Below are 115,343 nucleotides of genomic sequence, written 5' to 3' on the forward strand. Positions count from 1 at the left end.
AACGGCTCAGCGAGCGGGAAAAGGTGTTCCCGCGCCGGTCGAGGGATCGGATCACGTTTCCCCGTGCGGCTCCCGGGCCTCACTTCACCCACGGAGCGAGCCGCTGCCACACGGCCCACAATTTCGCGCTCAGGGTGCCGGCTTCACCGGCCACACACGACACCACCCGCCGGTACGCCCGCGCCGCGCCGGGGGGCACGTCCTTGGTCGCACACGCGCCGGCCGCGACCCGCAGCGTGTCCTTTGCTTCCTTGAACGCCGCCCCCTTCCCGTCGGGGCCGGCCTGTTTGATCAGCATGACGGCCTGAGCCATTGCAACGATCAGGCGCGTCGCGTCCGACGCGGTCACGCCGTCGACCCGCGCGACGTGGGTGGCGGCCTCCGCCGGCTGGCCGCTCAGGGCCAGGTCCAGCGCCAGCCACGCGCGGAACTCGGCCAGCAGCTCTTCGGACCCGCCCAGCCGCACCGCCGCGCGGCACACGTCCAGCGCGCGCTCGTCCTGGTCCAGCAGGTGGAACACCACCACCAGCGGGCGCAGCATCCACGGCTCCACGCCGGGCCGGTCGCGCCAGTCGGCGAGCCACGCGGACGCCATCCCGTGGTGCCCGGCGGTCACCAGCGCCGCACCGGTTCGCGCCCACGCCACGTCGTCGGCGCGGAGGGCGTCGTTGTACTTCTGAACGACGCCTTGCACCGGCTTGCCGGCCTCGGCCAGCGACCAGATGTAGGTGAGCAACAGCTCGCGCCCGGCGGCCGGGTTCTGCGCGAGCAGTTCGGGCAGCCGCTCGGCCACCTGCTCCGCCGCCCCCTCGGCGACGGCCCGATCGGCCCACAGCCCCGCGATGTCGGCGTTGCCGCCGGGCGCGAGGGCCAGGTCTTTGAGCTCATCGGTGAGGCGCCCGGACCAGCCCTCGGTGTCGAACGCCAGCGCCGCCTCGCGGAGGGTGCCGCGGGTCACGTCCGGGTCGGCGGCCAGTTCGCGGAAGCACGCCAGCGCCGGTTCGGGCTCCCCCTGACGGCACGCGACCTGGACCGCACGCAGCCGCACCAGCGGGCCGCTCGCCGTTTCCTGGAGGGTCCGGAGCGACCGCCCCGCGGCGCCGACGTCGCCCGCGGCGAGCTGTTCCGTGATGAGGTTCAGCCCGGCCGCCTCGAACGTCGGGTCGAGGTCGAACGCCTTCTGGAAGTCGGCCATCGCGCCGCGCCGGTCCGCCACCCCGCGCCGGGCCTCGCCGCGGTAGATGTACGCCACCGGGTTCAGCGGCTCGAGCCGGACGAACTGCTCGCTCGCCTCCAGGCACTCGCGGGGCCGCCCGACGGTGTCGTACCACGCCGCGAGCTGCCGCCACCCGTGAACGAACTGCGGGTGCTCGGTCACCAGCTGCCGCATGACGGAGATGGCCCGCGCCCGGTCCCCGCGCCGGGCCTCGACCCACGCCACGCGCCCCCGCAACTCGAGCGGCAGCGGCTCGGCGAACTCGGCCGGCTTGCACGCGGCCAGCGCCTCGTCGTACCGCCCGGCGAGCGCGAGCTGCTCGGCCTTGCAGTCGTGCCCGGGCACGAACCGCGGGTGCGCCCGGATCACGGCGTCCGCGGCGCGGAGCCGCTCGTTCGGCTCGGCCTGCCGCCCCTCGGGGGACTCGATCCAGAAGATGGGCGCCCACGGGTGGAACGGCCCGCCGCCCTGCCACGACTCGCGCAGCACCCGGTGCGCCCGGTCCGCCATCCCGGCCGACTGGAGCTCGTTGAGCGCCGACTGGACCGGGTACGCCGACGCCCCCGGCCCCTCGCAGATCTCAGCGAACGCGCGGATCGCGGTGTCGGCGTCGTCGAGCCGGCACGCCAGCTGAATTTGCTTCACCGCGACCTCCGGCCCGGCCGCGTGCTCTTGCAGCACGGCCAGCGCCAGGGCCGCGTCACGGTACTCCTCGTCCGCGAGGCACGCGTCGAACAGGATCGCGGCGGCGGGCGAGTAGGTGGCGCTGATCTTCAGCGCCTCGCGCAGGTCGCCCTTTCCGCCCTCGCGGTCGCCGGTCTGGAGCTTCGCCTCGCCGCGCATGGTCCAGCCGGTTGGGTGGTGCGGCTGGAGCCGCACGAGCGCCGAAGCCGCTTCCAGGTAGTGCTCGGACTTGGCGGTCTCGTTGTACCAGTCGGCGAGCTGGTGCCAGCCCCACACGTAGGCCGGGTCGAGCTGTACCAGCGCGTCCATGCTTTTGATGGCGCCGGTGTAGTCGCCGCGGCGCGCCAGCACCCACGCCTCGCGGCCCTGGAGGATCATCGGCACCTCGTCCGCGAACTGCGGCGGCCGCGCGGCCTCGAGAGCGGCATCGAACCGCCCCATCTCGGCGAGCCGCTCGGCCTTCAGGTCGTGCGCCTCCACGTTTTTCGGTTCGAGCGCGATGGCCCGGTCGAGCGTGGCGAGAACCTCGTCGTGGAACCGCGGGTGGTGGAGCATGCGCGCGAGCCGGAGCCACACCCGCGGGTCGCCGGCCCGGTCGCGGGTGAGCTCGCGGGTCAGCTCCGCCGGCTCGTCGGGCAGCTCCATCCGGTCGGCCCACAGCTGCACCGCGTGCCACGCCCAGTCGTACCCGGGCTCCAGCCGGACCGCGGTCTTCGCGCGGTCGAGCGCCTCGCGCGACCGGCCCTCGTCCCACAGCCGCTCGGCGAGGAACCCGTGGGCCAGCGCGTCCGTCGGGTTACGAACCGTGGCGCGCTCGAGCACCGCGATGGCCTCGTCGCGCTGGTCCGCGTCGTCGAGGGCTTCGGCCAGCTCCCGGGCCGCCAGCGACCACCCGGGCGAGACGGCGACCGCCTGGCGCAGGGCGTCGAGCCGGCCGTCGGCGTTGCCCAAAGCGTGACACACTTGCGCGAGGTCGAGCCACAGCTTTCCGAGCAGCGGGAACCGGTCGACCGCCTCGCGGGCCAGCGAGTGGGCTTCGTCGAGCCGGCCCAGCCCGGTCAACTGCTGAACCACAACCGACCACGCGTGCCACAGGTCCGGGCGGTCGTCGAGGATCTGTTCCAGCGTTTCGAGCAGCCGGGTGTGATCCTCGGGGTCACCGTTGCCCTGGAACACGTGGTGCGACACGGTAACAAACGCGATCAGGCCTTCTCCTGTGTGCGGCTGGCGCCCCAGCTCGGCCTCGACGAATTCGAGCGCGTCGCGCTTCTCGCGGCGCCCCCGGGCGAGTTGCACCAGCTCGGCGATTTGCGGCTCCTGGTCGATGTTAAGCCGCAACCCGGCGCGAACCGCCTCCGCCGCCTCCGCGATGCGGTCCGCCCGCTTGTGGACCTGGGCGAGGACCGAATAGTACCACACGTGATTCGGTTCCAGTTCGCCGGCCCGAACGGCATCGGCGAGCGCCTCGTCCAGCCGCTTACGGTCCGCGCATACGAGAGCCCGCTGACGCAGCGCCCACGCGTCGCCGGGGCACACGTCGAGCAGGTCCCGAAGGGCTCGCTCGGCATCGCCTTCGGGATCACCGCTGAGAAATTCGGCCCGGAACTTGAGCAGCGGGTAGTAATGCGGGAACCGCTGGCACGACTGAGCCAGGTGCGTACGGGCCGCGCCGCGCCCGTCGGTATCCGCGAGCAGCGCGGTGAGCGTGCGATGCGCCTCCAGGGGAAGGGGATCGAGTTTGACAACTTCGAGGTAGTGAGCCCCGGCGGTCGCGAGATCGGGCCGGGTACGCGAGACTCGGGCCGCGGCCTTGTGCCACGCGACCGCAGGCACGAGCGGCTTCGCCGCAGTCAGATCGGCATCGGCGTCGGCAAAGCGGTCCGCGGACGCGCGACACTCTGCACGAAACAGCAGAAGCTCGCCGAGCGCGAGCGTGCGCTCGCGAACCGGGTCCGGGGCGTCTTGGCTTTCTGCCACCGCCGGGACCGTCGCGTCTTGGAGCTTGCGGATCGCCTGATCGACGGCCGCGGCGGCTTGCTGCGGTTCATCGCGGTCGAGCAGCGCGTGGTACAGCGCGCGCGTCGCCGCCGGGACCGGCACCGCGACTCGCCCGGCCCGCTGCTGGAACAACCGAATCGCCTCCGGTACCTGTTCGGTGGCGCGGGCCGCACGGAAATACGCGTCGGCGAATTGGTCCTCGCGTTCCTCGAGGGTGCAGGCGAACCGATACAGTTCGGTGGCCTCGTCGAACCGCCGCTCCTCCCACCATTGCGACGCGAGCAAATAGTAACCGGCCGCAGCGGTGGGGCGCACCTGAACCGAATGCCGCAACAGTAGCGCCGCCTCGTGCTGGCGGCGCGGATCGGGCAACAGCGCTTGCGCCAGCGTTTGGGCGACCATGGGCTCGGCGGTACGGCGCCAGCCCTCGGCCGCGAGTAACGCGTCGCGCTCGGGAAGCCGGTGCAGCTCGCGCAGCACGGCCGACTTTCCCAGCACCCAGGTCGATTCGTGCGGGTACAGTGCGAGCAGTTGGTCGTACAGAGCAAGCAGCTTCAGCGGGTGCGCGTCGTACCGCGCCAGCGCGAGCTCTCCGAAGAGCGCCAGCGTGCTCCCGGGGAACCGGTCCCGCAACACCCGGAGGGCGGCCTCTGCGGCAACACGGTCGTATCCCAGTAGCGGCTTCTGCACCGCGTACAGCACCTCTCGCGGTTCGGCTTCGGCGAGGCCGGGGAGCCCCTCGAGCCGGTGCGCCTCGTGGGCAGGGACAAGCGCGAGGCAGCGCGGGCCGAACGGCTTGAAGCGTTTCAGCAGCGATCCCACGGGCGCGTCGACCGGACGCCGGTCCTGGCCATCGACCACCGAAACGGTGCCGCGCATCGCGTCCGCACCGACGCACAGCCGCGGTTGCGAGAACCCGGCTTCAACCAGCGTGAGAAGGAACGGCACGCCGCGACTGATCAGCGCCACGGCCGCATCGAGCGAGAGGGTGAATTCGCGCACCGCCCAGCCGGCCTCCTCGGCGCGGCCGCGCTCCGCCGCGTCCGGAAGGCCGTCCACCGGAGGTGGGCTCTCACCTCGCTCCGGCAGCGGTTGCTTCCAGAACCGCGCCAGCAGTCCGTACACACTTGGCACCACGGGAACTTGAGGAAAGTCGAGCGCGATTTTCGACCGAGAAGCGATGGAGGTGCTGGAATTGTGATCCGCCCGTTCAAACGGATCGCCTCCGCGCGGCTCGGCGCACAAATCCTTTGTGTTCTGAGACGTTACCTCTTTGTTCGCGTGCGCGTCGAGGCGCTCGGCGAACTGGTCGTAGAATTCGTCCTTTACCCCGCGGGCGAGCCGCGCCGCGGCGGCCGCATCGCCCAAAAAATATGCGACATCGGCTCGGCGTGCCGAAAGCCACTTGGCGACCTCGGGCTCGAGCAGCGGCGACAGATCCGCGTACCGGTCCAGCGTGCGACGGGCAGTGGCGTGGTAACCGAGGTCCGCTTGCAGCGCGGCCAACTGCGCGGCGATTAGTCCGCTCTCCAGATTCGCATCGGCCTCGGTGAGAAACTCGAGAGCCGCGCGGTCTTGCCCTTGCCGGAGCAGAAAGTGGGCGACAGACTGCACCCCCGGCCGGAACCACGGGTGCAGTTCGAGCGACCGCCGCGCCACTGCCATCGCGTCGTCAAGGCGGTCCGCCAGTTCGTACACGCTCGACCGCTCGATGCACGGCCACGGCCGGTCCGGGGCGATCGCCTCGGACCGATTCAGCAACCGCTCGGCGCGGTCGAAGTCGCGGAACCGGGACACGACGAACGCGTGCAGCGCCAGCCAGTCGGCGTGCAGTTCGGGTGGCGCGTCGGACCAGTCGGGGTGCTTCCGCATGAACCGCCACGTCGAGAGCGGCCCGAACCGCTCCATGCGGTAGCGCGCGTGATAGTAGATGGCCTCGGGGTGTGCGGGCGTAGCGCGGAACGCCGCCAGGTGCATCTGGCGCCCCAGCTTCGGCCCCCCCAGCTGAATCGCGAGCCGCCCGCCGATGAGCCGCGCCGCCGTGCCGGACCACTCCCTCAGTGGCCCCCAAGCGGTCACCACGTCGTAGGCCCGTCGGTAGTACCCCTGCGTGTACAGTTCGCGAACGCGGGTCAGGTCGGCGGGTGCGATTTCCATGCAGCGGGTCCGAGATGAATGGCAGAGCCGGGCGGGTTCGTTCGTCCCATCCTCGGCTCCGGTCTCTTTTGTCGGGCGCGGGTTCAGCTCTTATTGGACGCGGAACTTGCATCCGCGAGCGGCGAAAGCTGATTGATGATGTTCCCCATTTGGGCCAGTTTCATACCGTACCGGTCCAGAAACTCGGCCAAAGCGAACTCGCTGGCCAGCAGCCCCTCTTCCTCGGCGAGCCGCTCGGTGGCCTCGTTGATCATGCCGATGTAAGCGCGTTCCAGGGCGGGCAGTGCGCGCTTGCACGCGCCGCCGACGTTCGGGAACTCTTCGGCCCAGCGCGCGAGGAACGACTTCCAGCGCCCGTTCGGGTCCTGACTCGCCGCTTGGGCTTGATGCAGGGCCACCAACTCTCGCTGCGCCGCCAGCAGTTGGCGGAGCAGGTCCGCGACCTCGGCCGAACCCGTAACTGGGGCCGGGCCGGTGAGCGGTGTCGGCATCACATAGACCGGTCCACTCATGGGCAAGCTCGTGCGGGATCGGGGAATGTCCTGGTGATTATACAGAGTCTTCCAAATACGAGGTGTTCAGTCGCTTTACCGTCGGCTGCCGGAAAACGAGCAAGCCGCCCGGTGGGGGACCGGGCGGCTCACTTGGGGGATGGAAGCAAACCGGATGCGGAGGCGGTGGTTTATTTGGGGGAACCTTACCGGCCTCTGGTCGGGGTTCTGGGGGAAGAACCGTCACGACGAAAATAAACTAAGCACCTGCCGTGCCAAACTTCACGCCGCTTCGAGGCGAGATCACAAACGGCTTGAAATCCGGGCAAATACGCGTCGCAATTTTAGGCGCATCTGAGGCCAAGTGAACAAGCTGCATGTGGCTTGCAATTTCGTGCGACGAAGATGCAATTCTTACCGGTAATCCTTACCGCCGCTGACTGCCGCGAATCCGCACATTCGGCACTTCTCACCACGCGACGAGCAGCGGTCGTGGTAGCGAGTGGGTAGCGACTGCCACCGTAAAGGTACCAGTCAGGCGCTAGCAGATGTCCCATTGGTGCCCGATCGCGGGCCGCCCGGAGCGGGCGGCGCTGTAACCCCCGTTACAGCGCCGAATCGGACCCGATGCGGCCACCGATTGTTACCTGATTTTGTCCCACAATCGGTTGGCTCACGGGGCGGACGCGAACCGCCACTCGGGCACGTACGACGGCATCACCCCGGCGGCGAAGGCGTCGGCGCCGATCGAGTCGCGGAGCTTCTTCAGCGCCGCCCGGCGCACCGTCACGTAGTAGAAGTCGCACTGCGCGTCACGAACCGCGTCCCACTGCTGGTACGCCCGGTCCGTTTCCTTCATCGCCTGCTGAAACAGGTCCGACCGGTCCGCCTCCCACACCTCGCGCTCCTCCAGGCTCTTGCGGAACGAGCGGTTGAATCGGATCAGCTCGTTCACCGTGCGCCGGTCCGGTAGGCGGTGGCAGTCGGCGAGCGGGGGCGCGTCGGCCAGGTCGGCGTACCGCTTGCGGAGCAGGTCCAGGTCGCTCAGGAAATCGTCGCGGGTGCCCAGCAGGTACCGCTCCTCGCGCGGGTCCATGATCTCCCACCGAATCGCCGTCTGGTGGACCGCGTTGCGGATGGAAACCCAGCGCTCTTCGGACGGCGTTTGTTCGGGGGTCCCGACAGGGGCCGAAAGCAGCACGGCCGCCAAGAACAGATCCGTTGTTGACATCTTCGCACCGTCACGATTGGTGGTGAGCGCGCGCAGGGCCGTGGCCCCAACGTGCGGGGGAAAATGGACCCTTCTGATGACACCCGGTGTGTCGGGTCGGGGAGGTGCGGGCGGCCGACGTGGAGAGGGGTCCGCGTGTTCACGCGCGGTGGTCGGCCCGGCCTCGGCGATCCGGCTACTCGTCGCGACGCACACCCGAACGCACCCGCCAAAAGGCGAGCGAGTAAGGTGCGAAAGCCCCGCGACGTGACGCCTGGCCTAATAGCGAAGGCGTCGAGAAAACTCAATACATTTTATGTGCCACCCGTTGCCGACTAAGTGCCGTTTCCGTAAAAACCGGTGGCTCACGTCCTGAACAATCGAACGCCCAAGCGGCGAATTTGCCGCGCTCGGCCCGACCAACCGGCCGATCCGGCCCCGTCTTTCCGGCTCGTAAGCCGTCACTGCCAATTTGCAGACCGGAGCCGCAAAACGCCGGTGGTAGCGGTTCGTACACTGCTCGCAACAGTCCTCCCTTATGGAGCGGGCCTCATGGCGCAATCGTCCGCGGGCAAGGTGGCGCTGGTCACCGGGGCGTCGAGCGGCATCGGATGGGAGCTGGCCAAACAGCTCGCCGCGAAGGGGTACAAGGTCGGCGTCGTCGCCCGACGGGCAGAACCACTCACCGACCTCGTCGCACAAATCGCCGCGGCAGGCGGGCAGGCGTTCGCGGCACCCGCCGACGTGGGCGGGCGCGACCAGGTGGAAGCGGCGTTCGCTCAGGTGCGAGCGGCGCTCGGCCCGATCGACCTCGTGGTCGCGAACGCGGGAATCGGGCGCCCCACCCTCCGCGACCCCGTGAACATGGCGGACATCGAGAACACCTTCCGCATCAACCTGCTGGGCACGGTGTACACGCTGTCCGCCGCGCTCCCCGAGATGCTCGCGCGGAAAAGCGGCCATTTGGTCGCGGTGTCGAGCCTGGCGGCGTACCGCGGGCTGCCGGCCGAGTCCGCGTACTGCGCGAGCAAGGCCGCGGTCAACGTGTACATGGACGGCTTGCGGATGCACCTGCGCGGCACCGGGGTCCGTGCCACCACCATCTGCCCGGGGTTCGTCAAAACCCCGATGACCGCGCCCAACACGTTCCACATGCCGCAGCTCATGGAGCCGGCTTACGCGGCCCGCAAGATGATCGCCGCCGTTGAAGCCGGGAAAAAGGTGTACAACTTCCCGGGGCGGCTGCACCTGATCGTCAAGCTCAGCCGGTGGCTCCCCGACGCCGTGGTCTGCTGGGCGATGGGCGACTACGACACGGAAGCCAAGCAGGCCGTTGCCAACCGGCAGAAGTAGCAATCGAACCGCCGGCGTGCGGCGTCTTGTTGGTGAGCGCAAGCGCGCTCGCGACCCCTCTGGAGAAACCATGCAACACGCGCTCCTGGCTATGGCGTTCTTGGCGGTGCCCGCTCTTGCGGCTGATGACAAGCCGGTCGTGCGCGAGCTGCAAACGAAGGAACTGAACGTAGCGCCGGCCCGCGGCGGAAAGGCCGGTGAGCCGGCCGAGATCAAGTCCGCGGACGACCTCGCCAAAAATCCGGTCCTCAAAGACGCGGCCGACGACGTGAAGAAACTGGTCAACTTTGAAAACGAGAAGCTGCTGGTGTTCGCGTGGGCCGGGTCCGGTCAGGACAAGATCGCGGTGACCGGGGAGACCAAGGACGGGAAGACCGTGCTGACGCTGACCTATACCCCCGGCCTGACCCGCGACCTGCGCCAGCACGTCAAACTGTTCGTCGTGCCGAAGGGCGCCGAAATTAAGAAGTAGCCCCGCGGTCGTGGCCCGGATCGCTCCCTCGCGGTGCCGTTCTTGGCCGTCCGTTCAGCGCGTGCCCCACGCCGGGCCGACCGTTACTGAACGGTCGGCCCATCTTCCTTTTGTATCATTTAAAAAGTGCACGGTAGCCATAATCGGCGCGCGGGAGCGCACCCGGTCGGCGTTTTCGCGCGGACCTTGTGCGTGCGCCCGCTGCTCGATGTGGTAGCCTTGAGCACACGATTACCCACACAGGAATCATTTCGGAATTCACACTCTCGCGCCTCTGCTGGTCGCGGGGAAGCGCTTACGGATTATCGCCTGTGGCCGATCCCGCACTCTTTTTGCCCGACCGCCGGTTTCACCACTTCAGCCGCGCGGTCGCCGCCGTGACCGGGGGCCTCGGGGCCGTTATTCTGGTCGGGTGGCTGGCTGGTGGGCGGGCGGTGGCGGACCTGCCCGATTTTCTGGTCGTGAAGGCGAACACGGCTCTCGCGTTCGTGGCGACCGGGGCCGCGCTGTGGCTGATGGTCCCGAGCGAGGGCAGCAGATCCGGGCGGGCCGCCGCCGCCTTCTCCGCACTCATCGGGCTCCTGACCCTCGTTGAGCACGCGTTCGGTTACGATCTCGGCATCGATGGGTTACTCGTTCGCGCCGGGCCGGACGCGGACAATGCGATCCCCAAGCGCCTGGCGCCCGCCACCGCGGCCAACTTCGTACTGCTCGGTTCGGCCCTGCTGCTGCTCGACGCGCCGACGGTTCGGGGCTGGGTGCCCGCGCACGCGCCGGCCGTGCTCGCCGCTCTTGTTGCCCTTACAGCTTTGGCGGGGCACACTTACGGAGTCGAGGCGCTCTACCGCACGGGGGCATACGCTTCGGTCTCCATCCAGACGACCGTTGCGTTCATCGCCCTGGCGCTCGCCGTGCTCGCGGTGCGCCCGCGCCGGGGCGTGGTCGCTCTGTTCGCGAGCCGAACGGCCGGCGGGCTGGTCGTCCGCCGGCAGCTCCCGCTGGTGTTCGTCGCGCTGTTCGTTCTCGGCGCGGTCCGGCTCGCGGGGGAGCGGGCCGGCTACTACGACACCGCGTTCGGGCTGGCACTGATGGTGGTGAGTGGCGGAACCGTGTTCGCCGTTATGGTCCTCTGGACCGGGTGGGCGGCCCACGCACTCGACCTGCGGCTCCGCGCCGCCGAACAGGTCGCCCACGACCGCGCGGAGTTGCTCCGGGCGACGCTCGCGAGCATCGGGGACGGGGTCATCACCACCGACCTGGAGGGCCGGGTCGTGTTCCTGAACGCGACCGCACAGGTGCTCACCGGGTGGGCACCGCCCGAGGCCGTGGGGCGGCCCCTGGAGCAGGTGTTCGACATCGTCAACGCGGACACCCGGCAGCCGGTTACCAACCCGGCGCGCCGGGCCCTGGCGGAGGGGACCGTCGTCGGGCTGGCGAACCACACCGTCCTGCTCGCGCGCGACGGAACCGAGCGGCCGATCGACGATTCGGCCGCACCGATCCGGACCGTCGCGGGCGGGATCGGCGGTGCCGTCCTGGTGTTCCGGGACGTGACCGAGCGGTACGCCGCCGAAGAGGTGCTGCGCCAGGAGCGGGCGCTCCTGCGCACCCTCATTGACGCGCTGCCCGATGCGGTCTGGACGAAGGACGCAGAGGGCCGGTTCGTGGTCAGCAACCGGGCGCACGACGAGATGGCCAGGGCGGTGCACGCGTCGGGAGCGGTGGGGAAGACGGGGTTCGATCTGCACCCGCCGGAGCTGGCCCGGGAGTACGAGGACGACGACCTGCGGGTGCTGCGCCACGGGGAAACGGTGTTCAACAAGGAAGAGCGGGGGCGCGGCCCGTGTGGCGGGCACCAGTGGCACCTGGTCACCAAAATCCCGCTGCGCGATCGCGCCGGCAACGTCACCGGGCTGGTCGGCGTCAGCCGCAACATTCAGGCGCGCAAAGAGGCCGAGGAAACGCTCCGGGCGAGCGAGGCGATCTTCCGCGGCGCGTTCGAGGACACGAACCTCGCGATGGGCATCGCCGACCTCGAGCACCGGTTCATCCGGGTCAACGCGGCCCTCGCCCGGCTGCTCGGGTACACGCGCGAGGAGCTGCTGGCGCGGTCCGTGTTCGACGTAGTACACCCGGACGACCGGGACGAGAGCCGCGCCCGTCGGGAATGGCTCCGGGGCGGCGCGATCCACTTTGCTCAGGAAAAGCGGTTCGTCCGCCGCGACGGCCGCGTCCTGTGGTGCGTCACCAACGTATCCCTCGTCCGCGACGCTGGCGGCCGGCCGCAACTGTACGTCGGACAGATGCAGGACGTGACTGCGCAGAAGCAGGCCGAGAGCGAACTGCGGGTCAGCGAGGGGCGGTTCCAGGCGTTCTTCGACGCGACCACCGTCGCAATGGTCGAGACCTCGCCGGACGCACACTACCTTCGGGGCAACGCCGCGTTCTTCCGGATGTTCGGCTACGCCCCCGCGGACCTCCCGGCCCTGGCCGTAGCCGACGTTCTGTTCCCCGAGGACCGGGACGCCGTCCTGACCCAATACGCCCGGATCGCGAGCGGTGAGGTCCAGTCCTACGAGGCCGACCGCCGCTACCGGCGGAAGGACGGGTCTGTGTTGTGGGCGCAAGTGAGCGTGGTCGCCGCCCGCGACGGGACCGGGGCGCCGAAGTTGGTGACCGCCGTGATCGTTGACATGACGGAGCGGAAGAAGCTGGAGGAGCAGTTCCGTCAGGCCCAGAAAATGGAAGCGGTGGGGCGGCTGGCGGGCGGGGTGGCGCACGACTTCAACAACCTCCTCACCGTCATCAACGGGTACGGGCAGATCCTCCTCGACCAGCTTCCGAGCGAGAACACGACCCGCGACATGGTCCAGCAGATGACCGCCGCCGGCGAACGGGCGGCGAGCCTGACGGCCCAGTTGCTGGCGTTCAGCCGCAAGGCCATCGTCGCGCCCAAGGTGATCGACCTCAACGAGGTCGTGTCCCAGTCCGCCAACCTGCTGCGGCGGCTGATCGGCGAGGACGTCATTCTCACCACCGCCCTGTCTCACGAACTAAGTCGGGTGAAGGCCGACCCGACGCAGATCGAGCAGGTGATTCTGAACCTGGCGGTGAACGCGAAGGACGCAATGCCCCGGGGGGGGCGGCTGACCATCGAGACGCGGAACGTCCAACTCCACGGGCCGATACCGGCTTGGCCCGACTGTCCCCCGGGCGACTACGTCCAGTTGGCCGTTTCGGACACGGGTGTGGGGATGACCGAGGAGGTCAAGGCCCGGTTGTTCGAGCCGTTCTTCACCACAAAAGAAGTCGGCAAGGGGACGGGCCTGGGGCTGGCGGTGGTCCACGGCGCGGTCAAGCAGAGCGGCGGCCGGGTGGACGTGTACAGCGAGCTCGGCGTCGGCACCACGTTCAAGATCCTGTTGCCGGCCGTCGGTGCCCCGCTCAGCAACGGGTCCGCGGTGGTGCGGTTCGCCCCGCGGGGGACCGAAACGGTGCTGCTGGTCGAAGACGAGGACGGAGTCCGTCAGTTCTCCCGACTCGCACTCGAGACGCAAGGGTACACCGTTCTGGAAGCGGCAAACGGGTTCGAGGCCCTGGCGGTGATCGACTCGCACGCCGGGCCGATTCACCTCCTACTGACGGACGTTGTAATGCCGCGCATGAGTGGGCGCGAGGTGTCCGAAGTCGTCCGGGCACGGCACGAGGGGGTGAAAGTGCTGTACGTGAGCGGGTACACCGACGACGCCGTGGTGCGGCACGGCATTGTCGAAGCGACCGACGCGTTCTTGCAAAAGCCGTTCACGCCCTGGTCGCTGGCGCGGAAGATCCGAACCGTCCTCGATGCGCGTGTTTGAGACCAAGTGCAGTTCGCCCATCAACTGGTACGGGGCTGTTCGACGAACCATCGTCGAACAGCCCCGTACCAGTTGATGGGCGAAGCGTCGCGCTACTTCTTGATCTCCCACACTTTCACGCTGCCATCGCGCCCGCCGGCGGCGAGCGTCGTGCCGTCCCGGGCGAACCGGACCACGTGGTACGCCGTCGGGCCGTGGAACGAGAACACTTCGGCCCCGGTCTCCACGTCCCACACCTTCACGAACCCGTCAGACCCCGCGCTCGCGACCCACTTGCCGTTGTTGCCGAAACTCACCGACCAAGCGTCGAGGTCGTGGGCCTTGATCGGTTGGAGTTGCGTGCCGTTGACCGCGTCCCAGATGCGGACGTAGCCGTCCCACCCGGCACTAGCGATCCGCGATCCGTCGGGGCTGAACACCACCGAGTACACGCCGCCTTTGTGCTGGGCCAGGTCCACCGACTCGACCGCCCCCTCACCGTTGATCCAGTTCACGTTCTTCAGGTTCCACACCTTTACCTTGCCGTCCGAGCCGGCGCTCGCGAGCTGGGTGCCGTCCGGGTTGTACGCCACCGAGTGGACGGTGCCGCGGTGCTGGAGCTTCACCACCGCGATGTTGTTCGCCCAGTCCCAGATCTTGACCTGCGAGTTCCGGCTCCCGGTCGCGAGGTACTTCCCGTTCGGGCTGAAGGCCGCGGTCTTGGTCGAGGTCGATTCGGGGAACGAGAACTCGGGCCGCTGCACGTTTTGCAGGTTCCAGAAGGTGACCGCCGAGTCGTCGGACGCCACCATCAGGTACTTGCACTTCAGGCACGCGTCCGCGGCCCAGATGTTCCCGCTGTTGCCGTCGGGGTGGTTCAGCTCGTTCCGCACCGTCCCCCGCTGCCAGTCCCAAATTTTGACCGTGCCGGACTCCATGCCCATCACGAGCTGGTTGTTGTCCAGGAACGTGATGGCCCACACCGCCCCGGCCTCGCCGCGGAGGACGATTTTCGGCTCGGGGTTCGTGGTCGTCCGGCGGGCCGCGCCGCTGGCCACGTCGATGCCGCGGAGCGTGACGAGCTGGGTCAGGTCGGCCGCGGCGGGCGCCGGCGTGGCGAGGTCCGGCGGAAGCACCGGTTCAGCGTTCGCGGGCTTGCTGTTCCCCCCCAGCGAGAACCAAAGCGCGCCGACCGCGAGGGCGCCGAGCGCCGACCCGCCGGCCCACGCCTTCGACCGGTGCGCGACCGCCTTCCAGCAGATCGGCTGCCGCCGCAGCCGGGTGCTGGAGCGCGACCCCGCGCACACCTCGGCCGGCACGTCGAGCGGCGAGAGCATGTGCATCTCGGCCAGCCCCTCGGCGAACACCTCCGCCACCTCGGCGGCGCTCTGGAACCGCTCCGCGGGCTCCTTCTGGAGGAGCCGGTCCACGGCGTCGGAGAGCCACTTCGGGATGTCGGGGTTGATCCGCACCAGCGGCATCTGCGTTTCGTCCGAGACGCGGCGCAGGACCGCCAGCGGGGTCTTGGCGTCGAACGGGGCGACGCCCGTGGCCGCTTCGTACAGCACCGTACCGAGCGAGAACAGGTCGGCCCGGGTGTCCACCGGCTCGCCCCGGGCCTGCTCGGGGGCCATGTACAGCGGCGACCCGGCCACGAACCCGGTGCGGGTGAGCTTCACGTCCTCCGCCGCCCGCGCGAGACCGAAGTCGGTCAGCTTCACGCGGTCGACGGGCGCCTCGAGCAGAATGTTGCCGGGCTTGATGTCGCGGTGGATGAGGCCGCCGGCGTGCGCGGCCGCGAGCCCCGCCGCAGCCTGCATCCCGAGCCGCGCGACCTCCCCCGCGGACAGCTTACCGCCACGCTTGATGCGCTGCTCGAGCGACTCGCCCTGGATCAGCTGCATCACGAGGTACGGGAGCCCCGACGGCTCGTCCTCGTTGACCTGGTGGACCGCGACGAGGTTGTCGTGCGTGACCGCGGCGGCGGCGCGGGCCTCGCGGCAGAACCGCTGCCGCGCCACCTCGTTGTTGGCCAGTTGCGGGTCGATCACCTTGATGGCGACGTTGCGGTCGAGGGACGGGTCGTAGGCCTGGAGCACCACACCCATCCCGCCCCGCCCGACGACCCGAACGACCTCGAACTGCGCGAGCTTGCCGAGCTGGTCCGCCTTATCCGGCGGCTGGAGGAACTCGAGCTTGAGGTCGTTCTCCGGTGCGGGGGTGTCGGCCAGGCCGCCGCCGGCAAAAAAGGCCGTCCGGCGCAGCTCGTCCTCGGCGTCGCGCAGCGCACGCCAGTACGCGGAGTTCTGGGCCGGGGCCTCTTGAGTGGCCTCGCGGAGGTGCTCGGCGAGGTCGGTCCCGGAGCCGGTAAGGCTGTCGAGCCGCTTCTGACACTCGGGGCACGCCCCGACGTGGTCGCACAGCGCCGACGAACGGGCCTCGGTGCAGCGGCCGTGCATGAGCCGTTGCAGCTCGCTCAGCGGCGGGCACTCGGTGGTGGTCGTCACTTCGTGAATCATGGAAGTTAGTTCCCGGTTCCGGGCCACGTTCCAAGTTGTAGAGTCGTGAGGGTGCGGTTCCGGTTCGGAACTAACTCTCTTCGGCAATCATCTTCTGCACCTCGTCGCGGAGCCGGGCGAGCACGCGGCTCTTGGCCACGTAGACCGCCCCGGAACTCATTTTAAGGCCGGTTCCGACCTCCGCGGCGCTCTTCCCTTCGACAGCCGTTTGCCAGAACGCGGCCCAGGTGTTCGGCTGGAACTCGCTCCGGACCAGTTCCATCGCGCGGGCGCTGAGCCCGCGCTGGTACTCCTTTTCCCAATCGGCGTCGGGTCCCTCTTCCTCGCGCGCCGGCGTGGCGTCGAGCCGCTCCTGGGCGTCCGCGTCGCCGGTCCCGCGCGGCCGGTTCTTCTGACTGCTCAGGAAGTTGTAAATCTTGTTCCGCGTGACCGTGTACAACCACCCGCGGAAGGTCCCGCGCTTCGGATCGTACTCCATGCGGTGGGCGTTCCGGGCCACGCTCCGCATCACATCCTGCATGAGGTCCGCGGCGTCGGCGTCTTGCAGCCCGCGGTTCCGCGCGAACCGGTACACGACCGGACCGTACAACTGAACGAACTCGCTCCACGCGCCGGTGTCGTGACCGTCCTTGAGACGGGCGAGCAACGTGACCCGCGTCAGGGGCGGCTCGGACATTCGTTGGCTTCCCAACAGGTGATACCAGTTCCGCGAGCGGTCGCTTACGCGCCGGTGAGGGAACCGCTTGCGGAGAGGATTGCACTAAATCAGTCCTCATTTTACGTGCCGGGGCAATCGTTTGCGATGGCCGCATGCGTCGGCTCCGCTTTTGTGACCGATCGCTTCCCCCGATACCACACCGCCAATGGGTTTAAGTTGCTATCAATATTGCAGTTATGCTCATCATCCTCGCGTCTGGCGTCATCAATGCGGTACGGGCCGAAGACAAGGATGCCACCACCACGGTAACCGAAACGGCCATCACACCAAAGGACGTTGAATCGTTCGGCAGCCGCGTGGTGGAGCTGCGGCTGTCCGGCATCAACAAGCAACTCGCGGATAGGTCAGCCGATCTGATCGAAAAGATCGAGCTGAAGGATTTTAGCCACGTGACGGGCAAAGAAACGAAGAAAGCCTTCACCGTCGGCGCGAAGGGCGGATCGGACCCGAAGGTCGCTATTACGTCACTGCGTTCGTGCGACACGGCGACGAGCGGCCCCCTTTCGGGGAGGCGGACCACGTTAAGGAGCGGTTCAACAAGGTGCTGACCGACGGCCACCCGCGTGAGGTCACGATCCGCTTCAAAGAGTTCGGCAAGAGGTAGCACCGGCGGACCTGCCGCGGTGCCCGCGCGTTACACCATATTTTGTGGTTTCAAGTTGGTGCGGCGTACCCGTGCGTTGGCCGTTGAGTGTGGTCCGCTCGCTCCGAGCGGTGTGATTTTTTGCCCCCAGCGTCCCTTCCCTTGCGCCCTCGCCGCTCCGCGGATCACACGCTCCGCGGGTCGCCTTATCTGTTCGTTTGCCTTTCGAGCGAACTGGCGCAGGGGGCCGCCTATGGTCGCTGCGGGTGCTTGTGTGCGCACAGTCGGTTATGAACGAGCGCGTGGAGCACCACCACGGCCCGCACCGCGACCAACCCGCGGACCCGGAACGGGTACAACCCGCGGTTGCGCATGCCGGTGTTCACCCACTCGGCGGTCGGCGCCCGTTCCTTGTCAAGGCCTGGCCCTGCGGGTGCCCATGCGCACCCGCAGGGCCTTCATCCCGGCCCTTCCCTCCGCTGCGGGGCGCACGCGTCCCGGACCGCTGGCAGACCATCTGTTCGGCTTCACCCAGCTTCTGTTCGGTCCCCGGAACTCGTGTGCGGGTTTTCCCGTCACTGCGTCCTGCGTGCCGCGTGACATCTGGTATTTGACGGGATCGTTGCACGCGCGTGGGCCGAGGGCAAACCCCACGCATTCGATGCCGGCTCGGTTCTTGGTTTGATTTTCGTGTCATGGGATTCCGGCCGGTTCCGCGTGCGCGGCGTACTGGCTGAAACGCTTCAATCACACGAAACAGGCAGAACCAACCGCATCGCCCGAGTGAACGGCGGGGCACTGTAACGGAGGTTACAGCACGGCGCTGGTGGTACCCGGACTGGTCAGCAACGGGACATTCGCTACCGGCCGACTACCAGTTCGCTGGGTGGTCGCTACCACCGAATCTCGCGCCCGGGGCTTGCCAGAGTGCCCGAAGCAAGCAAACGACGGTTTCGACGGCGTCCGGCCAACGCGACGCAACGTCATACCGAATAAATCCTTGCGGCTGGTCCAGTTCGGATGTGCTGTGCGATTGTTCTGGGCGAGAACGTGATGTCGGTCACCCCAGAGTGAGCCGCGCGGAGTTTTGGAAGCGCGGCGTGGGAGAAATGCGATGAAACAACACCCGATGCGCCGGCGACCCGGCCGCCGGCGCTCACGAGCGAGAGGGGCCTTTCTCACGCCGGTCATGGGGCGTGCTGCGTCCGGCCTCTCATTCCGCCAGCCGCAGCTTCGCCTGGCTGGGGTCCACGCTGACCAAGAGCGGCCGGGCGAAGTGCGGGAAGCTGACCACGGCCTGCCCCGGTGCGAGGTTCGGGAGCCGGTCCCAAAGTCCTTCGTCCACGCCGCCGACGGTGCGCTTCAGCAGCGTCACCACCTGCGGGTCTTGCAGCTTGTGGAGGACGAACGAGTTGCACAGCCCCAGCACCTGCTTCGGGAGGTGAGCGGGGAGCTGCGTGACGAAGCACAGCCCGAGCCACCGCTTGCGGCCCCGCTTCGCGATCTTCGCCACCTGCTCGAACAGCACCGGGGTCTTGTTGATCCGCTCCTCGCTCAGGAACTCGTGCGCCTCCTCGATCACGATCAGCACCGGGGTCGGCGCCGACTTCTGCTGCTCGGCCTTTTCGCACGCAAGGTCTTGCGCGTCCTGGATGCCCCGCAGGATGTCCGCGATCACGAGGTTGTTCAGCTCCGAGAACCCGGTGTCCGACAGGTCGATCACGGACAGCGCGCCGGGCTTCAGCAGGTTCGCGTACTTCAGCGGCGGGGTGCCGTCGCGGGTCTCGTCGAAGAACACCTTGAGCCGGTTCAGCCGCGACAGCCGGCCGTGGACCGCGTGCCACGACACCGTGTTGCCCGGCGGGTTCGCGGCGTGGACCCGCTTGTTCAGGTGCTCGACCGCGCCGGGCTGCTTCAACTCGCGGCACCACGGGTCGAAGGTCGGGGCGTCGTCGGCCTCGTCGTCGCCCTTCTTCCCGCGCTTCTTGTCGCCTTTGGGCTCGGCCCGCGCCGCGCACGCGCGGGTGATGTCGATGAGCAGCGGGACGGTGACCCGCGGGTAGCCGCGCTCGAACTCGTCGAGGTCGAGCGCCATCTGCTCCTGCTCGGCGTGCCCCCTTTGCGGGAAGATGTCGAGGTCGCGGAGGAGCGGCTTGGCGATGTCGTACACCTTCAGGAACCGCTCCTGCTGGGCGTCGGAAAGGTCGAGGATCTCCATCACGGCATAGGGCGAGAGCCGGGCGAACTGGAGCGAGAACGGCTTGCGGTTCGGGTGCTCCGGGTTCGCCGTTCCGCGGCCCACCAAGTGGTAGACCGTCATGTCCTGTTCGGGCACGCCCGCGGGGGCCAGCCCCCGGTCGCGCAGGCCGTCGCACATCGTCTTGTGGTCGGTGGGCTGGTGCAGCGCGGTGTACTCGCCCTCCACGTCGAGCACGACGACCGCCATCCCGGCCGCCCGCGCCCGGGCGATGAGGCCGGCGACGGTGGTGGACTTCCCGCCGCCGGTGGTGCCGAGCACCGCGGTGTGGCGGGGGAACACGGCCTTCGCGTGCGACGGCGCCCCGACCTCGACGGTCTGGTGCCCCACCGCCAGCCCGAGCCGCACGTTCCCGCCGCACTTCAGCACGCGGGCGGCGTCCGCGTCGTCGAGCACGAACACCGAGCTGTTGGGGAGCGGGCGGAGCCGGGGCGGGGCCAGTTCGCCGCCCTTGAGTTCTTCGCCGAGGATGGTCACCTGAACGCGGCCGTGGAACGGCGGCAGGTAGTCGCCGCGGTGGGTGGCGACGGCCTTGAGGATGTCGGAGTCGGCGCGGAGCCCGTCCGGCTCGGCGAACGGGCCGGCGGTGACCACCCCGAGGTAGTTGCGCTCGTCCTTGCGGCTCTTGATCCGCACCAGCGACTGCGACGGCGCGAGCTGAAGGTGGTCCCGCCCGAGCAGCACCGTGACGGTAAGGTCGTCGCTGCCGGGCAGGTCGAACATGGTGACGCCGACCGACCCGGCGTCGTCGGGGTGGGCGAGTTTCGGCCCGCCCGCGAGGGCGATCTCGTTCGCGAGTTGCTGCTGAGCGGTCAGCACGCCGTTCGATCCGGGCATGGTGTGGGCTCCGCGAGGAATAGGAAAGAAGGATCTGTCTTCACTCCGGCCGGTTCTGGCGCTCGCTGCCGAACCGCAACCCGGCGCCACTGCGCGCGTACGCGGCCACGGCAATGTCGTTCAGGCTGCCGCCGCCGTACACCGACTTGCACGTGCGGTCCGCGAGGTCGATCAGCACCGGGAACCCGCGGTTCGGCTGCATCTCGCTGTCGGCCAGCGCGATCCGCGCGGCGATCTCGAAGTGGTCACGGTGCGCGTAAAAGATCTGTGCCGGAGCGAACAGTGATGCCCGGTACACACCCACGAGTACTTGCGACGCGACGCGGTCGCGGAACCGTGCCACCCAGCCTTCCGGGTCGAGTGATTCGCCGTCCCACCGGTCGTCCACGGTGGGCGTTCCAGTGAAGTGGATGCTCTTGATGAACCGTTCGATCCGCTCGTCCAGTGTGCCGACGATCGCGTACTCGCGCGGGCGCAGCGCTTGGCCGATGGTGAGGTACGCGCGGTTCTCGGGCTCGCTCGCGACGAACACGAACTTCTTGTGCGTCTCGATCAGGTCCCGCATGAGCTTCACCGAACTGATCATCACGTCCGGGTTGCTCGCGCTCAGCAGCAGTTGGTACGGGGCCGGGCTGCCGTGGCCCATCTTCCACTGCGCGTTGGACTTCTTGACCAGCGCGGCCATCTCGGCGTGGCTCATGACGGCGCGCTGGGCCAGTTCGGACAATCCGTCGCGCCGGTCCGGCTGGTTCAACCCGGCCCGCGCCGCCCGCGTTTCCAACAGACGGAGTACCTCTTCTGCGGGGTTCTCGTGCCGCTCGCGCAGGTCGCGCCGGAAGAGGCGCTGGCTCCAACTGCCCTGGTTTCCGGAGTACGACACGAGGCACACGCCGATTTGGTACACGGTCAGCGCGAGGGTGTCATGAACCTGGGTGGTGCCGTCGCAGGCTTCCGTTTTGCCGTTGAACAGCAGGTTGTGCTGCACCGCTTTGATGTCGGCTTCGGGCACGACGTAATGGCCCGCTTCCGGCGGCGCGCCTTCCAGGAAACTGAGTTGCGGGATGACGTTGTCGCGGATCTCGCGGTGGGCTTCGTCCTCGTTCTCCACCGCCTGCTCGATTTCGGCGGTGACCCGGGCGTACTCGCGGACCAGGTCCGTACCTGGGTGCCACGTGCTCAGATCGAGAGCCCGCTCGAGCGGTTCATCGAAGCACGCAGCGAACGCTGCATTGGTAGCCCCGCTGGGGCGCGATACGGGTAACTCGACGGCCGAAGCTGAGTCCGACATAGGCGACCTCCGTCAAGCCGTTCCGCGTCGGGAGGCTGACATCGACACGATTCTGATGATTTTTCGGGAGGCGTGTAGTGGTCTTTTGTGAGAAATGGTTAGCGGAGCAGCGCCGCGGCGTATTTTCGGGCCGGTTCGGGCGGCAGCCCGAATGTACCGGTCAGCCGCGCGGCGAGCGAGCGGTGCGTGTCGGAAGTGGCGGGGCTCACGGCCTCAAAAGGGGCGAGCAACTCGAACGCGAGCCGGTCGGCGGCCTCTTCCGCCTCGTGCGCGTCGTCGCCGGTCACCCGGCCCCACCGGTCGCGCTCGAGGAAGTGCGTGAGGGGGCCAACTGGGGCACCGCGGAGCGCGCCCGCGAGTCGCTCGGTGAACGTGGGCTCGCGGGTGCCGTCCAGAACTTCGAGGATGGCGGGGCCGAACCGGCGACTGGCGCGGTGCCGCGGCTCGCGCCAGTCGTGGAGGAAGTGAGCTAATTCATGCGCGAACGTGAACCGGAGTTGATCGGGTTCGTCATCGGGATCGATGAGGATTATGGCGCACGTGCGTGCGCCGAAGCACCCGCACAGCGGGCGGTCGTGCGTCGCTTCGGAACAGGGGATGCCCGCACGCCGGAAGTGCTCCGCGGCGCGCGAAAGGGTGAGGCCCGGTACTTCTTGAACGGTCAGATCGGTGAGCCAGCACGCGACATCGCGCAGATTGCGCGGGAACGGCGGCGGCGGGCCGACTTCGGCCCAGAACCGGGCGGCGAGCTCGCACACCCAGACCGGCGGCCGAACGGTCATGACGTTGTGCCCCGGTCGCGCGCCGCTAGAACCGCGCCCGCTGGTTCGGTCGCACCGGCAGGCCCCAGCGCTTCGACCGGCACCGCCTTGGCGGCTTCGGCCAGCGCGACTGTGCTCAGACCGAACTTGGTGGCGATCGCGGTCACGTCTTCGCGGTACGTGGCGCTCGAGTCGAGCCGCGGCGCCCGGCACAGGCGCACCTGTGCGAGTACCGGAACGGCGCAACCGAGTCGCGCGGCCAGGGCGGGATCGTCGAGGCGCTCGCGCGCCGCGAACGCCTTCAGCCGCGAACCGAGAAAGAACGGTTCGGTGGAAGCTCGCTCCGCGAGCCGGTCGAGTGGGAACGTGGTCATGACCGACCTCCGACGGCGCGCCGCAGCCGCGCCTTGAGGGTGTCTTTGATCCGTTTTACGACGAGCGCGATGTCCGGGCGGTCCGTGTCCAGCCCGAGCGCCCGGGCGAACGCCCCGGTGTCGCGGACCCCGTCGCGCAGGAGCGCGAACGTGGTTCGCTCCGCGGGCGAGAGGGCCGCGAGTTCCGCGGCGAGCGCCGGGTGCGCCCAACTCGGCCCGTCGTCCGTCCGCGAAAACCTGTTCCCGGCATCGGACGGGGCCGCGACAAAATCGAGCGAAATTTCGCGCCGCCGGCGCCGGGTTTCTCGCTCGCGGGCGGTGGTCAGCTTGCGCCGCGCGGCCATCCGCAGGTACGCGCACACCGGAAGTTGTTTCGGGTCATACTGCTCCGGGTGCTGAACCAGTTTCAGGATCAGATCGCTGGCGACGCTCACGAGTAGATCTTCGGGGACGTGCCGGTAGCTGCGGGTCAGGTACGCGCACAACGGATCGTAAAATGCGTTTGCGAAAATGGATGCGGCGGTTGGATCGGGGCCGCACAGGGTCGCGTGAAGTCGGCGGCCCTCGTCTTCGCTCGGCCAGTTGAGGGGTTGGGGCATGTCGCACCTCCTGTTACGCACAAACCCTAAGCGAGTTGCTCTCGCGCGCCGATGTCCGTTGCCGATTTTGGCGGTCCGGAAAGCGGTCTACGGGCGTAGCCCGTCAGGAGATACCCCATTTACGACGTGGTGCCTGCGAGATCGGGATTTCGATTGTTCGATGCGCTGCGTAAAATGTCCCGCGTACCAACAGTATCGACGGGTGTTGGCTCGTGGCGCCGGCCACGTAGCATAGGACCACGCCCCGGACACCCTGTGCAACCCGCGCCCTTTTCGTGCGTGTTGGGTGGTGAATGCCGCCCGAGCGCCGAACCCGCCCGATCGGACCGATTTGATGAACTTGACACCGCGCCTTCCCCTCTCTGTGCTGGTCGTTGAAGACCAAGACGACTGCGCTCAGTCCACGGCCGAACTGCTTACCATGTGTGGCCACGCCGTCCGGGTCGCGACGTGCGGGCCGGACGCACTCCGTGACGCCGCGGTCGAGATCCCGGATGTGGTTCTGTTAGACATCCAACTGCCCGGCCCGACCGGGTGGGAGGTGGCGAGCCGGCTGCGCGAGCGCGCCGGCGGGCGGCAGCCGCTGCTGGTCGCGGTCACCGGATGCGGGTCCGAGGAGGACCGCTGGCGCTCGGCCGACGCCGGCATCGACCTGCACCTCGTGAAGCCGGTCGCGCCGGCCGACCTGATCCGGTTGCTCGACTGGGTCGGTGGGCACCTCGCGGCCCGCGCGGTACCCACGACGGCGTGCGGGTGACCAAGCCCCCCGTATCGGGTGAGCTACGGGTCGGGGAGCGAGCACAAGGGCCTCCTGCGATGCGGCCGAGCGCATACTGTCAGGCTTCCGGGTCCGGGTTCCACCAGCACGGCCCTTTGTCGCGCCGCGCGTCGACTGCGCGGCGTCTTATGCCTTCCATTTCCTTCGCCTCAAGCGGTCGGAACGATTGCGCGGCGGCGAACGCCGCGTCCTGCTCGTTCGGGTAGCTCAGCCCCAACAAAGCGACGTCGGGGTTCAGTGTGAGCGTATAGTGCAGGCACTCGGCGACGGTGAGTCGGGGCAACGTTGCGCTTGCGTCGTCCGTGCCGCCGCTGGACACCTTGCCGCGTGGCCGGGACTTGAGCGGCTGGTTGTAGCCGCTCGTGTCGCCGACCAACTTGCCCGCGCCGAATGTCTTGAAGCACACCGTTCCCACCCCGAGCGACCGCGCGAGCGGGAGCACGTCCGTGACATACCGCGCGTCTACGAACGGCCCGAGCGGGAACATCACCACATCGCACACACCAGCGTGTAGGGCCGCGAGTAGCACGTCCGGGTTGTGCGACGAGATGCCGCGGAACCGACACTTACCCCTTTTGACGGCGTCGGCGAGTTGGTCGAACCCGCCGCCGGGAGCGCACTGGCGGTCGAACACGTCCCGCTCCGAGAGGTTGTGGAACACGAAGGCGTCGGTGTGGTCCAACCCCAGGCGCGCGAGCGAGCCGTCGATTTGCGGTCCGACGGGCTGTTCGGGGTGGTCGATTTTGTCGATTACGAACACTGCGTCGCGTGCAACCGTTCGTACGGCGCGACCGACGATCTCTTCGGAATACCCGTCCTCGTAGTTCGGTGCCGTGTCGATTAGGTTCAGCCCGGCGTCGAGGGCGCGGCGGGCGGTCGCGACGCCGGTTTCGAGGGGCACGGCGCGGTCGGCCAAGTCGCCGATCCCGAGCACGGTCGCCGCGAACCCGGTGTGTCCCAACTCGCGCCGCGGGAGCCAGTTCGGATCGTCGTGCATCGCAGGTGACCTCATCTCGTTTCCCGTTTGTGGCACCGCGTTCATGCCCGCCGGGTCCGGCGGGGTGGGGTACAACTACGCCGGCGACCATCATTTAAGACATTGCCAGTATTCTACTTGTGCCAACAGAATCGATCGCCGACGGAATCGCGTTTGCCCGACTGCGGCTGCCATATTCGCGGGTTCCGCGGGCGGTTCCCTGGTAGCGAATGGGTAGCAGGTGGGTAGCGAACCGCGACCTCTCCGCCCGCGAATGTCCAGTCGGCTCCCCCGTTCGAGGTGCTGTAACCCCCGTTACACCTCGCCCCACAAACCCCGTCGAAGGTCCGCAGCCCCGGGTAGTTCGGGGGGTAGCTCTGGGGTAGCGAACAGGAGCGGAGTCCGGGCCGGCTCGCTCTTTCGGGGTAGCCTGGTGCCAGTTCTGTGCCAGTTCCCGGACCGACATCGCTACCGTCCGCGGCGGTGTTCCTGTGTGACGCCACGCCAACGACCGCGCGAGCGGTGCCTCTGGTGACGCCTGTCGCGCTGTCGGGTTGAGTCACGTTGCCCCCGCGCCGTTCGATGGGCTGAAGCGCTGTACCGGTCGCACGGTCCCTACCTTACTGATGGCATGCGGACCGTCGGTCGCGCAGGAACGAAGGGGTGCACTCAAGAATGCACGTGCGAGGTGCGGCGGTCGGACTGGCCGTGCCCCGAGTAGATATGTCGCTCCCCGTCCCGATCCGGCCAGATGTTGATGGCAGCCGCTTCGATGTTCAGAAATGTGGTGCTCGGGAGGTTCCCGAAGTCGGGGCGGGCCATGCGGTCTTGAACGATCCCCACGTTCTCTCAAGCGGCCAAACGTCGAGCTCCCACCCCGCGTCGTGCAGGCGGAAGCCGCCGAATCGCGTCTCGCGGCTGATGAGCTTGCCGAACAGTACGGGGGCGACCCGGTTGCCCCTCGACGAGCCGCGACAGGAGCAGCGAGCGTAGGGTGCTGCCGAAAAACACCGCCCGCCAACGGTTCCGCTGGATCGCGTCAACGACGTGCGAGATGTCCCGCCAGAGGGGGGCGAGTCGCCGGCAGAATAGCTCGACCTCCCGCCGCAGGAGTGCCTTCAGCAATACGACCGAGTTCACGTCAGCCATTTGTCAAATCCGCGTGGAGGCGTTTGGCGAATGAGTCGGTCATGCCGCAGACGTAGCCCGTGACAAGCTGTAAGCGGTGATATTCCAGGGGCAAATCGGCCTGCGCCTTCTCATCTTTGTCGGGCGGCACTTGCAGCCTGTCAGGCTTTACGCCGCGGGTCAGTTGCGACACAGAAGGCCGCAGAAAAGCTCAGAAGGATCGGCCCTTTGCGGACCACCTCAGCCTGTTTGAGTTCGGGCGAGGGTGGGGCGGATCGCTCAGGCGGAGTCGCGCTGCACTCCTCAACGGGAAGAGTTGGGCGGCGGCCGTTAGTTGACCGGGATGAGGGCGTACCCGTCGGCCTGCCGGTTGACGACCACGGTCAGGGCGGCAAGCGCGACCGTGATGCCCTTCTCAACTTCCGCCTCCTGAATGCCCTTGTAGCTCAGCGCCTGCCCGCACACGAACACCTCGACGCCGGCCTTCTGAAGGTCGCGGAGGACGGGCAGGTTGGGGTTCTTCGCGGTCCCGAACCTCGTCTTGTACGCGGCGTCCGCCAGGGCCGTCTTGGTCGCCTCACCGTGGAACACGACGGCCACCGTTACGTCGGACGCCTTCAGCCCCGCCGAGCCGTAGAGGTTGAGCAGCCGGGCGACCCGCTCCAGCCCCTTGTTCACGTCGCCGGGCTTGGCGTCGGCAGTAATGTCGAACACGACTTTCGCCCCCTTGCGCGGTTGCTCGGCGGCTTTGGGCAGCGGCACCACCCCGCCAACGTTGGGGATGATCGGGAAGACCAGCATCGGTTTGGTTGGCGGTTGGGCTGCGGCCCAGGCGGTCGCGCACAGGACGGCTGCCACGCTCAGGCACGTTCGCTTCATCGGGTCGTCCTCGCCGGGGGAGTGGGCGTGTGCAACAGGTACGTTTTGTAGCCGCCGCCCAAGTTGGACACGGCGAACCCGGCCTGCATCAGGATGCGGGTGGCGAGGTAGCCCCGCTGACCGACCTGACAGTACGCGACGACGGGCCGGTCCTTGGGCAGTTCGACTAGCCGGCGGCGGAGGTCGTCCACCGGGATGTTCAGCGCGTCGGGGATGTGGCCGCTCGCGAACTCGGTCGGGGTCCGCACGTCGAGGAGCAGCGGCTTGTCCGCCGCCGCCGCGACCGACTCCCAGTCGGTCTGCGGGTGGTCGCCGCGCAGCAGCCCGCCGGCCACGAAGCCCGCCATGTTGACCGGGTCTTTCGCCGAGCCGAACTGCGGGGCGTAGCACAGCTCCATCTCTTCGAGGTCGAACACCGTCATCCCCGCCTGGACCGCCACCGCCAGCACGTCGATCCGCTTGTCCACCCCGGCCCCGCCGACGCCCTGCGCGCCGAGCAGCTTGCCCGTCGCGGGATCGAAGATCACCTTCAGCGTCATGCCCTCGGCACCGGGGTAGTACCCGGCGTGGTGGGCCGGGTGGACGTACACCTTGCGGTACGGCCGCCCCGACCGCTGGAGCGCTTTCTCCGACTGCCCGGTCATCGCCGCCGTCGTGCCGAAGCAGCCGAGGATGGCGGTCCCCTGCGTGCCGCGGTACTTCGTTGTCCGCCCGAAAGCGTTGTCGGCGGCGATCCGGCCCTGACGATTCGCCGGGCCGGCGAGCGGCACCTGGGTGCGTTCCCCGGTGCCCACCTCCGTCGTCTCGATTACGTCCCCGACCGCGAAGATGTCCGGGTCGGTGGTCTGAAGGTACTCGTTGACCCGGATGCCGCCGCGCGGCCCGACTTCGAGTCCGGCCCGGACCGCGAGGGCGTTCTCGGGCCGCACGCCGACGCCCAGCACGACGAGTTGGGCGACGCGGGTGTCGCCGGACGTGAGCGTGATTCTCAGCCCGTCCTGGTCGGAGTCGATGGCCTCGGCGGTCTGGCCCAGCAGCACCTCGACGCCCTTCTCTCGGAGTGCCGCGAGCAGGGGCGTGGTCATCTCCGCGTCGAACGGGGGGAGCACCTGTCGGTTGCGGTCGAGAACCGTGGTGGCGATGCCCCGGTGCATGAAGTTCTCGGCCAACTCCAGGCCGATGAACCCGGCCCCGACGACGACGGCCCGCTGAACGCCGCCGTCCGCCAGGGACTTGATGCGGTCGGTGTCCGCGAGGGTGCGGAGGGTGAACACGTTCGGGAGGTCGGCCCCCGGCACCGGCGGGCGGATCGGGGCGGCTCCCGGGGCGAGGATGAGCTTGTCGTAGGTCTCCTCGTATTCCCGGCCCGAGGTGAGATCGCGAACGCGGACGGTCTTCTCCCGCCGGTCGATGGCCACGACCTCGCTCCGCGTCCGCACGTCCAGCCGGAACCGCTCGCGGAGCCGCTCGGGGGTGGTGACGAGCAACTTGTCCCGCGCGGGAATCACCCCGCCGATGTGGTACGGCAGGCCGCAGTTGGCGAACGACACGTCCGGGCCGCGCTCGATCAACACGATCTCGGCGTCCTCCGACAGGCGGCGGGCGCGGGCCGCCGCCGACGCGCCCCCGGCCACCCCGCCGACGATGACGAGCTTCATGAATGTGTCCTTTCGGCTTCAGGCGGGCGGCTCCGGTGCGGTGTGCTCACGTTTCGCTCGTGGCCTTCGGGCCGACCCTCTGGAGGGCCACCATGTGGCTCTCCATTGAGGCGCGGAACCCGTACCCGGCGATCTCTTCTCGACCACATCCGCGAACAGTCCGGTCCCGCCTCCGCAGTCAACTTCTCGTTCACTCAAGGGAACGGCGATCTCGGGGTCGGGTCACTTGCCGGCGGGGGCGAATCCGGCCTTGAGCAGGTCGGCGTAGCCGGGCTTCAGGGGGCGCGCGTCGTAGCCGAGTTTCTTCAGCTCGTCCGCCGCCTTCAGGCACCGAACGCCGGACCCGCAGTGCAGGTAGACGACCTTGTTCTTCGGGGCGATCTTGGCCACGTCCTCGGCTTTGGCCCCGCCCTTGAGGGTGCTCAGCGGGAGCAGCTTGGCGTCCTTGAGGTGGCCGTCGTCCCACTCCGACTTCTCGCGCACGTCGAGCAGCACCGCCTTATCGTCGGCGAGTGCCTTTTTGATCGCGTCGGTCGTGTCCTTCGTGTGGTCCGCCGCCCCCGCCGGGGCCACCAGCACGGTCGAACCCACGACCATCGCGCCGAGCAGGATCGAAGTCCGCATCGCCATCTCCTCCGAGGTGCCGCTCCACATCGCCACCGTCCGCCGGCGGCGTCAGAACGGGTACGTCTTCCGGGCTGCGCCGACCGAAGCTCTTTCACGGCCCGGCTAGTTCTGTCTGTTTCTTGTGGCACAGACATTCCTGTCTGTGCGGCCTTATCGCGCGGCACAGGCATTCCTGTCTGTGCCACAAAGACAAAACCAAAACGGACACCAACAGCCGGCTCGTGTATCAGGGTCGGCTGACCGCACAGGACGGCCCGCCGGCCCCGCTCGCCGTCGGAGCGACCCGGTTCCACGGCATCCGGGCCAGGGCCATCCCCATGCCGCAGGTGTCGGTGACGCCGGCGAACACCAACCCGGCCCCGACGAACGCCGACAGGCCAATAAAGTACGGGTGAACGAACGCGCCCAGCACCGCGCCCAGTAAAACCAGCAGGCCGGCGGCGATCCGCACCTGCCGTTCGAGCGCGATCGCCTTCTTGCCCCGGCTCGCGGGCAGGCCGCACTCCACCCACGCCGCGGTGCCGCCCGCCACGTTGACCACGTTCGCGTACCCCGCCGCGAGGAACTTCTCGCACGCCTGCCGCCCCCGACCGCCCGACTTGCAGATGACGTACAGCGGGGCGTCCGCCGGGCCGGTGCGGGCGGACATGACCGCCCGCGGGTCGAGGTCGGACAGCGGCACGTTGCGGGCGAACGGGCAGTGGACCTCGCGGTACTCGACCGGGGTTCGCACGTCGATGAGTTCGACCGCCGCGCCGCCCTGCCGCTTCGCGGCGAGGTCGTGCGGGCTGATGGTCGTGACTTCCATGAACGCCCTCCCGAAAGGTGTTAATGTCGAGATTTAAAGACATATCCGGCACGAAATCAGCCGGCCTGGGGGCCGGCGAACCGCTCGCGGATGCAGCCGAAGAACTTGCCCAGACACGGCTCGGTGATCTTGTAATAGACCTTCCGCCCGTCCCGCTCGGGTGCGAGGAACCCGCACCGCTGCATCAACCGGAGGTGGCCGGAAGCGATGTTGCTGGGGATGTCGCACGCCTCGGCCAGTTCCCCGACCGTGTACCGATCCTTGAGCAGCATCTCCACGATCCGCAACCGGTGCGGGTGGGCGAGCGTCTTCAGGCATTCCGCCGCCTGACTCAGGCGGTCGAGGTCAATCAGGGTGTCGGAGGTCATGCCATCTCCTCTGCAGATCAATATATCTTGATCTTTAGACATGTCAAGGGCGGGGCGCTCGCGCTTCGCACGCCCGACCGATTCAGGATTACCGGTCAGAAGTCGTCAGGTCAGCAAGTCACAAGACGTTGCATCGACCTGAATTCGTGACGTTACGACTTCCGGCGAGTGGACTTTTGACCGGACATTCTCAGGTTGCGGGCGGCGGGGTTGATCGAGACGGTGGAACCCGCGGGGCGGTTGAGGGGCTACGGCCTGATCTTGAAGGAGTGGCCCACCTGCCCGTTCTTCCGCTGACCTGTTTCGGATTGGGGCAGGTAGGCGCGGACGTATTCGACGGTGGCCTTGTCCGCCGCCACCGTGACGCGAACGTGGCCGGACGGCGGGAGGAATTCGCCACGGACGTACCCGTACTCCTCGGCGTTCCGCAGCCGGTCGAAGCCGGGGTGCCCCGGTTGCGGCACCATCAAGTAGGTCAGGTCGTCCAGTTCCTGATGGGCGTAGAAGTGGTCGTGGCCGTGGAACACGACCGACGCCTTGTGCTTCGTCAGGAGCTGGTGGACGGGCAGGTCCCAGCCCGGTCGCTTCTCCTTGAACACGTCCGTGCCGTTCCGCCCTTTGCCGCCCCACTCGTAAAGCCCGGCGGCCTCGCTGCCGCCGCGCCCCGAATCGTCCAGCCCGCCGACGAGGTGGTGGATGAACACGAACTTGTACCTGGCCTTCGACCCGGCGAGGGTCTTCGCCAGCCAGTCGTACTGCTCCTTGCCGAGGGTCCGCCCCCAGTTCCCGTCCGCCTTGTTGCGCCCGGTCTTGGCCGTCGTCCAGAACGGGTCGAGCGTCACGAAGAGGGCGTCGCCCCACTCCCAGGCGTAGTAGTTCTCGACGCGACCGACGTGCTTCATTTCGGTCGCGTTGCCGGTGTAGAAGCCGTCCGGGTACGGGTTCGGGAACAGCTTCTTCCGGGTCCGGCACGACCAGACGGGCATGCAGTCGGCGGTCCCGTCGTAGCGGTCGAGCCGCTCGCCGTCGTGGTTCCCGGGGACGAGAAAGAGCGGGGCCGAGTGCGCCAGCCGGCCGAAATAGTACCGCTGGGCGACGTACTGCGGCAGCGCGTCTTGGAACTTCTCGTACTTGTCGGTCATGAACGTGTCGCCGAGGTCGATGTGGAAGTCCGGCTTGTCCGCGAGGGCGTTGGCGAGGGTGCGCGTGTAAACCGCCGGGCGGGTGGTCTGGTCGAGGTGCGAGTCCGACTGGACGGTGAAGACGAAGGCGCTGCCGGGCCTCCGCCGGGTGTGGAAGGTGTGCTCCTCGTCGGCCTTGAACTCCTTCTCCCCGTCCGCGCGGGTGTCGAGCCGATAAAAGTACCGCGCGTCCGGCTCCAGCCCGGTCAGCACGAACTCGACCGGCTCGCCCGTCTTGAGCGGGCGGGCGTCCGCCTGCTTGTCGAGCTTGCCGGACGCGGCGCCGTAGCGGATGCGTGCCGTCATGTCCTTGTACGCCAGCACGCTGACCGTCACCGACGTGTCGGTGGGGCGGGCGAGGATCACGTCGAACGGGTGGGCCGGCGCCGGGCCGGCGAAGACGTGCTTCGGCCCGCCCTTGTCGTTGGGCTGCTTCTGCGCGAGGGCCGGCCCGCTCGACGGAAAGACGGCGGCGAAGACCGCCGTCAACAACCCGAGCGAGCCGGCGCGGAACGCTGCGGCGGGAGATACGGGGGTCATGACCTGGCCTTGACGGTGTAGCTGTGGGCGATGTCGCCCGTTTTCTGCGTGGCGGTTTCGTCCTTCGGGAGCCAGCAGCGGACGTACTCGACCTGCGCCTCGTCCGGGGAAACGGTCACCCGCAGGTAGCCCGAGTTCGCCCTCTTCGTGCCGGACGTGTAGGCGTCCTCGTTGTGGGTGGCGTAGAGGTGGTCCGCCGGGAGCGGCACCTCCTGGTACACCACGCCGTCCCGCTCCTGGCGGGCATACAGGTGGTCGTGGCCCTGGAAGAAGACCCCGACGCCGTGCTTGGCCATGAGCTGGTGGACCGGCAGTTCCCACCCCGGTCGCTTGGTCTTGAAGTCGCCGCCCGCGCCCTTGCCCCTCGGCTTGCCGCCCCACTCGCAGAACTCCGACATCTCGACGCCGCCCCGCCCGCTGCCGAGGACGTGGTGGGCGAAGACGAACTTGAACTTCGCCTTGCTCCCTTCGAGCGTCCTCTTGAACCAACGGTACTGGTCGTCGCCGAGGGTGATGTCCCACCAGTCCCGGTTCTTCGGCTTGTCCTCCCGCTTGCCGGCGCCGCCCGGGAAGCCGGTGTCCACCTGGGCGGGCGAGTGCCAGTAGTTGTCGAGGACGACGAAGAGCGCGTCGCCCCACGTCCAGGCGAAGTAGTCGCGGAGCAGCCCGATGCCCCGGAACGCGCGGGCGTCGCCGGTGTAGATGCCCTCGGCGGCGGGCATCGGGAAGAGCTTGTTCCGGGCCGTCTGCACGCCCACGGCCACGTCGTGCAGTTCGCCTTTCTGGTTGAAGTTGAAGAGCGACGCCTGTTCGTGGTTGCCGTTCACCAGGTACAGGGAGGCGAACTGGGCGACGAGGCTCAGGAACGGTCGCTGGAGCAGGTACGGGGCGGTCAGGCTCTCGGCGTTGACCGCCCGCACCTTGTTCACGCTGAAGTCGTCGCCCATGCAGAAGTACAGGTCGGGCCTGTCGGCGGCGGCGCGCTGGAGCGTCCGGGCGTACAGGTTCGGCTCGCTCATCTGCGGGCGTTCCGGGTGCGAGTCCCCCTGCACGCAGAAGGTGAACGTGTCGCCGGGCTTCCGCTGGGTGTGGAACTGGCACTCGGCTCGGGCGTTGAACGCGGCGTCGCCGGGTCTGCGGAAGTTGAGCCGATAGAAGTACCGGGTGCCGGGCCGGAGGTCGGGAATCGCCACCTCGACGGGCTGGCCGGGGGCGAGGGCCGTCGGCGGCGTCTTCAGGGCGTACTTGCCCGCCTCGGTGCCGTACTCGATGAACGCTTCGAGGCGGTCGGCGGCGACGAGGTTGGCCGTCACCGACTTGTCCCCGGCCCGGCCCAGCACCAGCGAGAGCGCGTTGTGGGCCGACAGGTCGGCGGGCAGGGCGTAGGCGCCTGCGTTCGCTCCTTTCGGCTGGCCCATCGCGGATTCGGGGGCCAGCGTCAGTCCGCCGGCCACGGCTGCGGCGGCCCCCAGGAAGGCTCGCCGGTCGGGTTCATGATCCACGCTGGCTCCTCGGATTGGGTGAGGCGGCGGGAGCGTCTTACTTCGCCTTCCGCTCGTAGGTGTAGCTGAGCGTCGTCTCGGCGAGGGTGATGTCCTTGATCGCCCCGAGCAGGTCGGCCCGCGTCACCCGGTCCGTGCCGAACTTCGGCTCGGCGGACAGGGCGTAGAGGGTGATGTGGTACTCCTTCGGCCCCGGCCCCTTCGAGTTCATCGGGTCGTACCCGGTGCGCCGCTTGTCGTTGTACCCGGCCGTGCCGACGCCCGTGCTGTTCTTCTCCAGGCCCGTGACCGTGGCGGGGATGTTCGCAACCACCCAGTACGACTTCACCTCGTCGCCGTCCGCCCTCGGCTTGTGCCACAGTTGCAGGGCATAACACTTCGTCCCGCCCGGTGCGCCGGACCACTTGAGCGGGGGCGACACGCCGTCGCCGTCGCCGGTGAACTCCGGCGGCATCCTCCCCTTGTGCTCGAACGCCGGGCTGGTGAGTGTGAAGCCGCTCGCGGGCTTCGGCACCGGCGCGTCCTCGTTCTTCGGCGGGGGGCGGTCGTCCTTGCCGCCTTTCTTCTTCGGGGGCGGGCGTTTGCCGTCGTCGCGGGCCTTGTACGTCTCGGTCGTCGTCGTCCCGCCGGGTTCGGTGAACTCGAACTGGTAGCCCTCGGCGGTGGCGGTGTACTTGACCGAGCCGGCCTTCCCGCCCTGCTCGTACCTCACCGTCGCCGTCTTCTTCGCGTCGTCCCGCTCGAACGCGGTGATCTTGGCCCCGCGCAGCGGCGTGAGGGCGGGCCGGGGGGAGTAGGCCCGAGGCTGCGGGTCGACCTGGTCGTCCCGCACCGTGACGACGCCCCGCAACCCGCCGTTCACATACGGGTACTTCTTGGTCGAGTAGTAGCGGTAGCCGCCCTTCTCCGTCCGCCCGTTGAACTCGTCGAGGTCGTTCGGCACCTTGCCGTCCGCGTCGGTGAGGCCGTACAGCGGGAACCCGTCGAGCGCGTACCCGATGGGGTTGCCTTTGCCGACGACCTTTTCCAGATGGACCGGGGCGGTGTGGTAGTGGTAGTCGTCGGCCCGCCCGCAGTGCCCGCCGTACTCGTCCAGTTCGCCGGCCAGGAACGTGTCGGTGCGCCCGTCGTTCTTGATCGGGTTGAAGATCGGCACCCCGTTCACGGCCAGGGCGATGGCCCCCCGGAACAGCGCCTTCTTCGCCGACACGGGCCTGTCGGACAGCTTCGGGACCAGGGGGATCTGCCACGCGTTGCGGCCGGTGTACGCCTGCGGGATCGGCACCTGTTGCTGCCACGCCGTGATGCCGACCATCATCGGGTGGTCCGGCATCCCGTTCGACCCGACGTAGAACCACGTGTCGTCGCTGCGGTACTGGAGCTTGTCCTTGAACGGCTCGAAGTGGGCCTGGATCGCCGGCTTCGGCTTGCCGTCCTGGGCGACGGCGAGGGCGCTGACCGTGCCGGTGACGAGCAGCGCCGCGACCGCGACGCCGCGACCGCCCTTCGCCGTTCTGCGGACCACCGCCGCCACGAACGCGAGCCCGAACACGGCGAAGACGGCCCAGGCCGGGTTCGGGGATTCGTTGCTGGCCGCAGAACCGGGGGCCGCGGCCTCCGGCGGGGCTTCCGCGGTCCCGCCGTTGAGCCGGCGGATTGCCTCGCCCCGGTCCCGAACCCACGCGCGGTCGGCCGCGCTCAACTTGTCGAGCGGCACCCACACCGTCGCCCCGCCGTGCTTGAGGATTTGCACCCGCCCGTCGCGGGCCAGCACGAACGCCCCTTCGATCTCGAACAGCCCGTCCGCGTCCTTCCACACCCGCAGGTCCGGCGGGTGGTCGCCGTCGTGGGCGTGGGTCGCGCCGCCGAGTGAGAGCAGCAGGGCGAAGCACCAACACGCTGGTCGGGTCACGTCAGTCCTCCTCGACCACCCGCCGGTCGGCGGCGTGGTGCGCCGGGTGCTTGAAGAAGTCGCCGCCCAAGTCCCGCTGTTCGAGCAGTTCGACCGCCACGCTGTCGGGACCGCCCCGCGCCTTCGGCATTCCGGCGAACACCATCCGGTGGACGACGCCGGTGGCCGGGTGGTACCAGAGTTCGACCCGGTTCGGCCCCCGGTACTCGGCCGACTTCTTGACCGCCAGCAGACCGCGCTTGCCGGCCGCGTCCGGGCCGAGTGGGGTTACGGCGTAGGCGGCTCGGAGTCGCACCAGATCGGAGCGCAGGTCGGCGAACGGGATCCCGTGCTGGTGCCCCGGAACCGGCCCCCGGAACCGCAGCGGGTCGCCGCTCACCCGCACCGCCCCCGCCCCGACCGGCGGCACCGACCAACTCTTCTCCCCGTCGCTGCCGGTCACGAACGGGCGGCCGTCGGGGAACTTCCGAACCAGAACGTACTGGTCGGGCCGGCGGACGTGGAGCGTGGCCCCGTCGATGGGGGGCCGGCGCTCGTCGGGTTGCTCCGGCACGGCGTCGAGGGCGCGGATGCGGTAGGAACGGTCCCGGCCCTCGTCGGCCTGTTCGATCAGCCGGTCGAGTTCCGTGGCCGCGCTCGCCTGGGGCGGGGTGCCCGACCACAGCGCCACCAGCGCGACGGTGACCAGGGCCGCGAACCCGCCCGCCAGTCCGATGCGCCGCCGCCACCGCCATCGGACAAGCGGGCTGCCGCCCGCCGGGGTCGGTGATCCGACCCCGCCCGGCCGCTCACGCCCCACAGCACCGGCCCCGATGACGCCGCGCAAGTGGTCGTGGAACCGGACCACGTCGGCGAACGCGGCGGCGTTCTCGGGCGACGCCTTGATCCAGGCGTTCAATTCCGCCTCCCGCTCCGCCGTCAGCGTGCCGTCGAGGTAGCCGTACGCCAGGAGCCGCTGCTCGGTACTCATGCCCCGGCCTCCAGCGCCTTCCGCTCCACGCACGCCCGGAGCCGGTCGCGGACCCGCTGGAGGGCTTTGGCGACCGCGTTCGCCGCCGTGCCGGTTCGCTCCCCGATCCGGGCCGGCTTCAGGTCCAGTTCGTACCGCAGCCGGCACAACTCCTTCGCCTGGGGGTCCAGGGCCTCGACGCACCGGCCCAGGTGGTCGAGCCGCGGGTCGTGCGGGGGGACGACCGCGAAGGCGTGGGCCAGGGCGTCCACCGCGTCCGAGTCGAACGCGATCCGCTCCCGGTTTTTCCGCCGGCAGTGCAGCCGCACCTGATTCCGAGCGATGCCGATGGCCCAGGCCACGAACGGCTGCGCCGGGTCGTACCGCCCGAACGCGTTCAGGACCGCGACCGCCGTCTCTTGCAGCACGTCGTCCCGGTCTTGGAAGTCGCGGACGAGTGACGTGACGAACGCGGAGACGTGCGGCACCGCCAGCGTCCAAAGCCGGGTCGCTTCCACTACCGCTGGGTTCACCGCAATCCCTCCCGCCCGGTCCCGCCGCCACCATTACTTAACCGACCCCGCCAGAACGTGACATGCATTTCCAAAAATGGGTCCGAAAGAACGCCGTCGCCGGCACCCCTCGATACACCCGGTGGAGCCCACCCGTTCGTCTGGTCGTGGAGCTACACCCGATGACTCATACCAAATCCGATTGATCCGTAACCCTCTTCAAAGCCGGGAAGGCTGGTTTTACAGGGTTGTTCTTACACTCGACGGTTACGGATCAATCGGATTTGGTATCAGCCCCCTCCATTCCACGGCTCACCCGGCTGGCGGATTGGGGCTATGTTTCACGGAGCGATTACGGGGCTGAAATGGGCCTGACAATATAGCAGGTGAGGGAGTATGAAGAGCGGGCTAGCCTAAAAGCTTGGGAAGCAAGGCACTTCCTGCGGGTGTCGTGCTACCGGCTTTTCTCCTGGTGTGGTCTCGCCCGGTTGCGATCCGCTCGATTCCCCTCTGCGTTTGGCCACCTGACTCACTTCGCCGGTATCGCCTTGAGCACCTCTTCCGCCTTTGCACGCCCGCCGTGCATCTTGCTGACGGTTGCGAAGGTCACCTTCCGCCTGGCGTCGAGGACGAACGTTGAAGGGTACGCGGTCTCGTTCTTCGCGTCCCAGCGCAGGCCGTAAGCGTTCGTGAACGTGTAGTCCGGGTCGAGCACCAGCGTAAAGTGCGCCGGGTAATCTTTACCCTTCACGAACTCGCCGGCGTGTTCCTTCAGCTTGTCCGCGGGTCCGGGGTACACGAGCACGACCTGCGCGCCGGCCCTCTTGAACTCGTCCGCCTTGCCGGTCAGTTCGCCGACCTGCTTGGTACAGAGCGGGCACTGGTAGCCGGGGTAGCCGCGCAGCACCACCAGCACCACCGGCCCGGACGCGGTCAGCTTCGAGAGCGTGATCTTCTCCCCGCCCAGCGCCGCCAGCTCGAAGTCCTTGGCCTCGTCGCCCACTTTGGGGGCGTCGGCCGCGGACGCGCAGCCGGCGAGAATTGCGAGGACCGCGGCCGTCGCCGTGAAACGCTTCGTCATGATCTCATCTCCTGGTAAGCCGCGGCGCGACACCGCACCGCGGCCGAGTTGGATGCCAGGCGAACTGGTTCGGTTACCCCGAACTTACCGATCCCGGCAGGTGCGGAACCCGCCCCACACGGGCCACACGCCGGGGCCGGCTCCAATCAGCGCCCGTGACCGCTCCGCGATGCCTTCCGGCTCCGCTACGGGCGCGTTCCTGGGGCGACACGGGTTAGTCCGCGAGCGTGTCGAGCTGGCGGTCGCGGTAGTGGGCGCGCAACAGGCCGAAAAGCTCCCGCACGCGAACCGGCGCGTGCCCGCGGGCGCGGTTCGCGGCGCCCACCCGGAACACCAGCGCCCACTGCGCGAACAGCGTCCGGTACGCCCGCCACAGGGGCCACGCCGGGTCGTACAGGTTGGTCGATTCGGAGGTCGCTCCGTTCAGCTCCACGACCGCGAACCCGCGACCGGCGCGGAACTCCGCCGGGTCGGCGTACCGCACGTCGAACCGGCCGACGAAGAACCCGTCGAAGTGCTTCGCGAGCGCGTCGAACGCGGCCTCCAGTTCCGGCGTGACGAGGTGCGCGCCGTCGCGGAACAGTGTGCCCTGACAGTGATTCCCAGCTAGTCCCAGCGCGAACGGTTCGCCCGCGCCGAGCACGCGGCCGGCGTCGGCGCGGTGGCGGGACAGGAAGACCGCCGCCTGCATCCGGTAGCGCGGGTGCGCCCAGACCCGTTCTTCGAGCGTGCTTCGGCCGTCTCCGGTTACGACGGGAAACACCTTGTCCGTGACCGAGAAGATGCGGCCGCGCTCTTCGCCCGGGACGCGCGCGTAGAAGACGCCCGCCTCGAACGGTCCGGCGTGGAACGGCTGCGCGATCACAGGGCCGGGGTTCGCGAGCAGGTACTTCTCCACGTCGGCGGGGTCGTGAACCTTTTTCACCCCCGCCCCGCGCTGCCCCGCGTCCGGCTTCAGCACCAGCGGGAAGTTCCATCCACGCTCCGCAAGCGATTCGCGGAGCTGTCGCACGCGGGCGCCGTGCTCACCGGCCGGGACCAGTAGCGTGGGAATGATCCGCTCGTTGGGCAACTTCGCGAGGATGTCCGACTTCGATTCGCCCACCACGCCGCCGGCCGGGATGCCGGGGTTCGCGGCCGTCCACACGGTGAAACTGCGGTACCGCAGGCTCAACAGCGCGTACCACGGCACGAGCGGCAGGTAGAACGCCCACGCCGGCCAGAACTCCCACCGCCACAGCTTCGACACCGCCGCCGCGACCTTCAGACGGCCGGTGCGGGTGAAGAATTGCGGCCCGGTGCGCACCGCGACGAACGCGCCGACCGCCGCCGAGAGAACCGCCCAACGGGGCAGCGCGGCGCCGAAGAACGCGACCGACAGCACCACCAGCGGCACCCACACCAGTGCGGCGACGAACGCCCACAGCAGGAACCGCACGCCGCCCCGTCGCGCGATCCCGGCCGCGAGCAAAAGCGGCACGCGGGTGCCCGGCAGGAAGCGGGACGCGAACGCGGCCCTCCCGCCGTGCCGGCCGAGCCAGTGGGAGAGCGCCGCGCGCCGCGACTCCGGCAGGCGGCGCGTCACCCACCCGCGCCCGCCCGCGGCGCAGCCGACCAGCCACACGCCCGCGTCGCCGAGCGCGATGCCTGCAAAGCACGCGGCCACCGCCGGGAACCACTCGACCCGCCCGGCCGCGACCAGGAGGCCGGCGCCCAGGCACGTCAGGTCTTCCGAAACGAACGTCGCGACGACCAGGGCCGCGAACAGCACCGGGCCGGAGAGCATCGCGGCATCGAGGAGCGTCGGAGGGGTCACGCGGCACCGGCGGCAAGGGGAAGGCGGGTCGTGGTGACGGCGGCCGGTTGGTCGGGCGCGCCGGCGCGGTACGTGAAGAGCGCGTCCGCCTCGCGAACGTCGAGGACCGCGTAGCTCACCGTGCGGGCGTCGGCGCGGCTCATGTTCACGCTCAGGTGCTCGCGCCCCGGCCAGCGGTGGCGGTGGAACGCGTACTGCGCCTCTCCCCACGTTTCCGGCGCGCCCGCGAACATCTCCGCGAACCGCTCCCGCCGCACGCCCTCGACCAGATGATCGCCCAGCCCGGACGACGTGAACATCTGCGGCGAACGGCCCACCAGCCGCGACATCACCATCGGTTCGCGACCGTCCCACCGCACGTCCGCGACAACGCCTTGGCCGACCAGTACAAGGCGAAAGGGCGCGAAGGCGCGGTAGTCCAGCCGCTCGCACGCGGCCAGCGCGGCGGAAGGCGACTCGCATTCGAGCAGCGCAGGAACGACCGCGCCGCGCGAGCGCGCGGGCCGGAGAGGGGGCCGAGCACGCGCGGGCGGGTTGACGTTCAGCACCGCAAGCGCGAGGCCGGCGTCGTTGACGGCCAGCCACGTTCCGCCGGAAACCGGGTCGGTCGGCAGCGCCGCGGCGCGGGCGCCGAACTGGCACACGCGCGGGGGCAGCCCGGCGGGGCGCGCCCGCGACTCGTCGCGGTTGAACGCGACCTGCACCGCGCCCGACGGGAGGGGCACGACGGTCAGCGTACACACGGGCGGCCCGTCCTGTGCGCGAGGGTGCTCGGGGCGTAGCCGAAGTCGGCGGGCACGTCGGCCCCGAGCAACTTCACCGCCACCCGGATCAGCGCGTTGTGGTGAACGGTGTGGCCGAGGACGAACGCCAGCTCGCGTTCCGGGCTGGTGAGGGCGAGGGCCGGCGGCCGGTCCGGGCTGACCAGCGATTCGAGGGCCACCGGGCGCGGCAGCGCGGCCCACTCGAACGCGAGCAGTTCGGCTTCGAGGCGCCGAACCGCTTCGAGCGCGGCGCGGCGGTCGCGCTCCACGTCGGTGCCGCGGTCGCGGCGATCGTAGCTGAGTCGGCCGGTCGGCAGCCCGCGGAGCAGGGCCGCGATGTGGTCGAGGGCGTGCCGAACATGCCCGCCGATGCTGCTCTCCACGACCCCGACCGGGGCGCGCGTGTACTCGTCGTCGGTGAGCGTTTCGATCAGGTCGGACAGTTGGCGCAGCAGCCCGGCCAAGGGGCGGACGGCCGCCGGTTCGCGCCCGCACGGAGGCTCGGCGGTACAAACGGACAGGGACATCGGGTCGGCTCCGAACGGGTTGGTCGGTCGGTACAGGTGTGATGCCGGGCGGCGCCGTTGGTTACACCGCGGCCCGCCCCACGAACGGCAGGTCGCGCCACCGGAACGCCAGTACCACCAGCGCGCACAGCGACACGACCAGCGCGAGCCCGAACAACAGCCCGCCGTCGCTCTCGCCCGTGTCGGGGTTCTTTACCGCGATCCCGATCATGGTCAGGTGAGTCATGAGCGCACCGCCCATCAGCCCCAGCGCCAGCACCGCGCCGACCGCGGCCGTTCGCGGGATCAGGATCAGTACCACGCAAACCAGTTCCATCAGGCCGACCAGGGTCGCCGCCGGGCGCCCCCCGAGCGGGCCGAAGATGTGCCGCGTCTCCGGGGCGTAGGTGAACTTGAAGTACAGCGTCTGCGCCAGAATCACGGCGACCAGGACTTGCGCCGACCACGACAGGGGCGCGGCGTATTGAAACCACGTGCCGGCCCGAGCGGGGGGCACGGTTCGCGGGCTGTCGGTCGTCATCGTCAACTCCGGGTTCAGGGCTCTCGCGGCGCGCCGCGGATGCTGGTACGATGCCAGCACCCCCGTTCCGGTTACACCGAGTCGCGATGCCCGACCTCAACCAACCCGCGGACCGCGAGGAAGTCGCCGCTTTGCGCGCTATTGTCGAGGGCACTGCGGGCCACACCGGCGAGGAGTTCTTCCGCTCGCTCGTGCGGAACCTGAGCGCGGCGACCGGCGTTCCGAACGCCTTCGTGGCCGAGTTCGCCGAGCAGAAGACCCGCATCCGGTCGCTCGCGTTTTGGCAGGACGGGGCGTTCCTCCCGCCCGACGAATGGGAACTGGCCGGCACGCCGTGCGAGGACGTGCTTGCGGGCCGCTTCTGCCACCACCCGACCGGCGTGTCGGAGAAGTTCCCGAAGGACGCGGGCGTCGAGAGCTACCTCGGGGTGCCGCTCCGCGACGCGAGCGGGGCGGTGCTCGGGCACCTCGCCGTGTTCGACGCCCGCCCGATGCCCGCCGAGCCGCGGCTCCTCTACACGTTCCAGATCTTCGCCGCCCGCGCCGCCGCGGAACTCGACCGGCTGCGCATGGACCGGATGCTCCGCGACAGCGAAGAGCGCTTCCGGGATTTGTTCGAGGAGGCCCCGGTCGCCTACGTTCACGAGGACATGGAGTCGCGCTTCATCCGCGCCAACCGGACCGCCCTGCGCGTCCTGGGCTTGAAGCCGGAAGAAGCGGTCGGCACCGTCGGCATGTCGCTGGTGCCGGACACGCCCGACGCTCAGCGGCTGGTAAAAGAGGCGTTCGCCTCCATCGGGCGCGGCACCGATACGGGCGGCGTGGTGCTCGAGCTCCGCCGCAAGGACGACGGGCGCCCGATCTGGGTTCAGTGGTGGTCGCGGCCCGACCGCGGGGGCCAGTTCACCCGCACCGTGTTCATCGACGTCACCGAGCGCGTGCTGATGGAGCGGGAGCAGGCGCGGCTCCGGCAACAGAACGTCTACCTCCAGGAAGAGCTCAAGGCGGCACACAACTTCGACGAGATCGTCGGCCAAAGTCCGGCGCTCGTGTCGGTGCTGCAGCGCGTGTCGAAGGTGGCCGGCACCGATTCCACGGTCCTCATCACCGGCGAAACCGGCACCGGCAAGGAGCTGGTCGCGCGGGCGGTCCACTCCGCCGGCCCCCGGAAGGCGAAACCGCTCATCAAGCTGAACTGCGCCGCGCTGCCGACGACCCTCGTCGAGAGCGAGTTGTTCGGGCACGAGAAGGGCGCGTTCACCGGGGCCGTCGCGCGCAAGCCGGGGCGGTTCGAGCTGGCCGACGGCGGCACCCTGTTCCTCGACGAGGTCGGTGAGCTGTCGCTGGAGGCCCAGGCGAAGCTGCTCCGCGTGCTCCAGGAGCGCGAGTTCGAGCGCGTCGGCGGCACGGCGCCGGTGAAGGTGGACGTGCGGGTGATCGCGGCGACCAACCGCGACCTCGCGCAGCTCGCGAAGCAGGGGACGTTCCGCGACGACCTCTTGTACCGGCTCAACGTCTTCCCGGTGCGCCTGCCGGCGCTGCGCGAGCGCCCCGGCGACATCCCGCTGCTGGTGCGATTCTTCTTGGGCAAGCTTTCGGGCCGGCTGGGCAAACGGATCGAGCGCGTGAGCGGGGAAACGCTGGACGCGCTGGTCGGCTACGACTGGCCGGGGAACATCCGCGAACTGGAGAACGTCATCGAGCGCGCGGCGATCCTGTCCGACGGCCCGGAGCTGGTCATCGACCCGGACGTGCTGCCGGTCACGCGGGGGGACGACGCGCCCGCCGGGGCCGGCGGCCAGAGCCTCGTCGCGGTCGAGGCCGACCACATTCGCAGCGTCCTCGCGCAAACCGGCTGGGTGATCGAGGGGCCGAACGGGGCCGCGACGGTGCTCGGCCTGCACCCGAACACGCTCCGCAGCCGGATGAAGAAGCTCGGCATCCTGCGGCCGTCGTAGCGGCCCGCCCACGGCCCGTCGTGGCGCCCACGAAATGTCGTGGGCGGCGGGCGCCGCCTCCCGACGTTGGCTCCCGCCGCTCCGAACAATTTCACGTCGCGATTGCCTTGCGAATCAAGCGATCCTGGGCCGCGGCGGGCCGCTCCCCGCGCCGCGGCACGGCCCTCGCTTTGGCTCCCGTCACCCACCCGACAGGAGCACCCGATGCCCCTCTCCGACGAATCCGAGTTGGTCGCCCGTTTGCGGACCGGCGACCACGCCGCTTACGAGCGCCTGTTCCGCACGCACGCCGGCGCGATGACGTCCGTCGCGCGGCGGTTCTTCGGTGCCACCGATGCGGCCGAAGCCGTTCAGGACGCGTTCGTGTCGGCGTTCCGGGCGATGCCCGCGTTCGACGGCGCCGCGAGGCTCGGCACCTGGCTGCACCGCATCACCGTGAACGCGTGCCTCCTCAAGCTCCGCGCCCGCAAGCGGTCGCGCCTGGTGCCGCTGGAAGGCGACGCGCCCACGGCCGGCGCGGGCGGCGACACCGCGTTGTCACAGGCGGAGACGTGCGCCCGCGTGCGGGAGGGCGTGGAACAGCTCCCGGAGGCGTACCGCACCGTGATCCGGCTCCGCGACCTCGAAGGGCTGAGCACCGAGGAGACGGCCGTTCAGCTCGGCACGAACTGCGGCGCGGTGAAGACCCGCCTGCACCGCGCCCGGCAGGCCCTCAAAACGATTCTCGAGCCGCAGTTCGCCAACGCGGTGTGATCGCCTTCATTTGCGGAGTTGAATCGTGACGCCGCGACGCTGGCGTCGCACGGGACCGGGCCGTGTACGTCCCTACGGGGCACCGCCAATTGGTCAGTCAAGAAACAGAGCCGCTCCGCCGCCGGCGTATTGTGGGGGCAAGCGGCTCACTCCGCCACCTCGGCAAGCACCGAAAGTTCAACGACTTTGTCTTGTGCCGAATTTGTGTACAGCACAATTTTCCCCACGAAGTGGCCGCAGCGTTTAAAGGCACAGGCCACCTTCAGAGTACACGTCTGACCCGGGGCCAGTGTTAGGGGGAACTCGCCTGCCAGTTCGGCACACCCTTCCACTTTGCAACACCCCTGTCCCCCAAGAACGATAAGGTCCGTGGCGCCGCCGTTGGTGAGGTCGAACCGGGCTACGGCTGCGGACCCGACCGACACGCGCCCCAAGTTTGTTGACCGGTTAATCGTAACCTGATCGCCAACGGGCGGCGGCGGACGGTACCGCGCGTGCGAGTCGCATCCGGCGAGTGCGCCGGCACCACACAACACCAACGCTGCCACAATACGCATGTCATCGACCTCCGCCGGGCGAGTGCATCGGGTTACGCGGTTCGCCGCTTCCGGTAAACGGCGGTGGCAGCGAGGCACAGCCCCACGACGCTAAAAGCGGCCAGCCCGAGCCAGCCCCAGCCCCAGCCCCGACTGGGAGGTGGGGTGGGAGGGGGTTGGCCGCCGGCTTGGTCATCACCCGGGGCGCCGATCTCGGGCAACCCGTAGGCGGGCAGTGTGTACGATTCGTCGGGGGACGGCTCTTGCGAGATTGATTTAATCGTAAACGTTTTAATTAGCTCGCGGGACGGCAGCTTACTGTTCACGGACACGCGCTCCCAGGCGAGTGGGGAGGGATCGGTCCCGGCGTACTGGATCTTTGCCTCGTCGCTCACCCCGCTCACACCGGGACGGCGGATAACCCGCCGGAGCATGGCCCACCCCCGCCCCGGGTCGTACACCGCTTCGCCACGGAGGGCGGTGCGGTTGGGGTCCGCCGGCAAGGTGAAATCGAACGTCGCCCGCACGAGTTCGCGCCCGTCCTCGCGGACGGCGTCCGCTTGGAGCAGCGTGACGAAGGGCTGGTCGAACCACTCGTCCATGCGAACGCCGGCGTAGAACCGGTGCGGCGCGATCAGCCAGCCGTGCTCCATCTCGACGCCCTGGCGCGAGCGCTCCGTCTCCGCCGCGCTGACGGCCAAGTTGCTGAGCGCCCAGTTCTTGGTCGTCAACTGGGGTTTAGTAACGACGAACGAGTACGCGGGATTGATGACGAGGGCGAAGTGCGCCACGCTTTGCTTGTCCGGCAACTCCTGCCGGTGCGTCTCGAAGGCGAGTCGGTCCGGCCGCCGGCGCACCACGACTTCGACGCCGTGGTGGCGCGCGGGCTGTTTCGCCTCGCCCGTCTTCTGCACCTCGTCCGTAACCCGGCCGGCCCACGAACGGGTGGCCGCCGACTCTTCGAGCGCACGCCACGCCGACCGGCCCTCGACCTTGAGCCGGGTCAACGTCGCATCGTCGGCCCAACTCCAGCCGGGCGATGTGAGTAGTAGAGCCATCGCCACACACCGAGTAACCAGCCACATGGGCGCCCCTCCATCTCGCGAGCGTGCGGATCGGACATCGCAGTCGGTCCACCGGCCACGTGCGACGCCCGCCGCATCGCGCCCGGTGGGATCCGACAGTCAGAACACGTACAGCGGACCGGAGCAGGGGATCACAGTCACACAACCGCTACACGTGGCCTTGCGCCCCGGCCGATGCGCCGGGTGATCGCAACCGGATCACCGGCCCCGACGGTGCCGCCATCGGCCGACGCAAGCATGCCGCACACGGTCCGGCCGGCCACGGCAAGGGCCATCGCCTCCCAGGCAGACCGCCCGCCTGGTATTGTGCCACCCGGTAAACCGAACAGGATTGCATGCCGACGACTCGCCTATCAAATCGACCTGACATTTGAGCTGTCGGCAAATATACTAAAATCTGACAATCTTTACTGTTGAAGATGCTAATTATGCAGGGGGTGCCGAGCAAGCATATTCTGCGATATTCTTTTTGCCCCGGCGCGGTCATTCGCGGCGGGTGTCGATGCCCGCGCACGGCACGCCGCATTGACCGACGATGAGGCCTACCACGAACCGGTGCGCGGCGTGCAGTCCGGGCGCGGCGGCGTGCCGGTGAACCGCTCCGCGGTGTGGCAATCTTGGCCGCTCGAAGAGGTCACGGCAGACCACCGCGAGAAGATGGCGGAGAAGTCGCGAGAGATGTGGCAATCTTGGCCGCTCGAAGAGGTCACGGCAGCGGAGGCACGCTTCCACTTGGACACGAGCACTCGCGGCACGTCTTTACGACGGGGCGCGGGTCGGTGCGGACCGACAAGTCGTGTCGCTGCGAATAACTCTGGCGACGTGATGCTCGGCGCGGCGAATCCGCAGCGGCCCCATTCGAACCAGCATTTTGATATTTTACAACGCTGCCGGCTGCACCTTGTGAGTGAACGAACTCAAGGGGCGGCGATTGTACCGAACGGCATTTGAATGGCTACGAACGCAATCAGCTTCATCCCGCGGCCACTGCGACGGGCCTCGGCTACTCGCGCGGCTTGGTCTTGCCGGGCTTGTTGGGTTTGATGATCGCACTCGGTGGCGGTTTGGGGGCTGCGGCGGGCTTTGAACTGTTCACGAGAGCGGGCAGTTCGGTCCCGGACGCCGCCACCGACGCCCGGAGCTTTTTCCGCGCCCGCGACAGCACCGCCCCAATGGTGTTAACCGGGACATCAGTTTCCGTGCTGATCTCCTCGTAGGTTCGCCCTTCCAGGTAGTAGAGGCGGACGACCTCGCGCTCCGGCCCGGAGAGGCGCTTAAGCAGCTTTTCCACCTCTTCCAGACTTTCCATCCCCTTCTGGGCAACCGGTGCGTCATCCGGTTCCGGTTCCGGCAGGCGCGACTCGCCCCGGCGGATCGCCTCCTTCACCTTCTGCCGACGGACCAGCTCGTGAATGCAGATGCGGCGGGTGATGACGGTGAGGTAGGTCGCGAGGCTGGACTGCTTGCGGAACTCGCGCAGCACCTTGAAGTTGTTCGCGACGATCTGGAGGAGCACCTCGGCGGCGATGTCCTCGACGTCTTCTGGGCCGACGCGGGCACTGCGGAGGTGCGCGGTGTACCCGATGGTGTGGTAGATGAGGCTGAGGAACCGGTCCACGAAATCGTTCCACGACCCGGGGTCGCGGTTCAGGCACCGCTTGAGCAGGTCGCGATCAACCGCGGTGAACGGTGTGTCGTCTTCCACAGCCGACGTGCCTCGGGGGGCCATTGAGCGGCGCATCCAACGGTATAAGCCTAGCCGGTATGTGAACCTTACACAACCGGTCGGTGCGTTTCCTCCCGCGCCCCCATTCTACCCCGTACCGGCACGACCTGCATAACCGAATCACATCTCGCCGCACACAGGACCGGGTTCGCGTCTGGTTGCGGTGGGAGCACCTTGCCGGTTGCCAAGTGGGTCCGGACGTTCGCCCGAGCGAGAGGACGATCCGTGGTAACGCGCGCAGCCAGTCGAGCAGCAGGATATTACGGCGGCGCGCAGGATACGCATTAACGCCAGCGGTCCGGCCCTTATTGCCTGTGATATCCAGCGCTTCAGCCCTGCTTATCTTTCGCGCTGCCGTAATAACGCGAGCCGAATAAAGCACCCGGCCGCGGTGCGTGACGACGACCGGCGCCCGGTTCTCTCTTCCGCCGGTGAACCGCTGCTGAGTTCCAAACCCGGCACGACACCCGGCGAATCGCTCCAGCCGCTACCGTCATTGTCACGCCTCCAACCGGCGCGGTACAACACTCCTCTCGAACGGAGCCCTCAATCAACTCACGGAGGGGAGACGATGCTCTGCCCGCGGTGCTACGGGAAACACGTTGTTCTGTTGAGCGCCTCCTGGGTGCCCTGCCCCGAGTGCGCGGGGGCCGGCGAGTTGCACTGCTGCGACGGCCTTCGTGAGCAAGGCGACTGCGCGCCGCCGCTGCGAGCCGAACCGCGAACCGTTTCTGCCCCCGCTCTGCCCGCGTCGCGTGCGGGCGTGTAACGGCGCCGGCCGTGCGCTTGCCTGTGCCCCTCGCGCTCCGCTACGCTGGATGGCGGAACGTCGCTCCCCGTCGCCGCGAGGGCACCATGCGGTCCGCACTCCTCCTCTGTGTCGCGCTCGGCGCGGTTGCGGGGGCCGCCCCGGTGCAACCGGTCGGCCCGCGCGACATCCCCCGGCTGATCGACGCGCTCGGCAGCGAGGACTTCGCCGAGCGCGAGGCCGCCACCAAGCGCCTCGACGAACTGGGCGCGCTCGCGCTCGCCGGGCTCCGCGCCGCGACCCGGTCCGAGAACCCGGAGGTGGCAGACCGCGCGAAAGATCTGGTAAAGAGGATCGAGCGCCGGGCCGCGAACGACCGCCTGCTCGCGCCGACAACCGTCGAACTCGACGCGACCGACGCGCCGCTCGACACGGTCCTGGCCGCGCTGTCCAAACAGGCCGGGTGCGAGGTGGTCGTCGGCGGACCGCGGGCCAACGACACCGCGGGCGCCAAGGTCACCGTCGCGACGGGCAAGGTGCCGTTCTGGGTCGCGGTGCAGAAGGTGTGCGCCGCCGGCCGGCTGCGGGTGGCGAGCGCGGGCGGCTTCGTCGCCCCCGGGGCCATGCCGTACAACGTGCGCCCGGGGAAGTTGCCGGACGGCACGCCCGTCCGCACCGCACGGAACCCGAACAACACGGTGGTGCTCGAAGCGCACGACGGCAAGCCGTTTCCGGCGTCCGTTCACGGCGCGGTCATGGTCGAGGCGTTCGAGCTGCCGAAGGGGACCGAGTCGCGCGCCGTCGCCGCAACGGTGCTCCAGGTGTGGCCCGAGCCGAAGCTGTTGTGGCAGTCCAACGCCGACGTAAAGGTCGCCCACGCCGCGGACGCCGAAAAGCGGAAGGTGATCCCGGACTTCACCCCGGCGGCCGTGCCCCAGGTCCAGCGGCTGCGCGGCGGCGGGGTCGTGGTCGTGCGCAACCCGGACGGGTCGGTCACGGTGGTCAACCCGAACGCGCAGAACCCGCTCGAGGTCGGGCCGAACTTCACGCCCAACGCCCGCCAGTCGCTGGTCAAGTTGAAGACCAACGCGAGTTCCGCGAGCGAGCTGACCGGGTCGGTGTACGGCCTCACGCGCTCGGGCGTGGAGGCGCTGGCCGCGGTCGCGCTCGACGGCGACAAGACCGTCACCGGGCGCGGGGTTTCGGGCGTCGCCCTGACGGCCACCCCGCGCACCGACGCGAAAGGCAAACGGTTCGTGGACGTGAGCACGGCATACGAGCCGCTCCGGGTGCAGCCCGCCCGCGTAAGCGACGAACTGCCCGGCGCGAAGCTCAACGCGGCCGGAAGCAACTCCAGCGTTCTGGGCGTGCGCGTCACCGACGCCGACGGCAACGTGTTCGACCTCGCGCTGCCGAGCCAGCAGAGCGGCTTCGACCCGTCCGGGCGACAGATCATCGCCCGGTTGACGCTCGAACTGCTCGACGGCAAGGGCGCGCCCCGCGCCCCCGCCACGGTCACCTTCTGGGGGACCTATACGCGGTCGGTGGAGGTGCCGTTCGTATTAAAGGATGTGCCGCTCGCTGGCGGGTCGAAGTAGTGCGCGGCGTCGCGCCGCGGGCCGCGAGCGGGGGCGCCGGCCGCTCGTAACACGGAACCGAAACGTGGAACTCGGAACCTGGCTGCTGGCGCTCGGGACGCACCCGGCGGTGCTGCTCGCGGCGGGCGGCGGCGCCGGAGCGAACGCCCGCTACTGGCTCGGGCTGTACGTCCGCACGCTGCAAGGCGAGGCGGCGTTCCCGTGGGCCACGTTCGCCATCAACGCTTCAGGGTCGGCGATCCTCGGGCTCGTCGCGGCGGCGTTCCTGAACCACCCGGACGAGTCGCGGAAGAGCTGGTACCTGTTCCTGGGCACCGGGTTCTGCGGTGGGTTCACCACGTTCTCGACGTTCAGCCTCGAAACGCTCCAGCTCCTGCGCGCCGACCGCCCGGCGACGGCTGCGGTGTACGTGCTGGGCTCGGTCGCGGCCGGGCTGTTCGGCGTGTGGCTCGCGATGCGCCTGGCGGGCGGCCGGGCGTAACAGAACGCCCCCCGGGGCCGCGGCCCCGGGGGCAACGGGCTCAGCGCGAGAAGATCACGGACCCCTGGCCGAGCAGCATTTCCAGCTCCTCGAGCTTCACCGCCGCCGGATTCACCTTGTACTCCTCGCTCATCTTCAACTGGACCTGCTTCCCGTTACCGTCGCGGACGCTCAGGTACACCGGGCACGGCCCCCGGTACCGCTTCAGGATCACGCTGACGGCCTCGAGCTTGCGCAGGTCCTCGTCGGCCTCGGAGTACGCGACCTTCAGCACCAGGCTCTTGGTGAACTCGGTGCGGGCCTCCTCCATCGTGATGAGCTTCTTGACCCCGAAGTCGGGCTCGGCCCGGTCCGGCGCCCAGTTCAGCACCCCCTCGAAGATCGCGACCGTGTCCGAGCTGACCAGCTCGCGGAACCGCGAGTACTCGTCGGACCACATGATGCACCGCACGGACCCGGTGAAGTCCTCGATGCGGAACATGGCGTACTTGCGGCCGATGTTGCGGCCCTTGTTCGCGGTGCGCACGTCGAGGTTGGTGATCATCCCGGCGATGCGCGCCTCGGTGCCGTTCTTCCCGCCCTTCGCGAGCACCCCGCAGTCGTGGGTGCGGAACCGGCGCAACTGCTCGTCGTGCTGCGCGAGCGGGTGGCTCGAGATGTAGAACCCCAGCGCCTCCTTCTCGAACTTCAGGCGCTCGGTCTCGGGCCACTCGGGCACGTCCGTCAGGCCCTGGTTGGTGGGGCCGGCGTCGGCCGCCTCCTCCACGTCGTCGAACAGCCCGGTCTGCCCCTTGCGCTTCTCGGCGGCGCGCTGGTCGGCCACCGCGTACGCCTTCGCCACGGCGGCGAACTGCGCCGACCGCTTCCCGAACACGTCGAACGCCCCGGCCTGGATCATCCCTTCGACTGCCGCCTTGGCGATGATGCGCCGGTCGACCCGCTCGCAGAAGTCGAACAGGTCCTTGAATTTCCCCCCCTCGTTGCGCGCCCGGACGATCTCGAGCGCCGCGCCGCGCCCGACCCCCTTGATGGCCGTCAGGCCGAAGATGATGCGGTTGTTCAGCACGTCGAAGTCGGCCATCCCGCGGTTCACGTCCGGCGGGAGCACGTCGACGCCGAGCCGGCGGGCGTCGGAGATGTGGTCGATGAACACGTCGCGCTTGTTGCCGTCGTCGATCTCGCTCGACAGCAGCGCGGCCATGTACTCGGCGGTGTAGTGCGTCTTCAGGTACGCGGTCTGGTACCCGATCTGCGCGTACGCCGCGGTGTGCGAGTTGTGGACGATCAGCCCGTTCGCGACGAAGTTGTGGTCCTCGTCAACGGTCAGGTCGTAAGTGTCCTGAACCCCGGCGTACTCGATCGAAACGACGCGGTCCCAGAACACGTCCGAATCGGCAGCGGCGTCCGTGCCCCGTGTTCCGGTAACACGAGGCGAGGCGGTTACAAGTTGCGACAGGGAGCCCGCTCCCGGGGGGCTGCTATGAGCTACTTCATCCCACCCCTTCGGAGTGAAGAGGTCATTGCGCGACCGGTCGGCGCGCCGCGCGCTCATCAAGAGCGAGACATCGGCCGTTCCAACGGCATCGCCAATCGCCAGCTCACCTAGGTTCACCCACCCGTAAGGCGTCCAGAACGGGTGGTTGTCGGTCGCGGTGATGCTCTTGCCGAGTTCGGTCGTGAGCCGGTACACGCGCTTGCGCCCGTTCCACACAACGTCGGTCACGGGGCGCGGGCGGAGCTTACTGTCGGCGCCCAGCGCGTGAACGGTGACCGCGCGGCGCGACTCGAACAGTTCGCCCACGGTAACGACTTCGCCCGTTTCAGCGTCCGTCACTTCGGTCCCCGCGACCACACACTTGTTGAAGCCGTACCCGCCGAACTTCACGATCAGCTCGAAGATCTCGTCCGCCTTTTCGGCCTCCAGGCCGCGCTCCTTCGCGCCGGTCACGAAGTCCACTTTGCGGGCGTTGATGATCTCGAAGTTCTTCTTGCTGATGGCCTTGATGCACGCGTACGCTTTCGCGAGCTCGATCCCCCCGAGCTTGTTCAGGATCCGCATGATCTGTTCCTGGTAGACCATCACCGCGAAGGTCTCACTCAGCACCTCTTCCATCACCGGGTGCGGGTAGAACGGCTGCTTCCGCTTGTTCTTGCACTCCACGTACTCGTCCACCATCCCGCCCTCGAGCGGGCCGGGGCGGTACAGCGCCAGCACCGCGATCAGGTCGCGGATGTTGTCCGGCTTCATGCGCTTCAGCAGCTCGCGGATGCCCTCACTTTCGAGCTGGAACACCCCCTTCGCGTCGCCGCGCTGGAGCAACTGGTACGTGGCCTCGTCGTTCAGCGGGAACTTGGTCGGCTCGACCGTGATGCCGCGGGTCTTCTTGATGAGCTTCACGCAGTTGTCGAGGACCGTCAGGTTCCGCAGCCCGAGGAAGTCCATCTTCAGCAGGCCGACCTTCTCCAGGATGCCCATTTCCCACTGGGTGGTCATCGTGGTCGTGTCGTCCGAGCCCTCGTCGCTGCCGCCCTTCTTGGGCGGGCGCTGGACCGGCACGTAGTTCGTGACCGGGCCGTTCGCGATCACCACCCCGGCGGCGTGCTTGCCCACGTTCCGGTTCGCGCCCTCCAGCTTCAGCGCGATGTCCACGACCTGCTTGATGCTCGGGTCCTGGTCGTACTCGCGCTTGAAGTCGGGCGACTCGTCCAGCGCCTCCTGCAAGCTCTTCGAGATGGCGCCCTTCATCGGCACCAGCTTGCACAGCGCGTTCATGCGGTCGGGCGTCTGCCCGAGCACGCGGCCCACGTCCTTGAGCGCGGCCTTCGCGGCCAGCGTCCCGAAGGTGCCGATCTGCGCGACGGACTCCTCCCCGTACTTCTTCTTCACGTAGTCGATGACCAGCTCGCGCCGGTCCTGGCAGAAGTCGATGTCGATGTCGGGCGCTTCCGAGCGGTTCGGGTCGAGGAACCGCTCGAACAGCAGGTCGTACTCGATCGGGCAGACGTGGCTCATGTACAGCAGGTAGCAGACGATCGCCCCGCACCCGGAGCCGCGGGCCGTACAGGGGATGCCCTCCTCGCGCGCGAACCGGACGAAGTCCCACACGATGAGGAAGTAGCTCGAGAACCCCATCCGCGCGATGATGCCCAGCTCGTGGTCGAGGCGCTTGCGCACGGCCTCGGACGCCTTCCCCTCGTACCGCTCCTCCATGCCCCGCTCGCACAGCTCGCGCAGGTACTGCTCGGGGGTGCGCCCCTCCGGGGTGGTGAACACCGGGAAGTGCCGCTTCTTGAAGTCCAGGTCGATGTTAACCTTGTCGGCGATCTCCTGGCTGCGCGCGACCGCGTCCTGGTAGTTGGGGAACAGCCGGTACATGTCCTCGGGGCTGCGGACGAAGTACGGGTTGGGCATCCGCTCTTCGGGGTACTTCTTCTTCCGCGGGTCGTGCATCTGCCGCGTGTTGATGCAGAACAGGATGTCGTGCGCCTGGGCGTCCTCGGCGCACAGGTAGTGCGCGTCGGCGGTGGCCACCAGCGGGACGCCGAGCCGGTTCGCGATGTCCGCGGCCACGGGCGTGCACTGGTCCTGGAGCCCGATCCCGTTGTTCTGGATCTCGATGAAGTAGTTCTCGCCGAACACCTTGCGGAACCACTTGGCCGTCTTCTCCGCCTCCTGCGGCTTGTCCTTGATGATGTACTGGTTGAACTCGCCGGCCAGGCACCCGCTGAGGCAGATGAGCCCGTCCTTGTGGGCCTCCAGGATCTGGCGGTCGATGCGCGGGTTGCGGTAGAACCCTTCCAGGTACGCGCTGCTGGACAGCTTGATGAGGTTTTTGAACCCGGTCTCGTTCTGGGCCAGCAGCGTAAGGTGGGTCGAGAACCCGAGTTCGCCCTTGCTGTCGCGGTCGAGGCGCGAGCCGGGGGCCAGGTACGCCTCGTACCCGATAATGGGCTTGATGCCGCCCTTCTTGCACTCCATGTAGAATTCGATGGCGCCGTACAGGTTCCCGTGGTCGGTGATCGCGACCGCGTTCATGCCCAGCTCTTTGGTCTGCTTCACCAGCGGCTGAATGCGGTTGAACCCGTCCAGCAGGCTGTAGTGGGTGTGCAGGTGCAGGTGGCAGAAGCACTTCGCCATGCGTGGTTACCGTCGCGGTGAGGGCGTGAACATTCGAACAAGACCGGTTACACTGTGGTTATACCCCCGGCGCGCGCGGGACGGAAGGTGAGCTAGCGGGCGCCGGTGCGAGGAGAACGAACGATGCTTCAGCTCACGCGCCCGGCGCTGGGTGGCGCCCTGGCGCTCGCGGCGTGCGTTGTGTCGGGGTGTGCGGACGCGCCGGAGTTCGTCTCGACGGCGGACAAGTTCAAGGTGAAGTTCGGGACCGCCCCGCAGACGAGCGACCGGGTGGTTGGCGGCACGCGGTCGGTGACGTACAAGGTCGAGACGTCGGACGGCGCCCGCTCGGTCACGGTCACGGAACTGCCGGTGAAGGGCGACGAGCCGCCGGAATTCGTCCCCTGGGTGCTGAACTCGGCGAAAGGCGACCTGATCCGCGCCGCGGGCGGCAAAGAGGAGTCGAGCGGCTCGCACGTTCTGGCCGGTAAGTACGCCGGGCGCGAGTTCTCGGCGTCGATCACGCAGCCCACGCGGGGGGCGATGCGGGCGCGGATCTGGGTTGTCGGCCCGCGACTGTATCAGGTGATGGTGATCGGCACCGACACCTACGTACAGTCCGACCTCGCGAACGAGTTTCTGAACTCGTTTCAGCTCACGGAGTAGGTGCGCGAAAGCGAGCCTCAACCAAGAACACGAGGCGGTATCAAACGCATTCGGCGCCGTGCGGCTACGGCCCACCCGAGCGAGACCGCAGCACCAAAGCTCAACGGAGAAGCGAGAAGATTTTGACAGGATCAACAGGATAAACAGGGTCGAAGACCGATCAATTTTAAATCTTGTTGATCCTGTCGATCCTGTCAAAACTAGCTTTCGTAAGCACGGAACCGACATGGGTCTGCGCGACATCATCCGTGTTGCGCTGGCCTCTGTGAGGCCAGCTACAGAAATATAGCGCAACCAAGGTGGCGCATCAGTCGCGGCGCCAGGGGATCTCGCGCATCTCGCGCCGCTCCTTGTTGCGGCGGCTGATGCCAGGGGTGTACGGCGGGCGCGCCGGCGGCGCCGGGGTCTTCACGAAGAACGCCTTGATCTTCTCGGACAGCCGGTCGAGCGCGTCCGGCGGCTGGACCGGTTGACCGTCCGGGCCGACGAGGGGCGCCACCAGGTCGTTCGGGCTGAAGCTGCTCCCCTTGAAGGCGTCGTAGGGGTGGTTCGGGTCGTACGGCCGCTGCTGAGCGTTGCCGGTAATCGCCTGACCGACGGGCGGCGCCACCTGGGGCAACCGGTTACCAACCGGGTTCACGTTTCCGCTGTACGAGCCGACCACCTGACCCGGCGTCGAGAAGCCGGTCGCGCTGTTCTGAGCTATGGTGCGCCCGGTCACCGCCACCGCGCACAACACACCCGCCGCGAGCACAATGCGCCGCATGACACGCCCCCCCCGAGCTATTCGGCCCCGATGCCGGCGGATATGCCGTCATGTGTCTCCCGCGTCAAGGGTCTACCGGGTGATTCTTCGCGCGGGTGCTAACGGAACTTACGCATCTCGCCCTGGCCGCCGAAATCGTTGTGAGCCCTCAACCTGGCGGACGCGCTCCAGGACGCCGGGTGTGACTCCGACGACATCCTGAACCACTGCCGCAGCGACGGAGTACACGTGCGCGGGTGCTGGGTGGTAGACTTGGTACTGGGCAAGGAGTGACGCCACGAGCGTCCCGCTCCCGCAACGCGACCTTCCCCGATTCTCCGCGAGCAACACATATGACCGACCGGCTCCCGATGCTCCTCGCGTGGCTGCTCGTCGCCTCCCCCGTCTTTGCTCAACCGCCCGCCGATACCCCGCGCAAAGCGGACGCCCCGGTAAAGCCGCTCGCGGTCGGCGAGGCACGTCACGAGCCCGTCGCACCGAAGCCCGGGGTGCCGGTGTTGGTGACCGCGAAGCTGCCGGCCGACGTGATGAAGGTCACCCTGAAGCTGCAAACGGTCGCGCCGGGGAAGTACGTCCGCAAGGCCGACGCCGAGTACGAGAAGGACTGGACCGACCTCCCGATGCGGGACGACGGCAAGGAGGGCGACGAGAAGGCCGGCGACGGCGTGTTCAGCGTTCGGGTGCCGGCGACGTATCAGAAGCACCGGTGGCTGCTCCGCTACCGGGTCACCGCGACCGACGGGGCGGGCAAGGCCGTGCGGTTCCCGGCGGCCGACGACACCTGCCCCAACTTCGCGTGGTGGTGCAACGCCGGCCCCGCGACCTGGACCGGCTCGCGCGAGCCCGGAAAGGTGCTGCCGCTGGCGTTCTCGGCGGCGTTCCTCGGCACGCTTCAGCCCTTACACCTGCTCGCGCGGGCGGACGACGTCGCAAAAAGCCAGTGGGACGGGAACTTCCACAAGCAGAAGCAGCAGGGCACGGTCGTCTACCGCGGAATCGTGTACGACCACATCCAGTACAGCAACCGCGGCCAGGGGAGCGCCCACATCGCCGGCAAGAACAAGTGGGCGCTGAAGTTCGCCCGCGGGCACGACGTGCCGATGGTCGATCACGACGGCGTCCCGTTCCCGGTCCCGTGTGACAGCCTCGACCTGAACCCGGGCGGGTTCACGCCGTACCTGCCGGTCCACCGCGGCATCACCGGGCTGGACGAGGTGCTGTGCATGCGCTCGTACCGGCTCGCCGGCGTCCCCAGCCCGCAGGCGACGTGGGTGCAGTGGCGTGTGGTCACCGGGGCCGACGAGGTGGCCGCGAAGGACCAGTACGCGGGCGACCTGTGGGGCGTCTACATCGCGCTCGGCGAAATGAACCCCAAGCTGCTCGCCGACCGGCCGCTGGCGGACGGGTTGACGGTCAGCATCCAGAGCGGGATCAAACACACCCCCAAGGGCATGACGGACGCCCAGAAGGAGTGGGACAAGTTCCTCAACGGGATGCGGTCCAACCCCAAAGAGGACTGGTGGCGCCAGAACCTCGACCTGCCGACGTACTTCAGCTTCCACGCGCTGAACCGCCTGCTCGGCAACGTGGACCTGCGGCCCGACGGCAACCACGGGTACTACCGCCGCCCGGACGGGCGCTGGGCGCCGATCCCGTGGGACATGGACATGACGTTCGTGCCGCGGCACCACCAGCCGGGCTACATCGACGCGGCGAACTGCCTCCAGCACCCCGTGATCGCGCTGGAGTACCGCAACCGGGCGCGCGAGGTGCTCGACCTGTTCGCGGCCGACGGCACCGACCGCGGCGGGCAGGTCGGCCAGTTGGTGTCCGACCTCGGTTCGGCGCTGACGCCGAAAGGGTTCCGTGTGGACTGGCCGCGGTTGGACGAGGCCCGCTGGAACCACCACCCGCGAATCAACCCGAAGGGCGCGTACTTCGTCAACCCGGCCACCGGCGACCACTTCGGCGGCGCGTGGAAGCGGACGCTGGCGACCGCCGATTTCGCCGGGTTCCGCAAGTACCTGATCGAGTTCTGTACTGACTCGCGCCCGGTCAAGAACTACGCCCCCAACGACGGCGACCAGCGCGGCTACGGCTGGGGCTACCTGGCGCACGAGGCGAAAGACGACAAGATCCCGGCGAAACCGACGGTCACGCGCCCCAAGGCCAACGGTTACACGTTCGAGGCCGCGGCGTTCACATCACCCGCCGGGGCCAAGTCCGCGGCGCTGGAGTGGCGGGTGGGGCGGGTCGGCCAGAAGGGCTGGTACGAACTGGCGGACCACTGGCGGAAGGACGTGGCGGAGGGGCGGTCGGTGGAGATCCCGCGCGAGGTGTTCGCGGAGAAGGGCGAGTACCGGGTCCGCGCCCGCTGGCGCGACGCCACGGGTCGCTGCGGGAACTGGAGCGCGCCGGTCGCCGTCAGTGTGAAGTGATGCGACGCCGAAAGGCAGCGAGGGCAGCCGATGACCGAAGCGGAGTGGCAAACCGCCACTGTTCTCAACGGCATGGTTGATTGCGCTCGGCTCACGGCGAGCGAACGGAAATTTCGTCTTTTCGGATGTGCTTGCTGCTGGCGATTGAAGGATGATCTGCCGTACGGATGTGCGGAGAGAATTGCCGCCGCAGAGCAGCTTGCAGACGGGGACGTTTCGGAAGCGGAATATTTGGCTCGCTTTGCCGTAGCGAGTCAGGGAAGGCTGGAATCCGGATCGGTTCGCGGAGCAGGGCGATTGGCAGTCCATTCGCTGCTCAACTCGACAGCCGCTGGTGTAAAGCAAACCGGCCTTGCGACCGCCAGCGCGCGAGCCCTAATTCAATGCAAGTGGCAGTTCGGCAAGAGTTATCACACCGGACAACACAGTATCCGTTTTGGGAACCTCCTCGCGCACGAACAGGCACAACAGTGTGTCCTTTTCCGTGACATCTTCGGCAACCCGTTCCGCCCTGTTACCTTCTCCCCGGAGTGGCGTACCGACACCACTGCCGCACTGGCGGCGCAGATGTACGAGTCGCGTGACTTCGGCGCGATGCCGGTCCTGGCGGACGCGCTCCAAGACGCGGGCTGCGACTCTGACGACATCCTGAACCACTGCCGCGGGCCGGGGCCGCACGTCCGCGGGTGCTGGGTGGTGGACCTGGTGCTGGAGAAAGGGTAACGGCTCGTTCAGTGTGTATGGCGTAATGCGACGCCGAAAGGCAGCGAGGGCCGTCGATGACCGAAGCGGAGTGGCTGGCATGCGAAGATCCGGCCGAGGTGTTGGAGGCCCTCGGCACCCGCGCGAGTGCCCGGAAGCTGCGCCTCTTCGCCTGCGCGTTAGCTCGCACCCTTCAAGTGCGACCGACCGATCCGCGGTTGCGGGCGGCGGTCGATGCGGCCGAGCAAGACGCCGACGGACTGCTGGAACGATCCCAGCGTGAGCAGGCGTTTTATGACGCACGGGTTGCGATGTGGGAACTCTCCGGCCGGTTGCAAGTCGAGCCCTTGCTGGCCGGGCGCATGTCGCAGAGCATCGCAGACGCGCCGGAGTTTCAAACCGCGTTCTACGCCATCTTCGCACTGGACGGGGAAACAGAGAATATCGATCAGCACTTGGCCATCACCGAACTCGGTGTGTTCCCACCGACGACCATCATTGCGATCGCCCGTGACATCTTCGGCAACCCGTTCCGCCCTGTTACCTTTTTCCCTGAGTGGCGTACCGACACCGCGGTCGCACTGGCGGGGCAGATGTACGAGTCGCGCGACTTCAGCGCGATGCCGGTTCTGGCGGACGCGCTTCAGGACGCCGGGTGTGACTCCGCCGACATCCTGAACCACTGCCGCGGGCCGGGGCCGCACGTCCGCGGGTGCTGGGTGGTGGACCTGGTGCTGGGGAAAACGTAACAGCTCATTCAGGTCAGACCCGCTGGCGCGCGTCCTCGGACGATTCCGACATCCATCACTACCGGGTTCCGCACCCGGTTCACCACCTCACACCACGAACGACCACTGCCTGCCATCAGCCGGATGTCCTCATCCGGTTCGGAACCGGCGTTTTGATTTTGTGAGACCGGCCTGTCAGTGGATGCAGGCGCTGCCGGTTTGAAAGACGGCGCCTTCCGCGATCGCTTGTGGAGCGGGTCGGAAATACGCCCGAGCGACTGATGGGGCACCGAGTGGACATCTGCTGGCATCGGCCTGGTCGGGAGCTGGCGATTCGCTGGCGGGTTGCTACCCACGAATCACACGCCGCAAGCACTTCCAGTGCGGTTGCCGGTCCACCGTAAACGGGTTGCAGATGTTTGATGTTTGTTGTTGTAAACTGCTTGCCGAGTGTGATTTATGGCAAGATCGCAACTCGCGGACGAAACGGCTCTCACAAGGGCGCGGGTGGTTTACCGGCCCGAACCGGCACAGGCCCGGTACCGAAAACAGCCGCACAGGATGAAATGCGCGTGCGAAAAGTGCCACGAGCCGTTCTCATCTTCCACGTTCTGGACACAGAACGACGGGTGTGGTAAGTTAGCTCCCCTACCCGCCAGAATCGCCCTTCCCGCCTTAACAACTCCACTCATGCGCCGCAGTTCCTTCATTGCGATCGGCTTGCTCGCGGCGACCGTCGGGCGCGCCCGGGCGGCGGAACCGATCACGTTCGAGCAGCACGTGCGGCCGATCCTCAAAGCGTACTGCCTCGACTGCCACGGCGGCGGTGAAAAGCCCGCCGGCGGGCTCGACCTGCGGCTGAAACGGTTCGCCGTCGCCGGGGGCAAAAACGGTTCGGCGGTTGTGGCGAAGGAGCCGGGCAAAAGCGCGCTCGTCGAGCGCATGAAATCCGGCGAGATGCCGCCCGGCGAAAAGAAGGTGCCCGCGGACCAACTGGCCGTGATCGAAAAGTGGATCGCGGCCGGCGCGCCGACGCTCCGCGACGAACCCGCGACACTGCCGCCCGGACTCGGCATCACCGCCGACGAGCGGGCGTACTGGTTCTACCAACCGTTGCGCCGGCCCGCCGTGCCCGAGGTCCGGAACTCGAAACGACCGATCCGCAACCCGATCGATGCGTTTGTCCTCACCAAGCTCCGCGAAAAGAACCTCGACTTCAACCCCGAGGCCGACCGGCGGACGCTCATCCTCCGGGCCTCGTTCGATCTCACCGGGCTGCCGCCCACGACGGCGGAGATCGCGCAGTTCGTTCAGGACGACGCCCCCGACGCCTACGAGAAGCTGATCGACCGGCTGCTCGCGTCCCCGCGGTACGGCGAGCGCTGGGGGCGGCACTGGCTGGACGTGGCCGGGTACGCCGACTCGGAAGGCGACGGCAACGCCGACACCGTCCGGCCGCACGCATGGCGGTACCGGGATTACGTCATCCGCGCGCTCAACGCCGACAAGCCGCTGAACCAATTCGTGACCGAGCAACTCGCCGGGGACGAACTGGTCCCGCGCCCGTGGACCAACTTGAAACCCGAACAGGTGGAGTTGCTCGCCGCGACCGGGTACCTGCGCACCGCCCCGGACGGCACACCCACCGGCGCGGCCGACGCCGAACAGGTCGTGACGGATGTCGTGAAGGTGGTTTCGTCCGGGTTGCTCGGCACGTCGGTCGGTTGCGCGCAGTGCCACGACCACCGGTACGACCCCGTGCCGCAGCGCGACTACTTCCAGCTCCGCGCCGTGTTCGAGCCGGCCCTCGACCCCGGGAAGTGGCGCAAGCCCGCGGAACGGCTCGTGTCGCTCTACACCGACGCCGACCGCACCAGGGCCGCGGCGATCGCGGCCGAAACGGGCAAAATGCAAGCCGCGTTTAGTGCCAAACAATCAAGCGCGGTACGAGCCGCGTTCGAGCTGGAACTGGCGAAGTTTCCCGAAGGCGACCGCGCGAAGTTGAAGGCCGCGTTCGACGCACCCGCCGAGACGCGCACCGCGGAACAAAAAAAGCTGGTCGCGTCGAACCCGAAGCTCAACATCACGCCGGGGGTGCTGTACCAGTACAACCCGAAAGCCGCTGATGAACTGAAGGCCGAGCAGGCGAAGATCGCCGCGAAGCGGGCCGAGCGCCCGGCCGAGGGGTTCGTGTCGGTCGTCACCGAAGTGCCCGGGCGCGTGCCGGAAACGAAGCTGCATTACCGCGGCGACGCGCGCCAGCCCAAAGGCCCCGCCCTCGCGCCCGCGGACCTCACGATCGCGGCCCCCGACGCCCGGCGGTTCGAGATCGCGCTCAAGCCCGCCGGCGAAACCAGCGGGCGCCGGCTCGCGTGGGCGCGGCACATCACCGACGGAACGCACCCGCTGTTCGGGCGTGTCATGGCGAACCGCATCTGGCTGAACCACTTCGGCCGCGGCATCGTGGACACCCCCGGCGAGTTCGGCCGGCTCGGCCAGCTCCCGACGCACCCCGAACTGCTCGACTGGCTCGCGACCGAATTGCCGAACGGCGGGAAGGAAAAGGGCTGGAGCCTGAAGCGGTTCCACAAGCTCATCATGACCTCGACCACCTACCGGCAGTCGTCCCGGCGCGAGCCCGCGAAGGACGAGGCCGACCGCAGCAACACCCTTTACGGTCGGTTCCCGGTGCGCCGGCTCGAGGCGGAAGCGGTGCGGGACCGCATCCTGCTCGCCGCGGGCCGGCTGGACCTGACGCCGTTCGGGCCGCCGGTGGCGGTGGTCGAGGACGGTGCCGGGCAGGTCGGGGCGCCGGACGACCAGCCGCGCCGCAGCGTGTACCTCCAGGTGCGCCGGACGAAGCCGGTCGCGTTCCTGTCCGCGTTCGACGCCCCGGCCCTCGAACCCAACTGCGACCGCCGCAACACGACGACCACCGCCCCCCAGGCGCTCATGCTGGTCAACAGCGACTTCGTTCGCAAGCAGGCGGCACACCTCGCGGCTCGGGTGAAGGCCGAGGCGCAGCCGGGTGCAGGGGCGGACGCACTTGCCACGGCCGCGTGGCGGGCCGTGTACCTTCGCGCCCCCGACGCCGATGAGGCGAAACTCGCCGCGGCGTTCCTCGACGCGCAACCCGCACCGAAGGCCGGCGCGAAGGGGGCGGACCTCGCCGCGCTCACCAACCTGTGCCAGATGCTCCTGACCTCGAACGAGTTCCTGTATGTGGACTGAACCGCTCGCCACGCGCCGCTCGTTCCTCGCCCGCACCGCCGGCGGGGTCGGGTTCTTCGCGCTCGCCCACCTGCTCCAGCGCGAGGGGCTGCTCGCCGCCGAGGGGCCGTCCAAGCCGGGCGAGAACCTCCCCGCGAGCCTCGCGCCGCGGAAGCCGCACTTCGCGCCCAAAGCGAAGGCGATGATCTCCCTGTTCATGCACGGCGGGCCGAGCCACGTCGACCTGTTCGACCCGAAGCCGGAGCTGACGAAGCACTCCGGCCAGGAGTACAAGGGCGACGTGCATTACAGCTTCGTGAACCGCGCGAGCAAGAAGCTGTTCGGCAGCCCGTGGACGTTCGCCAAGCGCGGGCGGTGCGGCACGGAGGTGTCGGAACTGCTCCCGCACACCGCCGGTATCGTGGACGACATTTGCGTCGTCCGCTCGATGCACACCGGGTTCAACGGGCACGAGGTGTCGATCCGCTACTTCCACGGCGGCATCGCGGGCGTCACCGGGCGCCCCACGATGGGGAGCTGGATCACCTACGGGCTGGGCAGCGAGGCCCAGAACCTGCCCGCGTACATGGTGCTCTCCGACCCGGGCGGCCCGCCGGTGGACGCCGCCCACAACTGGAACTGCGGGTTCCTGCCGCCGCTCTACCAGGGGACGGTGCTGCGCCCGAAGGAGCCGCGGATCCTGAACCTGGACCCGCCACCCGACGCCGCCGGCGACACCCAAAAGCGGAACCTGGCGCTGCTCGCCGAATTGAACTCCCGGCACCTCGCCGCCCGCCCCGGTGAGGCCGACCTGGAAGCCCGGATCGCGAGCTACGAGCTGGCCGCCGCGATGCAGACCGCGGCGAAGGAGGCGCTCGACGTGTCGCGCGAGCCGGAGCGCGTGCGGGTCATGTACGGGCTCGACCGGCCCGAGACCCGCGATTACGGGACCCGGTGCCTGATCGCCCGGCGGCTGGTGGAGCGCGGGGTGCGGTTCGTGCAGATCTTCCTCGGCAACCAGCCGTGGGACAACCACAACTCCATCCGCGAGGGCCTGCCCGCGATCTGTCGGCGCACGGACCAGCCGGCCGCGGCGCTGGTGAAGGACCTCAAGCAGCGCGGGCTGCTCGACTCGACGCTGGTCCACTGGGGCGGGGAGATCGGGCGCCTGCCCGTGTGCGAAGGGGAACTCGACGCGAAGGCCGGGCGGGACCACAACGGCCAGGGGTTCACGAACTGGCTCGCGGGCGGCGGGATCAAGCCCGGGATCACCTACGGCGAAACGGACGAGGTGGGTCACAAGGCCGCGGTGAACGTGGTCACGCCCAACGACTTCCAGGCCACCGTACTGCACCTGCTCGGCCTGGACCACAACAAGCTCGTCTACCACCACGGCGGGCGCGCCCAGCGGCTGACCGACGGCCGCCCGGCCCGTGTGGTGAGCGAGATCCTTGCGTGAGCAGAGCGGAAGGGGTTGGGCTCCGGACAGCCCCTCTGCTGGTTGTCGAGCATTTCAGGGACCGGGGCGACCATTCGCCCTACCGGCTGGCGTCGGCGAGAAAGCGCTGAAGGAGGCGGCCCGTGTCCGCGTTGAACGGCGAATCGAACTCGGCGAGCGCGCCTTCTCCCCCGGACCGCGCCGAGGGAAGCTCCTTCGCCCGCGCCGCGAAGTACGCGCGCACGCGCCCGGCCGTCGCGTCATCGACGGCCCGCACGCGCAGTTGCACCTGTGGTTGCTCACCGAGGCGCACCGAAAGCGCCCCGCCCCGCCCGTCCTTTACCGCGGTCAACCACTTCTTCACTTCGGGGGCGCTGCCGAACAGCTTCAGCGCGGGTTTCTGCGTCCAGTCGCGGTCGTCGTCGGCCGCGACCCACACCGCGGCGTCCGCCGGTACGGCCCGGATCATCCCGCGAAGTCCCGAGCGATCGTCACCACGGAACTGCGCCGCCGCCGCCGGGCGGGGCTCGGCGGCCTCGATCGCGGTGAAGTCTTTCTCGTCGAGTCCGAACGCCCACACCGTCGGGGAGACGCGCGCGAGGAGCAAGCCGAACCGGCCCACCGCGGCTTCATACCGGTCCCGCTTCCCGGCCACCGGTCGCGCCTTCAGCTTACTCAGAAATGTGTCCTCGTCGGCGGGTGGTTGCTTCAGCACCAGCACCAACGTAAGTCGGAGGGCGTCGTCGCCCTCGCCCAGTTCGAGCCCACCGGCGAGGTGATCGATCTGCGCGAGCGGAACGCCCAGTTGCTCGACCGCCCCGCCGAGTCCGTCCGGCAGCCCGGACCGTTTCAGCACGTCGCCGGGCTGTTGTTTGGTACGTTCCGCGTAAGCGAGCAGCGGTTCCGGGCGAATCGCGAACACGATGTTGGCGTTCCCGCGCAGGTAGCGGAGGGCGGTCAGCTCCGTTGCCGTTGCCGTTGCCGTTTCCGGTTCTGGGCGAGCCACACCCGGTGGGTCGTCCATGTTGCGCATCCCGCGCCCGATATCGTAGACCACCCAGGCGGCTCCGACGAGGGCTAAGAGCAACGCCGCGGCCCCCGCGATCAGGAGCTGTCGCGGCCACCGCGGGCGAATGTCTACCACCTTCGCGGGCGCGCTGGTGTCGGCCTGCGCGGCTTCGTCCGGCACCTCCGTGTAGGTCCGAATCGGGAACACGTCCCCGCACCGCGGGCACGTCGCGCGACGGTGCTCCGGCAGGGCGGGGAGCGCGAAACCGTGGTTACAGGACGGGCACGACAGCCGGATGCTCATTACGCGGCCTGCTCGAGGGGACGGACCGGGCGACCTTCCATCATACGAACGGCTTGAACAGTTCGGTGGTGAAGTACCGCTCCATCCGGTCCGGGAACACGGTCACCACTTGGGCGTGCGGGTCGTTGAGCTGGCGCAGGGCTTCGAGCGCGGCGCAGTAGTTCAGCCCGGAACTCGGGCCGACCGGGAACCCCAGCCGGATCAGCTCGCGCGTCGTGGCGATGGCGTCCTCGTCGCGCACCTCAACGGTCAGCAGGCCCGGAACGCGCTCGGGGCGGAAGATTTCCGAGATCGAGTCCGCGACACCCGGGATGCGTGCCGAGAAGCTACAGCACTCGACCTCCGGTGCGCTCACGAGGTTGACCGGGCGGGCCAGCACGGGCACCACCCGGCACCCGTTCTCGCGGAGCCCCTCGAACAGCCCCACCAGCGTCCCCCCGGTGCCGACCCCGCTGACCACCGCATCGACCCGCCCGCCGGGGATCTGGTCCAGCACCTCGCGCGCGGTCCCGAGCCGGTGGGCTTCGGCGTTGTCGAGGTTCGCGAACTGCTTCGGCAGGAACACGCCGGGTTCGGCGCCGAGCCGCTCCACCTCCGCGATCGCGCCGCGAATCCCCAGCGCCGCCGGGGTGAACGTCACGTCGCCGCCGTAGGCCCGGATGATGAACACCCGCTCGTTGCTCACGCCCTCCGGCATCACCGCCAGGAACTTCAGCCCCATCTGCGCGCACGCGAGCGCCAGGGCGATGCTGGTGCTCCCGCTCGACGCCTCGACCACCCGGCCCCCGCACGCCACCAGCCCGCGGCGCCACGCCTTCTCCAGGATGAACCGCGCGATGCGGTCCTTGGTGCTGCCGCTCGGGTTCAGGAACTCCAGCTTGCACCACACCGCGGGCCGCCCGGCGTCCAACTGCACCGGCACGAGCGGCGTCGGGGCGATGCGGTTCAAATAGCGGTGACAGCCGGGCAGTTCGGTGGCCATGAACGTTGTTCTCCGGAACCGGGCTGGTGTTGTATGTGTGAAGGTTGCTGCAATCCGAACAATCCGAATTGACACGAATCCGCCGGCAATTATGATGCGAATGAACGTTCGCTCGCGATGAGAGACCGCCGTGTCCGCACTGGCCGACGACCGCCGCAAGCAGATCCTAGCCGCGGCCGAACGGTGCTTCGCGCGCCACGGGTTTCATCAAACGTCCATGCAGGAAGTGTGTCGGGAGGCCGGGCTGAGCCCCGGGTCCGTGTACCGCTACTTCCGCAGCAAGGACGACATCATCGTCGCGATGGCCGGCGAGAACCGGCAGGACACCCACGCGCGGTTCGCGACCGCCGCGGCCAACCCGGACGTGATCGCGGGGCTGCTCCAGTTGGCGGAAGACGTGCTGGCGCAAATCAACGACCCGGCGTGCGGGCCGCTCCACTTCGAGTGTACCGCGGAAGCCATGCGCAACCCGCGTGTGGCCGAGGTGGTCCGACGCGACGATCAGGAGATCGTCGCCGGCATGGTCGAGCTACTGCGCCGCGGGCAAGAGGCCGGTCACGTCGACCCCGCCCTCGACCCGCGCCGGGCCGCCGAAACACTGATCGCGCTCGCCGACGGGCTGACGTGGCGCAAGTTCCTCGACCCGCGGATCGACCTCGCGGCGTTCCGCGACACCGCGCGGCTGATGATCGAGCGGTTCCTGCGCCCACGGGCGTAACACCCGACTTCTGCGGGCGGCCCGCCGAACGACCTGATACCTCTCCGACACCTGTGCCCCACCCAGGGAGGCTTTGACGTGCTCCACCGGACCCTCGTTGCGCTTTCGCTCGCCCTCGGCGCGAGTCCGCTTACGGCCGGGGACCAGCCCGCGCCTATCGGAGCGAAGGTCGCCGATTTCACCCTGACGGAACCGCTCTCGGGCAAGCCGTGGGCGCTGAACGAGCAGGCCCGCGACGCGAAGGCCACCGTCATCGCGTTCACCGCCCTCGATTGCCCGGTGTGTAAAGCGTACTGGGGCCGGCTCGCCGACCTTCGCAAGCGCTACACCGACGACGGCGTGGTGTTCGTCGCGGTCAACAGCCAGCTCACCGACTCGGCGGGCGATGTGGCCCGGGCCGCAAAAGATCTGAAGCTGCCGTTCCCGCTTCTGAAGGACGACGGCACGAAGCTGGCGGACAAACTGGCGGTTTCGCGCGTCCTGACGGTCGTGGTGCTCGACGCGACCCGTACCGTCCGGTACGCAGGGCGGATCGACGACCAGTTCGCCCCCGGCGTCCACCGCGACAAGGCCACCACCCGCGAACTGGCCTCTGCTCTGGACGCGGTTCTGGAGGGCCGGGAGGTGAAGAAGCCGTTCACCGCCGCGGCGGGGTGCAGGCTGACCCGCGAGAAGAAGCCCGCGACGGCCGCCGCGGTCAGTTACCACAAGCACGTCGCTGCAATCTTCCAGTCGAAATGCCAGGAGTGCCACCGCGCCGGCGAGGTCGGCCCGTTCGCTCTGACTTCGTACAAGCAGGCGAAGGGCTGGGCGGACATGATTCGCGAGGTGGTCGCGGACGGCGTCATGCCGCCGTGGCACGCGGACGCCCCAACGGGCCACTTCAAGAACGACCGCCGACTGTCGGCGGAAGAAAAGAAAACGCTACTGGCGTGGATCGACGCCGGGTGCCCCGAGGGCGATCCGAAGGACGCGCCGGCGCCGGCGCAGTTCATCGACGGGTGGCGGCTCCCACAAAAGCCGGACCTGGTGCTGAAGATGAACCAGCCGTTCGACGTGCCCGCGACCTCGCTGCTCGGAATGGGCATCCCGTACCAGCACATCACGGTCGGCGCGCCGCTGAAGGAAGACATGTGGGTGCAGGCGGCGGAGGTGCGGCCTGACTACCGGGCCGTCGTCCACCACGTCATCGTGTACATGGTCCCACCGAAGGGAAGGCTGGACCACAACAACTTCGCGCGCTACATGGTCGGGACGTACGTGCCGGGCGACCAGCCGCTCGTTTACCCCGAGGGAATGGCGAAGAAGGTGCCGAAGGGGTCGCAACTGATGTTCGAGGTGCATTACACGCCCAACGGCACGGCCGGAAAGGACCAATCGGTACTGGGGATCGTGCTGGCGAAGAAGCCGCCGGCGCGAGAGGCCAAGGGCGACGCGGCGCTGAACGTGCGGTTCGCCATTCCGCCGGGCGCCGAGAACCACCAGGTGACCGCGAGCCACACGTTCGAGAAGCCGACCACGCTGCTGTCGCTCAGCCCGCACATGCACCTCCGCGGGAAGGCGTTCAAGTACGAACTGGTGACCAAGGACGGCACCCGCGAGACGCTGCTGAACGTGCCGAAGTACGACTTCAACTGGCAGTTGTCGTACGCGCTGACGAAGCCGCGCGAACTCCCCGCCGGGAGCAAGATCGAGTGCACCGCGTGGTACGACAACTCGGCCAAGAACCCGTTCAACCCGAATCCGGGCAAGAAGGTGACCTGGGGCGATCAGACCTGGGATGAAATGATGATCGGGTTCTTCGAGTACTACGACACGCCGTAACCGGAACCGGGAAACGACGCGCGCCGGTGTGAACGCGTCCCGCCTCTTCCGCCTCTATACTGAACGGAGGAGGGCCGTATGGCGCGTGTCGTGTTGGCGATGAGCGGCGGGGTCGACAGTTCGGCGTCGGCGGTCCTGCTGAAGAAGCAGGGTCACGAGGTGATCGGACTGTTCATGCGCACCGGCACGCACGGCCACGACCAGCCCGACGAGCGCCGCGACAGCAAGAAGGGCTGCTGCTCGGCCATCGACGCGGGCGACGCGCGCCGCGTGGCCGACAAGCTCGACATCCCGTTCTACGCGCTCGACTTCGAGAGCGAGTTCAACCGTATCATCGACTACTTCGCGGACGAGTACGTGCGGGGCCGCACGCCGAACCCGTGCGTGGTGTGCAACAACTGGCTGAAGTTCGGCCAGTTGTGGACGTTCGGCCAGAAGTTGGGCGCCGACTTCATCGCCACCGGGCACTACGCCCAGGTGCGGAACGGCGAACTGCACAAGGGCGTCGACGCGGACAAGGACCAGAGCTACGTGCTACACGGGATCAAGCGCGAGGTGCTCCCGCACCTGCTGTTCCCGGTGGGCGGGTACACGAAGCCGCAGATCCGCCAGTTCGCGCGCGAGGCGAGCTTGGTGGGCGTCGCGGAGAAGCCGGACAGCGTCGAAATCTGTTTCGTGCCCAGCGGCAACCACACCGATGTCGTTCGCACCCGCCGGCCCGGAGCCGCCACCGCGGGCGTGATCGCCGAGCGTGACGGCACCGTACTCGGTGAGCACGACGGCATCGACCGCTACACCATCGGTCAGCGGAAGGGGCTCAACATCGGTGGCGGCAAAAAGCGCTTCGTGCTGGAACTGCTCCCCGAGACCAACACGGTCGTCGTGGGCGACGAAAGCGATCTGCTCTCATCGGGCCTCGTGGCGAGCGGGATGAACTGGCTCATCGACCCGCCCACGGAACCGCTGACGTGTGTGGCGAAGATCCGCTACCGGCACGCGGGCGTGCCCGCGACCGTAACCGCGTTGCCCAACGGCGGCGCAGAAGTGGCCTTCGACGCCCCGCAAGCCGCGGTCACGCCGGGGCAGGCGCTGGCGCTGTACAACGGCACCCGCGTTCTCGGCGGAGGCTGGATCGAGTCGGCCACGAAGCCGGCGCAATAGCCCGCGCGCCGGGCGCTCGCCCCTTCGGTTCCACCAGAAGACTAAAACGCGCAGCTTCGAGAGCGGGGGAATAATCTCCCCGCTCCGGCATCTCTATTTGCGAGGGGCAGCAGCGGGCGCGAGCGGCCCCTCAACGACCGGTCACTTCCGTTTCGCGCCCGTTTCCGATTCCATCACACCGAACATAGAGGGTACGTTCCATGTTACGGACGTGCGTGAGCTGCTGCGCGATGATGATCGCGGGCCTGACGGTCGGGTGCGGCCAGTCGAAGGACACAACAAAAGACACGAAGCTCACTTCGACAAAGAAAGATGAACTCGTGATCGCGTACAAGGGCGATCTCGGCAAGCTCGAAAAGCAGGTCGATGGGCTGAAAACGAAAGCGGAGAAGGCGGCCGGCGACGAAAAGGTCAAGCTGGACGCGCAGCTCAAGGACGCGGGCGCGAAGCGCGACGCCGCGAAGAAGAAGCTCGACGAACTGGAGAAGGCCGCGGCGGACAAGTGGGAGGCCGTGAGCAAAGAGGCCGCAACGGCGTTCGATGACCTGAAGAAGGCGGTCAAGGAATAACGTCACGAGCGCGGGCCGGCGCCCACGGCCCGCGCGACACTTGCACCCAACAAGCCACCGCCCCCGGATGGCTTTTGTGATAAGTGCGGCGCACGGCGGACGTGAGCCGCGTCTACTCTTCATCTTCATACCGTTGGTTGCGCGTTGCCGCCCGATGCCCCGGTCGTTGAATAGCGGTGGCTACACATCCCGCTTCCCGCAGGAACTTGCCATGCGCCCCGTTCGCGCCGGGCTGCTGTTCGCGCTGATCGTCGCACTCGGCCCCGCCGCCCGTGCCGACGACCCGAAGGTGCTCACCAGGATCGCGTTCGGCTCCTGTGTCGATCAGGACAAGCCGGTGCCCATCTTCGGCGCCATCGCCGCCGCGAAGCCGGACCTGTTGCTACTCCTGGGCGACAACATGTACGCCGACCTCGACCGGAAGGTGAAGGTGACGCCCGAGGTCATTCGCGAAAAGTACGCGCAGATGGCGAAGGTGCCGGGGTTCGTGAAGCTGAAGGCAACGTGCCCGATGCTCGGCACCTGGGACGATCACGACTACGGCAAGAACGACGCGGGCGCCGAGTGGGAGCACAAGGACGCGGCGCAGAAGGAGTTTCACGACTTCTTCGAAACCCCGGCGGATTCGCCGCGGCGCGCCCAGAAGGGCGTGTACCACGCGGAGATTTACGGCCCGCCCGGCAAGCGCGTTCAGGTCATCATGCTGGACACGCGGTACTTCCGCAGCCCGCTCAAGAAGGGGCCGTTCGACGCGAAACTGCGAACCGCACCGTACCTCCCGAACACCGACGCCGACGCCACCCTGCTCGGCACAGAACAATGGAAATGGCTCGAAACGCAGCTCAAAAAGCCGGCCGAGTTGCGGTTGCTCGTGTCCAGCATCCAGGTGATTTCGGACGAGCACCCGTTCGAGAAGTGGGCGACGTTTCCGAAGGAGCGCGAGAAGCTCTACGCGCTGCTCAAAAGTGCCGGCGCGAGCGGGGTGATGATCCTGAGCGGCGACCGCCACCTTGCGGACATCTCGGTGGACCCGATTGCGATCGGCTACCCACTGTACGACGTGACCAGTAGCGGGTTCAACCAGTCGTCGAAGAACTGGCGCGCCCCCGAACTGAACTCGAAACGCGTCGGCGGGATGCCGCACGGCGACAATTTTGGGTTCATTACCATCGACTGGACAGACAATCCGCGTGTGAGCGTCCAGATCTGCGACGAAGACGGGGACACCACATGCGGGTTCAAGGTGCGGCTCGCCACGCTCAAGGGAACTGGCACCGCGGCGACCACAGCCCCCGTCGGACCGAAGCCGCCGGAAGGGGTACTCACGCCCGCGGAGGCGGCGAAGAAGGCCGGCGAAACGGTGAAGGTCCAGTTCGTGGTGCAGTCGATCGGCGGGAAGGCGAACCTGTACCTGAACTCAGATAAGGACTTCCGGGCGAAGGACAACTTCGCGGTGGTTGTGCCGGTCAAGGTTCAGAAGGGCGCGCTCGCGAAGGGCGACATCGAGAAGCTGGTCGGGGCGACGATCCGTGTGACCGGCAAGGTCGAGACCAACAAGCAGGGCAGCGCGACGCTCGAAGTCGCCGACGAAAAGGCGTTTGAGGTCGTGAAGGAGTAAGGCAGAAGAGTGTTCACCGCAGAGGGCGCGAGAGGGCGCAGAGAAGAAGCCAAGAGAGTGAAAGCGACTCAGCTCTTGGCTTCTTCTCTGCGCCCTCTCGCGCCCTCTGCGGTGAACACGAACACTCTTGGCCTTGGGCCTATTCACCGGGTTGCAAGATCCCGATGAACGGCAGGTGTCGGTACTCGTCGTTGTAATCCAGCCCGTACCCGATCACGAACTTGTCGGGGATCGGGAACCCGACGAAATCGGGCTCGAACGGTACTTCCTGGCGGCCGAGCTTGCGGAGCAGCACCCCCACCTTCACCGACGCCGCGCCGCGGTCGATCAGGTGCGCCACGACGCGGGCGAGCGTCTTGCCGGTGTCGAGGATGTCGTCGAGCAGCAGGATGTGGCGCCCGGCGATGTCGGGCAGTAAATCGTCACGAATCTCCAGCAGGCCGGAGACGGTGGTCGTTCCCCGGTAACTGGACGCGGTGATGAACGCGACCCGCAGCGGCAGGTCGATCCGGCGGATGAGGTCCGCGGTGAAGATGAGGCACCCGGTCAGGATGCCCACGACCGTAACCGGCTTGCCGTCGTAGGCGCGCATGATCTCGGCGGCCATCTCGTCCACGCGCGCGCGGACCTGGTCGGCGGTGATGAGAACTTCCATTCGGACGGCTCCAGCGGGTGACGCTAGTTTGGGGCGGCGCCGTCCGGGTTTCAAGTTGGCCGCTCGTGGGCCGGTCATTTCTTCTTGGCCGCGACCTTCTTCGCCGCAGGTTTTTTCGCGGCCGCCTTGGCCGCGCGCGTACCCGCTACTTTTGGCTGTGTCTTCTTCGCAGCAGGTTTCTTCGCGGCGGTGCTCTTGGCGGTTGCCTTCGCCGCGCCCTTGGCGACGGGTTGTACGGCGCGAGCCGTTTTTGCGACCGCTTTCGCCGCCTTCTTCACGGTGGCCGCGACCTTCTTCGCGACCGTTTTGGGCTTCGGCTCGGCCTCGCCCGCGCTCTTGCCGGCGAGCGCGCCGACGATGCCGCCGAGGACCGCACCGGCCGCCGCGGTGACCGGGCCCAGCAGCGCGCCGGCCGCCGCACCGGTCGCGGCCCCGCCTGCCGCACCACCGACCGTGCGCACCGCCTCGTCCCCGGTGCGGCTTTTGTTGGACTTCGCCATTAGCCTGTACCCTTCGCAAGTGATTTGAGAATCGGAACGGTGTTCGCGAAGCATCCGGCATGCCGGAGCGCCAGGGGCGTTTGCTACACTGACGGTACGTGCGGCACGCGCGGCGGCACAACCCCACCGAACCGAGGCCCGGCATGGCCAAGCGACTCGACCACGTCATCGTCATCGACATCGAATCGACGTGCTGGGATGGTGGGTTCCCACCGAAAGGGGAAACCAACGACATCATCGAGATCGGCCTGACGCCGCTGGAACTGAGCACCGGGCGGCGCCTGGAGAAGCGGAGCATACTGGTGCGGCCCGAGCGGTCGAAGGTGAGCCCGTTCTGCACGCAGCTCACCACGCTCACGCAAGAGCAGGTGAGCACGGGCATCCGGTTCAAGGACGCGTGCAAGATCCTGGAAGACGAGTACCTGTCGCAGGAGCGGCTGTGGGCGAGCTACGGCGATTACGACCGCCGGCAGTTCGACAAGCAGTGCCGCGACGAGGGCGTGCGGTACCCGTTCGGCCCGTCACACCTCAACGCAAAAACGCTCTTCGCCGTCGGCCGCGGGCTCCCCAACGAGGTCGGCTTGCCGCAAGCGATGGCGCTGCTCGGGCTCAAACTGGAGGGCACGCACCACCGGGGCCACGACGACGCCTGGAACATCGCCGCGGTGCTGTGGGAAGTACTGAAGAAAATGCGAACCGGTTGAACGGTTCGGAACGGCATCACTCAAACCTTGGGCACCGATCGCAAGTCGGTCACGCTGGGTGAACGGGGCGACGGCCAGGCGTGGAGTGTGGTATGAACTCAAGCGGCCTAACACGCCGGGGCGCGAAACGGCTTCCCGTGCGGGCGACGTGCGCGACGTTAGCGATTGGCGCGATGATCTTCCAGCACGACAGCCCGGTCCTTTTGTCGCCGCGTCTCTCGTACTGACCTCTTACCGTTTCATCGCGGCAATCATCCGGACCGCACGCCCGCAACAACGGAATGGGGCTCAGGGAGCCGTGAAGCTCCCGCACCGTTCCAGGGGGTGAGACGTTCCGCACCTTTACCCCGCAGTCACGACGGTAAACGGCTTGCACGAGAAAGACACAACCCGGCTGGTCCTATGGGCTACCGTGCCGCCCGCTTTTGCTCTGGCACATCAAGCCGCGTAGCCATCGACGGGCCGTCGCGACGAGAACCACGTCGAGCCGGCGGCGAGCACGCACCGGCGTCGCTCACAACGGCACGGGTCACGGGATGTTCCGCGACCCGTGCCGGTTCGGTATAGACCCGACTCGCCCGCCGTGCCGGCTCAGAACTCGGCGAACCCGTTGCCGCCTTCGTGCGGGTGCCCGCGGCTGGTCACCTTGGCCGCCGCCGGGCGGGGCTTGTAAGCGGCTTTCTTGACGGGTCCGGCCGCCGACCGGGGTGTGCCCCGGCCGTCGCCGCTGAGCTTGAACCGCGCGATCAGGTTGCGGAGCTGATCGGCTTGGTCGGTGAGGGCCTGCGAGGTGGCGCTCATCTCCTCGGTCTGCGAGGCGTTGCGCTGGGTGACGGTGTCCATCTGTGAGACCGCCCGGTTCACCTGCTCGATACCCGTTGATTGTTCGCGGCTGGCGGACGCGATCTCAGTAATGATGTCGGCCACCCGCTTGACGCTGGTGACGATTTCGCCGAGTGTGGTACCGGACTTGTTCACCAGCTCGGTGCCGGCGTCCACCTTCTTGACGGAGTCCTGGATCAACCCCTTGATCTCCTTGGCGGCGGTGGCACTTCGTTGGGCCAAGTTTCGGACCTCGGTGGCGACCACCGCGAACCCGCGGCCCTGCTCGCCGGCGCGGGCCGCCTCCACGGCCGCGTTGAGGGCCAGCAGGTTGGTCTGGAACGCGATCTCGTCGATGGTCGTGATAATGTCCGCGATCTTCTTCGACGACTCGTTAATCTCGGCCATCGCTCCGACCGCGCTACCGACTACCTGCCCGCCCTTCTCGGCCACCTCTTTGGACCCGTCCACGAGTTGCCGCGCCTGCTGAGCGTTGTCCGCGTTCTGCCGCACGGTGGCGGTGATCTCCTCCAGGCTGCCGGCAGTCTCCTCGAGGCTGCCGGCCTGCTCCTGGGCGCCGGCCGAGATCTCCTCGCTCGCGCGGGACAGTTGCGCGGACGCGTCGGCCAGTTGCTCGGACACCTCCCGCACCCCGTCCAGAGCTTCTCGCACCGATACCACGGCCTTATTCAGAGCCGCGGCCACTCGCCCCACGTCGTCGGTGCCCAGATCGGGGATCGCCACCGTGAAGTCGCCGGCCGCCAGCGCATCGACCCCGGTCATCACGGACGCAACCTTCTCGCGCAGTTCGGCCGCAGCGGCGGCGTCCCGCTGGGCCTGCGCGCGGGCGACCTCGGCTTCCCGCGCGATCCGCTCCCGCTCGGCCGCAGCTTCTTGCTCGGCTCGTCGCCGGTCCTGTTCGGTACGGACCCGCTCAGCCTCCTTGGCGGCAACCAGCGCGTCGATGGCCGCGTTCAGTGCGGTGGCCATTCGCCCGACCTCATCCTGCGTGTCCACATCGGCTCGCCTGGAGAGGTCCCCCCGTGCCACCCCCTCGAGCACGTCCACGGTTTGCCCGAGCGGCCGGGTGACGGAGGCCGAGAGGGCCATCCCGAGGCCGACCGCCACGATTACCGCCCCGGCGATGGTCGTCCGGAGCGTCGATCGGACCGCCCCGTACGTGCTGTTGGCCTCCGCTTCTTCGTGTTTGGCGGTGCGCTCCTGGTGCGCCATGAGCTCCTGGAGCTGCTGGTTCAACCGGGCCGCCGTTTTTAGCTCGCGTGCGATCGCCGCTCGCGCCTGATCGGTTTCCCCCTTGTCGGCGTGTGTAACAATGTCCTCCTGGTCGCGCTTCCAGTCGGCCAGCGCGGACTGGATGTCTTTCCACATCGCCGCTTCCTTCTCGTCCAGCGGGAGGGTGCTGTAACTTTTCGCACCCTCCTCGATCGACTTGAGCCCCGCGTCGAGGTTGCTGCGGACCGAGCGGTAGGTGCTCTCGTCGCGCTTCGGGTCAAAGATAACGAGCCCGCGCTCGGCGCGCTGCGATTGGAGCGCACCGGCTCGGACCTTGTCGAGAGCGATCGCGCTCGGAACGATGTTGGTCGCCGCGTTCACCTGAAAGCCGCGGATCTCGCCGAGTGCGCTCAGGGACACATATCCCAGGTACGCACACCCGCTGGCGATCAACAGGAAGCCGGCGATCAGGCGGGGGCCGATGCGGACGCGGGTGAGCAGGGTCAAAAAAGGCTGAGGCATAAGCGGCTATTTCCCGTTGAGGACGCTGGCTTTGAGGTCAGTGATTCGGGGCGGCGACGCACGTTACGCACCTGGAACTCGTGCCATGTTCGGCACCGATACGTGCCGCTGCGCCGTGCTGCCGCAGCGGCACGTATCGGTGCCGAAACCGGGCTCAGTCGGCCTGCAATTGCACGCGCGAAAATATAGCCAATCGTAAAAAAACACGATCGGCTGCGCAGCGAATAATCCGGCGTTAAAAATATTTGCGTCTATTCGCATTATCGATTGCGGGCGGCGGCATTTGCCGACCGGCACCGCTTAAGACGATTTGATTATTGCAATTGCGCCGACCCGGCCGAGCATCCAGCTCTTCAGATCTTGACATCGCCTCCAACATGATGGACAATGAAATCCATCATGTTGGAAAACTCGCTCAGTGTGAATGCTCGCATTGCAACCCGTGTACGAGAGATGCGCGCCGCTGCGGGGTTGTCGCTTGACGCGCTCGCAAGCACGTGTGGCGTGAGCCGCTCGATGATTTCGCTCATTGAGCGCGGCGAGAGCAGCCCTACGGCCGTGGTTCTGGAGAAGCTCGCCACCGGTCTTGGGGTCATGCTCGCCGACCTCTTTAGCCCACCGGCGGCCACTCCGAACCCGGTCGCGCGACGGGCGGAACAACCGTCGTGGACCGATCCGGGCTCCGGATACACCCGACGCAACGTGTCCTCGTCAGGCACATCCAACCCGATTCAGATCGTCGAGGTTCATTTCCCGCCTGGGGCCACCGTCGCGTTCGAGACCGGCCCCCGCGAGGCCCGCGTGTACCAACAGATTTGGTTGCTCGAAGGGGCGATGGAAGTCGCTCTCGGAGCGGGCCGGCACCAACTCAGCGCCGGCGACTGCCTCGCGATGCAACTCGACCGACCGACGGTGTTTCACAACCCCACGCGGGAGCCGGCGCGTTACGCGGTGGTGATCGCGTCCATTCCCCTTTCGTTGCGATGAGTACACACACCTGGACCGTTCGGCGACTCGGTGCGCTTCAAGACGCTCACGTCGAAGCCCTAGCGGACGTGCTGATCGACTGCGTCGAGGGCGGCGCGTCGGTCAGCTTCATGCTCCCGCTGTCGCGCGAGCGGGCGACGGACTTTTGGCGCCGGGTGGCGGACGGCGTGAAACGGGGCGAGCGTGCGGTGCTTGTTGCGGAGGACGCGGAAGGCGTGTGCGGTACCGTACAGGTGATTTTCGACCTACCTGAGAACCAACCGCACCGAGCGGATCTGGCGAAGATGCTGGTCCACCGGCGGGCGCGGCGCCGGGGCGTGGGAGCCGCGCTCATGCGCGCGGCGGAGGATGTGGCCCGCGAACACGGGCGCACGCTGCTGGTTCTAGATGCCGTTACAGGCGGTGACGGGGCGCGGCTGTACGAGCGGCTCGGCTGGGTCCGCGCCGGGGAGATCCCGAACTACGCGCTGATGCCGCACGGCGGGTTTTGTAGCACGACGTACTTCTATCGCGCGCTGGACGGCCGCGCGGGCTGATTCACGCGCGGCCCGCGTACCGATCGCCGTAGGCGGCCTTCAGATTTGTTTCGGTGAAAGCGACGGCCGTCGGACCGCTCGCCACCTTCCGCACGTTCAGCACGGTGACCCAGTCGAAGTACTCGGGCACCGTGGCGAGGTCGTGGTGAACGACCAGCACCGTGCGCCCGCGGTCGCGCAACTCGCGCAGCACGTCCACGATGGCCTTCTCGGTTACCGCGTCCACCCCCTGAAACGGCTCGTCCATCAGGTACACCGGGGCGTCCTGAACGAGCGCACGGGCCAGAAACACCCGCTGCTGCTGGCCGCCCGAAAGCTGACTGATCTGCCGGTCCGCGAAGTCGGCCATGCCGACACGCCCGAGCGCGCCGCGGGTCGCGGCGTGCTCGGCGGCGCCCGGCCGGCGGAACCACCCGAGGCGCCCATACGTGCCCATCAGCGCCACGTCCAAGACCGTCGTTGGGAAGTCCCAATCCACGGTGCCGCGCTGCGGCACGTACGCTACGGTCTGTGCGCGCGGGGAGTACGGAACGCCGTTCACCAGCACCCGCCCCGACACCGGCTTCACCAGCCCGAGCATCGACTTGATGAGTGTCGTCTTCCCGGCGCCGTTCGGGCCGACCACGGCCATCAGCACGCCGCGCGGAACCGCAAGGTCGATGTCCCACAGGACCGGCTTCTCGCGGTACGCAACGGTCAGGTCGTGAACCTCGATCGCGTTCAGCGCGTGCGCGGCGCCGAGTGCCGGTCGGTGAGAAGCGGGTGCGGCCGGCGAACGTTCGCTCACCGCACCCGGACCGCTAAGAGCAGCCGACTCGATCATCACGTCCTCGATTCGTCACCGGCCCGTTACCGCCCCAGAGCCCGCACGATGACCGCCACGTTGTGCCGCACCATGCCCGTGTACGTTTCCCCGCGCGTGCCGGGTTCGCCGAGGGCGTCCGAGTACAGCGCCTCTTCGCCACCCACCAGCGACACCGTGTGGTTGTGGTCGCGCCGGCACGCGTCGAGAACCGTTTTCAGCCCCGCGTCCGGAACCGACGTTTCCGTGAACACCGCGGGGATTTTGTTCCGGCCCAAGAAATCGACCAGTTCCTTGACGTCCTTCGTCCCGGACTCGCTGGCCGTACTGACCCCTTGCAACCCGCGTACCTCGAACCCGTAGGCGCGCCCGAAGTACCCGAACGCGTCGTGCGACGTGACCAGCACGCGCTTGTCTTTCGGCACGACCGCGAGCGCCTGCCGCACCTCTGTATCGAGCGATTCGAGCTCGCGCCGGTGGCCCGCCGCGTTGCGCTCGTAGTCGCCGGCGCCGGCGGGATCGAGTGCCACAAGCGCGTCACGAACCACGTCAACAGTCTTGGCCCAGAGCGCCACATCGAACCAGACGTGCGGGTCGTGCTCGCCGCCGTCGACCTCGGCGTGCCGGAGTTGGGCCTTATCGATCGCTGCGGTGACCGCGTGCGCGCGGACACGCCCGCGGCTCTTCTCGAAGGTGTCGGTCATTTTGCCTTCGAGGTGCAGGCCGTTGAAAAACACGACGTGTGCGGCGTCGATCTTCTTGCGGTCGCCCGCCGTTGGCTGGTACCGGTGCGGATCGACGCCGGGACCCATGAGGGCGTCCACCGACACGCGGTCGCCACCGACCTTCTTTACAAGGTCCGCGATCATGGTGGTTGTAACGACCACCCGCACCGGGGGCTTCTCGAAGGCGGGCGGTCCACCCGAACACCCCGGCAACCCGAGAACCGTGAAGCCGCCCGCAACAGCAATCAGGGCGATTTGCACAACACGCACCACGACCTCCCCGGCATCTAGCTTGAGCTAAACCCTCTGTTAGGGTAGGCGAACGGCCAAAGTAAGTCGAGAGGAATTGTACCCCGCCGCCCCGAAGTGTGGACGAAGACCGCAACACCACTTCGCTTTCAGTCGAGCAACGGATAAACTGACACTACGACCCCTTGGCAACTCGAAGGCAAAGCGGCTGCAATGCTGAACGTGATGGTGATCGGGAAGGGCGGGCGCGAGCACGCGCTCGCATGGCGGCTGAAACAGTCGCCGCGCGCGGGAACGGTTTTCTGCGCCCCGGGCAACGCCGGAACCGCGCGGGACGGTCTCACGAACGTGTCGATCGACTACACCGAAACGGACAAGCTTCAGCGGTTCTGCCTCCGGGAGAAGGTGGGGCTGGTGGTGATCGGCCCCGAGGACCCGCTCGCGGCCGGGCTCGCCGACTTTCTGCGCGGCAAGGGGCTGAAGGTGTTCGGGCCGTCGAAGGAGGCGGCCCGGATCGAATCGAGCAAGGTGTTCGCGAAGGAGCTGATGCGCCACGCGGACGTGCCCACCGCTGAGTTCCGGGTGTTCGACCACCCGCAGCCGGCGCGCGATTACATTGAAACCCGCGACTACCCGGTGGTGGTGAAAGCCGACGGGTTGGCCGCGGGCAAGGGCGTGGTGGTGTGCAAGACCGGCGCGGAAGCGACCCAGGCCGTGAAGCGCATCATGACCGACGCCGAGTTCGGCCAGAAGGCCGGCCGGAACGTGGTCGTGGAGAAGCGGCTCGACGGCGAGGAGGTGTCCGTGCTCGCGCTCGTGAGCGGGCGCACGTTCCTGCCGCTGCCCGCGTGCCAGGACCACAAGGCGGTGGGCGACGGGGACACCGGGCCGAACACCGGCGGCATGGGCACGTACTGCCCGGCGCCGGTCGCGACGCCCGAGCTGATGAAGGAGTGGGAGAAGACGGTCTTCTTCCCGACCATCCACTGGATGAAGCGGAACCGGTACCCGTTCCAGGGCGTGCTGTTCGGCGGGTTCATCCTGACCAACCAGGGCACCCGCGTCCTGGAGTTCAACTGCCGGTTCGGCGACCCCGAGACGCAGGTGCTGATGATGCGCCTGAAGACGGACCTGCTCGACCTGCTCGAGGCCGTCGCGGACGAGCGGCTTCACGAGTTCGAAGACAAGATCGTGTGGGACCCGCGGCCGGCGGTGTGCGTGGTGCTGTGCGCGGGCGGCTACCCGGGCAAATACGAGAACGGGAAGGTCATCACCGGCGTCCCGGAGGCGGACCAGCTCCCGGGCGTGAAGGTGTTCCACGCGGGCACGAAGATCGACGACCGCAACCGCACCGTCACCGACGGCGGGCGGGTGCTCGGGGTGACCGCGCTCGGCGACACGCTCGCGGACGCCAAGGCCCGGGCGTACGAGGCGGTCAAACTGATCCAGTTCCCGGGGATGCACTACCGGACCGACATCGCGGACAAGGCGCTGAAAGTGAAGCCCCCCGCGCCGCCGCAAGAGGCGCCGAAGCTGCCGGCGCGGTTCCGGAAGCCGGGCGGCGACAAGCCCGCCAACTGAAACCGGCCCGCCGCGGCCGTGTCACTCCGCGGCCGAAGGCGCGGCCGGTGTCCCCCCAACGGTTAGAGGGCGATCGTGCGCCCGGTGCGTGCGCTCTCGTACACCGCGCAGATGAGATCGACCGCCTTCTTGCCCTCGCGCCCGTCGACCTTCGGTACGCGGTTCTGCTGCACGGCCTCGACGAAATCCGCGAGCTGGCGCCGGTGCCCCTCGTGGCTGATCGCCTTCGGGTCGGCGGACCCGCCGCTCGCCCCGACCCGGGCCGCGAACCGCCCCTTCACCATCCAGTCGTCCGGCGTTTCGGGCGTGAAGTCCCACTTCAGAACGTCGTCCTGCTCGATCACCGCCGAGCCCTTGTCGCCGTGGACCGCGACGGTCTTGGGGTACCCCGGGTGGACGCTGGTGGTCGCCTGGATCACCCCCAGCGCCCCGCTCTTGAACCGGACTACCGCGACGGCCGTGTCCTCCACCTCGATCCGCTCGTGCGCGAGCGTGGCCGTGAGCCCGCTCACGTGCGTGGCGTCGCCCATCAGCCAGAGCAGCAGGTCCACGTTGTGGATGGCCTGGTTCATCATCGCCCCGCCGCCGTCGAGCGCCTGGGTGCCTTTCCACCCGCCTTCGTCGTAGTAGGCCTGCGAGCGCCACCACTTGCAGGTCGTTTCGCCGAGGGTGAGGCGCCCGAACTTGCCGGCCTCCACCGCCGCCTTCAGGGCGCCGTTCGCGTCGCCGAACCGTGACGGGAAGATGGTACACAGTTTCACCCCCGCGCGGTCGCAGGCGTCGATGATCTCCTGGCACCGCGAGCCGGTAATTTCGAGCGGCTTCTCGACAACGACGTGCTTGCCCGCCGCCGCCGCAACGAGAGCGGGCTCGCGGTGCGCGCCGCTCGGGGTGGTGATGATGACCGCGTCCACGCCGGGGGCGTTCACGGCTTCTTCGACCGAGTTGAAAACGGGGCACGGCTCCAGTTTGGTGTCCGCGATCAGCTTGTCCGCACTCGACTGGCTGCGGCTCACCAGCGCCGCGACGCGCGCCGCCGGGATCTCTTGCAGCGCGCGAACGTGGAACCGCGCGATCATCCCGCAACCGACGATCGCGAACCCGAGGGGCTGAGGCATGGCGTCTCCCGTGTGTGAGGTGCGGGAGATTTTAGCGGCCCCGGTCACTCGCCGGTCAGTCCAGTTCCTTACGCGAGCTTTCGCCGGGGCTCGCCGGGATGATTGTGCTCAGTTGCTCTCCGGTTCATGGGGCGATTTGTTGGCAGCGAGCCGTCGGCCGACCGGAATGGAAGAAAGCCGTTGGGGCTGACAAAGAGCGATTCCGCACACCGAGCCGGCACCGATTCCGCGCAGCAAGTAATCGATCGGACTTGGAAGCAGCAGGCCGGCCCCACTCCACGTTCACTTCAAAAGCCGTGCGGCCTTCACGAGGTACTGCGCCCCGCTCCCCATCGTGGCGACGAGCGTCAGCCACAGTAACGCGACCTGCACCGGCGTCAGCACGCCCAACGCCCCCGTCGCGCCATCGACGGTGCGGAGCCACGCGATCAGCAGCACCCCGGCTAGTACCGCGCACTGGAGGGCCATCTTCAGTTTGCCGAACCAGTCGGCGCCGAACTTTTTGCCGGTCGCCTCGACCATCCCGCGAAGGCCGGTCACCAGCAGCTCGCGGCACACCACGACGGTCACCATCCACGGGTCGATGCCGGCGCCCGGGACGGGAATCAGGTAGATGAAAGTGCCGCACACGAGGATCTTGTCGGTGAGCGGATCGAGGCTGCGACCGACTCGCGTGAGCGGGCCGTACCGGCGCGCCCACCAGCCGTCGGCCCAGTCGGTCGCCGTGGCGGCCAGAAACACCAGCAGCCCCGGGAGCCACAACTCGTGGACGATGCACGCGAACAGCACCGCCGCGAGCGGCACCCGGGACAACGATAACACGTTGGGGACGTTCAGGAGCGGTTCGGGCGCGGCCGGCGCGGACATGCGGTTCCCCCTCGTCAGCGGCGCCAACGGCCGCCCGGGGTCATTCTCGTGACGGGCGCACAAAAAACACGGCCGCGGGAACACCCGCGGCCGTTCGTCCGGTTCGAGGAGTCCCCGAACCGGCTTCCCGACACGTTTATTTGGCTTTCTGTCCGGGCGCTTCCCGCTTGGGCGGGGGCGAGCCGGCCCCCGCCGTCGGCGGGTTTTTGTCCCCGTCGCACCCGAGGGACACCAGCGATGCGCCCAGAATCAATACAAGTACGAACCGGCGGAACATTACAAAGTCCTCCGAAGTCAGCGGGTCACGGGGCGGCAAACACTTCGCCGCCGGCCCGCGAAGCCATCGCCTCGAGGAGCGTCACGTTGACCCCGTTGATCTGGGTGACCACCTGGGAGCCGGCCGAGTAGGCGATGAACTGCACCGAGCCGTCGGCCCGGGCCCACATCGCGCCGCCCGAGTGCAGGCTCCAGTAGTGGTTGAAGTGGGTGTCCTGGTTCAGGTTGCCCGGCCCGTACACGCCCGGGGCGTCGTTGATCGACGGGATCCGCTCGCGCACCCCGAGCACCACGTCGCCCGCGCCGAACGCGCCGGGGTCGTACCCGGCCCCGGCCCACATCCACCCGTACTCCAGGCTGTTCGCCGGCGGGCGCTCGCCGACCATCAGCGTGTTGCTGGTGCCGTCGGTGATGCCCGCGATCTTGACCGACGAGTTCACGTACATGATCCCGTCCTGACCCGCCAGCTTGCTCCCGGAGATGGTCTCCTTATACGTGTCCCGCCCGGCGACCGCCATGTAGTCGGTGAGGGCGGCGCGGTTCCCGGTGCCGGACTCGGTCCAGAACAGGTCGGATCGGGAGTCGGACGGGCAGATAAACGTTTTTGCTTGGATGCCGACCACCGTGTTGCTGCCGCCGGTGGTGCCCGGGATGATCTGCCACCACGGCCAGCCGGCGGAAGTGCCGCTCATGTTGGCGGCCTTCTGGACGTTGTCCATTTCCATGTACGGCGCGATCCGCATGGCCCACGACCAGAACGGGCCGTCGGCCGGGTAGCTGGTGGTGGCGTTGGTCCACCCGGCGGCCGGGTTGTCGTAGGCGTGCGCGTTCGTGTACCAGCCGGTGCCGTTCCGGTTCTTGCCGAGCGTGGTGCCGGCCGGGAACCGCTGGTTGGCGTCGTGGAACCCGTGACAGGCGATGGCGATCTGCTTCAAGTTGTTCGTGCATTTAATGCGCGCGGCGGCCTCACGCACCTTCTGAACGGCGGGCAGCAGCAGCCCGATCAGGATCGCAATGATCGCGATCACCACCAGCAACTCGATCAACGTAAAGCCGCGGCGCAGACCCTTCGAATAAAGTGACATGTGCTGTCCCTTCGACGAGAATGGAAGACAGTAGGCGCAGCGTCTCCTACGAATGCAGAAGGCAAGCTGCTACGCCATGTAAAGAGAGAACAATCAGACAAAAGTAAACGCGCGACCGAAAGGTGCGTCCGAGGGAGAGTGAGTTGTGTCGGATAGCAATTCGATTCGGCGCGAGTCTGCGAGTGCTTACGTTGTACGCTAATCCGACGAACCACACAAGAAGAAAATGAGGAGAAACTGAAAAAGGGGGCGGGGTTGTCAGAAACGGGTTTTCAGGCACCGGGCGGCCGTGATCGTTGCCCCCGGTCCGATCACGGCTTCGACATGCCGACGAAGCTCCCGTCGTTGTCGCGCGCGAGCGACCAGAGGAACGCCCCCACCTCGACGCTTTCGAAGTAAAACCCGATGGCGTTGATCCGCACCCGCGACTGTCCGGCGTCGGGCTTGTTCCACGTGCGTGCGAGCGTGTCGCGCACGTGCTTGCCGAGGATCACCCCCAGTTCCGACTCCGACAACGGCGGGCTCGCCTTCTCTTGCTCCCGCGTCAGCCCGGGGCCACTCGTCGGCAGCCCGTCGGAGAACAGGTACACCGTGTCGAGCCCCGCGGTCTTCAGGCCGAACGCCTTCTCGAACGCCGCGTACATGTTCGTGTCGTCCACCGGCTTCGTTTTCAGCAGCGCGTCGCGCACCCGTTCGACGGACCGCTCGCCGTTGAACGAGCACCACTCGCCGTCCTCGAACAGCCAGCGGGCGGAACTGGAGAACACGATCACCTGGTAGCGCTCCAGGGTCGGGATGCTGCGCATCACCTTGCACACCGTTTCGACCACCAGTGGCCACTTCGTACCGTCCACGGTCTGAAGGTCACGTTTGCCCATACTGCCGGACATGTCCACGAGGAACACGACCCGCTTGCCGGTCATCGCCACCCCGGCGAACCGCGTCTCCGCTTCCTTCTGGAACCGGTCGTACTTGTCGGCCAGTTTCGCCTTCTCGCCCTGGAGGTCGATGATGGTGGCGTTCGCGTCGTCGACCTTCTTGTTCAGGTCCTTGATCTGCGCGCGGGCGGTGCCGAGTTCCTCGCCCGTTTTCGCGGCCCCGGCCTTCGTGGCGGCGATCTGCGCGTCCAACTCCCGCCGGGTCGCGCGGAGCTTGGCGTCAAGTTCGGCGAGTTCCTTGCGCGCCTCCGCGAGCTGCGCGTCCAGCGCCAACCGCTCGGCGTCCTTGGACAGCATCGAGCGCCGGAGGCCGTCGAGTTGGGTGGCCCGGGCGGCGTCCTTCTTGGCGAGCTCGTCGATGTCGGTCTGGCGCGTCTTGAGGAGCCGGTCGGCGGCGGCGGCCTCGGCCCGCGCGTCGGCCAGCTCTTTCGCGGTCGCGGTGGCCTTCTTTTCGAGCCCGGCGAGGCTCATTCGGGTCGAATCGAGGAGCGCCCGCGCGGTTTTCAGCTCGTCGCGCGCGGTGTCGAGCTTGCGCCCGGTCTCGTCCTTCTCGGTGCGGGCGAGCTTGAGGTCCTCGGTGAGGGCGCGGGACTCGTCGACCAGCTTGAGCCGCGCCCCTTCGAGCTCAGCGAGCGACGCGGTCAGCTTCCCGCGCTCGGCTTCTTCGGCCGCGAGCTTGGTCCGGGTGGTTTCGAGCGCCGCGAGGGCGGCGGCGAGCTGCTGGTCGGTGTGCGCGAGGTCGGCGCGGGCGTCGCGGCTGGCGCGGGCGGCTTCCGTCGCCAGCCGGCTGTTCAGCAGGAACAGGAGCGTGACGCACCCCAGCGCGCAGCAGAACACGTCCAGCATCCACATGCTGACCAGCGTGGGCTGCTTGTGGCGGATTCGCATCGGCGGTTCCTCCTGTCGTCCGGGTCACCCGCTGGCGCGCGGGGCCGCTCGCGCGCCGGCCGGGGCGGCCGGTCGCGGGGGCAGCGGGATCAGGCTGTCGAGGTGCGCCCGGGGCAGCGCGCCCGTGAGCCACCGCGGCACCAGCGCCGCCGCCGCCGCCGCAACGGCGTTCGGGGGCAGGATCTCGACCGCCGTGCCCTCCGGGGTGTTCGCGTGGACCTCCCGGACGAACCCGGGGAGCCGCCCGGCGGCGTCGGTCAGCCAGACCGCGCGGGGCGGCTCGGCCAGCCCGATCCCGTTCACGAAGTCGCGCACCGACTCGCCGGCGAGCCGGACCAGCGCCGAACAGTGCGCCTCGAACTCTTCGGGCTGCTGGACGATGTCTTGGAACCAGTGCGCGGTGCGGACGGTCAGCCCGATGCGCTGGCCGGCGCGGGCGCGGTCGAACGCCTCGTCCAGTTGCTCGAACAGCAGTTGCTCGGCCTCGCCCGAGTCGCGCGGGTCGCGGCGGCACAGCTTCACGCACCGGTCCGCAACGGCGTCCAGCAGCCGCTCCTTCCAGACCTTGACCGAGAGCCGCGGCCACGCCGCCCCCCCGACCGCGCGCACCTGCTCCCGGTCCACCGCCACCAGCAGCGCCGACACGGCGAACTCGTCCGCGTCGAGCACCACCACGGCCCCGGGGCCGCTCGCGCCGGGCCGCAGCGGCACCACCCAGCCGGCCGCCGGCGGGGTGCCGGCCCCGTCCCCGTCGAGCACCCCGGCGGCGCGGTCCGCAGCCAGCGCCAGCCCGCCGACCGCGGTGCCCTTGAGGGCGAACTTCGCGCGGCCCGCCGCGGCGCCGACGCGGGTCACCTGCGAGGGCGTGAGGTACGCCGGCAGGGCCAGCGCGGTGCCGTCCGACTCCCCCCCCACAACTGCCCGGAGCCGGTCGAACACCAGCCCGAGCGCGGCCTCGGCCGTGAGCGTGTGCCGGCCCAGCTTCCACTCGCGCGACTGCCCGAGCGCGGGGAGGAAGTTGGAGCAAACGAGGTGCGGCAGCTTGCGGTACAACCCGACCCCGGCGCGCCCGACCTCCGGCCCGCGCCGGTCGCCGGCGACGAACAGCGCGAGCTCCTCGTCCGGGGCGTCGAGCACCAGCGCGCGCGACTTCTCGCCCGCCGCTTCCGCGCGGGCGCGGCTCGCGGTCAGGTCGATGCCGACCGCGCGGTGGCGGTCGTGAACCGGAGCGGGCTTGCGGGACCAGAGCATGTCAGTGTGACGAATGTAGGTGTGGGACCCGGGCCGAGAGCACGCGAGAGCCACCGGACGGCCACTTCGGCCCCCCGGAACCCTGCTTCGCGCTCACTCCCCCTCGCCCCCTGAGTACAACCGCAGCAGGAGGTGCTCCTGGCAGTACTGCTGCGCGTCCGTGACGAGCGACTCCTCCGCCCGCTGCACCGCGTGCACCAAGTACATCAGCACGAGGCTCAGCACCAGCGCCACCAGCGTGCAGTCGAACGCGACCTTCAGTTGGTCCTTCGCCTGGCGCGTGAACTCCGCGATGTCGGTCGCTTCGGCGCCGAACGCGCCGCCCAGCCCGCGGACGGTGCCGACGAACCCGATCGCCGGGATCGCCCAGGCGAGGTAGTGGACCGTGGACATCCCGGTCACCATCCGCGACATTTCGACATCGGCCTGGTTCCGGACCACCTCCGCGACGTCGGTCGCGGACTTGCTCACGGCGAACTTCCCCAGCCCCAGCCGCACCAGGTTCGCCAGGACCAGCGGCCGGCCGGCGGTCACCTGCTCGAGCTTCCGGCCGAGCGGGCGGGCGTCCTCGGGCAAGATGCGCGCCCCTTCTTCCGTGGGCAGCAGGTCCAGGGCGAACGCCCGGCGCTGGGCCAGCACCTCGCGGAACCGGCTCTGGAGGATCAGCACGGCCCACGCCGCGCAAACGTAGCACAGCACCTGCTCGAAGCCGAGGAACAGCTTCGCGAGCCGGTCCCGGGTCCACCGCGCCTCCAGCTCGGCCCGGGACTCCGGGCTGCCCATCAACTGCCACAGCGGCGCCACCACCACCGCCACGACCGCCAGCGCGATCAGGAGCAGGAGCCATTCCCGGGCCGGGCGGTGAGACGCGGGTATCGACATCAACCGTTTCCTCGTGCGTTCAGGATCCCACAAACCGGGCGCCGGGCAACCTCAGAGGCGTATTGTCCGGTTCCAACTGTCGGGCTGCAAGGAGTTGTGTACCGAACGGGTCGGTGTGGTAAGCTGGGCGGTCCGCGGAGCCGCCCCATCTTCTCATCCCGTGAGAACCAATTGCCGTGCGCCACCTACTCGCCGTCACCGCCGCACTCTGCGGTTTCCAGACATTCGCCGCAGACGCGCCGAGATTTAAAACTCAAGAGATCGACACCGGACTGAAGATCGGGTACGCGGTCGTCACCGCCGACATTGACGGCGACAAAAGGCCCGACATCGTGGTGGTCGATCAGCACAAGGTCGTCTGGTATCAGAACCCCGGGAAGGCGGGCGCGGACTGGAAGAAGTTCGTCATCCTCGACGGCAAGACGAAGCCGGACAACGTGTGTGTCGCCCCGATCGACATCGACGGCGACGGGCTCCCGGAACTGGTGGTCGGCGCGGCGTGGAAGCCGTTCGACACCGCGAACCCGGGGCAACTCGTGTGGCTGAGACGCGGCGCAGACGTGACCAAAGAGTGGGCGATGTACGAACTCCCCTGCGAAGAGCCGACGGCCCACCGTGTGCGCTGCTTCGACATCGACGGCGATGGGAAGCCGGAAATCGTTCACGTCCCGCTGATGGGACGCGGGGCGAGCGCGAAGGGCAACTGGACCGATGGCAAACCGGTCCGCATCGTGGCGCTGAAGGTGCCGGCGAAGGAACCCGAGAAGAAGGAGAACTGGAAGGCGCAGGTGCTCTCGGAAGAACTGCACGTGTGCCACAACTTCGCCCTTCTCGGACACAGCGGCGCCGGGGGGCGCCCCATGACCGGCGTGCTGGTCACAAGCTACGACGGCGTCCATGTGCTCCGCGGGGGCGGCACCGGCTGGTCGGTGAACAAAATCGGTGAAGGCAACCAGGCCAACCCCAAGGGCAGCCGCGGTGCGAGCGAGATCAAGCCGGGGCAAGTGAGTAAAGCCGCCCGGGTGATCGCAACCGTCGAGCCGTGGCACGGGAATCAGGTGGTGACGTACACCCCAACGCAAACGGGCGGAACCTGGCAACGCCACGTGATTGACGAGCAACTGCGCTGGGGCCACGCGGTCTGGTTCGCGGACCTCGACGGCGACGGCGCCGACGAACTGGTCATCGGGGTGCGCGACGACCCGAACCCGAAACTGGGCGACACGTTCAAGGAGCGCCGCGGGGTGCGGGTCTACAAGTGCACCGACGGTAAAGGAGCCAAGTGGGACCGCGCCATCATTGAAGACGGCGGCGTGGCGGTCGAAGACCTGACCGTGGCCGATCTCGATGGCGACGGCCGGCCCGACATCATCGCCGTCGGCCGTGCGACCGGGAACGCGCGGATTTACTGGAATCAGGGAAAGTGATGGCACGGCGCGGTCGCACCGTATCGGCCACGGTTCGATCGCGCCCCGGCCTTTGGCCGGCTCACATCACACCGCCGGCAGTTCGAACCCCTTGCGGTACTCGCGGCCGAGCAACTTGTTCGCCTCCGGCGAGTCCGTCGTCTCGGTCGCGGCGTCGAACTTCAGCACCTTGCCCGTCCGGAACGCGATGTTCCCGAGGTGACACAGGCGCGTGCTCTTGTGGCCCTCCTCAACCTCCGCGTTCGGCTTCGCGTCGCCGCGGATGGCGTCGATGAAGTTCTTCTGGTGCGCCTTCACCATGTCGGGGCCGTTCGGTTCCTTGATCTCCTCCCCGTCGCGCACGTGCCAGCCGTTCCCGTCGAACAGTAACGTCCCCTTCTCGCCGTGCAGAATGATCCCAAACGACTGCTTCTCGGGGCCGTTCTTCTCCCACACCCGGTGCTCCCACACCACCGTACACCCCGGGAAGTCGAACGTGGCGGTTTGCGTGTCCGGCGTCTCCTGGTCGTCGTCGAACACGTACTTCCCACCCATCGACGCGACTCGCGTGGGCGCGTCGAGCTGGAGCACGTTACGGATCACGTCGAGGCCGTGGATGCCGTTGTTGCCGAGTTCGCCGGTGCCCGTTTCCCAGAACCAGTGCCAGTTGTAGTGGAACCGGTTCGCGTTGAACGCGCGCTCCGGGGCCGGGCCGCGGAACAGGTCGTAATCGACGCCCTTCGGCGCCGGCCCGTCGGCCTTCTTGCCGATCGGCTTGCGGCTCCCGGCGATCCACGCCCGCGCGAATGCCACCTTCCCGAGCTTCCCGGACTTCACGAACTCCCGCGCCGCCGCGACGTTGGTCGAACTACGGCGCTGCGTGCCGGCCTGAATAACCACCTTGTACTTGCGGGCCGCTTGCACCATTCGCCGGCCCTCGATCAGGTTGTGCGACACCGGCTTCTCGACGTACACGTGCTTGCCGCGCTCCGCGGCCCAGACGGTCGCGAGCGCGTGCCAGTGGTCCGGGGCCGCCACCACCACGGCGGTTACGGACTTGTCGTCCAGCACCTTGCGAATATCGGTTTCGATTTTGGGCGGCGACGCCGGGTTCTTGATCACGTCCAGGGCGGGTTTCACCATCGCGGGGTCGGGGTCGATGACGTGCGAGATCTCGACCCCGGGCAGCGCCGCGAAGCCCGGAATGAGTTGCTTACCGCGGGTGCGGAGGCCCATCACGGCGAGGCGCACTTTGGCGCCCGGGTTGTCGGCGGCGCGGGCGTAGGACGCGGCGGAGAGGGTGAGGGCGGATGTGGCAAGGAACTGGCGGCGGGTCGTCGGCACGGGCAGCGCTCCGGCGGGGGAACAACGTGGTGAATCGCGACGCGAAGCATGGTAACCTGAGTGCGCTCGGGTTACCAAGTGTTTCGAGCCGGACCACACGTCCGGGGCCATCGAGGCAACAGATGCGACTCCCTCTCCCGCTCCTCGTGTGCGCGTTCCTCACACCGGCGGTCCGTGCCGAAGATCGCAAGGACGTTCTCGTCGCGGATTTCGAGGGCCGCACGTACGGCGCGGGCTGGAAAACCACCGGCACCGCGTTCGGCCCGGGGCCGGCCGCGGGCGCGCTCCCGGGCCAAATGTCTGTCTCGGGCTTTCTTGGTAAAGGGCTGGTGAACAGCTTTCTCAACGGCGACGACAGCACCGGCACGCTCACCTCGCCGGAGCTCACCATCGACCGCAAGTACCTGAACTTCCTCGTGGGCGGCGGCAAGCACCCCGGGAAGACCTGCATCAATCTGCTGGTCGGCGGCAAAGTGGCACGCACCGCGACCGGGCCGAACGACCGGCCGGGCGGGAGCGAGCACCTCGACTGGCACTCGTGGGACGTGACCGAGTTCGCCGGCCAAAAGGCGGTCATCGAGATCGTCGACCAGCAGAAGGGCGGGTGGGGACACATCAACGTCGATCACATCGTGCTCAGCGACACGAAGAAGCAGAACGAGCTGCTGACCGCCACACTCGACCTCACGCAGTCGTACCTGCTCCTGCCGGTGAAGAGCGGGGCGCCGGTTCGGCGGGTCCGGTTCCTCGTGGGCGGGGACGTGGTGCGCGAGTTCGACATCGAACTCGCCACCGACGGCAAAGGCGACTTCCGGGCCACGTCCGACGTGTCGGCGTTTAAGGGCAAGAAGCTCACCGTGGAAGCGCTGCTGCCGGCGGACGTGAAGCTCGCAGGGCTGGTCGATCAGTCGCCCCGCTGGGCCGAGGCGGACGAACTCTACAAGGAGAAGCACCGGCCGCTGTTCCACTTCACCAGTCGGACCGGGTGGCTCAACGATCCGAACGGGCTGGTGTACGCCGACGGCGCGTGGCACCTGTTCTACCAGCACAACCCGTTCGGGCGCGAGTGGGGCAACATGCACTGGGGCCACGCGGTCAGCACGGACCTGTTCCGCTGGAAGGAAGAGGGCGTGGCGCTCTACCCCCGGAAGTACGGCGACTGGGCCTTCTCCGGGTCCGCGGTGGTGGACAACGGAAACACCTCCGGGTGGGGCACGAAGGAGAAGCCACCGCTGGTCCTGGCCTACACGAGCACCGGCCGCGGCGAGTGCGTGGCGTTCAGCACCGACGGGGGCCGCACCTGGACCGAGTACGACAAGAACCCGGTGGTGAAGCACGCCGGCCGCGACCCCAAGCTCGTCTGGCACGAGCCGACAAAGAACTGGGTCATGGCCGTTTACGACGAGGCCGAGAAAAAACAGTGGATCGCGTTCTACACCTCCCCGGACCTGAAGGCGTGGACGTTCGCGAGCCGCATCGAGGGCTTCTTCGAGTGCCCGGACCTGTTCCAGCAGGTCGTGAGCGGCAAAGGCCCGAGCGACCCCCGGAGTCGTTGGGTGCTCTATGGCGCGGACGGAAAGTACCTGCTCGGCGACTTCGACGGCAAACAGTTCAAGCCGGACTTCCGGGAGAAGAAGCAACTGTGGTACGGCCGGTTCTACGCCGCCCAGACGTTCGACAGCGCGCCGGCGGGGAAAGGGAGTTTGCCGCGCCGGGTCCAGATCGGCTGGGCACAGGGCGTATCGTTCCCCGGTACGCCGTTTAACCAACAGATGACCGTACCGGTGGAACTGCGGCTGCTGACCACTCCGGGCGGCCCGCGCCTGACGGCGCGGCCCGTTGACGAGTTGCGCTCGCTGCGAGAAACCGCCGAACCGGTCGCGCGGTTCAAGGACACGGACGCGAAAGAGCCGACCGTGCTGGCCGAGAACCTGGATGCGTTCGAAGTGATCTGCACGGCCAGCGCCGGCCGCCCCTTCGTGCTCGACCTGCGCGGGACGAAGCTCCGCTACGACACGGACAAGAAGGCGCTGACCTGCAACGGCGTGACGGCACCGATCGACGCGCCCGCCGGCAACTTCCTGCTTCATGTGCTCGTGGATCGCGGCTCCGTTGAGGTGTTCGCCGACAACGGGCGGGTCGCGATGTCGGTCGCCGCGATCCCGAACGAGAAGAACCGCACGGTCGGGCTCGGCGGGCACTTGGACAGCGGCTCCGTGTGGCGCCTGAAATCCGCGTGGGAGAAGTAACCATGTCGCTCGTCGTCCCGTGCCCCGGGTGCCCCGCGCAGCTCAGCGCGCCGGAGTCGGCCGCGGGCAAGCAGATCCGGTGCCCGAAGTGCAAGGCGGTCGCCGCCGTCCCCGCGTTCGTTCCGGTCGAAGAGGTGCCGGTCGTGGAGGCGAAGGTCGCCGCGCCACCGCCCAAGCCCAAGGTGCAAACCACCATCTCGTGCTGCGTCGTCTGCAACACGATGGTCGCCGTTCTCGCCAAGGTCAAGGTGGTCCACTGCCCCAAGTGCGGCTTCGCCAACCCGGTGCGCGGGTGGACCGACGACGGAGACGAGGACGAAGCCCCGCGCCGGAAGGCCGCGCCGCGCAACGAGGACGACGAAGACGACCGCCCCCGCAAGAAGACGCGCCGCGCGGACGACGACGATTACGAGGACGACCGCCCGCGCCGGCGGAGGCGAAGGAGCGTCTCGCGTAGGGGCGGAAGCGGGCGCGTTGTGGCGCTCGTGATCGGTGGGCTGGTTCTGCTCGGCGGGCTCGCGCTCGGCGGCTACCTGTTAGTCGGCCCGGGCGGGGTGCTCGCCGCCCGCGCACCGGTGCCGCCCGGGTGGAAGCAGTACGACTACCCGCAGTCCGGGTTCCGCGCCGCGTTCCCGGCCGAGCCGACGGTGTTCGGCGCGAACGTGCAGGGTGGTTTCGGCGGCGGGCCGCTTCCCGGCGGGGTGGAGATCCCGCAACTCGAGTCGATGTTCTCGTACACGACCGGCGGGATCGGGGCGTTCGGCGTCCGCGGCCAGAGTGGCACGCAGGTGACCGTTGAGGTTCACCGCTACCGCACGTCGATCCCGCGGTCGTCGCGCGAGCTGATGGCCCGAAACGGCAACGGCCGCTTCCCCGGCGGCGGTTCCAACCGCGTGCGGTGGCTCGGCAGCAGCGCTTTTGAAATGGTTATGGGCGGCACCCTGGTGCGAATGGTCGTGCTCGAAAAGGCGGTGATCGTCGTCCAGATCAGCGGGCCGAACGGCACCCGCGCCCGGCCGGAAGAAGAAAACGGGTTCTTCGACAACTTCGAGTTGACCCAGTAGCACACGGTACTCGGCAGCGGCTCACCGCCGCGTCGCCGCATCCAGTTCGACCGCCCGCAGCACCCGCAACGGGTGGTCGGTCTGAATGACATCAATGCCCCACGCCATCGCGCGGCGGTACTGCTCGACCGACTCGTTCAACCCGAGCGCGTCGGCAAACACCTGGATGCCCTTCGCGTGGCACGCCGCGATCAGCTCTTTCGAGAGGGCGCGCCAGCTCGCGTCCACGCCGTAAGGCTTCGTCTCCGCGACCCGTTCCAGATCGGCGAGCGTTTTGAGTGGGGGGAGGGGCCGTAACCGGGCGTCGAGTTTCTTCAGCCGCGCGCCGTACTCGGCGGACTGGTACACCACGTGCCGATCGAACAGGCCGTGCGCTTTAACGGCCGCGGCGAGCGCCTCCGGGCCGACGTCCTTCGCGTCCAGGTACACGCTCGCCCGGTCGCCGAGCGCCGCGAGGGCCTCGTCGAGCGTGGGCACCGTGGTGCCGGCGAACGGCTTGCCGAACCAGGCGCCCGCGTCGAGCTTGCGGATCTCGTCGAGCGTCAGGTCGGCGACCTTGCCCTTCCCGTTCGTGGTCCGGTTGACGGTCGAGTCGTGCATCAGCACGAACTTGCCGTCTTTTGTGGTGCGGACGTCGATCTCCACGAAGTCGGCGCCGAGCCCGACGGCCGTCCGGATAGCCGGAAGCGTGTTTTCGGGCGCGTACCGGTTCGCACCGCGGTGGTGCGCGACCCGCACCGGCCACTTCGTGACCCGCTCCCGCATCAGGGCCGTGCGCGCGCCGCCAGGGTTGTCGGTCTTGAGCCAGTCGGCGCCCGCGGCGGCCGTTTTCAGCCACGTTTCGGGCGCGTCCCATTTCGCGCCGAGCGTGTTCGCCCGAACGATCACGCCGGCGGCGCGGAACGTCTTGCACAGTTCGGGCGTCACGTCGGCCGCGCCGATCTCGACGGCGGTCGGGGCCACGTCCGTGATGAACGTGCCGAAATCGCTCGCCGGGCGGTACTCGGCTATCGTGGGGACCGCGCCGCGGCTCGCCTTACGAACCGCGGCCAGGGTGGCGGGAGGAGCAAGGGCGACGACCTGCTGTTCCATACCCGCGGCCTGTACCTCGCGTGCGAGCAATTCGGGATCGACGCTTTTGCAGTCGAGGGACAGGTTCACCTTCCCCTTCGCGAGTGCGAGGGCCTCCGAGAGCGAGAGCAGACGCGCCGCGGCGAACCGGGGCGCGAACCAGGTGCCCGCGTCGAGCGCCTGCAACCGATCGAGCGCGAGCCCGGCCGCCGGGCCGCTGCCGTCGGTTTTGCCATCGAGGCGGTCGTCGTAAAACACGACGTGCTTTCCGTCCTTCGTCAGTCGCACGCCGATCTCGGCCCACTCGATCAGGTCCCCGGCGCACGCCTCGACGGCGAACCGGGTGTTCTCGGGAGCGAGCTGTGCCAGCCCGCGGTGGGCCACCACCTGCACCCGGCGCGGCGGCGCAACCGGCTCGAAAAACGGTAGCCGCTTCTCTCCGGCCCGGGCCGAGAGCGAGGACGCGGCAACCGCAGGCGACGCGAGGAACGCGCGGCGGGTGATGTGCGACACGTGCGGCTCCGAAAATGCGCGGGCGTACGGTTCCCTACCGCCCGTCGCCCTGTTTGACCCACGCCTCGTCGAAGCGGGCGTGCTTCATGCTCTTGCCGTCGGCCACGAAGTAGCTGTACACGGCGTGAACGGCCCCGTCCTTCGACTGGATCACCGCCGGGTAGTGGTACTGCCCGGTTTCGTGCTTCTCCAGGTGCCGGGTCCACTTCCAGGTTTTCCCCTCGTCGTCCGAGAGCGACACCGCCAGCCGGCTGCGGCCCTTGACCGTGTCGTTGTACACGATCAGCCAGTTCCCGCTCGCGAGCCGCACCGCGTCGAGCCCGCTCCCCGGGTTGATGAGGTCGGTGCTGTAAACCGTTCCCCATGATTCGCCGCGGTCCTTCGACTCGCACGCGCGCACCTTCTTGAACACCCCGTTCTCGCGCATGTACGCGACCAGCGTGCCGTCCTTGCGCTCCAGCACCGCGGGCTGGATGCTGCCGAACCCAGCCAGCGGCTGCGATGCGGTCCAGGTCTTGCCGCCGTCGTCGGAGAGGGCCATGAGGCCCGCGTCGTAGGTGTCCGAGTACAGCGGCAGGAGCACGCGCCCGGTGCTCAGCACCACGGGCTTGCACCGCGGCTGCCAGCCGAGACGCGACAGGAGCTTGTCGCCGACCTTCTTCAGCGGCGCGGGGTCGGGCTCGAACGGCATCTTCGACGCCGCCGCCACCTGCTTCTTCCACGCCTCGAACTCGCGGAGCATCACTCCCTCAAAGTCTTTCGGCTTGAGGGGAATGGTGCCCTGCCACTCCCACTTCGGCGCGCCGCCCGTCTGGTAGTCCGACGACACGCGGTAGGAGGTGAGGCACGACTCCCACGAGTTCGCGAGGATCAGCGGCCAGAACAGCCACAACTTGCCGTCCTTATCGACCCACATCGTCGTGTTGCAGTCCGGGAACCCGGGCGTGTCGGCCATCAGGAACGCGTCGCTCCACTTGTCGGCCCCGGCCTTCTTCCGGGCGCCGTAAACGGCCACGTCGTCGGCCGACCGCTCGCCGCTGCCGCGGTACCACGACACGAGCAAGTCGCCGTTGGGGCACTCGACGATCCCGGGCGCGTGGTTGTGCTGCTTGTGCAGCGGGAAGATCAGTTCGGCGGCGAAGGAGCCGTCCTTTCCTTCCTTCTTGGGCGCGGACGCGGCGGGGGGCGCGCCGTTCGCCACCCGCCCCGGTTCGCGCGTTCCCGTCCCGGTGCGCTGGGTGAGCGAGTCCCCCAACTCCGTGCGCGCCTTCTCGGCCAGTTCGAGAAGCTGGGTCACGATTTTCGGGTTCGCGGCCGCGACGTTCTGCGTTTCGCTGGGGTCTTGTGAAATGCGGTACAGCTCGGGCTTCTCGATCTTCACCTGTTTGTAGCGCCCGGGGGTACCGTCCTTGCCCGCCGGCTGCCCCTGCATCGTGCGGTACGTGTGCGGCAGGATCAGCTTCCAGGCGCGCGTGCGGACGGCCTGGAGTTCGTTGGTCGCGTAGTAATGGAAGTACGCCTCGTGAGCCATGTCCGCGTCGGGCGCGCACTGAAGGAGCGGGAAAACGTCCCGGCCGTCGATCTTGCGTTCGGGCGGCTTCGCGCCGATCAGCTTCGCGACGGTCGGCAGGAGGTCGATGGTCATCGCCGGGATGTCGCAGGTGGCGCCGGCCGGGATCTTCTCCGGCCATCGTGCGATGAACGGCACCCGCGTGCCGCCCTCCCACGACGTCCCTTTCCCCTCGCGGAGCGAACCCGCGGAGCCGGCATGGTTCCCGTAGCTCAGCCACGGGCCGTTGTCGCTGGTGAAGATCACCAGCGTGTCCCGCGCCAGTTTGTGCTCGTCGAGGGCTTTGAGGATCTCGCCGACCGACCAGTCGATCTCCTGAATCACCTCGCTGTAAAGCCCCTGCTTGGACTTACCTTTGAATTGATCGCTGACGAACAGCGGGACGTGCGGCATCGAGTGGGCCACGTACAGGAAGAACGGCTTCGCTTTGTTCTCGGCGATGAACTTCACCGCGCGCTCGGTGTACTGCGCGGTCAGCTTGGACTGGTCGGCCGCGGTCACGTTGCCGTTGACGACCGTCTCGTTCTCGAACAGCGGGAGCGGCGGGTAGGTGCCCTTCTTGGCCTCGGGGTGCTCGGGCCACATGTCGTTCGAGTACGGCAGCCCGAAGTACGAGTCGAACCCGTGGCGCGTGGGCAGGAACTGCGGGTGGTGGCCCAGGTGCCATTTGCCGACCATCCCCGTGGCGTACCCCCGGCTCTTGCACACCTCCGCGAGCGTGGTTTCGTCGGCGTGGAGCCCGTGCCGCGCGTTCGGCCCCAGCGCGCCGTGGATCCCGATCCGGTTGGCGTAGCACCCGGTCAGCAGCGACGCCCGCGACGCCGAGCACACCGCCTGCGAGACGTGGAAGTCGGTCAGTCGCACGCCCTGCTTGGCGAGCTTGTCGAGGTGCGGCGTGTCCGGGGCCGGCGCGCCCCCCGGGCCGGCGAAGCAGCCCACGTCGGCGTACCCCAGGTCGTCGGCGAAGATTAGCACCACGTTCGGTGTGGCCGCCCGGGCGGCCGCTGCGCAAGAGAGGGACGCCGCCAGCGCGTAAAGAAGGTGCTTCATGCGGCACACAATACCCGGCCCCCGGTGACGCCGCCAGGGTCGGGCTGTAAGTTGTTCCCGCCGTGCCGGTATGACACACGAACCCGTCGGCACACGTCTGGAGGTTTTCATGACCCGCTTGACCCTACCGGTCGCCTTCCTGGCGCTCGCGCTACCCGCCTCGCACGCCGCCGACTGGCCCCAGTGGATGGGGCCGAACCGCGACGACGTGTGGGCCGAAACGGGGATCGTGAAGGCGTTCCCCGCGGGCGGTCTGAAGCCGACGTGGACGGCGGCGATCGGGGCCGGCTACAGCGGCCCGGCGGTCGCGGGCGGCCGGGTGTACGTGCTCGACCGCGTGCTCGCGAAAGGCGCGGCGAACCCCGAGGACCCGTTCGACACGAAGCAGAAGGTGAACAGCACCGAGCGGGTGCTCTGCTTCGACGCCAAGGACGGCAAGGAGCTGTGGAAGCGCGAGTACGAGTGCCCCTACCAGATCAGCTACCCGGCCGGGCCGCGCTGCACCCCCACCGTCAGCGGCGGCAAGGTCTACTCCCTGGGCGCGATGGGCGACCTCACCTGTCTCGATGCCGTCACCGGTGACGTGGTCTGGGCGAAGAACTTCGTGAAGGATTACGGCGCGAAGGTGCCCGTGTGGGGCTTCTGCGGCCACCCGCTCGTCTACAAGCAGGCGCTGGTCTGCGTCGTGGGGGGCGATAAGGCCACCGCGGTCGCGTTCGACAAGGAGACCGGCAAGGAACTGTGGAAGGCACTGGAGGCGCGGGAGCCGGGGTACTGCCCGCCCACGCTCATCCACGCGGGCGGGGTCGACCAGGTGCTGATCTGGCACGCGCAGGCGCTCAACAGCCTCGACCCGCTGACCGGCAAGGTGTACTGGAAGGTGGACCTGGAACCGATGTACGGGATGTCGATCATGGCGCCGCGGCAGAGCGGGGACCTGCTGTTCGCCGGCGGCATCGGCGCGTGCGCGGTCCTCAAGCTCGACCGGGACAAGCCCGGCGCGTCGGTGGTGTGGAACGAGGCGGTGGATAAAGCGGGCGCGAAGGCGAAGGCGCGGGGGCTGTACCCCGTCAACATGACGCCCCTCATCGAGGACGGCACGATCTACGGCGTGGACCAGCCCGGCATGTTGCGCGCGGTTGAACTGACGACGGGCAAGAAGCTGTGGTTCACGCACAAGCCGGTGATCGGCAAGGAAGAGGAAGAGGGGTTCAAGGGGAGCGGGTCGGGCACCGCGTTCGTGGTGAAGAACGGGGACCGGCACTTCCTCTTTTCCGAGACCGGCGACCTGATCATCGCGCGCCTCACGCCGAAAGGTTACGAGGAGCTGAGCCGCACGCACCTCCTCGACCCGACCGGCGCCGCGTTCGGCCGCAAGGTGCTGTGGACGCACCCGGCGTTCGCGAACAAGAGCGTCTACATCCGCAACGACAAGGAACTCGCCTGCTTCTCGCTCGCCGAATAAGGCGAGACAGAAGCTGGCCACAATGCCACGAGCGGAAGGGCCGACCGCAGGCGCGTTGCGGTCGGCCCTTCCGCTCGTGCCTCACTCGAACAGTTCGGCGCCGGCGGCAAGCCGGTTCGGGATTAGCGGGCGGTCCTGCCAGTGCCCGTCGGCGGTGACCAGTTGCGTGAACTCGGAGCGAACGAACTTGTACCGCTCCGTCACAACGCCGCTCTCTTCGACCTTCACGTACAGGCCTTCCATCACGCCCGTCAGGTCGGTCTGGCGCACCGCGCGCTCGACGTCCCAGCCCAGCTTCGCCACGTCCGCCCGGAACTGCCCCGAAGCGCCTTCCGTTACGAAGTGCGACGGCCCGACCAGCGCCCGAAGGAACTCCTCGCCGGGGAACTCGCCCGCGAACAGCACCTTCACCGGCTTCACGGGGAGGTCCGCTAGCAGTTCCGCCCGCCGCGGCGTGTCGAGGAACGCGCCGGTCGCGGTGTCGAGGATGTCGAACTCCATGAAGAAGTGCGGGAGCGCGTCGTAGTAGACGGTGTGCTTGGCGTACATCCACTCGCCGTACATGACGTACCGGTCCGCGAGCCGGTCGAGCAACCGGTCGGACATCGCGCCGGCCCACTGCTTCAGTAGGTCGAACTGGCGCTCGCGCGGCCCGCCCGTCAGGTAATGCCCCCGGCTCTGGAGCCGCAACTCGAGTTCCGGCGAGAAGCTGACGCCGCAGTTCGCGCCGTCCATCTTCTCCTCAAGGACGACGTGCCTGCCCTTCAACTCGGACATGGGCACCGCGTCCAGGTCTTCGTCGCCGGCCTGCAACCGCGACCCGATCAGGTGCCGGGTCCGGGGGTACTTACGAATTGCGTTCATGGGGCTGCACTCGGCGCGGCGGACGCCCGCCGGTTGTTTTCGGCACAAAAGGCCCGCGGGCTCGCGCCGCGCCACCTACCGAACTCACTTCGGGGACACGTGCCCCGGCAAAAAGGTTCATGCCGCCTCAACGTAGTGACTGGGTATTCATATTGTCGATATGTCATCTGGCTCTAATGATTGTGTTTCGGATCATTTGCATGTTAGACAGTGTGATTTTCGCTTGCGAAATCAGGAGCCCTCGGCCGGGGGGCGCGGGCGAATCCCCCGCCGATCTCGAACACCACGACCTCAGGCGCTACTATCGTCCGTGGGAGCCGTTGCCGGAGTCGCGAAATACGGTGTGCTCATGACTCATCTGGCGCAGCCTTGCGGCGAATACGCCACACGCATTTCCGATCCCGCCCACACAGGGCCGCAAAGCCGGCGGCAAACCGCGGTGTGGCTTTCGTCACAACTGAAGACACCGAAGTTACTTGCAATGGAAAACGTTAACACTTAAACGACACCGTGACCGTCCGGTGCATTCACGTGCCGAATGTTGTTGACCGAAAGCCGAATAGCGGGTGTTCGCCCTCTCCCCGTCAAAACACGCATCTGCGGACAATTGAAACGGTCGGCATTGCATGCACGTCGGCGATCCTTGACACTGAATCGGCTTCGGCGGCACGGCCGCTGCGCTCGGCGGAGGGGAAAAGATGTGGTGCAGCCGGCTTCGCTATGTGGCGTATGTGCTACTCGGAGGCACCACTGCCGCGCTAATCGGCTGGGCGTGTGGAATGAAGCCGCCCGAAACGGTTATGCAAGACCGCAGCCCGCCGTCCTTCAACGGCTCGGCACTGACGCGAGCCATTCCCCCGCCCCCGCGTCCTGAGTCTGCCCCTCCCGATCGGGTCGGCCAACTCTTGGCGCGACTCCAACCCGGGTTGCCGAGAACGGAGGTCGAGCGCACCCTCGGCGCCGCCGCTGTACGCATTTCCCCGGTCAACGTGCGTGACAACAAGGTGACCTACACAGCCACGTACGAACTCGCCATCCAGCCGGCGGCCCGCGACTCCGATTACGTGGTGGTGACGATCGAGTACGACGCCACCCAGCCGGGCCACACGTTACTCAGCGTTCAGGTTGTGCTTTCGGCCACTTAGGTTTATCGGATAGAACTGGTGCTGAATAACCGCAAATTGAAAGCTGAGTGAGCTTCAGTCAGTGCCGATTGATTCTCTTTCGTCGTCCTTAAATAACTTAGAACCGCAGCCTATCAGAAAGGCCGTGGGGCAGTTAGCACACAACAGAGTAGGGTTGTATCGCAATTACTAGACTTCGCTTCGGTCGCACCGATGGCGGTCGGGGTGGTCAGGCCGCGTCGGCTTTGACACGCCTCAGCAGCCCGCGAACCAACAACATCATTTGAGCCCAGCAGCCCACAGCTACGTGATAACAAAACGCGAGGCTCGGGGACCAAACCGTCACGCGATCTTGCAAAAAGGCCGCCAGCGGTAGCCGGCGGCCAGTCAGGCGGATCGCGATCGAGTGCTTCACGGCGTCGGTGTCGGAGCGACAGCCTTTGGTCCCTCCTGCTTCGCCCCCGGGGTACCGCCCCCCTGCGGCCCTGCCGCACCCGCCGCTTGCGGCCGAGGTGTGTTCGGATCAATGGGCTTAAGGTTCTTGTTCGGGTCTTCCTTACCACAACCACACGCCGCCAACGCAGCGATCAGCAGACCCGTTGCTACACGATTCATAATTGCTCCATGTCCCCTCGCGGCGTCAAACGCCGCGAGGGCCGATTCTCTTGAGTGAGTGGTTAGTTGGCTAGAGGGGTGTCCCCGTCCGTCGCGCCCGCCATCCGCTGCAGCGTGTCCCACCCGACGTTCGTACGGTTCCCGATTTCGGCGCCCGAAGTCGGGAGCGTGTTCCCGGAACGCAGGCTGCGAACCGACCCATCGCACATGACGATGTTGTAGATGCCCGAGTGGAAGCTACCAGCCGAGAAGAGGTTCTGGGTACTCGTAGCCGACCAGTACATCGGGAAGCCGCTGGCCCCCATCCACGCGACGCTCCACGTGCGGCTGCCAAGCGGTGTGCCGGCCGGCCCACCCGACCCCGAGAAGTCACCCGTGATCTCGAAAAACGCAATGGTGTTCGAGGAACCGTCTGTGATGCCAATGATGGTTGTTTTGTTCTCGTAGGTGAACGGGCCGGCGTGCGACGCGTAGAACGGCTGCGAAAGGCTCGCCGTGTTGGTTATCTGGTACTGGCCGAGCGTCCCGGCGTTGGGCACGTAGTTTGTGCAGCCGGGCAACCCACCGGCGTTTTGCAGCGAGGACGAGGTGTAGCCGCCGATGCTGCCGGCATCGCGCCTCGGGGCCCCGCCGGGCTGCTGGATATTCCCTTGACCGATGTCGCTCACAATGGCACCTGACGCCTGATAGAGCGACGGGTCCGACGGGCACTCAAACGCCTTGACCCGGTTGCGGCTGACCGAAAACGTTGTCGGCCAGAACGCGTTGATCCAGTCGCCCCCGGCCGGGTTCGCGGTCGTGCTGCTCGGGGTGACCGTGTACACCTTCGGGTCGATTTGCTTGTAGATGTTGTCCTGCTCAAGGTACGGCAGCATATGGACTAGCGGCCCGACAAAAGTCCACCTGTTCTTGCTGGGAGGAACGAAGCCGTTGGCGCTTTCATAGTTGTGAACCGCCAAGCCGATCTGTTTCATGTTGTTTTGGCAGCTCATGCGGGCGGCGGCCTCGCGCACTTTCTGCACGGCAGGCAACAGCAACCCGATGAGGATCGCGATGATCGCGATCACCACCAGAAGTTCGATCAGGGTGAAGCCAGAGCGCGGACGCTCTGAACGAATGTGGGCCATGTGGGTACTCCTCGACTGGGCCGCAATCCGAAGTAATAAGCACAAATGGTCAGGTGGGCGCACCTAAACCCAGCCGGCTCAAGTCGAGCCGGCAGCACGAAGAGAGAAGAACAAACGCCTCAAGGCGCGTTAAAATTCTGACGGGGGAGTAAAAAATAGTCGGCGGCAGAATACGGTGGGCAATAAAGCGAGAGAGCCACCGCGCGAGTCGTCGACCGAGGTCGCATCACCCCATCGAAATAATATTGTCGCACGGCGTCCGCGAGGGTCAACTAATTTTTCACAAACCTTGCATAATTAGTCAGCACCACTCGGAATTACACTCGGAATTAAGTCTCGGGGCACACTTCTACGACGTGGCGTAACAAGTCCCTCACGGAGATGACGCCGACCGGGCGCCCCCCCTCAACGACCGGTAGGTGCCGGTAGGCGCCCGCGTCCATTTTGCCCAGCGCGAACGCGAGGGTGTCGGTCGGGGCGACCGTTTCCGGTGCGACCGTCATGAACTCGCGGACCGGGCGCGCCTCGAAACCCGGTGCCCCGGCCACCTTCGTGAGAAAGTCACGTTCGGTGAGGATGCCCACCAACTCGCCGCCCGGGCCGGTCACGAGGACCGCGCCGGCACGCCCGTCGATCATCTGTCGCACCGCGTCGCCGAGAGTCGCTCCCGCGCCCACCGTGATCGGCGGGCGCGGGTCCAGTACCGACACCGGGTCCCGCATCAGGCTGGCCTCGACCGGTCCGTTCGGCGCCGGGGCGTCCAGGCGCGTGAGCGGCAACCCGCAGTTGCCGCACGCATCCGCGCCGAGGGCGTTCTTGCGGTAGTCGCAGGCGGGGCAGTACATTGTTCCTGGTCGCGGGGGCACTCGATGGGCGGAGGTCGCAACGGCGAAAGTCGTTAAAGTCGGAATACGAAGCACCGCACCCGCCGGACAGCGCCGCCGCGAAGCCACGTTGATTCCACCGCCCCGCGACGGTATCCCGCGCAGCCATTGGGGCCGGGGGGCTTCGTCCGGGGGGATGTTATGGGTCGCACAGTTGCCATCGTATTTGTCTTGGGATGCGTGACGAACCTGATGGGGTGCGCGTCCGCCCGATACGTCTCGAAACAAGGGGACTCGGGGGTGGTTGCGATCCCCTCCAACACAAACAGCCCCCCGTTCCGTTACCGCCAGGAGGCGGAGGAACTGATGCGGAAGCACGTCGGGCCGGATTTTGAGATCGTTGACGAGCGCGAAGTCGTCACCGGCTCACGGGTCATGAACAACCAGGAAACGCAGACCCAGATGACGCCCAACAAGAAGCAGCCGAACATGCCGGGCGAGCGGATCAGCACGAACGGAATGGTCACCAGCACCAACACCACCGAGTACCAGATCACGTACCGCAAGCGCGGCGCTACCGGGGGCGGGGCAAGCACGATTCAGCCGGCCGGGGGCGCCGTACCGGCCCGCTCGCCTCAGCCGTGATGCCGGGCGCCGTTCGGCCCGTTTCGTGTCTTATCGCGCGAGCGTCTTCTTCAATCCGCTCGAAGCCGCCTGCGCCCGCAAGTGAGGTAATGGCCCGAAGTGAAGTGCGGAGCGTGAACGCCCCCGGCACGGCGATCGCTGTGCCGGGGGCGTTCACGCTAGAGGGACTGGTGCGGCGATGTCCGCCGGTTCGGCGCTACTGCACGGTCCACACGTCTTCGGCCTTGAACAGCTCCTCGATCCGCCCCGGCCCCTTCTTTTGTGTCGCGTCCTTGATGCGGTTGTCGAGCTGTTCCTCGTAGGTCGGCTTCCGGACGCTGCGGAACACCCCCAGCGGTTCCGGGAACGAGTTCGGGTTCCGCGGGTCGTGCGCGAACCGGCTCAGCAGGTACGCCAGCGTCGGCTCCTCGCTCGCCTCGTCGTGGGTGAGCAGGTCATCGACCTGGCAGTCCTTCCCGACGGTGACCACCTCCGGCTTGAGCCCGTTGAGCCGGATGCCCTTGTTCTTGTCCTTGCCGAACAGCAGCGGTTTGCCGTGCTCGAGGTACAGCACGTTGTCGGCCTTCACCGCCTTGTTGCTGGCGTAGTCGTACACGTCGGGGTTGAAGATCACGCAGTTCTGGTAGATCTCGACGAACGCGCTGCCCTTGTGCGCCGCGGCCTTCTGGAGCGTCGCGACGAGGTGCTGCACGTCCACGTCCACGGTGCGGGCCACGAACGTGGCCTCGGCGGCCAGCGCCACCGACAGCGGCCGGACCGGCGTCTCGAACGACCCGCCCGGGCTGGTCTTGCTGGACGTGCCCAGCCGGCTCGCCGGCGAGTACTGGCCCTTCGTGAGGCCGTAGATCTCGTTGTTGAACAGCAGCACCTTGATGTCCACGTTCCGCCGCAGCGCGTGGATCAGGTGGTTGCCGCCGATCGAGAGCCCGTCGCCGTCCCCGGTCACCACCCAGACCTGGAGGTCCGGGTTGGCGAGGCGCAGCCCGGTGGCGAAGGTGGGGGCGCGGCCGTGGATGGTGTGGAACCCGAACGTGTTCATGTAGTACGGGAACCGGCTGGAGCACCCGATCCCCGATACGAATGCGATCTTCTCGCGCGGCACCCCGACGGTGGTCAGCGCCTTCTTCATCTGGGCCAGGATGGAGTAGTCCCCGCACCCGGGGCACCAGCGCACCTCCTGGTCGGTCGTGAGTTCCTTGGTCGTCAGCGGTAACGCGATGGCCATTGGTATTCTGCGTGTTTGGTGTTTTGAGGGTTGTCCGCTCACGCCGTGAGCGGTGCGACGCCTGTCGTGCGGTGCTGGGAAATCGTCGTTGGGTTTCTCGGCCGGGCGGTCCGCTCACGGAGTGAGCGGACCACCCTGACGGCCGGCAGACAACGCGCCGTTTAGATCACCGGCAAGAGCCCCAGCGCCTTCTCGATGGCGGTTTCGAGTTCGGACACGAGGAACGGCTTGCCCTGCACCTTGTTCAACCCCTCGGCGGGCGCCAGGTACTTCGCGCGGAGCAGCCAGGACAGTTGGCCGGTGTTCAGCTCGGGCACCAGGACCTTCTTGAACCGCTTCAGCACGGCTTCCGTGTTCTTCGGCATCGGGTTCAGGTAGCGGAAGTGGACCTGCGCCACCTTCAGCCCCTTGCGCCGGGCGCGCTCCACCGCGGTCGTGATGCTCCCGTAGGTGCCGCCCCAGCCCGCCACGAGCAGGTCGGCGTCGGCGTCGCCGGCCACCTCGAGGTCGGGGATCGTCAGCGCGATGTTCTCGATCTTCTTCGCGCGGGTGTCGGTCATGTGCTGGTGGTTGGCCGGCTCGTAGTTGATGTTGCCGGTCACGTCCTGCTTCTCGATGCCGCCGATGCGGTGCTCCAGCCCCGCGGTGCCCGGGATCGCCCACGGCCGCGCCAGGTACTCGTCCCGCTTGTACGGCAGGAACTTGCCCGCCCCGCCGGCGGGGGAGGCGTCGCCGCTCTCGTGCGCGAGGTTGGTGCCCTCGCTGTTCGGCTCCGTCGGGTGGGTGATCTCGATCGGCTTGAGGTCCGCGACCGCCGGGATCTTCCACGGCTCGGACCCGTTCGCGATGTACCCGTCGGACAGGTAGAACACCGGGCACATGAACCGGACGGCGATGCGTACCGCCTCGACCGCCATGTCGAAGCAGTCCACCGGCGACTGCGGCGCGAGGACCGCCACCGGGCTGTCGCCGTTGCGGCCGAACATCGCCTGGAGCAGGTCGGACTGCTCGGTCTTCGTGGGCAGCCCGGTGCTGGGGCCGCCGCGCTGCACGTCCACGATCACCAGCGGCAGCTCGGTCATCACCGCGAGGTTGATGGCCTCGCTCTTGAGGCACACGCCCGGGCCGCTGGTGCCGGTGACGCCCAGCGCGCCGCCGTAGCTGGCCCCGATGGCGACGCCCGCGGCGGCGATCTCGTCCTCGGCCTGGAACGTCTTCACCCCGAAGCGGCGCAGCTCGGTCAGCCCCTCCAGGATCGAGCTGGCCGGGGTGATCGGGTAGCCGGCGTACACGATCGGCTTCTTCGCGAGCTGCCCGGCGACGGCGAGGCCCAGAACGGCGGCCTCGTTGCCGGTGATCTTGCGGTACGTGCCCGGCGCGATCTGGGCCTTCGCCACCTTGTACTGGACCGGCAGCGCCTCGACCGTCTCGCCGTAGTTGTACCCGGCCTTCAGCGCCCGGATGTTGGCCTCCAGCGTGTCCGGCTTCTTGCCGAACTTCTCCCGCAGCCACCGCACGGTGGCCTCGAGCGGGCGCTCGTACAGCCAGTACACGAGCCCGAGCGCGAAGAAGTTCTTGCACCGGTCCTTGTCGCGCGGGGTGAGCGGCAGCTCCGCGATCGCCTGCACGGTCATCTTGGCGATGGCCACCCGGACCACGCGGTACCCGGTGAGCGAGCCGTCCTCGAGCGGGTCCGTCTTGTACACGGCCTTCTTCAGGTCGCTCGTCTCGAACCCGTCGGTGTTGGCGATCAGGATGCCGCCCGGTTGCAGGTCCTTGATGTTGGTCTTGAGCGCCGCGGCGTTCATCACCACCAGGGCGTCGAGCGCGTCGCCGGGGGTGTGGATGTCGGTGCTGGAAAAGTGGACCTGGAACCCGGACACGCCGGCCAGCGTGCCGGCCGGGGCGCGGATCTCGGCCGGGAAGTCCGGGAACGTGGCGATGTCGTTGCCCAGGAGCGCGGACGTGTCGGTGAACCGGGTGCCGGCCACCTGCATCCCGTCGCCGGAGTCGCCGGCGAACCGAATGGTCACGGACTCGAGCACCTCGGTCGAACGGGCGCTGCCGTTCGCGCCGGCCGGCGCAACTGTGGCGGAGCCGTTGTCAGAACTCATATCAGCCGCTTCCTCGGAAGAAGTGGGGAGAGGTCATGGTTTCGCAGGGGGGTGCCCGTGTGGTTGTGTCCATCTTACACGTCCGGCGGAAAACGGGGACGGAACTTCACCGGCGCCCCGGGCGCGGGCGGGGCCGGAAACCGCTGGCACCGGGGGGCCGAGTTGTGAGACGATGTTACGGTGCCCGGCCGCCGCACCGGCGGCCCCCATCACCGGTTGCCCCTATGTCGCGCAGCGGCCCCATTCGCGTGCGCGTGGCCGTTTACGACGACGACGGCACGCACGTCGGCTACCTCAGCACGGTCGGCCACCCCGACCACGGCGACGCCCCGGGCGTCCCGCGCTTCGACATGGCCATCTCGGACCTGGGCGGGCAGCACGTCGCGCTGGTCGAGCAGTACCGGCAGCACTGGCTCGTCTACTGCGGCCGGCGGTACGACACGGCCGACGCGGGCGGGGACCTGAGTGTGGACCACCTGCTGGAACTGGCCCGGCTCGCCCTCCGCACCCGCAACGACCCGGTGTCGGTGCGGATCGCGGCCCTGAAGGCGTACATCGAACGGGTGCTCCGGCGCTGGCGGAAGTCATAAGCCAACAGGAACCGCTCCCTCCCAGGTTCCCCCCATGAAAGCCATTCAGCTCGAACAGCCCAAAGCGTTCCGGGAGATCGACCTCCCCGAGCCCCCGGCGCCCGGCCCCGGCGACGCGGTGGTGCGGGTGTCCCGCGTCGGCGTGTGCGGCACGGACTACAGCGGCTACCTGGGCAAGATGCCGTTCTTCAGCTACCCGCGCATCCCGGGGCACGAGCTGGGTGTGGAGGTGGTCGCGGTCGGCGAAGGCGTGACCAACGTGAAGGCCGGCGACCGGGCCGCCGTCGAGCCGTACATCAACTGCCAGAAGTGCTACTCGTGCGCCCGCGGGCACTCGAACTGCTGCGAGAACCACCAGACGCTCGGCGTCCACGTTGACGGCGGGCTGCGCCCGCTGTTCACGGTGCCGGCCCGCAAGCTCCACACCTCCACCAAGCTGACCTTCGAGCAGCTCGCGCTGGTGGAAACGCTCGGGATCGGGCTGCACGCGATCAACCGCGCGAACCCGCGGGCCGACGAGACCGTGTTCGTGATCGGGGCCGGGCCGATCGGGCTCTCCGTGATCGAGTTCGCGAAGCTGGCCGGCGCCCGCGTGATCGTGATGGACCTGAACGAGCAGCGCCTCGCCTTCGTGCGCGAGAAGATGGGCGTTACGGACACGATCCTCTCGTCGGGCAATCTCGAAGCGGACATCAAGACGTTCACCGACCTGACCGGCGGGAAGCTCGGGAACGTGGTGGTGGACGCCACCGGCAGCGCCCGGAGCATGAACGCCGCGTACAACTTCGTAGGGTTCGCCGGGCGGCTGGTGTGGGTCGGCATCACGCAGGACCAACTCGGGTTCACGCAGCCGCTGATGCACCGGCGCGAGATGACGTTCCTCGCCAGCCGCAACGCCCTCCCGCACGAGTTCATCCGCATTATTCGACTGATCGAGGGCGGGATGCTCAGCACCGACCCGTGGGTCACGCACCGCGCCCCCATCGCGGGCCTGATCGACGTGTTCCCGACGTGGCTGAAGCCCGAAACCGGCGTCGTGAAGGCGATGGTCGAAGTGAGCTGAGCCGCGGTCCTGGCACAAACGACGAGAGGTGACCGATGAGCACGCACGCCGAACGGCTCCCCCGCTACCTGCAACTGCGCGAAGCGGGTGTGGCCCTCAACAGCCAGCTCGTCGAGGGCCTCTCCCGCAGTGCCATGAACGAGGCCGGGCGGCGGCTGAACATGCTGGACGGCGGCACGCTGGTTCTCGACAGCGAGGACATGACGGCCGTGTTGATGGACTACTGCATCCACGACGTGCGACGGTACGGGGTGAACGCGGTCGAGCGGCACCTGAACACGTCGCCGCCCGCCGAAGGCTCGGACGAGTGGGTGCTGCTCCACGCGCTCCGGGCGAGTCAGTTTTCGGTGTTCGCCGTGGAAGCTGTTGAGAGCGGGGTCGGCGTCGGCGTGCGCGATCTGCTGCGCGACACGACCATGTTCTTGGCGGATGTCGGCCTGGGGACGAGCGGCCGGGTCGGAATGGTCTTCGCCATGCGCGTCATGGTGGCGGACGGCATCGGCATGACGACCGGCGCCGCGCTCCTGGTCGGGAAGCTGCCCAAGAGCGCCCGCGCGGAACTCGTGGCCGACATCCGGGAGACGTTCGCGGGGATCGACTTTCACAAGCTCGCGCCGGAGGAAGCGAGTGACTTCGCCGCGGCCGTGCTCCGAACCTGTCTGGACGACGGCGCCGGCGAGCGCACCTCCTACATCGCCCCCGAGGAGATCGCCCCGCCCGCCCGGCGCCCGCCGCGCCGAAGACGGGGCGGCCGGTGAGGCGCGGCGCGGTTATGGCAGCGAAGTAATGAAGTGGTCGAGCGCCGCGACGTATTCCGGCGTGTAGTGCTCGTTGTGGTTTCCGCCGGGGATGGTGACGAACTGCTTCGGCTCGTTGGCGGCCTCAAACAGCCGACGGCCAAGGGCGTACGGGACGATCCGGTCCGCGTCCCCGTGAACCTGGAGAAGCGGGCCGCGGTAGGCCCCGATCTTGGCGACCGAGTCCAGCTGCGCCCGCATCACCGCTCGCACCGGGAGCAGCGGCACATGACTCGCCGCCACGTCCGGCAGGTTGGTGAACGTCCCCTCCAGAATCAGCCCGCGGGCGCCATCGCGGGCCGCCAGATCGACGGCCACACCGCCGCCGAGCGAGTGCCCTGCCAGAACAACATCGGCCTCACGGACGCCCGCGCGGGCCGCCAGCCAGCGGCGCGCGGCCCGCGCGTCGTCGAGGACGCCGTTCTCGGTCGGTCGCCCGTCGCTGCGGCCGTAGCCGCGGTAATCGAACACCAGGACGGTGGCGTTCATCCGGTCGCGGAACAGCTCGATCACGTGCCGCCGGTTGGTCACGTTCCCGCCGTTCCCGTGGGTGTACAGGACGACCGCGCGAGACGGGCCGCGGGCCGGTTCGGCCAACCAGCCGTGCAGGCGGACGCCGTCGGACGAATCGATCCAAACGTCTTCGGTCCGGGGGGCGGGATTCCAATCGCCCTTCGGAAACGGCTTCGGCTGAAACACGATGGCGTTTTCGATGCCGGCCGCCCCTCGCGTCAGCGGGGCGCACCCGACCGCGCCCCCACCGACGAGGATTAGCGCGAGGACACGAGCCCGGCCCATCGCGGTTCCCCCGAGTGGACGTTTGATGCCTGAATTTAATGAGGGCTATGACCACACCGGGGCAATCCGTCAACGGGAGCTGCAGTACGGAACTGCGCTGATCTGTAAAAAGATGAAGCCGGCGACCGAAGTCGCCGGCGTTGATTGATAGGTTGTTGGAGGTGCCGGGAGGTATGTGGGGTGGGCCGGGGGAACCCTGACCCGATCGGTGTTCGACGGTACTAAATAAAGCACCCACCGTGCCAAACGCTTGTAACCGGTCAGACACCTTCATTTTCAGCGGGTTTGACGCGTTGCAGGCGTGGGCGGATTTGTAAGTCGTACCGGTCGGCAAACTCTTCATGCCCATTTTGGGAAGCCAGGTTCCTTTGCCCCCTCCGAATAGCGCGGCAGTCACGGACTGGGCAAAGAACTGGGGGACGGGAGCGACGCGAGCAGGGATGTTGGGTAAGCGAGAATGAACTGAGGCGCGTCGCGGGGCCGCGACCGGGGGACAGAGCCATTGCCCCGTCCCCGTCGCGGCCCCGCGACGTGCTCGTTGTTCCGGACGAAGTGGCGGCTAATCAATCTTTCCGCTCGGCGCGTCGCTCGGGAGCGTGTACCGGGCTTCGATCGCGGCCCGCACCGCCGCTCGCGCGTCCCGCGGGCCGGTCTCGGCGTCCGCCTCGACCTCGGCCAGTTCGTCGGCGAGCTGGTTGTCCTTGATCTGCTCGCGGACCCATTGCGAGTAGTCGCCGTTCGCGCGGTGGAACTCCCACGTGTCGTCGTCCACCCCGTCGGCGAGTTGGACGAACATGAACAGGTTCGACGCCTTCAAATTGAGCTTCCCGTCCGGGCCGCGGAAGTAAAAGCTGCGGTCCGCACCGAGGTTCCCCTCCGCGTACTTGCGCGAGTGCCGCTTGCGCTCGGTGCGCGGCGGCTGCGTGTGAACGATGACGGCGTTCTTGTCCCCGCGCCGCCAGAGCATGGTGTCGCCCGTCGGCAGTTTGTTGCCGCTCACCGGCGGGCACTTCGGCCGCTTCTCGCCGGTGGCCTTGCAGAACTCCTCGACCGTTTTCGCCGGGTGCCCGCCGATCACCAGCAGCGTGCGGACGTGGTCCAGCGCGCGCGCCTCCATCGCGCCGGCGTGGACGGTGATGTATAGAGTGCCGCGGTCCGGCAACTGGGTCGCGAGGTTCGCCGCGTCCGGGCCGGCGGGGAGCATGTGGTGCGACTCGTCCACGACGAGCCAGTGGGGGCGGCCGGTCCGGGCCTTCTCCTCAAGGACGCGGGGCAGCAGTTGCGCGAAAAACGCGGGCCGGTCGGCAAGCGGCACCCCGAGCAGGTTCACCACGATGGACCGCTTTGGGTCCCGCAGGGCCTCGGTCACGTCTTCGGGCCGCGGCGCCTGGTTCGTGTTGCCGACAATGTGGGCGAACTCGAGGTTGGTGTAATCGCCCTCCGGGTCCACGACGAGGATCTGGTAGCCCGCGTGCGCGAGGCGCTCCATCAGAGCCGTCGTGAGGGTCGATTTGCCGCTCCCGGAGGTGCCGCACACCAGCACCCCGGCGCCCGCGGGGTCAAGCGTTTCCTCCTGGCCCCCGTCGGCGTTGCCGACCGGGACGCGGTGCCGGGCGAGGGTCTTGAGGTCCGACAGGTCGTCCGCGATCAACTGCTCGATGAGCTCGGCGACGCCCGCGCCCCGCTTGCCCTTCGTCACGATGTCCGCGGTGTCCTTGACGGCGGGCAGCGCGTTGCCGACGGCGGCCGAGCACTCGCACATCTTCAGGAACGCGTGGTCGTTCTCGGCGTCGCCGACCCCGACCGTGTTGTGTGGCGAAAGGCCAAGCTCCGCCAGCGCGGCGGCGAGGCCCGTGGCCTTGTTGACGCCGGACGGCAGCACCATCACCGCGTCCTTGTTGAAAATCACCTGGAGCTCAAGCCCCATGTCGCGGACGGTGTCGAGTACCGTCTTTTCGTGCGGGACGAACGTGGCGACGATCACGTGCCCGCTTGAGAGCGGTTGGACACCGCGCTTGCGCAACTCCTCCGCGAACTTCGGGGGCGGTCCTTCAGAGAGCACACGCGTTTCTTTCGTGCGCGGGTTGTACACCACCGCTCCGTTCTCGACGACGGCGAGGTCGAACAGGTCGAGGCGCGGGAAGATCGCGAGCAGGTCCGGCAGCTCGCGCCCGGTGACCATGATGAGCTT

At 68.0% G+C, this 115,343-nt stretch carries 91 protein-coding genes (1 of these 91 running past the window's edge); 34 read left to right on the forward strand and 57 right to left on the reverse strand.

Going from position 1 to position 115,343, the window contains the following annotated elements:
- Positions 1-79: 79 nt before the first annotated feature.
- The 3 genes from R5W23_RS06420 to R5W23_RS06430 all read right to left on the reverse strand — a co-directional run bounded on the left by R5W23_RS06420 (position 80) and on the right by R5W23_RS06430 (position 7,777).
- Positions 80-6,055, reverse strand: a complete 5,976-nt coding sequence (locus tag R5W23_RS06420; RefSeq protein WP_320685622.1) for a tetratricopeptide repeat protein — start codon at positions 6,053-6,055, stop codon at positions 80-82.
- Positions 6,056-6,138: 83 nt separating this feature from the next.
- Complete coding sequence (locus tag R5W23_RS06425) at positions 6,139-6,567, reverse strand: hypothetical protein (RefSeq protein ID WP_320685623.1); 429 nt, start codon at positions 6,565-6,567, stop codon at positions 6,139-6,141.
- A gap of 652 nt (positions 6,568-7,219) precedes the next feature.
- On the reverse strand, positions 7,220-7,777 hold the full coding sequence (locus tag R5W23_RS06430) for a hypothetical protein (protein ID WP_261185490.1): 558 nt from the start codon (positions 7,775-7,777) through the stop codon (positions 7,220-7,222).
- Between the two features lie 531 nt (positions 7,778-8,308).
- On the opposite strand from R5W23_RS06430, the gene R5W23_RS06435 reads away from it, so the two are divergent.
- The 3 genes from R5W23_RS06435 (at position 8,309) to R5W23_RS06445 (ending at position 13,438) form a co-directional block, all read left to right on the forward strand.
- Positions 8,309-9,109, forward strand: coding sequence for an SDR family NAD(P)-dependent oxidoreductase (locus R5W23_RS06435; protein ID WP_320685624.1), 801 nt, complete (start codon positions 8,309-8,311; stop codon positions 9,107-9,109).
- Positions 9,110-9,179: 70 nt separating this feature from the next.
- Positions 9,180-9,581 carry a hypothetical protein gene (locus R5W23_RS06440; protein ID WP_320685625.1) on the forward strand — a complete coding sequence of 134 codons (402 nt, stop codon included), beginning with the start codon at positions 9,180-9,182 and terminating at the stop codon, positions 9,579-9,581.
- A gap of 311 nt (positions 9,582-9,892) precedes the next feature.
- Entirely contained in the window at positions 9,893-13,438 is a 3,546-nt protein-coding gene (locus tag R5W23_RS06445) for a PAS domain S-box protein (RefSeq protein ID WP_320685626.1), read from the forward strand.
- Between the two features lie 92 nt (positions 13,439-13,530).
- Here R5W23_RS06445 and R5W23_RS06450 read toward each other — a convergent pair whose 3' ends face one another.
- Together R5W23_RS06450 and R5W23_RS06455 are read right to left on the reverse strand one after the other, a co-directional pair.
- Positions 13,531-15,936 (reverse strand): WD40 repeat domain-containing serine/threonine protein kinase, encoded by a 2,406-nt coding sequence (locus R5W23_RS06450; RefSeq protein WP_320685627.1) that lies wholly within the window; start codon positions 15,934-15,936, stop codon positions 13,531-13,533.
- A gap of 70 nt (positions 15,937-16,006) precedes the next feature.
- A complete protein-coding gene (locus R5W23_RS06455; RefSeq protein WP_261185495.1) occupies positions 16,007-16,612 on the reverse strand; it encodes an RNA polymerase sigma factor in 606 nt (201 codons plus the stop codon).
- Between the two features lie 218 nt (positions 16,613-16,830).
- Between R5W23_RS06455 and R5W23_RS06460 the strand changes: the two genes are divergently transcribed.
- Entirely contained in the window at positions 16,831-17,202 is a 372-nt protein-coding gene (locus R5W23_RS06460) for a hypothetical protein (protein WP_320685628.1), read from the forward strand.
- Positions 17,203-18,450: 1,248 nt separating this feature from the next.
- Here the strand turns inward: R5W23_RS06460 and R5W23_RS06465 are convergent.
- The 5 genes from R5W23_RS06465 to R5W23_RS06485 form a co-directional block, all read right to left on the reverse strand.
- Positions 18,451-20,331, reverse strand: a complete 1,881-nt coding sequence (locus R5W23_RS06465) for an ATP-binding protein (protein WP_320685629.1) — start codon at positions 20,329-20,331, stop codon at positions 18,451-18,453.
- 40 nt (positions 20,332-20,371) lie between these two features.
- Complete coding sequence (locus R5W23_RS06470) at positions 20,372-21,619, reverse strand: hypothetical protein (RefSeq protein ID WP_320685630.1); 1,248 nt, start codon at positions 21,617-21,619, stop codon at positions 20,372-20,374.
- A 98-nt stretch (positions 21,620-21,717) separates the two neighbouring features.
- Positions 21,718-22,401: an ImmA/IrrE family metallo-endopeptidase gene (locus tag R5W23_RS06475; RefSeq protein WP_320685631.1), complete on the reverse strand. Its 684-nt coding sequence runs from the start codon at positions 22,399-22,401 to the stop codon at positions 21,718-21,720.
- Entirely contained in the window at positions 22,398-22,754 is a 357-nt protein-coding gene (locus R5W23_RS06480) for a hypothetical protein (protein WP_320685632.1), read from the reverse strand. Before R5W23_RS06480 ends, R5W23_RS06475 begins: the two co-directional genes overlap by 4 nt.
- Positions 22,751-23,353 carry a hypothetical protein gene (locus R5W23_RS06485; RefSeq protein ID WP_320685633.1) on the reverse strand — a complete coding sequence of 201 codons (603 nt, stop codon included), beginning with the start codon at positions 23,351-23,353 and terminating at the stop codon, positions 22,751-22,753. Before R5W23_RS06485 ends, R5W23_RS06480 begins: the two co-directional genes overlap by 4 nt.
- Before the next feature lie 334 nt (positions 23,354-23,687).
- Between R5W23_RS06485 and R5W23_RS06490 the strand changes: the two genes are divergently transcribed.
- Complete coding sequence (locus R5W23_RS06490; protein WP_261185503.1) at positions 23,688-24,110, forward strand: response regulator; 423 nt, start codon at positions 23,688-23,690, stop codon at positions 24,108-24,110.
- 79 nt (positions 24,111-24,189) lie between these two features.
- On the opposite strand, the gene R5W23_RS06495 is transcribed toward R5W23_RS06490, so the two are convergent.
- The 18 genes from R5W23_RS06495 to R5W23_RS06580 all read right to left on the reverse strand — a co-directional run bounded on the left by R5W23_RS06495 (position 24,190) and on the right by R5W23_RS06580 (position 41,879).
- Positions 24,190-25,128, reverse strand: a complete 939-nt coding sequence (locus R5W23_RS06495) for an aldo/keto reductase (protein WP_320685634.1) — start codon at positions 25,126-25,128, stop codon at positions 24,190-24,192.
- A 648-nt stretch (positions 25,129-25,776) separates the two neighbouring features.
- On the reverse strand, positions 25,777-25,950 hold the full coding sequence (locus tag R5W23_RS06500) for a hypothetical protein (protein ID WP_320685635.1): 174 nt from the start codon (positions 25,948-25,950) through the stop codon (positions 25,777-25,779).
- Positions 25,951-26,248: 298 nt separating this feature from the next.
- Positions 26,249-26,428 carry a hypothetical protein gene (locus R5W23_RS06505; protein ID WP_320685636.1) on the reverse strand — a complete coding sequence of 60 codons (180 nt, stop codon included), beginning with the start codon at positions 26,426-26,428 and terminating at the stop codon, positions 26,249-26,251.
- 137 nt (positions 26,429-26,565) lie between these two features.
- A complete protein-coding gene (locus tag R5W23_RS06510) occupies positions 26,566-27,114 on the reverse strand; it encodes a DsrE family protein (protein ID WP_261185508.1) in 549 nt (182 codons plus the stop codon).
- Complete coding sequence (locus R5W23_RS06515; RefSeq protein ID WP_320685637.1) at positions 27,111-28,772, reverse strand: FAD-dependent oxidoreductase; 1,662 nt, start codon at positions 28,770-28,772, stop codon at positions 27,111-27,113. Before R5W23_RS06515 ends, R5W23_RS06510 begins: the two co-directional genes overlap by 4 nt.
- Before the next feature lie 222 nt (positions 28,773-28,994).
- A complete protein-coding gene (locus R5W23_RS06520; protein WP_261185510.1) occupies positions 28,995-29,396 on the reverse strand; it encodes a rhodanese-like domain-containing protein in 402 nt (133 codons plus the stop codon).
- Between the two features lie 229 nt (positions 29,397-29,625).
- On the reverse strand, positions 29,626-30,207 hold the full coding sequence (locus R5W23_RS06525) for a rhodanese-like domain-containing protein (protein ID WP_261185511.1): 582 nt from the start codon (positions 30,205-30,207) through the stop codon (positions 29,626-29,628).
- Positions 30,208-30,263: 56 nt separating this feature from the next.
- Positions 30,264-30,575 (reverse strand): ArsR/SmtB family transcription factor, encoded by a 312-nt coding sequence (locus R5W23_RS06530; RefSeq protein WP_320685638.1) that lies wholly within the window; start codon positions 30,573-30,575, stop codon positions 30,264-30,266.
- 248 nt (positions 30,576-30,823) lie between these two features.
- Positions 30,824-32,296, reverse strand: a complete 1,473-nt coding sequence (locus R5W23_RS06535; RefSeq protein WP_320685639.1) for a metallophosphoesterase family protein — start codon at positions 32,294-32,296, stop codon at positions 30,824-30,826.
- On the reverse strand, positions 32,293-33,798 hold the full coding sequence (locus R5W23_RS06540; RefSeq protein ID WP_320685640.1) for a metallophosphoesterase family protein: 1,506 nt from the start codon (positions 33,796-33,798) through the stop codon (positions 32,293-32,295). The genes R5W23_RS06535 and R5W23_RS06540 overlap by 4 nt, the downstream gene beginning before the upstream one ends.
- A gap of 37 nt (positions 33,799-33,835) precedes the next feature.
- Positions 33,836-35,710, reverse strand: a complete 1,875-nt coding sequence (locus tag R5W23_RS06545) for a YHYH protein (protein WP_320685641.1) — start codon at positions 35,708-35,710, stop codon at positions 33,836-33,838.
- A 1-nt stretch (position 35,711) separates the two neighbouring features.
- Entirely contained in the window at positions 35,712-36,680 is a 969-nt protein-coding gene (locus tag R5W23_RS06550; RefSeq protein ID WP_320685642.1) for a hypothetical protein, read from the reverse strand.
- Positions 36,677-37,192, reverse strand: coding sequence for a sigma-70 family RNA polymerase sigma factor (locus tag R5W23_RS06555; RefSeq protein ID WP_320685643.1), 516 nt, complete (start codon positions 37,190-37,192; stop codon positions 36,677-36,679). The genes R5W23_RS06550 and R5W23_RS06555 overlap by 4 nt, the downstream gene beginning before the upstream one ends.
- A 508-nt stretch (positions 37,193-37,700) precedes the next feature.
- On the reverse strand, positions 37,701-38,252 hold the full coding sequence (locus R5W23_RS06560; RefSeq protein ID WP_320685644.1) for a peroxiredoxin family protein: 552 nt from the start codon (positions 38,250-38,252) through the stop codon (positions 37,701-37,703).
- Positions 38,253-38,466: 214 nt separating this feature from the next.
- A complete protein-coding gene (locus tag R5W23_RS06565) occupies positions 38,467-40,068 on the reverse strand; it encodes a VTT domain-containing protein (RefSeq protein ID WP_320685645.1) in 1,602 nt (533 codons plus the stop codon).
- Entirely contained in the window at positions 40,065-40,811 is a 747-nt protein-coding gene (locus R5W23_RS06570) for an NRDE family protein (protein WP_320685646.1), read from the reverse strand. The genes R5W23_RS06565 and R5W23_RS06570 overlap by 4 nt, the downstream gene beginning before the upstream one ends.
- A complete protein-coding gene (locus R5W23_RS06575; RefSeq protein WP_320685647.1) occupies positions 40,799-41,359 on the reverse strand; it encodes a DinB family protein in 561 nt (186 codons plus the stop codon). Before R5W23_RS06575 ends, R5W23_RS06570 begins: the two co-directional genes overlap by 13 nt.
- A 61-nt stretch (positions 41,360-41,420) precedes the next feature.
- Positions 41,421-41,879: a hypothetical protein gene (locus tag R5W23_RS06580; RefSeq protein ID WP_320685648.1), complete on the reverse strand. Its 459-nt coding sequence runs from the start codon at positions 41,877-41,879 to the stop codon at positions 41,421-41,423.
- Between the two features lie 86 nt (positions 41,880-41,965).
- Between R5W23_RS06580 and R5W23_RS06585 the strand changes: the two genes are divergently transcribed.
- Entirely contained in the window at positions 41,966-43,837 is a 1,872-nt protein-coding gene (locus R5W23_RS06585) for a sigma-54-dependent Fis family transcriptional regulator (RefSeq protein WP_320685649.1), read from the forward strand.
- Positions 43,838-44,041: 204 nt separating this feature from the next.
- The gene (locus R5W23_RS06590; RefSeq protein ID WP_320685650.1) at positions 44,042-44,590 is read left to right on the forward strand and encodes an RNA polymerase sigma factor; all 549 of its coding nucleotides are present in this window, start codon (positions 44,042-44,044) and stop codon (positions 44,588-44,590) included.
- 146 nt (positions 44,591-44,736) lie between these two features.
- Here R5W23_RS06590 and R5W23_RS32590 read toward each other — a convergent pair whose 3' ends face one another.
- Positions 44,737-45,147: a DUF1573 domain-containing protein gene (locus tag R5W23_RS32590; RefSeq protein ID WP_407936106.1), complete on the reverse strand. Its 411-nt coding sequence runs from the start codon at positions 45,145-45,147 to the stop codon at positions 44,737-44,739.
- 32 nt (positions 45,148-45,179) lie between these two features.
- Positions 45,180-46,211 (reverse strand): hypothetical protein, encoded by a 1,032-nt coding sequence (locus tag R5W23_RS06595; protein WP_320685651.1) that lies wholly within the window; start codon positions 46,209-46,211, stop codon positions 45,180-45,182.
- 525 nt (positions 46,212-46,736) lie between these two features.
- Here R5W23_RS06595 and R5W23_RS06600 point away from each other — a divergent pair.
- Entirely contained in the window at positions 46,737-47,162 is a 426-nt protein-coding gene (locus R5W23_RS06600) for a hypothetical protein (protein WP_320685652.1), read from the forward strand.
- A 52-nt stretch (positions 47,163-47,214) separates the two neighbouring features.
- Here R5W23_RS06600 and R5W23_RS06605 read toward each other — a convergent pair whose 3' ends face one another.
- Complete coding sequence (locus tag R5W23_RS06605) at positions 47,215-47,916, reverse strand: RNA polymerase sigma factor (protein ID WP_320685653.1); 702 nt, start codon at positions 47,914-47,916, stop codon at positions 47,215-47,217.
- Positions 47,917-48,792: 876 nt separating this feature from the next.
- Between R5W23_RS06605 and R5W23_RS06610 the strand changes: the two genes are divergently transcribed.
- Both R5W23_RS06610 and crcB read left to right on the forward strand, forming a co-directional pair.
- Positions 48,793-50,283: a hypothetical protein gene (locus tag R5W23_RS06610; RefSeq protein WP_320685654.1), complete on the forward strand. Its 1,491-nt coding sequence runs from the start codon at positions 48,793-48,795 to the stop codon at positions 50,281-50,283.
- A 64-nt stretch (positions 50,284-50,347) separates the two neighbouring features.
- Positions 50,348-50,764, forward strand: coding sequence for a fluoride efflux transporter CrcB (gene crcB, locus R5W23_RS06615; RefSeq protein WP_320685655.1), 417 nt, complete (start codon positions 50,348-50,350; stop codon positions 50,762-50,764).
- A gap of 40 nt (positions 50,765-50,804) precedes the next feature.
- Here crcB and dnaE read toward each other — a convergent pair whose 3' ends face one another.
- The gene (dnaE, locus tag R5W23_RS06620) at positions 50,805-54,902 is read right to left on the reverse strand and encodes a DNA polymerase III subunit alpha (protein WP_320685656.1); all 4,098 of its coding nucleotides are present in this window, start codon (positions 54,900-54,902) and stop codon (positions 50,805-50,807) included.
- Positions 54,903-55,025: 123 nt separating this feature from the next.
- On the opposite strand from dnaE, the gene R5W23_RS06625 reads away from it, so the two are divergent.
- On the forward strand, positions 55,026-55,547 hold the full coding sequence (locus R5W23_RS06625; protein WP_320685657.1) for a hypothetical protein: 522 nt from the start codon (positions 55,026-55,028) through the stop codon (positions 55,545-55,547).
- Positions 55,548-55,854: 307 nt separating this feature from the next.
- Here the strand turns inward: R5W23_RS06625 and R5W23_RS06630 are convergent, their stop codons facing one another.
- Positions 55,855-56,313, reverse strand: a complete 459-nt coding sequence (locus tag R5W23_RS06630; RefSeq protein WP_261185532.1) for a hypothetical protein — start codon at positions 56,311-56,313, stop codon at positions 55,855-55,857.
- Positions 56,314-56,645: 332 nt separating this feature from the next.
- On the opposite strand from R5W23_RS06630, the gene R5W23_RS06635 reads away from it, so the two are divergent.
- The 5 genes from R5W23_RS06635 (at position 56,646) to R5W23_RS06655 (ending at position 64,850) form a co-directional block, all read left to right on the forward strand.
- Positions 56,646-58,751, forward strand: coding sequence for a CotH kinase family protein (locus R5W23_RS06635; protein ID WP_320685658.1), 2,106 nt, complete (start codon positions 56,646-56,648; stop codon positions 58,749-58,751).
- Positions 58,752-58,781: 30 nt separating this feature from the next.
- Entirely contained in the window at positions 58,782-59,474 is a 693-nt protein-coding gene (locus tag R5W23_RS06640; protein WP_320685659.1) for a hypothetical protein, read from the forward strand.
- Between the two features lie 56 nt (positions 59,475-59,530).
- Positions 59,531-60,202, forward strand: a complete 672-nt coding sequence (locus tag R5W23_RS06645) for a hypothetical protein (protein ID WP_320685660.1) — start codon at positions 59,531-59,533, stop codon at positions 60,200-60,202.
- A gap of 669 nt (positions 60,203-60,871) precedes the next feature.
- Positions 60,872-63,412 (forward strand): PSD1 and planctomycete cytochrome C domain-containing protein, encoded by a 2,541-nt coding sequence (locus R5W23_RS06650; RefSeq protein ID WP_320685661.1) that lies wholly within the window; start codon positions 60,872-60,874, stop codon positions 63,410-63,412.
- Entirely contained in the window at positions 63,402-64,850 is a 1,449-nt protein-coding gene (locus R5W23_RS06655) for a DUF1501 domain-containing protein (protein ID WP_320685662.1), read from the forward strand. Before R5W23_RS06650 ends, R5W23_RS06655 begins: the two co-directional genes overlap by 11 nt.
- 79 nt (positions 64,851-64,929) lie before the next feature.
- Here R5W23_RS06655 and R5W23_RS06660 read toward each other — a convergent pair whose 3' ends face one another.
- The gene (locus R5W23_RS06660; protein WP_320685663.1) at positions 64,930-66,141 is read right to left on the reverse strand and encodes a zinc ribbon domain-containing protein; all 1,212 of its coding nucleotides are present in this window, start codon (positions 66,139-66,141) and stop codon (positions 64,930-64,932) included.
- Positions 66,142-66,181: 40 nt separating this feature from the next.
- Positions 66,182-67,123: a PLP-dependent cysteine synthase family protein gene (locus R5W23_RS06665; protein ID WP_320685664.1), complete on the reverse strand. Its 942-nt coding sequence runs from the start codon at positions 67,121-67,123 to the stop codon at positions 66,182-66,184.
- 130 nt (positions 67,124-67,253) lie between these two features.
- Here R5W23_RS06665 and R5W23_RS06670 point away from each other — a divergent pair, with 130 nt between their 5' ends.
- The 5 genes from R5W23_RS06670 (at position 67,254) to R5W23_RS06690 (ending at position 73,013) form a co-directional block, all read left to right on the forward strand.
- On the forward strand, positions 67,254-67,841 hold the full coding sequence (locus R5W23_RS06670) for a TetR/AcrR family transcriptional regulator (protein ID WP_261185541.1): 588 nt from the start codon (positions 67,254-67,256) through the stop codon (positions 67,839-67,841).
- 78 nt (positions 67,842-67,919) lie between these two features.
- The gene (locus R5W23_RS06675) at positions 67,920-69,665 is read left to right on the forward strand and encodes a redoxin domain-containing protein (RefSeq protein WP_320685665.1); all 1,746 of its coding nucleotides are present in this window, start codon (positions 67,920-67,922) and stop codon (positions 69,663-69,665) included.
- Between the two features lie 78 nt (positions 69,666-69,743).
- Positions 69,744-70,826: a tRNA 2-thiouridine(34) synthase MnmA gene (gene mnmA / locus R5W23_RS06680; protein WP_320685666.1), complete on the forward strand. Its 1,083-nt coding sequence runs from the start codon at positions 69,744-69,746 to the stop codon at positions 70,824-70,826.
- A gap of 200 nt (positions 70,827-71,026) precedes the next feature.
- Positions 71,027-71,395 carry a sll1863 family stress response protein gene (locus tag R5W23_RS06685; protein ID WP_320685667.1) on the forward strand — a complete coding sequence of 123 codons (369 nt, stop codon included), beginning with the start codon at positions 71,027-71,029 and terminating at the stop codon, positions 71,393-71,395.
- Positions 71,396-71,606: 211 nt separating this feature from the next.
- Positions 71,607-73,013, forward strand: a complete 1,407-nt coding sequence (locus R5W23_RS06690; protein WP_320685669.1) for an alkaline phosphatase D family protein — start codon at positions 71,607-71,609, stop codon at positions 73,011-73,013.
- A 139-nt stretch (positions 73,014-73,152) separates the two neighbouring features.
- Here the strand turns inward: R5W23_RS06690 and hpt are convergent, their stop codons facing one another.
- Positions 73,153-73,668 carry a hypoxanthine phosphoribosyltransferase gene (gene hpt / locus R5W23_RS06695; RefSeq protein ID WP_320685670.1) on the reverse strand — a complete coding sequence of 172 codons (516 nt, stop codon included), beginning with the start codon at positions 73,666-73,668 and terminating at the stop codon, positions 73,153-73,155.
- 74 nt (positions 73,669-73,742) lie between these two features.
- Entirely contained in the window at positions 73,743-74,168 is a 426-nt protein-coding gene (locus R5W23_RS06700) for a hypothetical protein (protein ID WP_320685671.1), read from the reverse strand.
- A 143-nt stretch (positions 74,169-74,311) separates the two neighbouring features.
- Between R5W23_RS06700 and R5W23_RS06705 the strand changes: the two genes are divergently transcribed.
- Complete coding sequence (locus tag R5W23_RS06705; RefSeq protein WP_320685672.1) at positions 74,312-74,872, forward strand: 3'-5' exonuclease; 561 nt, start codon at positions 74,312-74,314, stop codon at positions 74,870-74,872.
- Between the two features lie 591 nt (positions 74,873-75,463).
- Here R5W23_RS06705 and R5W23_RS06710 read toward each other — a convergent pair.
- The gene (locus R5W23_RS06710) at positions 75,464-77,449 is read right to left on the reverse strand and encodes a methyl-accepting chemotaxis protein (RefSeq protein WP_320685673.1); all 1,986 of its coding nucleotides are present in this window, start codon (positions 77,447-77,449) and stop codon (positions 75,464-75,466) included.
- A 399-nt stretch (positions 77,450-77,848) separates the two neighbouring features.
- Here R5W23_RS06710 and R5W23_RS06715 point away from each other — a divergent pair, with 399 nt between their 5' ends.
- On the forward strand, positions 77,849-78,436 hold the full coding sequence (locus tag R5W23_RS06715) for a helix-turn-helix domain-containing protein (RefSeq protein ID WP_320685674.1): 588 nt from the start codon (positions 77,849-77,851) through the stop codon (positions 78,434-78,436).
- On the forward strand, positions 78,433-78,972 hold the full coding sequence (locus R5W23_RS06720; protein WP_320685675.1) for a GNAT family N-acetyltransferase: 540 nt from the start codon (positions 78,433-78,435) through the stop codon (positions 78,970-78,972). The genes R5W23_RS06715 and R5W23_RS06720 overlap by 4 nt, the downstream gene beginning before the upstream one ends.
- 1 nt (position 78,973) lies before the next feature.
- Here R5W23_RS06720 and R5W23_RS06725 read toward each other — a convergent pair whose 3' ends face one another.
- A complete protein-coding gene (locus tag R5W23_RS06725; RefSeq protein ID WP_407936107.1) occupies positions 78,974-79,795 on the reverse strand; it encodes a metal ABC transporter ATP-binding protein in 822 nt (273 codons plus the stop codon).
- 26 nt (positions 79,796-79,821) lie between these two features.
- A complete protein-coding gene (locus R5W23_RS06730; protein ID WP_320685677.1) occupies positions 79,822-80,769 on the reverse strand; it encodes a metal ABC transporter solute-binding protein, Zn/Mn family in 948 nt (315 codons plus the stop codon).
- Positions 80,770-80,961: 192 nt separating this feature from the next.
- Here R5W23_RS06730 and purD point away from each other — a divergent pair, with 192 nt between their 5' ends.
- On the forward strand, positions 80,962-82,329 hold the full coding sequence (gene purD, locus R5W23_RS06735; RefSeq protein ID WP_261185553.1) for a phosphoribosylamine--glycine ligase: 1,368 nt from the start codon (positions 80,962-80,964) through the stop codon (positions 82,327-82,329).
- A 62-nt stretch (positions 82,330-82,391) separates the two neighbouring features.
- Here purD and R5W23_RS06740 read toward each other — a convergent pair whose 3' ends face one another.
- The 7 genes from R5W23_RS06740 to R5W23_RS06770 form a co-directional block, all read right to left on the reverse strand.
- On the reverse strand, positions 82,392-83,447 hold the full coding sequence (locus R5W23_RS06740; RefSeq protein ID WP_261185554.1) for a Gfo/Idh/MocA family protein: 1,056 nt from the start codon (positions 83,445-83,447) through the stop codon (positions 82,392-82,394).
- 282 nt (positions 83,448-83,729) lie between these two features.
- Positions 83,730-84,314, reverse strand: coding sequence for a CDP-alcohol phosphatidyltransferase family protein (locus tag R5W23_RS06745; protein ID WP_261185555.1), 585 nt, complete (start codon positions 84,312-84,314; stop codon positions 83,730-83,732).
- A 136-nt stretch (positions 84,315-84,450) separates the two neighbouring features.
- A complete protein-coding gene (locus tag R5W23_RS06750; protein WP_261185556.1) occupies positions 84,451-84,591 on the reverse strand; it encodes a hypothetical protein in 141 nt (46 codons plus the stop codon).
- A 25-nt stretch (positions 84,592-84,616) separates the two neighbouring features.
- Positions 84,617-85,675 carry a DUF1559 domain-containing protein gene (locus R5W23_RS06755; RefSeq protein ID WP_261185557.1) on the reverse strand — a complete coding sequence of 353 codons (1,059 nt, stop codon included), beginning with the start codon at positions 85,673-85,675 and terminating at the stop codon, positions 84,617-84,619.
- A gap of 311 nt (positions 85,676-85,986) precedes the next feature.
- Positions 85,987-87,501: a VWA domain-containing protein gene (locus tag R5W23_RS06760; RefSeq protein ID WP_320685678.1), complete on the reverse strand. Its 1,515-nt coding sequence runs from the start codon at positions 87,499-87,501 to the stop codon at positions 85,987-85,989.
- 24 nt (positions 87,502-87,525) lie between these two features.
- A complete protein-coding gene (locus R5W23_RS06765; RefSeq protein WP_320685679.1) occupies positions 87,526-88,752 on the reverse strand; it encodes a hypothetical protein in 1,227 nt (408 codons plus the stop codon).
- 93 nt (positions 88,753-88,845) lie between these two features.
- Positions 88,846-89,634, reverse strand: a complete 789-nt coding sequence (locus tag R5W23_RS06770; protein ID WP_010040154.1) for a MotA/TolQ/ExbB proton channel family protein — start codon at positions 89,632-89,634, stop codon at positions 88,846-88,848.
- A gap of 176 nt (positions 89,635-89,810) precedes the next feature.
- Between R5W23_RS06770 and R5W23_RS06775 the strand changes: the two genes are divergently transcribed.
- On the forward strand, positions 89,811-91,061 hold the full coding sequence (locus R5W23_RS06775; protein ID WP_320685680.1) for an FG-GAP repeat domain-containing protein: 1,251 nt from the start codon (positions 89,811-89,813) through the stop codon (positions 91,059-91,061).
- A gap of 66 nt (positions 91,062-91,127) precedes the next feature.
- Here R5W23_RS06775 and R5W23_RS06780 read toward each other — a convergent pair whose 3' ends face one another.
- Positions 91,128-92,384: a Gfo/Idh/MocA family protein gene (locus R5W23_RS06780; RefSeq protein ID WP_320685681.1), complete on the reverse strand. Its 1,257-nt coding sequence runs from the start codon at positions 92,382-92,384 to the stop codon at positions 91,128-91,130.
- 122 nt (positions 92,385-92,506) lie between these two features.
- Between R5W23_RS06780 and R5W23_RS06785 the strand changes: the two genes are divergently transcribed.
- Both R5W23_RS06785 and R5W23_RS06790 read left to right on the forward strand, forming a co-directional pair.
- Positions 92,507-94,633: a GH32 C-terminal domain-containing protein gene (locus R5W23_RS06785; protein ID WP_320685682.1), complete on the forward strand. Its 2,127-nt coding sequence runs from the start codon at positions 92,507-92,509 to the stop codon at positions 94,631-94,633.
- 2 nt (positions 94,634-94,635) lie between these two features.
- Positions 94,636-95,697, forward strand: coding sequence for a hypothetical protein (locus R5W23_RS06790; RefSeq protein ID WP_320685683.1), 1,062 nt, complete (start codon positions 94,636-94,638; stop codon positions 95,695-95,697).
- 21 nt (positions 95,698-95,718) lie between these two features.
- Here R5W23_RS06790 and R5W23_RS06795 read toward each other — a convergent pair whose 3' ends face one another.
- Both R5W23_RS06795 and R5W23_RS06800 read right to left on the reverse strand, forming a co-directional pair.
- Complete coding sequence (locus R5W23_RS06795; RefSeq protein ID WP_320685684.1) at positions 95,719-97,281, reverse strand: glycerophosphodiester phosphodiesterase family protein; 1,563 nt, start codon at positions 97,279-97,281, stop codon at positions 95,719-95,721.
- 34 nt (positions 97,282-97,315) lie between these two features.
- The gene (locus R5W23_RS06800; RefSeq protein ID WP_320685685.1) at positions 97,316-99,901 is read right to left on the reverse strand and encodes a sulfatase-like hydrolase/transferase; all 2,586 of its coding nucleotides are present in this window, start codon (positions 99,899-99,901) and stop codon (positions 97,316-97,318) included.
- Between the two features lie 109 nt (positions 99,902-100,010).
- Between R5W23_RS06800 and R5W23_RS06805 the strand changes: the two genes are divergently transcribed.
- Complete coding sequence (locus R5W23_RS06805; RefSeq protein ID WP_320685686.1) at positions 100,011-101,366, forward strand: PQQ-binding-like beta-propeller repeat protein; 1,356 nt, start codon at positions 100,011-100,013, stop codon at positions 101,364-101,366.
- 81 nt (positions 101,367-101,447) lie between these two features.
- On the opposite strand, the gene R5W23_RS06810 is transcribed toward R5W23_RS06805, so the two are convergent.
- On the reverse strand, positions 101,448-102,230 hold the full coding sequence (locus R5W23_RS06810; protein ID WP_320685687.1) for an RNA ligase family protein: 783 nt from the start codon (positions 102,228-102,230) through the stop codon (positions 101,448-101,450).
- An 800-nt stretch (positions 102,231-103,030) separates the two neighbouring features.
- Here R5W23_RS06810 and R5W23_RS06815 point away from each other — a divergent pair.
- A complete protein-coding gene (locus tag R5W23_RS06815) occupies positions 103,031-103,375 on the forward strand; it encodes a hypothetical protein (protein WP_320685688.1) in 345 nt (114 codons plus the stop codon).
- A gap of 656 nt (positions 103,376-104,031) precedes the next feature.
- Here R5W23_RS06815 and R5W23_RS06820 read toward each other — a convergent pair.
- Entirely contained in the window at positions 104,032-105,096 is a 1,065-nt protein-coding gene (locus tag R5W23_RS06820; RefSeq protein ID WP_320685689.1) for a DUF1559 domain-containing protein, read from the reverse strand.
- A 329-nt stretch (positions 105,097-105,425) separates the two neighbouring features.
- Positions 105,426-105,941, reverse strand: a complete 516-nt coding sequence (locus R5W23_RS06825; protein ID WP_320685690.1) for a CBS domain-containing protein — start codon at positions 105,939-105,941, stop codon at positions 105,426-105,428.
- 180 nt (positions 105,942-106,121) lie between these two features.
- Between R5W23_RS06825 and R5W23_RS06830 the strand changes: the two genes are divergently transcribed.
- Positions 106,122-106,565: a hypothetical protein gene (locus tag R5W23_RS06830; protein WP_261185573.1), complete on the forward strand. Its 444-nt coding sequence runs from the start codon at positions 106,122-106,124 to the stop codon at positions 106,563-106,565.
- 196 nt (positions 106,566-106,761) lie between these two features.
- Here R5W23_RS06830 and R5W23_RS06835 read toward each other — a convergent pair whose 3' ends face one another.
- Both R5W23_RS06835 and R5W23_RS06840 read right to left on the reverse strand, forming a co-directional pair.
- Positions 106,762-107,790: a 2-oxoacid:ferredoxin oxidoreductase subunit beta gene (locus R5W23_RS06835; protein ID WP_320685691.1), complete on the reverse strand. Its 1,029-nt coding sequence runs from the start codon at positions 107,788-107,790 to the stop codon at positions 106,762-106,764.
- Positions 107,791-107,951: 161 nt separating this feature from the next.
- Positions 107,952-109,904 (reverse strand): 2-oxoacid:acceptor oxidoreductase subunit alpha, encoded by a 1,953-nt coding sequence (locus R5W23_RS06840; protein WP_320685692.1) that lies wholly within the window; start codon positions 109,902-109,904, stop codon positions 107,952-107,954.
- Between the two features lie 224 nt (positions 109,905-110,128).
- Between R5W23_RS06840 and R5W23_RS06845 the strand changes: the two genes are divergently transcribed.
- From R5W23_RS06845 to R5W23_RS06855, 3 genes are read left to right on the forward strand one after another with little or no spacing between them, the layout of a single operon-like run.
- Positions 110,129-110,494 (forward strand): hypothetical protein, encoded by a 366-nt coding sequence (locus R5W23_RS06845; RefSeq protein ID WP_320685693.1) that lies wholly within the window; start codon positions 110,129-110,131, stop codon positions 110,492-110,494.
- Between the two features lie 34 nt (positions 110,495-110,528).
- The gene (locus R5W23_RS06850) at positions 110,529-111,557 is read left to right on the forward strand and encodes a zinc-binding alcohol dehydrogenase family protein (protein ID WP_320685694.1); all 1,029 of its coding nucleotides are present in this window, start codon (positions 110,529-110,531) and stop codon (positions 111,555-111,557) included.
- Between the two features lie 35 nt (positions 111,558-111,592).
- Positions 111,593-112,315 carry a hypothetical protein gene (locus tag R5W23_RS06855; protein ID WP_320685695.1) on the forward strand — a complete coding sequence of 241 codons (723 nt, stop codon included), beginning with the start codon at positions 111,593-111,595 and terminating at the stop codon, positions 112,313-112,315.
- A 12-nt stretch (positions 112,316-112,327) separates the two neighbouring features.
- Here R5W23_RS06855 and R5W23_RS06860 read toward each other — a convergent pair whose 3' ends face one another.
- Entirely contained in the window at positions 112,328-113,152 is an 825-nt protein-coding gene (locus R5W23_RS06860) for an alpha/beta hydrolase (protein ID WP_320685696.1), read from the reverse strand.
- 559 nt (positions 113,153-113,711) lie between these two features.
- Positions 113,712-115,343 carry the 3' portion of an HAD family hydrolase gene (locus R5W23_RS06865; RefSeq protein ID WP_320685697.1) on the reverse strand. Its footprint extends 108 nt past the window's final position, so the window shows 1,632 of its 1,740 coding nt (coding positions 109-1,740); the start codon falls outside the window, past its right edge — the gene reads right to left on this strand; its stop codon occupies positions 113,712-113,714.

It is taken from the genome of Gemmata algarum (genome assembly GCF_034097035.1).
Taxonomy (GTDB): domain Bacteria; phylum Planctomycetota; class Planctomycetia; order Gemmatales; family Gemmataceae; genus Gemmata; species Gemmata algarum.

Bases quoted from the DNA above. Each gene is read 5' to 3' on its own strand.
- R5W23_RS06420 (WP_320685622.1), bottom strand. From the start codon at position 6,055: ATGGAAATCGCACCCGCCGACCTGACCCGCGTTCGCGAACTGTACACG.
- R5W23_RS06425 (WP_320685623.1), bottom strand. From the start codon at position 6,567: ATGAGTGGACCGGTCTATGTGATGCCGACACCGCTCACCGGCCCGGCC.
- R5W23_RS06430 (WP_261185490.1), bottom strand. From the start codon at position 7,777: ATGTCAACAACGGATCTGTTCTTGGCGGCCGTGCTGCTTTCGGCCCCT.
- R5W23_RS06435 (WP_320685624.1), top strand. From the start codon at position 8,309: ATGGCGCAATCGTCCGCGGGCAAGGTGGCGCTGGTCACCGGGGCGTCG.
- R5W23_RS06440 (WP_320685625.1), top strand. From the start codon at position 9,180: ATGCAACACGCGCTCCTGGCTATGGCGTTCTTGGCGGTGCCCGCTCTT.
- R5W23_RS06450 (WP_320685627.1), bottom strand. From the start codon at position 15,936: ATGATTCACGAAGTGACGACCACCACCGAGTGCCCGCCGCTGAGCGAG.
- R5W23_RS06455 (WP_261185495.1), bottom strand. From the start codon at position 16,612: ATGTCCGAGCCGCCCCTGACGCGGGTCACGTTGCTCGCCCGTCTCAAG.
- R5W23_RS06460 (WP_320685628.1), top strand. From the start codon at position 16,831: ATGCTCATCATCCTCGCGTCTGGCGTCATCAATGCGGTACGGGCCGAA.
- R5W23_RS06465 (WP_320685629.1), bottom strand. From the start codon at position 20,331: ATGCCCGGATCGAACGGCGTGCTGACCGCTCAGCAGCAACTCGCGAAC.
- R5W23_RS06470 (WP_320685630.1), bottom strand. From the start codon at position 21,619: ATGTCGGACTCAGCTTCGGCCGTCGAGTTACCCGTATCGCGCCCCAGC.
- R5W23_RS06475 (WP_320685631.1), bottom strand. From the start codon at position 22,401: ATGACCGTTCGGCCGCCGGTCTGGGTGTGCGAGCTCGCCGCCCGGTTC.
- R5W23_RS06480 (WP_320685632.1), bottom strand. From the start codon at position 22,754: ATGACCACGTTCCCACTCGACCGGCTCGCGGAGCGAGCTTCCACCGAA.
- R5W23_RS06485 (WP_320685633.1), bottom strand. From the start codon at position 23,353: ATGCCCCAACCCCTCAACTGGCCGAGCGAAGACGAGGGCCGCCGACTT.
- R5W23_RS06490 (WP_261185503.1), top strand. From the start codon at position 23,688: ATGAACTTGACACCGCGCCTTCCCCTCTCTGTGCTGGTCGTTGAAGAC.
- R5W23_RS06495 (WP_320685634.1), bottom strand. From the start codon at position 25,128: ATGCACGACGATCCGAACTGGCTCCCGCGGCGCGAGTTGGGACACACC.
- R5W23_RS06510 (WP_261185508.1), bottom strand. From the start codon at position 27,114: ATGAAGCGAACGTGCCTGAGCGTGGCAGCCGTCCTGTGCGCGACCGCC.
- R5W23_RS06515 (WP_320685637.1), bottom strand. From the start codon at position 28,772: ATGAAGCTCGTCATCGTCGGCGGGGTGGCCGGGGGCGCGTCGGCGGCG.
- R5W23_RS06520 (WP_261185510.1), bottom strand. From the start codon at position 29,396: ATGCGGACTTCGATCCTGCTCGGCGCGATGGTCGTGGGTTCGACCGTG.
- R5W23_RS06525 (WP_261185511.1), bottom strand. From the start codon at position 30,207: ATGGAAGTCACGACCATCAGCCCGCACGACCTCGCCGCGAAGCGGCAG.
- R5W23_RS06530 (WP_320685638.1), bottom strand. From the start codon at position 30,575: ATGACCTCCGACACCCTGATTGACCTCGACCGCCTGAGTCAGGCGGCG.
- R5W23_RS06535 (WP_320685639.1), bottom strand. From the start codon at position 32,296: ATGACCCCCGTATCTCCCGCCGCAGCGTTCCGCGCCGGCTCGCTCGGG.
- R5W23_RS06550 (WP_320685642.1), bottom strand. From the start codon at position 36,680: ATGAGTACCGAGCAGCGGCTCCTGGCGTACGGCTACCTCGACGGCACG.
- R5W23_RS06560 (WP_320685644.1), bottom strand. From the start codon at position 38,252: ATGACGAAGCGTTTCACGGCGACGGCCGCGGTCCTCGCAATTCTCGCC.
- R5W23_RS06575 (WP_320685647.1), bottom strand. From the start codon at position 41,359: ATGTCCCTGTCCGTTTGTACCGCCGAGCCTCCGTGCGGGCGCGAACCG.
- R5W23_RS06580 (WP_320685648.1), bottom strand. From the start codon at position 41,879: ATGACGACCGACAGCCCGCGAACCGTGCCCCCCGCTCGGGCCGGCACG.
- R5W23_RS06585 (WP_320685649.1), top strand. From the start codon at position 41,966: ATGCCCGACCTCAACCAACCCGCGGACCGCGAGGAAGTCGCCGCTTTG.
- R5W23_RS06590 (WP_320685650.1), top strand. From the start codon at position 44,042: ATGCCCCTCTCCGACGAATCCGAGTTGGTCGCCCGTTTGCGGACCGGC.
- R5W23_RS32590 (WP_407936106.1), bottom strand. From the start codon at position 45,147: ATGCGTATTGTGGCAGCGTTGGTGTTGTGTGGTGCCGGCGCACTCGCC.
- R5W23_RS06595 (WP_320685651.1), bottom strand. From the start codon at position 46,211: ATGTGGCTGGTTACTCGGTGTGTGGCGATGGCTCTACTACTCACATCG.
- R5W23_RS06610 (WP_320685654.1), top strand. From the start codon at position 48,793: ATGCGGTCCGCACTCCTCCTCTGTGTCGCGCTCGGCGCGGTTGCGGGG.
- dnaE (WP_320685656.1), bottom strand. From the start codon at position 54,902: ATGGCGAAGTGCTTCTGCCACCTGCACCTGCACACCCACTACAGCCTG.
- R5W23_RS06625 (WP_320685657.1), top strand. From the start codon at position 55,026: ATGCTTCAGCTCACGCGCCCGGCGCTGGGTGGCGCCCTGGCGCTCGCG.
- R5W23_RS06630 (WP_261185532.1), bottom strand. From the start codon at position 56,313: ATGCGGCGCATTGTGCTCGCGGCGGGTGTGTTGTGCGCGGTGGCGGTG.
- R5W23_RS06635 (WP_320685658.1), top strand. From the start codon at position 56,646: ATGACCGACCGGCTCCCGATGCTCCTCGCGTGGCTGCTCGTCGCCTCC.
- R5W23_RS06640 (WP_320685659.1), top strand. From the start codon at position 58,782: ATGACCGAAGCGGAGTGGCAAACCGCCACTGTTCTCAACGGCATGGTT.
- R5W23_RS06645 (WP_320685660.1), top strand. From the start codon at position 59,531: ATGACCGAAGCGGAGTGGCTGGCATGCGAAGATCCGGCCGAGGTGTTG.
- R5W23_RS06650 (WP_320685661.1), top strand. From the start codon at position 60,872: ATGCGCCGCAGTTCCTTCATTGCGATCGGCTTGCTCGCGGCGACCGTC.
- R5W23_RS06655 (WP_320685662.1), top strand. From the start codon at position 63,402: ATGTGGACTGAACCGCTCGCCACGCGCCGCTCGTTCCTCGCCCGCACC.
- R5W23_RS06660 (WP_320685663.1), bottom strand. From the start codon at position 66,141: ATGAGCATCCGGCTGTCGTGCCCGTCCTGTAACCACGGTTTCGCGCTC.
- R5W23_RS06665 (WP_320685664.1), bottom strand. From the start codon at position 67,123: ATGGCCACCGAACTGCCCGGCTGTCACCGCTATTTGAACCGCATCGCC.
- mnmA (WP_320685666.1), top strand. From the start codon at position 69,744: ATGGCGCGTGTCGTGTTGGCGATGAGCGGCGGGGTCGACAGTTCGGCG.
- R5W23_RS06685 (WP_320685667.1), top strand. From the start codon at position 71,027: ATGTTACGGACGTGCGTGAGCTGCTGCGCGATGATGATCGCGGGCCTG.
- R5W23_RS06690 (WP_320685669.1), top strand. From the start codon at position 71,607: ATGCGCCCCGTTCGCGCCGGGCTGCTGTTCGCGCTGATCGTCGCACTC.
- hpt (WP_320685670.1), bottom strand. From the start codon at position 73,668: ATGGAAGTTCTCATCACCGCCGACCAGGTCCGCGCGCGCGTGGACGAG.
- R5W23_RS06700 (WP_320685671.1), bottom strand. From the start codon at position 74,168: ATGGCGAAGTCCAACAAAAGCCGCACCGGGGACGAGGCGGTGCGCACG.
- R5W23_RS06705 (WP_320685672.1), top strand. From the start codon at position 74,312: ATGGCCAAGCGACTCGACCACGTCATCGTCATCGACATCGAATCGACG.
- R5W23_RS06710 (WP_320685673.1), bottom strand. From the start codon at position 77,449: ATGCCTCAGCCTTTTTTGACCCTGCTCACCCGCGTCCGCATCGGCCCC.
- R5W23_RS06715 (WP_320685674.1), top strand. From the start codon at position 77,849: ATGTTGGAAAACTCGCTCAGTGTGAATGCTCGCATTGCAACCCGTGTA.
- R5W23_RS06720 (WP_320685675.1), top strand. From the start codon at position 78,433: ATGAGTACACACACCTGGACCGTTCGGCGACTCGGTGCGCTTCAAGAC.
- R5W23_RS06725 (WP_407936107.1), bottom strand. From the start codon at position 79,795: ATGATCGAGTCGGCTGCTCTTAGCGGTCCGGGTGCGGTGAGCGAACGT.
- purD (WP_261185553.1), top strand. From the start codon at position 80,962: ATGCTGAACGTGATGGTGATCGGGAAGGGCGGGCGCGAGCACGCGCTC.
- R5W23_RS06740 (WP_261185554.1), bottom strand. From the start codon at position 83,447: ATGCCTCAGCCCCTCGGGTTCGCGATCGTCGGTTGCGGGATGATCGCG.
- R5W23_RS06745 (WP_261185555.1), bottom strand. From the start codon at position 84,314: ATGTCCGCGCCGGCCGCGCCCGAACCGCTCCTGAACGTCCCCAACGTG.
- R5W23_RS06750 (WP_261185556.1), bottom strand. From the start codon at position 84,591: ATGTTCCGCCGGTTCGTACTTGTATTGATTCTGGGCGCATCGCTGGTG.
- R5W23_RS06755 (WP_261185557.1), bottom strand. From the start codon at position 85,675: ATGTCACTTTATTCGAAGGGTCTGCGCCGCGGCTTTACGTTGATCGAG.
- R5W23_RS06760 (WP_320685678.1), bottom strand. From the start codon at position 87,501: ATGCGAATCCGCCACAAGCAGCCCACGCTGGTCAGCATGTGGATGCTG.
- R5W23_RS06765 (WP_320685679.1), bottom strand. From the start codon at position 88,752: ATGCTCTGGTCCCGCAAGCCCGCTCCGGTTCACGACCGCCACCGCGCG.
- R5W23_RS06770 (WP_010040154.1), bottom strand. From the start codon at position 89,634: ATGTCGATACCCGCGTCTCACCGCCCGGCCCGGGAATGGCTCCTGCTC.
- R5W23_RS06785 (WP_320685682.1), top strand. From the start codon at position 92,507: ATGCGACTCCCTCTCCCGCTCCTCGTGTGCGCGTTCCTCACACCGGCG.
- R5W23_RS06790 (WP_320685683.1), top strand. From the start codon at position 94,636: ATGTCGCTCGTCGTCCCGTGCCCCGGGTGCCCCGCGCAGCTCAGCGCG.
- R5W23_RS06800 (WP_320685685.1), bottom strand. From the start codon at position 99,901: ATGAAGCACCTTCTTTACGCGCTGGCGGCGTCCCTCTCTTGCGCAGCG.
- R5W23_RS06805 (WP_320685686.1), top strand. From the start codon at position 100,011: ATGACCCGCTTGACCCTACCGGTCGCCTTCCTGGCGCTCGCGCTACCC.
- R5W23_RS06810 (WP_320685687.1), bottom strand. From the start codon at position 102,230: ATGAACGCAATTCGTAAGTACCCCCGGACCCGGCACCTGATCGGGTCG.
- R5W23_RS06815 (WP_320685688.1), top strand. From the start codon at position 103,031: ATGCAAGACCGCAGCCCGCCGTCCTTCAACGGCTCGGCACTGACGCGA.
- R5W23_RS06820 (WP_320685689.1), bottom strand. From the start codon at position 105,096: ATGGCCCACATTCGTTCAGAGCGTCCGCGCTCTGGCTTCACCCTGATC.
- R5W23_RS06825 (WP_320685690.1), bottom strand. From the start codon at position 105,941: ATGTACTGCCCCGCCTGCGACTACCGCAAGAACGCCCTCGGCGCGGAT.
- R5W23_RS06830 (WP_261185573.1), top strand. From the start codon at position 106,122: ATGGGTCGCACAGTTGCCATCGTATTTGTCTTGGGATGCGTGACGAAC.
- R5W23_RS06835 (WP_320685691.1), bottom strand. From the start codon at position 107,790: ATGGCCATCGCGTTACCGCTGACGACCAAGGAACTCACGACCGACCAG.
- R5W23_RS06840 (WP_320685692.1), bottom strand. From the start codon at position 109,904: ATGAGTTCTGACAACGGCTCCGCCACAGTTGCGCCGGCCGGCGCGAAC.
- R5W23_RS06845 (WP_320685693.1), top strand. From the start codon at position 110,129: ATGTCGCGCAGCGGCCCCATTCGCGTGCGCGTGGCCGTTTACGACGAC.
- R5W23_RS06850 (WP_320685694.1), top strand. From the start codon at position 110,529: ATGAAAGCCATTCAGCTCGAACAGCCCAAAGCGTTCCGGGAGATCGAC.
- R5W23_RS06855 (WP_320685695.1), top strand. From the start codon at position 111,593: ATGAGCACGCACGCCGAACGGCTCCCCCGCTACCTGCAACTGCGCGAA.
- R5W23_RS06860 (WP_320685696.1), bottom strand. From the start codon at position 113,152: ATGGGCCGGGCTCGTGTCCTCGCGCTAATCCTCGTCGGTGGGGGCGCG.